Source organism: Bacillus sp. 3103sda1 (assembly GCF_024159135.1).
GTDB lineage: Bacteria > Bacillota > Bacilli > Bacillales > Bacillaceae_G > Bacillus_A > Bacillus_A rhizoplanae.
This window is the reverse complement of record NZ_JAMYWS010000001.1, coordinates 1,088,701-1,204,043: the sequence shown is the minus strand read 5'-3', so window position 1 is coordinate 1,204,043 and position 115,343 is coordinate 1,088,701. Positions and strand designations below refer to the sequence as shown.

Sequence of the window (115,343 nt, the reverse complement as noted above, 5' to 3'; positions counted from 1 at the left end):
TCTGTTCAATGCACGATAATAACTACATCTTTTGCGTATATACTGCACCTTCTACTTGCTCTTTATATACGCTTTTTTGCTGTTGCAGTAAAAATATAGATACACCGCATAATACAAGCAGACTTCCTGCCACTTGCATTACATTTAATTTTTCACCTAGTAAAAAGAAAGCAAGAATTGTTGCACCAACAGGCTCCCCTAAAATACTCATAGATATTGTCGTCGCATTCACATAATTTAATAGCCAGTTATGAATCATTTGAGATACAGTTGGTACAGTTGCAAGTAAGAAAAATACAGTCCAGTCCCATGATGAATAACCTGTAAATGGAATTTGTAGCATCATGTTATAGGCACTTAAAAATAAAGCTGCAAATGTAAAGACAGTAAAACTATATATCCAGTGGGACACTTTTTTCACTGTTGTTTGCCCAATAAATAAATATCCAACTACTGCAATCACACTTAAAAATGATAGTATATCACCTAAGATTGCTTCCCTACTCAGTCCTAAGTCTCCCCATCCAATACACCCTACACCAATAATTGCAATTCCCATTGTCGCAAGTGCAGCGAGTGTTGTTCTTTCTTTAAATAAGAAAAAGCCTCCCACAAGAGATACGAGCGGCTGCAGTGCTAAAATGATCGTAGAACTTGCAACTGTTGTAAATTTTAACGATGCAAACCATAGAAGAAAATGTAATGCTAAAAAGAAACCAGATCCAATTAAAAATCCCCAGTCCTTTTTCTGAATTCTCGTAAATTCCTCTCTTCTCTTCCAAACAATAGGAAACATAATAAGCACAACAATCCATAAACGATACATACTTAAAACAGAAGATGGTGCTGTAGACATTTTTACAAAAATAGCCGCAAATGAAATCGTAATAATCGAAATCGCTAACGGCAGTGCAATTGATTTTGGTTGCTTCATATGTCATCTCCTTATCTATCCAAAATTCTCACTTCATTATAGCCCTTTCTTCTATTACTGAATACTAATTTTTTAGATTCTTCTCATTCTTGTGCTAAAATAAAATTGTATTAACTTTTGACTTAGGGGAGATTACACAATGACACAAACAATAGGGAAAATTGAAGAACTTACATTTTACAGTAAATCATTGCAAGAAGAAATTTCGCTTCTCGTTTATTTACCAGCAAACTTCACGCCGCTTCATAAGCACACCATTGTAATTGCACAAGATGGAAGAGATTATTTTCAGCTAGGTAAAGCACATCGCGTGATAGAATCACTTCGTGAAACAGAAGAAATTGATCGAACTATTATTGTTGGTATCCCATATAAAGATGTACACGACCGAAAAGAAAAATATCATCCAAACGGATCACAAAATGACATGTACATTCGCTTTTTAGCTCACGAACTTGTTCCATATTTAGATGAGAAGTATCCAACGTATCAAATGGGGAAAGGCCGCGTTTTAATTGGAGATTCTTTAGGCGGTACAGTTTCATTTATGACAGCTCTTATGTATCCGCATACATTCGGTAAAGTGATTATGCAATCACCATTCGTTAATGAATCTGTGTTAGAACGTGCCAAAACATTTACGGAGCCACAAACGTTAGATTTATACCATATTATCGGTACAGAAGAAACAAATGTAAAAACAACAGATGGCAATATTTCTGATTTTGTAGCACCAAACCGAGAATTGCATAATCTTCTCATAGAAAAGGGATTTACAACCTATTACGAAGAGTTCAATGGTAATCATACATGGAAATATTGGCAAAAAAACTTGCCACATGCATTTTCTCATATGCTATCAATGAAATAATACACAGTATTTTTCAGAATCATCTGATATAATAAAGGAGAGTTTTTTCATAAAAACATTTTACGTTCAGACAAGGGGAGGAATTTAGAGATGAAACTAGGTATTGTAATTTTTCCATCAAAAATGATTCAAGATAAAGCAAATGGTCTGCGTAAGCGTTACGATCCACATTATGCATTAGTTCCACCGCATATTACATTAAAGGCACCTTTTGAAGTAGCCGATGAACAGCTAGGCGCTATTGTAACAGAGCTGCATACAATTGCAAGCAAAGCAAACACGTTTACACTACATGTTGGAAAAGTGAGCTCGTTTGCACCTGTAAATAATGTCATTTACTTTAAAGTGGAAAAAACACCAGAATTAACATTTCTAAATGAAGAAATGCATAGCGGAATATTCACACAAGATCGCGAATATGCTTTTGTGCCACACCTTACAATTGGACAACAATTATCAGATGCTGAACATGCTGATGTTTTAGGTCGCCTAAAAATGAAAGATTTCTATTATGAACAACCAATTGACCGTTTCCATTTAGTATATCAATTAGAAAATGATACATGGACAGTATATGAAACGTTCCATTTAGGAAAGGAGCAGTAATAAGTTGCAAGCAAAATTCGTACAAAATGAAGAAGAGCTAAAAGATGCATTCTCTGTTCGGAAACAAGTATTTGTGGACGAGCAAAATGTTTCGTCTGAAGAAGAATACGATGAATATGAACATGTCGCAAAACATGTTGTTTTATACGACGAAGATGTTCCAGTTGGTGCTGGTCGTTTTCGTATCGTTGACGGCATAGGAAAAATGGAACGTGTTTGTGTCCTATCCTCTCATCGTCAAAGAGGTGCTGGAAAAATCATTATGAATGCGTTAGAAGCTCTTGCGAAAGAAGAAGCTCTTCCAAAACTAAAACTTCATGCTCAAACACATGCTGAGCCGTTTTATAATAAGCTTGGATATGAAACAATTTCTGATGTGTTTATGGAAGCTGACATTCCGCATGTTGTGATGATAAAAAAACTATAAAAGAAGCGCTTGCTTAGCGCTTCTTTTTATAATTTCTACAATTATCTTGCGTTTTACGCACGCTCTCATCACATATGACTTTTCAACATATAAGTCGCTGCTATGAAGAAAACAAGTGACCTACACTTGTTTTTACCACCGCACGGGGCAGGAAAAGGTCCTGACCGCTTCTATGCACGGCCAGATCCTCTCACCCATCTAAAAAGAAAGGGGTTTTTATGTCGTTTTTTCAATTTGTATTTATATACTCCAAATTCAACCACATAACTGTCTCACTTTTTTACATTGCCATTTCCTCTATCTTCCGATAAAGTTATAAGTTGATGCTACTTATTGAAGGTGAAATTATGACTAAGGAAAATTTTTCGCAAAAATCATTAACACATTCGAATATACCTCGCGCAACTTATCATATTCCGAAAACATCTACCGATTTAATTGATCGAAACGATGCGGATGTTACCTATTTTCGTGCTCTTGAACAACAAGGAATACATTTAAATGAAAAACAATTAGAAGCTGTTCGTCAGACAGAAGGACCCGTTCTCACATTAGCTGGTGCTGGCAGCGGAAAAACGTCTGTCTTGACAACACGCGTTGGCTATTTAGTCAACGTAAAAGGCATTCACCCGCGTAACATTTTATTGCTTACGTTTACCCAAAAAGCTGCAGAAGAAATCCGAAGCCGCGTAGCAACATTACCTGGTATGACACCCGCAGCGAGCCAATATCTTGTTGCCGGAACGTTCCACTCTGTTTTCTTAAAATTACTTCGCAGCCAAGGATACAACCAACAAATTTTAGCAAATGAAAAGCATAAACAAATTATCGTAAAGAAAATTTTAAAAGAACTTCGTTTAAAAGATGACTATGATGCAGAAAGTATGCTAGCAATGATTTCACTTGAAAAAAATAAATTAAATAGACCGAAAGATGTACAAGCAAAAACACCTGTTGAACGTGAATTTCAAGAAGTATATCAACGCTATGAAGACGTAAAGCAAAGTCATCGCTATCTAGACTTTGATGATATTTTACTTGAAACGTTTTATTTACTAGAAAACAATGCCGCATTATTAACACAACTGCAAGGTCGCTTTCAATATATTGAAGTGGATGAATTTCAAGATACATCGTACGCCCAGTATGAAATTGTGAAACTATTAGCAGCACCACAAAACAACTTATTTATCGCAGGAGACGATGATCAAGCGATCTACGGCTGGCGCGGGGCTAGTCATCAAATTATCCTTTCTTTCCCAAAGGAATTTGATGATACAACCATTATTACTTTAAATACAAACTATCGCTCCAATCCATACATAGTAGGACTTGGTAATGAAGTCATTAAGCTGAATCAAGAACGATTTAACAAAGAATTGTACACCGTTCACGAAGAAGGAATACAGCCATTTTATTCAAGGCCAGCAACAACATTAGATGAAGCGAATCAAATTTTACAACTTATTCAAGATAAAGTAGCAAGTGGTGAACGAAACTATTCAGACTTTTGCTTACTGTACCGGACTCATTCTGTAAGCCGCTCCTTGCTCGATCAGCTTACGATTCATAAAATTCCGTTTGTCAAATACGGGGCAAGCCAATCGTTTTATGAACACTCGCTCATAAAACCTGTATTAGATCAATTGCGGCTAGCCTTTGAACCTTTTCGTTTAGAATCACTCGCAAGCATTTTACCAACAATGTATATAGGCCGTGATGAATGTATATCATTTATTGAACGAGAACAATGGAAATACGGTGAAGGTCGCTTCCCTTCCCTTTTACATTTTCTTTTACTTAATCCGAACTTAAAACCATTCCAAGTGAAGAAAGTTAATGATCGTATTGATTTCTTGAAATTTATTAAAGAGCTTGAACCGAAAAAAGCATTAAAAGAAATCATTAAAGGAAAAGGGCAATACTTAGACTATCTGCAAAGCAATGACCGCTCTTCCTTTACAATGCAAAAAGAAATACAAGAAGAAATGCTTGAAGAACTCATTGAATCTGCAAATCGCTTTTCGGATATTCCAGCGTACTTAGAATTTATAAACACAGCTATTCAAAATCAAAAAGAAATGGAAACATTAAAAACACGAGCGCAGCAAGATGCTGTATCGCTTATGTCTATTCATAACGCCAAAGGTCTTGAATTTCCATGTGTTTTCTTACTCGGTGCAAGCGATGGGATATTACCACATTCTTCATCCTTAAAAGACGCAAACGATCGCGTCACTGATACTTCGGAAGCATTAGAGGAAGAACGACGCTTAGCATACGTTGCTATTACGCGCGCAAAAGAAGAATTGTACATTTCTTCTCCGCAATTTTTTAGAGGGAAGAAACTTGATGTTTCTAGATTTTTATTTTTGACAAGGGATGATCTACAAAAAACAAAATAACAAATGAAATGATTTCTGCCTGAAACGCTACTACGCGGAACTTTCTGAAATACAATCATCCCGCAAAACAAAAAATACCTTGGTTTTCCTTACAAAGAGGATAAAACAAGGTATTTTTTATTTTATTTTTCATAAAATGAAACTTCCATCAGCGGGGATTTTTCCATCCCCTAAACCTCTTTTGATTGTTACTGATTTTTCTTTTTATTTCCGCTGCAGTTACAACCTTGTTTCTTTATATATCCTAGTTGTTCTAGTTGTTCTAGTTGTTGCTGCTGATTCAGCTGCCCTTGTTGCTGTTGCTGCATTTTGTACCAATATTGAAGATTATTGTATGGATTAGGTTGCTGATAATTCGCCATGGCAAACATCTCCTCTATTTTTTAACGCTCTCTTTAGTATATGAACAACCCTTCTGTTTCGTTCCTTCATTTCTCAATTCCCCATCATTCGACTCACAATCGTCTCAATAATCGCTGCAACCCCAGCAACTGCTAATAACAAAATAATTGGCTCTGCTACTTTAGGAATCCATTCATAACACAAAAGCAATAGAGCGCTCGCCCATATTCCTGTACACCAATAGCAACTTAACAATTCACCAAAAAATTTACGTAAGCCCGTTTCTCTTATTTTCATATACGTTGAAACCGTACCATCCTCCTCTGTAATCTGTATTTCTTCAATAAAAGGCGCACGTATAAAAGACGTAATCTTATCATAGACCAAAAGGTGTGTTAACCGAAATACTGCAAATGAGAAAATAAAAAACATAAGCCAACTTTCAAAAAGCAAGTTCCTCATCCCCTTTTCTTTTCATCTAAATACAGGCTTATCCTTTGAAAAAAACAACTTTAGAGCAGTAACAGATTTACCCCGCATTCAATATTCTAGTAGTGTAATCAAAACTTATGATAAGGAGTGAAAAGAATGGGTAACAATGATGACAAAAAGGTTATAAACGTCAATTGCGTATGTGATGTTGTAAACTTCATCAATGAATTACAAGATTGCGCAACAAGCACATGCCCGACAGGATGTGATGTTCCATTCCTTGGTGCACATCAAGGCTCTAGACTCGCAAATACTCGCCCATTTGTCTTATTTAATAGCGGAGGAGAACCATTCAAAGTATTTGTTGGTTCTGGTAGCATTAAAAAATGCTATTCGTACATTTACCGTGTAGAAAGTGTAGACGACTGCACTGCAGTATTACGTGCATTAGAAGTACACAGTCAAGATCAAAAAGATTGTGAAGAGCCAGTTTGTGCCTTCTTAAACAATCCCAACGCTACACTACAGGCAACAAATTCTGTTGTAACTGTTGATTTAAATTGTTTCTGTGCAATTCAATGCCTACGTGACGCACACGTTTCAGGCGTATAATATGTAAACCCAAAAACTATTGAGGTGGTAGGATTCCTACCACCTTTCGCACATTATAGCCCCATCATGCGAATGGATACGACATCTTCTATATTTAGGATGAAATTCCCAATTCGGTTCGATCCTACCATTTGCAGCACCCCATTTTCATAAGAAGCAATAACCCCTACATAAGAAGCTTTCTCTGTTTTCACCATACATTTCACACTTGGTATATAATGTGGTCGATTTAATAAGAAATAAATTTTCTCTTCAGTATTCATATCTTTAAACGATTTATTCTGCCACGTACTACTTGAAGATTCTACAAATTGTTCATCATTTTGTTTTGGTTGATTCTCTTCCGCTACATTCGCGTACGTGTTATGTTGATCAACAACATCTATCTCCGGTTCATCCGTTTGCATGTGTTGTGGATCAACAACATCTATCTCCGGTTCATCCGTTTGCATGTGTTGTGGATCAACGACATCTATCTCCGGTTCATTCGTTTGCACGTTGTGTGGATCAACGACATCTATCTCCGGTTCATCCGTTTGCACGTTGTGTGGATCAACGACATCTATCTCCGGTTCATTCGTTTGCACGTTGTGTGGATCAACGACATCTATCTCCGGTTCATCTGTTTGCATGTTTTGTGGATCAACGACATCTATCTCCGGTTCATTCGTTTGCATGTGTTGTGGATCAACGACATCTATCTCCGGTACGTCCGTTTGCATGTGTTGTGGATCAACGACATCTATCTCCGGTTCATTCGTTTGCATGTGTTGTGGATCAACGACATCTATCTCCGGTTCATTCGTTTGCATGTGTTGTGGATCAACGACATCTATCTCCGGTACGTCCGTTTGCATGTGTTGTGGATCAACGATATCTATCTCCGGTTCATCCGTTTGCATGTGTTGTTGTTCAACAACATCTATCTCCGGTTCATCCGTTTGCATGTGTTGTGGATCAGCTACGTTTACCTCCTCTACAATATGGTGAGTCTGTTCACTATTTTCAACATGATCTATTTCGTTTTCCTGTGTTTCAGCCGTTTGTTCTGTCTGTTTCACAATCACACTCCGCTGCACATGGCGCTGAAGTTTAAATAAATCCAAACGATGAGTATATAATAACGGTTGATTTTTCCCTTCCTTTATTTGTTTGTCCGCCATCCCCAATCCCCCTCTTTACTGAAACGTACGTTATTACAGTTATATTCATACTGGGCGGAGAAGTTTCATTAAAAATCTATTCTTTATCTATCTACATAAGGTACATTCCCTATTTTTTATAAAGTAAAACTTCCATCAGTGGGGGTTTTCTTCATTCCCACTGATGATTAGTTGAACCAATCGACCACATGCCAGCAGTTATCCCCTACCTATCTTCCTTGCTTCTCTCTGAATCTTGAGGTGGGGGTCTTACTGCCCGCGCATAGCGGGATAAACGAGAGGATTAAAAACTAAGAAAATACCCATATTATGAAAAAGAACACGAAAGAAAAGCTTAATCTATTTACGATATAAGCTTTTCTTCCTAATTTAAGTTATATGTTATAGATATGGTGAACTACTTTTTGAAAGTACAGGTGTTCAACAAGTGTATGCTTCACATGCAGTTTCCGGTTCTCCCTATTGATAACAAATCTAAGGAATTATAGAAAGCAGATATTTCTGTAATTAATAAACAACTCTGACTCTAGGATCATTTTTAAAAGCATTCGTAATGTTTTATAGAGAATATAATAATTTCCAATTTTAGTGTATTGCATGCGATCGCTTTATTTTTTACGGAAGAAGGAAATCGTCTCTTCCAATCCTTGAAGTAATGAAAACTTTGGATCCCAATTTAAGTATTTTCTAGCTTTATTATTTAATAGATAGCTATGAACAATATCCCCTGGTCTTTCCTCTTTGTATATTCTTTTATTTTCTATTTTCATTAAGCTATAGATTATATCCAGCAGTTCATTGACTGAAGTTTGTTGATTCGAGCTAATATTACATATTTGATTGTCAGCATTCCTAAGAGCCAAAAAGTTAGCATATGCTACATCTTTAACAAAGATAAAATCTCTTGTTTGATTTCCATCACCATATATAATTGGACTATCATTCTTTAATAAACGGTCAATAAAAACGGAAATAACACCAGCTTCTCCATTTGTATCCTGCCTTGTACCATACACATTGGAATATCTAAGAATTGTGTACTTTAAACCCGAAAGTTTTGCAAATAATTGAATATATGTTTCACTGGTCAATTTCGATAAACCATAAAATGATACAGGATTACGATCATGATTCTCATCAATAGGTAAATATTTAGGATTACCGTATACAGCAGCAGTTGATGCGTGGATAATTTTTTTCACGTTATACTTTATACAAGATTGTAGAATATTTACAGTCGCCATGATATTTTCACTACAATCGTAAAGTGGCTGTTTTACAGATTCCTGCACAGAAACCTGCGCCGCTTGATGTATTACAAAGTCTGGTTTTTCTATCATAAAAATTTTATCAATATCAGGATCTCGTACATCAAAATGATAAAAAGCAACTCCCGATGGAATATGATACTTATGCCCAGTAGCTAAATTATCAATAACTACTGTCTCTATATTGTTTTCCAATAAGGATTCAACAATATGTGAACCAATAAAACCTGCCCCGCCTGTGACTAAAACTTTCAAATATTTACCCTCCCCAAAAACTATATTTCTTTACATATAAGACAAGTAAAAATCTCTGTTTTTTAATTAATGAAGTTATCATTTCTATAAAGTGAAACTTCCATCAGTGGGGGTTTTCTTCATCCCCCACTGATGGTTAGTTGAACTAATCGGGCTCTTACGGGCAGTTATCTCCCGCCTATCTTCTTTGTTTTCTCACAATCTTGAGGTGGGAGTCTTACTGCCCGTTAGTGCGGGATAAAATCAATATTGTTACAATTTATGTAAACTTTTTCTACAGTATGCTCTATAGTTCATTAATATCAGCTTAAAGCAGCTAACAAACAATGATGCTTTTGTTTTCCTGTGTTTCAGCAGTTTGTTCTATCTATTTCACAATCACACTTTTCTGCATATGAAGCTGAAGTTTATATAAAGTGAAACTTCCATCAGCGGGGGATTCTTCATCCCCTACTGATGGAAAGCTCCCACCAATCGGGCTTTTACGGGCAGTAAGACCCCCACCTAGCTTCTTCGCTTCTCTCTAAATCTTGAGGTGGGGGTCTTACTGCCCACGAATAGCGGGATAAATCCGAATGATGACTGTATAATAACGGTTGATTTTTTCCTTCTTTTATTTGTTTACCTGCAAACTTAATAGCCTTATCCGAAAGTCACAGATGTCTATATCGTCTAGTTCATGATGGTGCCTAAACTGGCAATCAAAGCTTTGTTCTGTCTTTGCATATAAAAAGACCTCAATAATCATAAAGAGTCGAGAGGTCTCTATGTTTTCTTATTGCTTACTTAGAGAGACTAGTCAGAAAATGAGGTTGGGTGACAAGGTGAGATCGGATTACAATCGTTGCAATCATTCTTTCTAATACAAACCTTGACAATGTCTTTTTCAATAACTTTCCAGAATACCTCAACAGTGCTTCCTGCTTTATATCCTGGGCGTGTTCCGAAATTTTGTGGTCTTGGTGTACCGTTACATAAAACGGCAAATCCACAAACTTCGAAATGGTCTCCTTCGTTTGCATCATCACGGTCAATGATACATTGGAATGCTCTTTCGTCACAAATGACTTTCTTACATCGTTTTCCTTTTTCATCCACAGCTATGAACGTAATTTTTTTCGCTAGCGAGCCGCAAATGATGACTTTTTCAGGGCAAACATCTTCAACAACAGGCGGTTGTGTGAAAAACACCTCAGTTTTAACGTCATGCCCAACTAATGCAGGCGGAACGAGCTTTGTTTTAAATTCAACGACTACTTGACAGCAAGTTTGCGGGTTTGGAATCGTGCATACAGTTGGCGTTGTTGTTACAGGACCAAAAGAGCCACTTAAACAGATACTATCATTTCCCTCGATACCTTTGAAATGTAATCCAATGCTTTGGAACTGTGCCTCCGTAAACGGTGTAGTGGAACAAATAACAAATGTACCCGAATTACCCGGATTAATTCTTTGTGATTGCGTTTTAAACTTTTGTACAATATCGGAATTCGGGAGACAACCTCTAAGACATTTCCCGCCACTTAAAGAGCCTTCATTTCCTGGACCTGACACCTGGGTAAATGGACCCGGGTTATTCACAGTTAAACCTAAAGAACCTATGAAACCTTTACTGCTCGGACTATTGGTTACTATAATTTCTGCGCACCCAGCATTTGGTCCGCTATTTATGATATTTACTGTAACGGTTGCTCGTAAAAGGGGAGCAGCTGAACATGGACCATTTCCCGTAATAATTGCAACTACTGACATATCAGTTTTACACTCCTTTTTAATAAATTTGAATGTAAAAAAAGAAAAAAATCTATTTCTGTCGAATTCCCCTCTTTTTCAAACTATAGTATGTGTTTACAATAATAATGGTTTGGATAAATTCATCATTGTGAGTCTTTTATTTGGTCCTTCATGATTCTTTCATTCATAATGAACGGGTCTGTTATAAGATGAATTAGTTTTTTCATCTTTCGTTGTTACACTTCGTCGTTCAGTTGCTGATTCTATCCCGTAAAGCAAAATAAAACCCCCATCAGTCGAATACTGATGGGGGTTTCTGTCAATAGTTGGTTTATCTTACTTTTTCAATACATACCTTAACAATATCTTTTTCTACAAAATTAAAGGCGACTGAATGATCTTGTCCGCCAAAATTTGCTTCATGCGCGAAAACCTCGCACAAAATACCCTGATGGATAATACGGAATTGATCCCCTTCCTTGATGCCATCCTGTTGAGTAATACCGCATTGATCATCCCCTTCCTTCTTATCATTTTGTTCAATCAGACATTGAAATGGGACATCGTCTTTAATTACATGGTTCTCAACCTCACAACCATCTATTACTGCCGTATAGGTTATGGTTTTATGAATCACACCACAAATAACAACCACTTCCGGACATACCTTTTCAATGTTAGCTACTACCGTTTTAGTGGCACGGGCAGTTCCCCTTTTTGCAGGAGGCACCAGTTGCGTCTTATGCTCCACTATAATTTTACAACATAATTCTTTCCGAGGAATACGGGGTGAAAACGCACAAATACAATGACAACTTAATGTTCTAATAGCTCCATTACAATCTTTCCCTGTAATACACCCATCCTCAGGATCAAATTTTATAAAAGTCAGGGTGATCATTCTAGAGGCTCCCCTTAATAAAAAATCAACCTCAATTCCTGGTATTAAGTTACATAATTGATTACAAAAACCATTCATTTCGAGCACCTCCTTCACTTAAATTTCGGTACTATATTATTTTATGTCATTATCATTGTTGTTGTATGGGCATGCAAATAGGCGGATAAGCCTTGATATAACTAAATGGATCCGCCAATCATTTCTGTAATTGTGCTGACGACTTGTGATGACTTTTTTGATCTTACTGTTTGTATGTTCTAAGGTATGTTAAAGAATCTCAATGGGTTACTGTAACGCCATAGTCGATTTTTACAGTGCGGGAATTGAGAACATTCTTATTAAATTCGCGGAGCAGGAAATACTCTATAACTTTATCTTTAAAAATGCAACATTTGAATTTATAATTTTAATCATTGGATAAAGTGAAACTAACCATCAGTAGGGGTTTTACTGCCCGCGAATAGCGGGATAAGTGATAATCTAACTCTTTCCTCCCTACTCTTATTCTCGATGCCAATCGTTATCATTGCCTAGTTTGGTCCTACTAATGAGAAACTGTAACAGAAGTGTACCGTATAACCGATATGAAGGTGCTCTGTATGATATCTGGAACGCCGTAGCACTCCTCTGTTAGAATACAAATTAGCCAATGGAATCAGCATCGCTGCACTGGTTCCATTCCTGTTGTCTAATCCCATACCTTTTGCTACATTAGTAATATTTATATTCAACTGATTACACAACTTTGCTAGTTCATTAATATAAGAGACTTTCAAATTCAAAAATGAGTTCGCTTCATATTTAATCGACTCTACTGCTCTTTGTGACGTTTCCTTTAAACTTTACATTTAAAAAGCCCTCCTGAATCGTATTTTTTACAATTCAAGAGGGCTTTTTATTTTATAAATATAGTTAATTTATCTTTTCGTACTAACCTAAAATATGATATCCAGAATCCACATGAATATTCTCACCAGTAACACCGCTTGCTAGGTCACTGAATAAGAATAACGCTGTATTTCCTACTTCTTCTTGCGTTACGTTACGACGAAGTGGTGCGCGTTCTTCAATTTGTTTTAAAATGCTGTTGAAATCGCCAACACCTTTTGCTGATAATGTGCGAATTGGTCCTGCAGATACTGAGTTGACACGGATATTATGCTTTCCTAAGTCGTTCGCTAAATATTTTACGCTCGCGTCTAATGATGCTTTTGCAACACCCATTACGTTGTAGTTCGATACAACGCGCTCGCCGCCTAGATATGTTAGCGTTACGATGCTTCCACCTTCTGTCATCACTTCTTTCGCTGCTCTTGCTACAGCTGTTAATGAGAATGAGCTAATATTTTGAGCTAACAAGAAGCCATTACGAGATGTATCAACGAACTCACCTTTTAAATCATCACGTTCTGCGAATGCAATGCAATGAGCCAGTCCATGAATAACTCCAACCTCTTCCTTAATCGTTTGGAAGCAGCTTGCAATATCTTCGTCGCTTGTTACATCACATGGTAATACAAGTGATTTTTGTCCTTCTAATGATTCCGCTAAATCACGTACATTTTTTTCTAAACGTTCACCTGCGTAAGTGAAGATTAAGTTTGCTCCTGCATTATGTAATGAACGCGCGATTCCCCAAGCGATGCTTCGTTGGTTTGCAACGCCCATTACGACAATATTTTTTCCTTTTACATTGAGAAGATTCATGTATTTATCCTCCTATATTCATAAATTATAGTTGTTATTAGAACCTGGTACTATTTTTATATTAACATAAAATACTCTAAAGGCAAACAAAAATCACTAGCCCAAATTCACTAGTGATTCTTTGTTTCGCTAAAGAAGCGTTCTAATCCTTCTTCCCAAGATGGCATCTGTGAGAAATCATTTAATTTTAACATTTTATGCTTTAAAGTTGAATATTTGTGAGCCCCTTATTTTTCTTTTAATGGTCGCCACCACTGCACGTTTTGTTTATACCAATGAACTGTTTCTTCGATTCCTTGCTTAAACGTATACACCGGCTGCCATCCTAATTCTTGTTTTACTTTTTTCGCATCAATTGCATAACGGCGGTCGTGTCCTAAGCGATCCGTAACATGATGAATATCATCTTTTCCTTTTTTCAGTAACGCCAAAATCTGCTCAACAACTTCTACATTTGTTTTTTCATTATCTCCGCCAATGTTATACACTTCCCCAATTTTCCCTTTATGCAGTACAGCATCAATTGCACTACAATGGTCATTAACATGAAGCCAATCTCTTATATTCAATCTCTTATATTCAATCCATCTCCGTATAACGGCAATTTCTTCCCTTCAAGTGCATTTGTAATCATAAGTGGAATTAATTTCTCTGGATATTGATATGGTCCATAGTTATTGGAACAACGTGTGACAATAATAGGTAATTGATACGTTTTGTAATACGATAAAGCAATCATATCTGCACTCGCCTTACTAGAAGAATACGGACTGCTCGGATCAATCGGTGTTTGTTCTGTAAATTTCCCTACTTCTCCTAATGAGCCATACACTTCATCTGTTGAGACTTGCACCATTTTTATATGAGGGTATTTTTTGACCAGCTCTAATAACGTTACCGTTCCAATTATATTCGTATCATAGAAAGGAATAGGATTTTCAATGCTACGATCAACATGTGATTCCGCTGCAAAGTTAACAATGGCATCTACCTTATACTTCTGAACAACATATTCTAAAAGTTCACGATTTTGAATTGTGCCTTTTAGAAAAACATAGCGAGGGTCTTGCTCAACAGAACGTAAATTTTCAAGATTACCACTATATGTTAACGCGTCATAATTAATAACATGGTAATTTTCGTATACTTTCAATATATAATGAACAAAATTACTACCAATGAATCCAGCTCCGCCTGTTACTAATATATTCATAGACAACTCTCCTACTAAAAAACAATCTTTACACTCAATAAGCAATGGCAGTAACCGATCTTTTTTTGACAAAATGGGCTCTTTTACCGGCCACGAATGTTCAAATCTTTATCCCTCCAACGCACACCGCTATCGTGTACAGCACTATAATACTCATCAACTTTATACATAACAACTGTATAATGAAGACACCATGTCCGCATTTGGTTAGAAGCACCTACAAAATAACCTGCTTTACGAAATTCAAATGAATGTGAAACATCATAAAGTAAAACTTCCATCAGTGGGGGGGCTTTATCCCCCCACTGATGGTTAACCAACCGGTCTTTTACGGGCAGTTATCCCCCACCTATCTTCTTCACTTTTCTCTGAATCTTGAGGTGGGGGTCTTACTGCCCACGAATAGCGGGATAAAAATTTTATGTTATAACACTCCACACATCTGACATTCCCAACCTAAATCTAAACAACATATTTGCAAACAACAAAAAATCGGCTAAGATGGTAATAGTGTCTTTTTTAATAACAATGAGTCATAGAAAGGAATACAGTACGGTGAAAGATAAAAATTCTCGATATCAAATAGATTACGTCTTGATAATGATTGTACTTACAATCGCTATAGTAAGTTGCTTTGCCATCGCCAGTGCACAGCCATCCTTGCCACCAAATTTACAAAAGGTTAATTTCGTTGCGCAGCAAATCAAATGGTATATAATTGGGATTATTGCAGTTGTTGCAGTTATGATTATCGACTTCGATCGCTATAAACAAATTTGTTGGTATTTATACGGATTCGCAATGGTTCTTCTTCTTGGACTTGAGTTTCATTTTCCGGGCGCGGTAACAATTAAAGGGGCAACAGCTTGGTACGCAATTCCAGGTATCGGTAATTTCCAACCCTCAGAAATCATGAAACTCTTTTTAATTCTTGTAGTTGGACGCATTATCGTAGACCATAATGAAAAATATACGATTCGAACGTCACGAGAAGATCTACTCTTACTTGGAAAAATATTTGCAGCGAGTTTACCACCATTACTGTTAATCGCAAAAGAACCAGATTTAGGGAATACAATGGTAATTTCAGCAATGCTTGCAGCCATGATTTTAGTATCCGGTATACGTTGGCGCTTTATTTTCGGTTTAGCTGGCATTGTCGCTGGAGTTGCTGCACTACTCGTTTATATTTACTTTGCACACACAGCATTTTTTAAAGCACATATTTTAAAAGAGTATCAGCTAGATCGTTTCTATGGCTGGTTAGCACCTTATGAATACCCAACACAGGGTTATCAATTAACTCAATCCCTTTTAGCTACTGGATCAGGCGAGTTATACGGAAAAGGTTGGGACGGTGGAGAAGTATACTTCCCTGAACCTCATACCGATTTTATTTTCACAAATATTGCTGAGAAATTCGGATTTTTAGGAGCAAGCGTCGTTATTTCACTCTACTTCCTACTCATTTATCGCATGATTCATATTGCGTTAGAAAGCAATGATCCATACGGAAGTTATATATGCGCGGGAACCGTCGGGATGTTTACATTCCAAGTGTTCCAAAATATCGGCATGACAATCGGACTACTTCCTATTACCGGGATTACATTACCGCTTTTAAGCTACGGTGGTAGTTCCTTGCTCACCTATATGATTGCGATTGGCTTCATTCTGAATGTACAGTCACGAACAAAAAAATTTATGTTTGATTAAACCATATCCTAGTGGATATGGTTTTTTTCTTGCCTTTGTAGCGGTATACTAATCAAAAAAAGAGTAGGTGATCCAATATGAAGTATGATGTTATCGGAGATATTCATGGCTGTTTAGAGGAGTTTCAATCATTAACAAAACAACTTGGCTATAAATGGGATAGCGGGTTACCTGTTCATCCACAAAAACGGCAACTTGCTTTCGTCGGTGATATTACAGACCGTGGTCCTCATTCTCTTCGCATGATTGAAATTGTGTGGGACCTTGTCCTACATAAAAAAGAAGCATATTATGCCCCCGGTAATCATTGTAATAAATTATATCGTTACTTCCTTGGGCGCAAAGTGCAAGTGGCGCATGGCCTAGAAACAACCGTTGCAGAATACGAAGCATTAAGTACAAGTGAGCAAAAAATCATACAGAAAAAGTTTATTGATCTTTACGAACAGTCGCCTCTCTATCACGTGCTGGATAACGGAAAACTCGTTGTTTGTCACGCTGGTATTCGCCAAGATTATATCGGGAGAAGTGATAAAAAAGTCCAAACTTTCGTCTTGTACGGTGATATTACAGGTGAAAAGCACCCTGACGGTTCTCCTGTCCGCCGTGACTGGGCGAAACATTATACTGGAGATGCTTGGATTGTATACGGACATACACCTGTACCAGAACCTCGATTCGTCAATCATACTGTGAATATCGATACTGGATCAGTATTTGGCGGAAAATTAACAGGACTTCGTTATCCGGAAATGGAAACGGTGTCCGTTCCTTCTTCAATGCCGTTTGTACCGGAGAAATTTCGTTCTATTGACTAAAAAAAGCTGATGGAATCATTATTAAATAGACTAAACTAAGAAGAGGATATTATGTTCAATATATGAGCATATATCCTCTTTTCTTATACATATTAGATTAGTTATACAGATATTGAAAATATAGTTCAGTATGTATGCAATGTTCAGAAAAGTATGTATACTTTAGGCGGAGGACGTAGCCCATAGCGGGAGGCGTAGTGAGGTCTTTAGACCGAGCGTTAATATTTCTTAGGGGTGAAGTGCTATGAGGGTACAAGAGGTTGTCTTAGAGAATAACAGCAAAAGATACATATTACTGGATCAAGAAGGATTCCCTGTTATGCCAGTTATGAAATATATAAAGTATTTAGATAAGACAGGGAAAAAACCTAATACTCAAAAAGCATATTGTTATTCCTTAAAACATTTTTATACCTACTTAGAAGAAACAAACAAAGATTATAAGTTTATTAGATTAGAAGATTTAGTTGACCTTGTGGAGTGGTTAAGAAGCCCCTATCAGAGTTCAAATGTCACCCCTCTTCAACAAAAGAAAGCAATGCGAACGGAAAAGACAATTAACCATACAATTACCGTTATTGCAAACTTCTATGACTACCTCTACCGAAATGAAGAAGTACAAAATGACATGACGGAAAAGTTAATGAAGCAAGTATTTACAGGAGGACACTCACGTTACAAAAGTTTCTTACATCATGTTAATAAGGACAAGCCATCAAACAGAAACATACTGAAATTAAAAGAACCACGCAAAAGAGTAGAAACACTCACAAAAGAACAAGTACAACAAGTATTACAAGCAACCACTAATATACGAGATAAGTTCTTAATTCAATTGTTATTTGAAACGGGATTGCGTATTGGAGAAGCTCTCTCTCTTTTCATGGAGGATTTTGTTTATGACCATCAAAAAGGGCATCAGATTCGTTTAGTAGAACGAGGGGAATTAGAAAACGGTGCGATGTTAAAAACAGGGGAACGTGAAATTTATGTATCACAATCCTTAATGGATTTATATGATGATTACTTGTATGAAGTGCTTGATGAATTAGACTTGGATTCAAACTTTGTTTTTGTAAAACTGAGAGGAAAAGATGTGGGAAAACCAATGGAATATTGGAACGTTGAGTCTCTATTTAAGCGATTAAAAAAGAAAACAGGGATAAACCTACATCCTCACCTATTTCGTCATACACACGCTACAATTTTCTACCAGAAAACAAAGGATATTAAGCAAGTACAAGAACGATTAGGACATTCTCAAATTCAAACAACAATGAATCTGTACCTACATCCTTCAGATGAAGATATTCGAGAAGAGTGGAATAAAGCACAATCCGAATTTAACCTAAAGAAAAAAAACTGAAAGGAATTACTGTATGAAGCAAATCAAGGATGTTCAGGTAGAAGAAATAGGCTTTCATGAAGGCTTACAAAGAGAACTTTCAACATATCCTGAAAAAACAGTACATGAAAATGGTTCTGTTTTAATTGAACAAGTAAATAATCCCTATTTCTTAGTTAATGACAAATGGAATGTCAACGTTGTAGGTGAAATCAAGCAGTTCGAAGAAGTGGTAGCACACTATAATTCTACCGCTAAAAATATTTACTTTCGACTTAATAATCCTTCACTCAACTTAGAAGTGAAATATGTTTATTATCAGCAATTGTTTAATGATTTATGGACAATCAAGAGTATATATAACGCTCAAAGTCCATTAAAAAGAATAACGGATTTCATAAATGAAAAATATCCAAATCTCTCTTCCTTGTTAGATTTGGATATTGAAAAAGCTGAACGAGAGTATTTGTTTTGGTTGAATGAGAAAAAAATAAAAACTTATTACACACAAACAAAAAAAATAAGAAACGTGACTACTAAAACATCAATAGCACTTTTTTTGAGGACTGTTTATACTGCACTATTCCAATTCACCGATAAACGTGAAGAATGGAAAAAAGACAAATGGGATGTTCGTGCTTTACATAAGAGATATGATATTGATTACAACAAAAGCCAATCTGCTTATTTCCTTGACTTTTCAAAGATTGACGAAAAGGTTCGTGAACAAGTTAAAAAATATTTTAAGCAACGATTGATCAGCAACAACAGGTTTTCTACGGGGACAGCACAGAGTTATCTAAAATATATACCGGGTTTTTTTAATTTTATATTTTCATTGGAAACAACATGGAAAGACTTAAAGCTTCTAAAAAGAGCACATATTGAGAAGTACATCGAACATTTACATGAATACTCTAAAAATAATTTAAAAAAACGTAACGCTCACCCCGCACATTATATTATAAAATCGCTGTCTCATTTACAAAAATTTCTTGAAGATATTCAACGGTATGAGTACGATATGGCTCCCAAAGCTAATGTGCGATTATTAATTTTTCCTGAAGATAAACCAAAGCTAAGAAAAAAGTCAATTGAACAAATTGACTATATTCCCGACTATGTATTAGAGCAACTCTTTACTCATATTGATGACTTGCATAAAGATGTAATCCCTGTTGTTTGGATTGCGTTTAAAACAGGACATAGAATATCAGATGTATTAGGTTTAACCTCTGATTGTTTAGTAAAACTCAATGGACAATACTCTATTGAAACGGATGTTAAAAAAACATATGTACAAGGGCATCGAATCCCAATTGATGATGAATTAGCAGATATTCTTGCGATTCTTATCGAGAAATCAAAAGAACTTAGCAATCAAGACAACAATCCCGAAGGGTATATCTTTGTTCGTTATCGTGGTCAACGGAAAGGAAAACCTTTTACTCAAGAATTTATAAGAGAAGAATTAAATATATTAGCAAAGCAAAAAAACATCACTGACGAAAATGGGAAGTTGTTTCATTTTAAAGCACACCAGTTTCGACATACTTATGGAGTAAAAATGTTGAACGGTGGTGCGGATATTCTGACGGTACAAGAGTTATTAGCACACGCATCCCCCGAAATGACATTAAGGTATGCCAAACTACTTGATAATACGAAAAGAAAAGCCTTTGAATCAGTCATAAAGCAAGGTGTTTTTAGTTTTGACTTAAACGGTGAAGTACAAGAAATTAAATCAGGAGAAGATATTCCAACAGACATATTGGATGCCTTATGGCAAGATCACAAGCTAAATGCAATGGACAACCCTTATGGAACGTGTCACGCTCGTCTGAACGGGAATTGCCATCATATGGAAGCGCCACCTTGCCTAACTTGTGGTGACAATCAAACGCCATGTAAAGACTTAGCAGTAGGTTTTTCGGAATTAGATAAGGAAAAATATGAACTTCACATTAAAACAACCATAAAAGCTATTGAAATAGCAAAACAAAGGGGTCGAGATGATATAGCCGAGAAAAACGAAAAGAATTTACAACGTTATCAAAACATTTTCAATACCCTACAAGAAGGAAATGTTATCTTTGGTAGGCAAGAGCGGATGAAAAGAAAGTTAGGTGTTAAAAATGGCTGAATATGACCGTTCTGCACATTTGAAAGCGATTCATGCCAAACGAAAAGCAAATACCCTTCAGCGAGTAGATGAAGCTATTAAAAGGCTTTTAAAAGCGAATGAAAAAATTAATTTTAACAGTGTATCCAATGAAGCTGATGTATCAAAAGCAACGCTTTATAACAACAAGGGCTTTCGTTCAAGAATTGAAACATTACGAAATCAACAGTCACAAGTGCCTACACCGAAACAAGTAAAGCGAAAAATGAATGAAAGTAACAAGGATGCCCTGATCGCTTCCCTAAAAAGGAAAAATAAGAAATTGGAAGATGAAAACAAGCAATTAAGAGAGCAACTGAAGGTAGCTTACGCAGACGTATATAAGAAGTTATAGTCAATAGGAGAACGTTGTTCTCCTATTGACATTCCGTTTATAATATTTAGAGGTGTTATTTTGTATTATAAATATGCAAGCTCTTATTTAATCTGTCTAATTTAGTATAGCCTATCCTATTCAAAAAGATGTACTGTTCAAATCCGAACGGTACATCTTTTCTATGCATATAATTCTTTGAAAATTTGTCCTATCCAAATATTTTTCGGATTTTTACCAGGAACATATTTAGGAGTAATATTCAATTGATTCATCATCAAGAGCATTCTTTTTCTCGATATTTTATTATAATTAAATTTATAATCAATGGATTCTTTAAAAAATAATGAATAAAGTTGTGTTTTTTGTTTCCTCGTAAAGTAATTATTACGATGAATATGGTATTTCAATTTAGCATTAAATTCCGCCTTGGCCTCAAAACTATTTATTCTTTTGTAATTATAAGAAAAACCATATATTAAATCTTTGTCTTTAATAAAGTCTTTAGTTATAGTAACCCATAATAAATTTCTTAAAGAATAATATAATTTGTAAAAATCACTATCATTTCTGTTACTAAAGTGAAATTTATTAAAAATATCTTCTATGTGTACTTTATATTTTTTTATTTTATTTTCTGCAACAGAGATAGTTAATAATTTCGGATTCATTTGGTTTGAAAATTCATATCCTAGATAACTAAATTCAAAAGTATTTCCTGCACCAATTAAACACTTCTCTAATTTTTTATCTCTATTTAAAGTTAAATTCAATGGCTTCAATAGGTGTTCGATACGGTCAACAATATTTTCTACTTGATTTAAATGATCTCCATTAAATATAAGTAATATATCATCTACATATCTAGAGTAAAACAAAAGTTCATCAAATGCTATTTTTAGATTATAATCAAAATCTTCTAAATATACTTCTGCTAATAATGATGAAAAACTTACTCCTTGCGGTAGGCCTTTTACTTTTTTGGAAAAAACAACTTGTTTAATTTTTTCCATTGCAACTTCATTTAAAATATTCGAACGAACAATTCTTTTATACAACTTATGGGTATTTATACTTTCAAAGAAGTTTTTGATATCAATTTTTATTACTGTATAACAGTATTTTTCTGGTAATTTGAAATTAAAGGTAATTTGATTAATTAAACTATCAATAATATAGTTTCTATTTTTATTAACTTTCTGGTATCTACTTTTTATCAATTTGTGAACATCATTGTCTATTTTTTTTTGATGGATTGATCCTATATAAAAAGTTCTAGATCCTACTGTGACTTTTTTATACTGAGATATTTTCAATTTCCCACCTCATTTTTATTTACAGTGGAGGACCATAATTAAGACATATGAGCCTTAATTATGATCTACAAAGCTAACTAGTCCTATAGAAGCAACTAGGAACTTTATAATGGTGACGATTATAATTTACCATCACCTCAATGTGTGTGTTACTCATCAAATCATGTATCAGTAAACCCTATGTAAGCTGTGTTACTTTATCGATATTAATTTTTAAAGTGTAACCAAATGATTACTTTTTTCTCCACCTTAGGTATAATGATACTACATGTTACATAAAAAGGGTGAAAATAGTGAGTAAAAATCGATATATTTATAAAGAAGTTTTACCAGTTGAATTACCTTTAAATTTCTCTAATAGTTTTTTAAAACTTATTAGCTATGATGGTTTTAACAGTAAAACTTTAGATAAAAATTACACAATACCTTTGAATTTTAAAGTACCAAAAACTAATGGTTTGGAACAACGCATTTTATCTATTCCACATCCTATAGCGCAAATACAAATGATGGCTTATCTTAATACATATAAATTTAACATCATGAATTTTTGTTCACTTTCTCCGTTTAGTATCCGTTCCCCACAAAAATTAAATAACTTAAATTTTAATTACGATGATATTTTTAAAAATAAGATAAAATTTTTTAATTCGTTATTTGATGAAAAATCTTCAGATTTAAAAATAAATGAAACAGACCTTAAAATTGAGTTTACGAGTTTTTTTTCTTATAGGAAATTCAACAATATTTTACAGTTCAAAAATTCTATTTCATACCATAGAGCAAAAATTAGGTTCGATAACTATATGAATTTAGATATTAGGAACTTTTTTTCAAGTATCTATACGCATTCACTTGAATGGGCTATTACCGATAATATTAAGAAAACTAAACAAGAACTACATGATGATCATGATTTTTTCAGAAAAATAACCGATAAAATATGTCAAACCATTAACTATAATGAAACAAACGGTATAATTGTTGGACCTGAGTTCTCTAGGATTATTTCAGAAATCTTACTAACACGAACAGATCTTCAAATAGCAAAGAAATTAAATGAAGAAGGTTTAAAATATAATAAAGATTATGTGATTTATAGGTTTATCGATGACTACACTATATTTTTCAATAACCCTAGTGAACAAAATGAACAATTAATTAAAAATACAATAATAGATGTATTATCACAATATAAACTCCAATTAAATACAGAAAAATTTATTACAAAAAACGCTCTATTAGTTAATGAAGACACCTCAATAATTGAGCTAAAAAACATTTTATCTTCATTTATTATCGATTTTAATAAAAACTTTAAATTTGACCAACTAAACAATTTAGCTAGTACTTTCATGATAAACTTCGCTAAATTAATAAGTATATATCCAAATAAAAAGGTATCTATAGTTCGTTATACATTAAAAAAATTCACAGAATTAATTCCACAAAATTTAAACAGTATTAGTAGACAGCTTACATTAGATCTAGCGTTTTTCGTGTTATCATACAGCCCTGAACACTTTTCAGTACAAAATATGAATAATTTAATATTTAACTATCGAGAAGCCATTAATAAACATTTTGATACATCAAATAAATACTTAGAAGAATTCGACACTGAATATATCAATAGACTTATAAAATTTTTAAAAAGAAATAAGTTTTCTTTAGATCAAATTTATGAACTCATTACAGCTGCTAAGTATTTATCAATGAAATTACCAAATAACTTATTATGCAGTTTTATACAACAAAAAAATTCTAAAAATAATTATTTTATACTTTGCACAATAGCGAATTATATATTAGATTCAGAAAATCCATATAGACTATTTAAAAGTTATAAAATCGTTTTTGAAAAAATTTCCAAAGAAATAGACCGTATATTAACAGAACAGTCCGAAGACGATTTAAGATTTATTGACAGTAACTATTTCTATATAATGAATGATTTCACATATTATCCTTTATTCCAAAAGAATAAATTTTCAACTCAAAAAACCAAAGATTTATTAAAAAAACTAAAAAGTGAACACAAGCACTTTTTACAAATGGCAAAAGATAAACTCGCAAAAGGATTTTCTATTACTGGAAAATCTGAAATGGAGAGTTTCGTAAAACCTATTATTTCAAGAAGTTACTACCGCTGGAATATAGATTATTCATTTTATGCTAAAACTAATATCTTAAAATCTTTAAATTCTTATAAAAACAGTCCAAATATATTTAATTATAATTAACAATTGTTGTAGCTTTGAAATAAAGTTGCGATGAAAAAGATTGTTCAGAAACGCTAAAATCCTAATTTAACAAGATTATAGAAATATTTTGATCAATCTTTTTTATAAAAATATCTACCATACTAATGTAAAATGACAATAAAGTTATTTAATTTTAAAAGCTCAAACAAGCATAACCCCGTTCTAAATTTAGGACGGGGTTAAAAATATAGTTGTTTAATCTTGATGTAAGATACTTCACTACACTAAAAAATATAACAATAAAGTCGTTTGAAAATCTAAGTTTTATTCAACAATAGCGCCCGATTGTGGAATAATGAAAAATGCGATAAAGAATAAAAAATGCCCCCAAATTTTTAGTAAAGGACCTCTTTGTTAATGTAAAAGAATAAAATTTAACTATTACTTAAAAAACATAAGAAGTGTTTATTATACCTCTTTTAACCCAAATATTTATAGGTATCTATAAGTTTTCTTCCCAATGTAATCGTTTTACTTTATCTTTATGATTTGTCAATCGAATAGTTGGCAAAATAACATCATAAATTAGTTTCCCTAGTACTTCTTGGGATAATGTTTCTTTATTAATTAAGAATGTATCTACTAAATCTGACATATTACTCTCTGATAAAAAACCAGGAAATTGATCAACTAGTGACTGTATATATATTTCGTTCGTTTTATAACTTTGCTCTATTTTCCGATTCACATAATACCGGAATTGATTATAAACTTCTTCTAATTGAAATAATGCAACATTACTTAATACCTTACGCTGGTCTTCTTTTTTATCTGAGGTAGGGATAATTTCTATATAATAATTAATATTTTTACCCAAAGTAATATCTACAAAATTCATTTCCTTATATGTTTTTTCTTCTTCTTCCAATAAATATATAAATTGAAATTTTTTTATTTTCTCAGTAATTAGCGTAAATTCTTTTTTAACTTTATTTAATAAGGTTCTAATTTTCCCATGATTTTTCTTAGGATCAAAGTCAATAAAATCACTATGATATTTATTAAAAACATTCATACTGTCTTTAACACGCAAATAAACTTCTTGTGAAATAAGTATTTCCCCGTCTTCCATCAATTTATGATAATCTTTCATTTCTTTAACCCAATTTTCAGTAACTATCTTAATTTGTTCTAATATTTTATTTAGTTCCTTTATTTTCCTTGATTCTAGTTTTGAATTGTTTATTGCATTATAAAGTTCATTAAACAACTTATCTAGATCATTATTAATTTTAGGTATTTTTGATATATATTTATTCCATTCACTGTAATTATCTATTTTAACTAATAAATTATTATAATGTCTCACTTCCTCAGTGCATTCTTTTAGTTCTAGTTCTTCTAATTTTTTAAATGCATTTTTAGGATACATTTCATAATTAATTCTAATTTTAAATTGTTCTTCAATATCTGGATCAAATGGTGAATAGTACGATTCGAAACTCGTATTATGATCCCTTTTAAAACGTTGATTACAATATATGCAACTTGGTACTAAGTTATATAATGAGATTGCAAACATTGGATATTTACTTTTTGGAATAAAATGATCTAAATCAGCTTTTGCTCTTAGTCCTCCATTTGGTAAATGATTTAATGAATCTATAGTCAAAATAAAACTCGCATTACAATATGGACATACTAGTTGGTTTAATTTTTTTAAATACGTCGTACCATTCCATTCAATATCTAATCCATTAGAGTCTATTTTAATCCCAGGACCATTGAAATTTTCATAAGCTGAGAGAAATATTTGCTTCAATTTTTCATGTGAATCTTTAAAAGCAGCTAAATCAGACATTTGTATTTTTTGAAATATCATTTTGATATAATCATTTTGAATTTCTATTAATTCCTGAACCGAACCAATAACAACTTTTTCTAAGCGATCCAAGATAAATTGTAAAATATACTTACTTTTTGGGTTAGAAAATTCATTAATTGCTTTCTCTAAATTTTTTCTTAAAGGACTATATTCAATATCTGCATAATTTAGATGGTATTCTAATAACTCTTTTTTCATCTTAATATAAATCAAGTTTCATCACCTGATTCTTTAAGCATTCGTATTTCGCTTTGTAATTTTTTAATTTCATTTTGTATTTTAGAAATGGTATCTTCAGCATTATTTGGAATAAAATCTTGGTTGAGTTTACGTTTTTGGTCATATATTTCTACAAGTCGCGTCCTAATAATTGGTTCTCCTATTTGATTTATGAACTTTCGGATATCCTCCCATTCAATTTCTTGTTTTTGCTTTGGATTATAATTAATTAACTTATTTGCTATTTCATTAATTTTTTGTTTTGCGTAATCCCCCATTAAACCACCCTCAAGGAAAAAGGAGTTCATATATAAATCATGAATATTAGAACCGAATGTTAATGGTTGATCGTCTAAACTTTTTTTAGTGTAAATTTTCTTTGTAATAGGTTTTTCATCTAAAAACACAACACGATCTGTTGGTATATCTGATAGTACAAATGGTGAATGTGTCGTAAGTATTATCTGTACTTTTTTATTTTCTTCCTCTGCTTTCGCTCCAATGTTATCTACTAATAATTTTATATAATTTTTTTGCCAAGTCGGGTGTAATGATACCTCCGCTTCATCTAATAATATTAAAAGATACTTATTTTTGCTTTTTTCAATTGCCGTATTTAAACTTGTAAGTATATTCAAAATATTCGTTTCACCTGAACTAAGATTACGCCATACAAAATATAAAATTTTATTATTTGTCCCTATATTTTTATATTTATTAAATAAAGTTATTGCTAACTCAATTCCCTTATTGTCAAGAATTATTTTGGGAATTTCAATATCTTGATAACCTACAGATACAGTTCCATTTATATCTTTTTCAAAATAAGGCCTATCATCGATTGTGACACTTTCAACTGTTTTACAAAATTCATCTTCAATAAAATTCAAAAACTGATTATATCCTTCATATAAGGATTTAAAATTTTCAATTAATCTTTCTTTATTTTTTTGTTTCATAATTTCATTTGTTTTGGCTTTTTCTATAGCAAGTGTAACAAGTGTTTTAAAATTATCTAAAACCACTTTTAAATCTTCATAAATTTGAATACTATTTTCTGTATTTAATTGAGTTTTATCCAATGTTCTAATATTCTTTTGAATATCTTTGCTACTAACCATCGCTTGTATTTCCGTAAAAAAACTATCATAAATTCTTAAAAGTAGTGCTTCTCTTAATTGAATCTTTTTTGGAGAACCTTTTAATAAAAAATCATAGATTAAGTTTTCATGTTGATAATTTTTCGACCTGTCTTCGTATCTTAAATATTCGTTTGTATCATTTAAATCAAATAAAAAAGAGTTAGCTCTCTTTTCAGAATCCAAATAATCGTAATAAATATAAAGTTCTTCAGGTACCATAAAATACTGCATTAATAATTCTCTGTTTTTTTCATTATTCAAATAATTTAAAACACGATATATATCATTTTCATTTAATTGATATAAATAATTTATCCCAAATCTTTGATCTGAATTTATTTTATAAATATTTTCTATGTCTACAATTATCTGTTCAGGTTTATATTTATCTCTTAAAACAATATCTAGCTTATTTGCAATTGAATAATCAAAATATTCAAGTCCCTTCGTATTTGATTCTATGTCTAAAGATCTTAGTCTTTTTGAGTAATTCCAATAATATGTATAATTAATAAGAGCAAAATTTTGAGCCATTCGACTTTTAATTTCTAATTTTAGCAGCTCATTTTTACTAAATTTCCCCTTACTAGGAGCTTTGAATAGTTGAATTGAAAGATCTAATTCGTCAATTTTTATAAAAGGGCTTTCGTTTGTCTCAAATATGTAAGAATTCGCATTATAATTTTTACCATTAATTTTTAATATACCTTCATTAAATAAACCTTCATTATAATATAATTTATATATATCTTCTTGTTCCTTATAAATTAATATTGTTTCGTTTGCTATACCCAATCCTCTAAAAAAGCGGTCTTTTAATAATTCTAATATAGACGATTTTCCAACACCGTTTTTTCCTACAATGGCAGATAATGATATAATATTTTTACTCCAAAAATTTTCTATATAATTGTAATTTTTTTTAATTGATAACTCTTTAGTTACCTGATCATAGGCAATATGAAATTCAGAATCAAAATTAATATCTTGTTTATCTAGTCTATCTCCGCTACTTGCTAAAAAATAAATAAGCATAAAATTTTGTACCTCTCTTTAGTTCCTTTTCAGAATCTCTGTCTAAAACAAATCTGGTCTTCTTTGTGAAAAGTAATACGGACGACTTTCTATAAAATCAACCGCTTTATAACCGCTTAAGACTTTGGTTGTCCTATCTTCAAATCGTTCATTTTCCTTACCGTCAAAGATTTTACCTGTAGTAAATTTCCGTTACCTCAATAGTCCCACAGGATACACTCATTTCTATTTGATGACTATTTTTCCCGTAACCACTGTATGGTTGATACTTATGACTTATACCATCAAATTCTCCTGCTTCAAGGGCAGCTAAAACCTCTTCTCTTTTCATTTGACCGTTCCTTTCTGCCACCAATGTGCCTAATAATAATTATGTTCACACCAATTCTTCATTACAATCCCCACTATATTTTAACATAAATACCCAATTTATCTTCTGACTTTTATTCAAGATAATGGCCCGATTGTTGAATAGAATGACCCGCATTTTTTAAACAACTTTATTATTTTTTAAACGACTTTATTGTAAATTAAACAACTTTTTTGTCACTTAACAACTAAAACCATGCCTATATATTTTAATCAATCTTTGTTCAAAATGCGTGGGTTTCTTCAATTATAAAATCAACGTTTACAGCACACTTTTAATCAAACTTTATTTCAAACCAACAGGAAGAACGTTACTTTAAATAAAGTGGCTCATTTCCGTAACCTTGTCATTTTATGCCACAAACGGGCGCGATTGTGGCATAAGAAAGGAGATTACATATTAGTCATATAAAATATGTAATCTCCTTTAATTTATTTATCTTTTTTTAATTTAGGTCTTGATAACCTTTATTCCATCAGCTTTCTCATATCTTCCGGCAACTCCGCATGAAATGTAAGCTGCTTTTCTAATACAGGATGATAAAATGTTAAATTTGTACTATGCAATGCTTGTCTCTTTATTTCATCCGTTTTCCCACCATACAAATCATCACCAAGTAATGCATGGCCGAGATGCGCCATATGTACTCTAATTTGATGCGTCCGCCCGGTTTCTAATTGAAGTGCCACATGCGTCTTATCTTTCAATCTCTTTTGCACATCGAAGTGAGTAACTGCTCGCTGCCCATCTTCACGGACCATGCGCTCAATAATACTATCATCTTTTCGTGCAATGGGAGCATCAATTGTTCCGCTGTCCTCCGCTATCGTTCCATGAACAATCGCTTCATATGTTCTTTTCACTTGTTTTTGTTGATGCTGCTTGGATAACAAGTGATGGATAAAACGATTTTTTGCAATTAACATTAAACCAGATGTATCCCGGTCGAGCCTTGTTACAATATGTACTGTACTTGCAAGGTTTTGCTGATCATAATAATGCAAAAGAGCATTAGCTACACTCCCGCTTGGATGCTCTCTTGATGGAATTGTTGACATATACGGCCGCTTATTAATAACAAGAACAGAATCGTCTTCATACACAATCGAAAGTGGGATATTCTCGCTTAGCATTCCTTCACTTCTTTGCTCAGGTGGGAAGTATACTGCTAACTTCTCTCCCTCTTGCAAAACATGACGTACATTTACAGAATGTCCGTTCACTTCAATAGCTCCGCCATGAAACTTTATATCTGTTAACGCTGCTTTAGAAATACTCTTCGCTTTCAAAAACTCTCGAATAAGCATTCCATCATCTGTTTCTGTTATACACCAAGTTAAAGTAAACCTTCTCAACTGCATAACTCTATTCTATTCCTCTCTACCAGTGTTCTTTAAGTGTTCCCAATGTATCCTGAGCCCGATTGGCTCAACTAACTAGCAACGGGAAAAACGTCCGCTGCTAGTTAGTTGAGCTTTACTGATCTGCCACAAAGGAATCACGCACTCGTTTCCAAAATGGAAATGGACGAAACCGCACAAATCGAACCCTTTGATTTGCCACCCGGTATTGAATCGATTTAACATCTTGATGATCCATCGTCAAATGATCAATTGTAATTTGCAAGTTCATTCCAGTAGCTGGTTTTAACACACACGTATGATGCTTCGGTAATACGAGCGGAGATCCAACTGTACGAAAAACTCGATTGTTAATAGACGCCATTTCTGTAATTTGAATGGCGTCCAAGGATGGATGAATAATCGCTCCGCCCAGTGCTTTATTATACGCGGTACTCCCAGAAGGTGTTGAAATACAAAGGCCGTCACCGCGAAATGTTTCAAAGTATTCACCGCGAATTTCTACATCCATAACAAGCGTTCCTTCATTGCTTTTTACCGTCGCTTCATTTAGCGCTAAAAATTGTGATTCTTTACTTCCATTCATGTAACGAATAATGACCTCTAATAATGGATATTCAACAACTTGAAAAGGCGTTTTCGCAATCGCAATGACAAGCTTCTCAACTTCTGTTGGTAACCAATCTGCATAAAATCCTAAATGCCCGGTATGCACACCGACAAACGCTGTTTTGTCTAACCGATTCTGATAGCGATGAAACGCATGCAGCAGTGTTCCATCTCCTCCAACAGAAATTACAATATCTGGCTCTATTTCATCCATTGTAAATTCAAAATTGCATAAGTACTCTGTCATCGTACTTGTAAGCTCATTTGATGATTGATCTCCCTTTGACATAATTGCAAATTTCATCGCCCAACACCCTTTAGATTATTATTCTGTTTCTTTCGCCTCTTGCTTGCGCGAAAAAATCTTTTGTGCTTCTTTGATTTCAAGACGAATCGAAGACATTTCTTCGTCTAATAGATAAGCTGCTTCAGCTGCGCGCTGCAAACGCACTTTAATATCTTCTGGAAAGCGCCCACGATATTTATAATTTAAAGAATGCTCGATTGTTGCCCAAAAATTCATTGCTAACGTTCGAATTTGAATTTCAACTAACACTTTTTTCTCCCCACGAATCGTTTGCACAGGATAACTAATGACAACGTGATAGGAACGATAGCCACTTTCCTTCTTTTGCGTCACATAATCGCGTTCTTCCACAATTTCAAAATCGTTACGTTTTCGTAAAAATTCTACAACTGGCTTAATATCATCAACAAATTGACACATCATGCGAAGCCCAGCAATATCTTGCATTTCTTCCTGCAAACGATCGAGTGGAATATTGCGTTTTGCTGCTTTATCAATAATACTTGCGACGGATTTGACTCTACCTGTTACAAACTCAATGGGCGAATGTTCAGCCAACATTTCAAACTGAGAACGCATTCCTTTTAATTTTACTTTCAACTCTCCTACAGCTTGATGATAGGGAGCTAAAAATTCTTCCCAATTTCGATCCAATGTAACCACCACCAAAACAAATCAGTTTCTTCTATCCCGCTCTAATGGGCAGTATCTTTAGGTGTTTCACGATGCAAAACTGCCCATTAGAGCCCGATTGGTTCAACTAACCGTCAGTACGATAATGCCTCCACTGACAGAAGTTTCACTTTACAGAAACACTTTTTCTACTGCATTTACGAGTTCCTCACCGTAATTCGCATTTCCTTCGATATTTTCAATTAAATATTCCAATTCTTCTTTCATTTGTTCTAACTCGATTTCAACGTCATGAATACGAACAAACATTGTTTCATCGTTCTTCATTGCATTTTTTAAATCTTCCCAGCACGTATGCGGGATACTCACGTAAATAAAAGAGGTTTCATTCTCTAAAATATATAAAAATGATAAATTGTCTGAATCTACAAGTACGTGACTACGTGCCTTTAAACCATCTACACGTAGCTCTGTATTTTCCGCACAAAAAATAAGAGCATCTTCTCTTTTTTCTACGCTCTTAACTTGAATTTTATTTTGCATACTTTAACTCCTCCATATCATACTTCCTGTCATAATCAACACTTTTATTGTAACATAACATACAACGAAACAAATAAAACATTGAATGAAATTTAGGAAAAAGCGATAATGAGTACCAGATATTTCACAAAAGGAGAGCGCATATGCAACAAGAAATTGAAATCGAATTTAAAAACATGGTCACAAAAGAGGAATTCCATTCTTTATGTCAGGCATTTGCTATTACAACATTCGCAAAACAAGTAAATCACTATTTCGAAACGCCTACATTTTCATTAAAAAATGCTGGCTCTGCACTTCGTATTCGTTGTAAAAATAATACTTATACACTAACACTAAAACAACCGGCAGAGGTTGGATTGTTAGAGACGCATCAAACCTTAACAGAAGAAGAAGCTAAAATAATGATTGAAACAAATAAGTTAATCAAGGGAGCTGTTTCCAAGCAATTAGAAACCCTACAAATTCCTGTTTCTTCATTACAATACATGGGAAGCTTAACAACAGAGCGAGCAGAAACAACATTTGAAGGCGGTACCCTCGTATTCGATCATAGTTTTTATTACGAACATGATGATTATGAACTTGAATACGAAGTAAGCGATGAACAGGCTGGACAAGCAGCATTTGCTTTTTTATTAAAAGAACATAATATTCCTATCAGACATACAAAAAACAAAGTGCAACGCTTTTTTCTTGCCAAGGGCCAAAAAGAACAATAAACTAGCAAAGGGTTGATTAAGAGCTATTTATTTGCTCTTCGTGACAATCCGTTGCTACAATAAAGTGAAACTTCCTTTCATGAACGCTTTTTTCATGAAAGGTTAGTTGAACTAATCGGGCTCTTACGGACGGTTTTACACCGTGAAATACATGAAGGTACCGCCCGTTAGAGCGGGGTAAAGTGAAACTTCCTTCTAGAATGCTTTTCCCTAGAAGGTTAGTTGAACCAATCGGGCACAGGTCAGCAGTTAGCCCCTATCTCCTTTGAATGATTTCTCATGAAATTGAGGTGGAGGTCTTACTGCCTACAAGTAGCGGGATAGATATACATTTGATGGAAAAAGGAGTTACAAGGATGAACAAGCAACCAACGACACCATTTGAAGCAATTGGCGGTGAACAAGGCATTGCAAAATTAGTCGATACATTTTATTCCTATGTCAGTAAACACCCTGACTTATCTCCCATCTTCCCAGACGATTTAACAGAAACTGCTAGGAAGCAAAAACAATTTTTAACACAATATTTAGGAGGACCAAATCTTTATACAGAAGAGCATGGTCACCCAATGTTACGTGCTCGTCATCTGCCGTTCGAAATTACACCGAAACGCGCAAAAGCTTGGCTCTCGTGTATGGAACAAGCGATGGATGATACCAATGTACACGGACCGATTCGTGATTTTGTATTTGAGCGTTTGACGTTAACGGCGCAGCACATGGTCAATACTCCCGAAACAGGTGAAGCTTAATGGAAAAACAGGAAGCAAAACATATTGCACCAATCTCGCCTTCCAAATGTGAGCCTAAGTCTGTAGAAGCATATTTATTTATTGATCCACTTTGCAAAGATTGTTGGGACATCGAGCCATTGATGATTAAACTATGGCTCGAATATGGAAAATATTTTTCACTCCGTCACATTGTTACCGGTAAGGTAGAAGGGGCCATCTCCCCATCACACAAATGGAATAAACCTGCTAATATTCGATTTGTGTGGGAAAAAACAACAAGTTTACACGGATTTTCTTGCGACGGAAAAGTATATACGCATGGGGCTTCATCAACTCCGTATATAACTTCACTTGCCATAAAGGCGGCAGAATTACAAGGTCGAAAAGCAGGTTCGAAATTTTTACGAAAACTTCAAGAATCCATTTTGCTTGAAAATATATCAAAGCCAGATATAGATATGCTGCTTATATGCGCGAAACAAAGCGGAATTGATATTGAAGAATTTAAACAGGATTTACATTCTGTCAGTGCCGCAAAAGCATTTCAATGTGATTTGAAATTTACAAATGAAATGCACATTACAGAAATCCCTTCTCTCGTTTTCTTTCATGCTAATTCTAATGAAGAAGGAATTAAAATTGCTGGTATTTATTCTTACGATGTATATGTACAAGTATTAAAAGAAATTGTAAAAGAAGAAATTGAACCACAACCACTTCCTTCTTTAGAAGTATTACTAGAGCAAGTTCAGTTTATGTCAACAAAAGAAATTGCCTTTATTTATAATTACTCTCAAACTGAAATAGAACGAGAAATGAAAAAATTGCTACTGAAAAGAAAAGTACGCATGGTTGATACAAAACGAGAGCGTTATTGGAAATGGATTACAAAAGAAAACGACCTGGTGTAAAACACCAGGTCGTTTTCTTTACGGCTTATAAAAATATTAAAGGGGATGGGAGAAATTTCACGTTCAAACAAAGGGGTATATGTTTGTATGTGAATTCGTTCACGTTTATTATATTACAAGATTCGACGTCAGATGACAACCCTTTTTGTCGAATTTCACATTTCTGTCACATTCTAAACGTTTTCATTTCGGAATATAGTATATAAGGAGTATTTGTCCCGCTATTCGCGGGCAGTAAGACCTCCACCTCAAGATTGTGAGGAACTCGAAGAAGATAGGTGGGGGATAACCGCTGGCATGCGCCCGATTGGTTCAACTAATAATCAGTGAGGGATGAAGAATCCCCCCACTGATTAAAGTTTCACTTTATAGGAGGGTTTCCAATGAAAAAATCCTATCTTTTATTATTTATTTGTATCGTTTTCCTCTTCTTTTGTTTATACGTCCTATCATTGTTACAAGTATTCCCACTAATTTTATCACTTCCCCTTTTATTTGGAGCAATCGTATTGGTTGTATCATACTTCAATAACCAAAAGCGATTTAAAGGATTTTAAACAAAAACGAGAGTCATACGACTCTCGTTTTTCTTCTACTTCTCTTCAAATAGAAGTGCTTCTAATTCATTTAATTTCTCTTCAAATACTTGCATTGCTTCTTTTACAGGTTCTGATGACGTCATATCAACACCAGCTTTTTTCAATACTTCAATCGGATAGTCAGAGCTTCCCGCTTTCAAGAACTCATTAATGTAACGTTCTACCGCTGGCTGACCTTCTTCTAAAATTTGCTTTGATAGAGCAGTTGCTGCACTAAAGCCTGTTGCATATTGATATACATAATAATTGTAGTAGAAATGCGGAATACGAGACCACTCTAAACCAATTTCTTTATCGATGACTAAACTATCACCGAAATACTTTTTATTTAGCTCATAGTAAATTTCCGTTAACATATCTGGTGTTACTGCATGACCTTCTTGCACTTTTTGATGAATAACGTGTTCAAACTCAGCAAACATTGTTTGACGGAATACTGTACCTCGGAAACCTTCTAAATAATGATTTAATAAGTATAGACGCTTCTTCTTATCATCTGTCGTTTTTAATAAATAATCATTTAGAAGTGCTTCATTACATGTAGACGCTACCTCCGCAACGAAAATTGAATAGTCACCGTACACATAAGGCTGTGTTTTTCTTGTATAGTAACTATGCACAGAATGACCAAATTCGTGAGCAAGCGTAAATAAATTATTTACATTATCATGCCAGTTCATTAAAACGTATGGATTTGTTCCATAAGCACCAGATGAATAAGCACCGCTTCGCTTCCCTTTATTTTCATATACATCTACCCAGCGATTTTCGTAAGCTTCTTTTAAAATATCAACATACTCTTCCCCAAGTACATTTAATGATTGTAATAACATATCTTGCGCTTCTTTATATGTTACGTTCATTTTCACTTCCGGTACGAGCGGTGTATATAAATCGTACATGTGCAATTCTTCTAATCCAAGTGCTCGTTTACGGATATCGATGTAACGATGTAATAAATGTAAGTTTTCATTTACTGTTTCCACAAGCTGATCATAAACAGACTCAGGAATATTATTATTGCTCAGTGCAGCTTGGCGAGCAGAATCATACTTACGAACATTCCCATAAAAATTATTTCGTTTAATTGCACCATTTAATGTGCTTGCAAATGTATTCTTATATTTTCCATACGTTTCATATACAGCATGAAAGGCATCATGGCGAACACGAGGATCATCACTTTCTAAAAATTGAATGTAGCGTCCATGAGTCACTTCTACCTCTTCCCCATTTTCATCTTGAATAGATGGAAACTTCAAGTCGGCATTATTTAATATACCAAATGTATTACTAGATGCGCCCATAACTTCAGAAGCCTGAGCTAATAACGCTTCTTCCGCTTCTGATAATACGTGAGGACGCTGACGTGTAATTTCCTCTAATGCATGCTCATATACTTTTAACTCTTTATTTTCTTGTAAAAATGAGCGCAATGTCTCTTCTGAAATCGTTAAAATTTCCGGCACAATGTACGCCATACTACTTGATACTTGTGAATATAAGCTTGTTGCACGGTCATTTAACGCTTGATAAGATGAATTTGTTGTATCTTGGTCGTAGCGCATATGTGCGTATGTATACAGTTTACCAAGACGCATCGATACTTCATCTTCATACTGCAGCGTTTCTAACAACGCATTTGCCGATTCTCCAAGCTTTCCTTTAAATTCTGTAAGTTTTGGTAGTAACTCTTTCACCGCTTGAAATTCCGTTTCCCACTCTGCATCCGTTTGGAAAATATCTTCTAAGCGCCACGTGTTTTCTACTTCAACTTCACTACGTGCTGGCAGTGCTCTTACTTTTTTTTGTTCAGCCATGTGTAAACCCTCCTTATTCATATCTCCTAGTACAATTCGATTCTTCTTATACAATTCCTTCTGGGTACTTTTTTATTATATCCGTTTTCTCTTGACTCATGTTATACTTTGCTTCCACAAGCATAAGGGCCTCTGCTAAAAATAAGCGATCAAACTTCTGTATCTCTTTTTCTGTTTTTGGCACAAAAAAACATCGTACTTTTCGATATTTGTAAACATCAACTTGCTCAATCTTTCCAATCAAACATAAAAACTGCATATATTCTCTCACTGCCTGTTGCCAAAATGCTTGCGGAAAATACGGTAGTAACCGTCTATGAATCGCTCTATGCCTCTCAACATAATGAAAAATGGTATGCAACGAAAAATATTCTCCTACCGTAAATTTGCCTAGTAGCTCAATTAAAATGTAAGCTTGCCATATGAAAGAATGAGTACGAAATGCTAGGAGCGATGGTAAAGGGACACCAATTTCAGCAGGAAAACAAGATGGGGATATATGATGATGATAAAGAAGCTCTAAAAAGGAGCGCTCACTTCGCTTCCACATATGAATACCATTTGCACGGAGGCGCTGTTTTTTATTCATCCACTCTTTTTCTAAACATTGGATTGATATAGGTGATGTTGTAAGAAGAGTTGTTAATGTAGTCGTATGAAGCGGAAAATAAATTGCATGTGAAAAAACGATAGACGGGGAAAAAGGTAAAAGAAGATTACATTTAAAAAAAGCTTTTGCATCAGGACAAAAATAAAGGAGATAAGGGTTTGAATGATATTGCACACAGCAGGAATGAAAAGAAGAAAGCGACATCCAATATGTTGCATGACGTTTTAACTGATTCCCTCCCAAAATCCATAATATTTGAATCCCTTCTTTCCAATATCCTTCCGTTCGTTTTAACAACTGCTCTGCTGATAAAGTTGCACATTGATATTCAATAGCGATTTGTCGATCACCAATTGTTACAAACAAATCAGGTCGCTGCTGAATGGATGGTAAATAATGCTCCATTTTTATAGAACAAACTTGTGACTGAAGCCACCTATATAACTGCTCTTTCCCCCGTAAGTGGTACGCCGATTCATTTTCAAGCTCGATTTTACAGCTATGTGATTTCTTATGAGCAAAATGCCACTGTTTTTGTTTTCCCAGTTTTAGCTGTACTTCTAAGTGACAAATAGGACAGAAAAAACGCTCGTTCTTCCGTAACATAATAAGCTGTTTTTCCTTCCATCCATGAAGAAGATGAATTTCCTCTCCATTTTCTCTTTTTGCGACAAACACACAATCACTTCCTTTCTTCCGTATGGACTATTCTATAATGAAGAGCGAATTCCTGCTCTAATGAAAAAAGACTCATTTCCATGAGTCTTTAGAGTAAAGGAGACAATAACCGATATGTCGATTCCACAATCCGCATCACAAGGTGGCGGTTCTTAAAGCGATCAACATAAATTTCATTTGATACCTGCAAATCTTCTTCAAAATCTGCCACAAGCTTGCGAATACTGTTTGTATCATATAAAAAGGCATTCACCTCAAAATTCAAATGAAAACTTCTCATATCCATATTTGCTGTTCCAATTGATGCCAAATCAGAATCAACAATCACAACCTTGCTGTGTAAAAAACCTTTTTCATATTCATATATTTTTACGCCTGCCTCTAATAATTCTGGAAAATAAGAACGAGACGCATAAAATACAGTCCTCTTATCCGGTTTGCTCGGCATTAACAAGCGAACATCAATACCTGCTAAGGCCGCTACTTTTAATGCTGATAAAATATCATCATCTGGAATAAAATATGGCGTCGCAATCCAAATTGATTTTCTTGCTGAAGCAATCATCGCAAAATATAAATGCTTAATCGTTTCCCATTTACTATCAGGTCCGCCCGCAACGAGCTGCACGCCCCCCTGTTCATCTCCCTCTACGATATCGACTTGTAAATAGTCTGATGTTAATATTGCTTCACCTGTCATGTAAAACCAATCTTGTAAAAAGATAAGCTGCAAACTTTGTACCGCTTCACCTCGTAAATATAAATGAGTATCTCGCCAAAACCCAAAATATTTATTTTCCCCTAAATATTCATCTCCAATGTTTAAACCGCCAACGAAGCCTTCATTTCCATCAATGACAACAATTTTCCGGTGATTTCGATAGTTAATTTTGTCATTTAAAATAGGAAAGCGAACAGGAAAAAACGGCACCATCTCAACACCTGCATTATTTAATTCCTCAATATATGTCTTTGACAGTTTAAAACTCCCTACTGCATCGTATAAAAATCGAACTGTCACGCCTTCTTTTGCTTTTTGGATGAGAATGTCTTTAATTTTTGTACCAATTTTATCATCACGCACAATGTAATATTCCATATGGATATGATGCTTGGCCTTTTTCAATCCATCTAAAATTGCTTGAAATGTCTCTTTCCCATTTGTTAATACTCTCGTTTCCGTATGAAAAGAAATATTTAATGCCCCAAGACGGTCTGCTAGCCGAAACAATAATTCTTGATGTTCATGTTTTTTCAATATACGGTCATGATAATACTCATGCCCTTTATATTGTAAAAACGCCTGCTCGTCTAAAAGCGCCTTCTTTTGAAACATTCGTTTTCTCCGAAAATTTTGTCCAAATAGAAGATATGCAAAAAAACCTACTACTGGAAAAATCCCAAGCACAATTAACCAAGTTAATGTTTTCGAGGGATTACGATTTTCTAAAAAAATCACAGATCCAATTAGAAATGCTGATATCGTAAATAGAGTACTTAAAATTCCCAAAAATGAAATATCTTTAATCCCAATTACATCTGAATAAAATGTTACATCAATAAATAGACGTAACGAAATAAACACAACGAATAAACCAATCAAAAAGAAAAATAGCTTCAATATATTTTTCATTTCTGCCCCCTTACCTACACTTTTCATATATACATTTAAAAAGCCGATTTCAATATAAAGAAATCGGCCTACATTCCAGGAGAAAAATGATTACGAATTGTTTCAAGTGCATTTTCAGAAACAATTTGCTTTCCGTATTCATAAACGCGATGAATCGTTAAAGCGGATTCTTCTCCATATTCTAATATTACACTTAAAATACGGTCAATCTCCTCTTCATCGTGCACTACCTCATCAAATTCGACATATAGATAATAGCGGTCTTCAAATGAATATAATTCATCTTTTATCTCTTCAAATATAAGTCGATGACTTAATGAAATAACATGCTCAAAATCGTCGAATTTAATTAAAAAACCGAATATACCATCTTCATTAAAAATCGCTCCGGTTTCTTCTTCTATTTCCTGTTCAAATAACGATTCAATTCGCTCATCAAGGGGAATATCGATAATTTTATCGAGGCCAATTGGTAATTCTAATTTTTGCCCGTCTTTCGAAAGCTGCGCTTTCGTCACAAGTACTTCAATTCCTTTTTCAAGTGCTTGAACTTGAATCCAAAGCGGTCCATCAATAAAAAAGTCGTCATGGTCACGCGCTTCATCCATCATTTCCCAAAACAGCTGTTCACTTCTATCGCGGTTATACCAAATCTCTTCACGGTTAAATCCGCGGTCTTCTATATCAATGTACGAGATATAAAATTTCATCGTATGATCATTAACTCTTTCAATATCCAAAATGCACCTCTCCCTTCCTATTTGGAATGGTTATGAAGGGATTCCCCAATCATATTACAAAAAAAGTTAGAATCTTGTACTCTCATTTTATGATAAGATGCTCCAGAATGGAAATAAAATCACCATATTTTAAAAAAAAACAGTCATTTACCTAATTTTTCATTTGATAAAGTACGCTTCTTGACGAAATAATGACTCCTCCATATTTCAAGAAAGGCATTGGACATGTTATTCATGTAAATGATTGTCCTATATTCTTTTTTCCTGCATATGATGTAAACGAAACAAACTAAAAAAGACATTCCTTCTTCTCTAATTTACAATACATTTACCGTTCATATTAATCACAATCCTTTTCTTACATAGTGATTCTAACCAAAACAAATCTGATTCTAATAGGCAGTGTTTCTCTCTATTAGGACTGAACAAACGGGGGCAAACTGAATGGATTTAGACTTTCTCTCATCCATCCTTATAATCGTTGGTATCGACATTGTACTAGGCGGTGACAACGCGATTGTCATCGCACTCGCAAGTCGCAATTTACCAGAAACAGAGCGAAATAAAGCGATTGTTTTAGGAACTGGTTTAGCCATCATACTACGTATCTTCCTCACAGTACTTGCCGTTTATTTGCTTAACATTCCATTTTTACAATTAACTGGCGGGATTTTACTTACTCTCATCGCAATCAACCTGCTCACAGATAACAATCATGATCTTTCTAGTATTAAGGCAAAGACAACCTTATTTCAAGCCGTACGAACAATCGTTTTCGCAGACCTTGTTATGGGATTCGATAATGTACTTGCAATCGCCGGGGCTGCACATGGAAATATTGCATTAGTTATTATCGGATTACTCATTTCTATTCCTATTATCATTTGGGGAAGTAAACTCATTTTATTATGCATGGAAAGATTTCCTCTTCTCGTTTATATTGGTGCTGCTATCTTAGCTTACACAGCGGGTAATATGGTAGCACATGAAAAATTTTTCACATCATTTTTCGAGAAGAATCCATTTTTCACAGCAAGTATTCCCGTTCTCTTCACGATTACAGTATTACTCGTTGGAATTCTTGTAAACCAAGTAAAGCTGCGAAATACATGAAGTTCAACTACTCAGACGCCAGGTGTCCTGTTATGAAAATGTTTTTGACTGAGCATCGTTGGTCTAATTAGATTTCCCTATTCTTATTTTTCTACTTTAGTAAAATAAAGATTTAGACTGATGACTCAGTTACTTTCATGAAGAAAATTTGTATTAAAATAAAATATTAGACTAAATAGTAAATATACGATTTTTATATGGGCAATAAGGACCATTCTGAGAAAGCGCACTTCATAAAATCGATATGTATACATTCTTGCATAAAGCTTTTAAAAAAGAAAAAGGGGAATTTTCATGCAAATAATCCGACAATGGAACCAAGAAGATAGTAATTACATTAGACAGAAGGTTATAGAATATAATACTTCACAACTACCAGATGAAGTAAAATCTCCTTCTGAGAATGTAAGCCTTGTGGTAAGAGACGAAGAAGGAAACATAATAGGTGGTATAACAGGAACCATCTTTTGGCGTCACATGCATATTGATTATCTATGGGTAGATAATCAATTACGCCATAAAGGATACGGAACTAAGTTACTACATAAAATGGAAGAGGTTGCAAAAGAGAAGAAATGTAGACTTATTATACTTGATACTTTCAGTTTCCAAGCTCCTGAATTTTACAAAAAACATGGCTATAAAGAATTTGGTCTCATTGAGGATTACCCAAAAGGATTCCGCCAACATTTTTTAGAAAAAAGACTGGAAGCATAACTTTCGATAACAAGAATTATGTAAATGTTATCTCCTTTTAGCAAAATACGACATGTTTTATTCGTACAAAAAAAGGAGCTAATGGCCCACATTCCGCTAAAGCAGAGTTGGGAATCAGCTCCTTTTCATATTATATTAATTTACAAGACGTTGCGCTTCGCGTAATTGAAATGTTCTCACTGTACGTGGTAAAAAGCGGCGAATTTCATCTTCGTTATAACCAACTTGTAGGCGTTTTTCATCAATCATAATAGGACGACGAAGAATACCTGGGTAATCACGAATAAGCTTATATAAATCTTGAAGAGGTAAAGATTCTAAATTAATATTCAATTCCTGAAAAACTTTAGAACGAGTTGAAATAATTTCATCTGTTCCACTTTCTGTCATACGTAAAATCTCTTTAATTTCCTCAATCGATAATGGATCAGAGAAAATATTACGTTCTGTATAAGGAATATGGTTTTCCTCTAACCATAATTTCGCTTTTCTACAAGACGTACAACTTGGAGAACTATATAGTGTTACCATACATTACTCACTCTCCTTAAAAAAGTACACATTCTGTACTATTTCACATTTTCATAATTATGTTCAAACAAATTTTGTATCGCTTATGACTACTTGTCTAAAAATAAGGAATTTCAAAACTTGCAAGCGAACCTTTCTAAAAAAACAATTACTTTAAATAAGTAACTTCTATAATCATTATACAATAGAACAAGAAAGAAATATACAGTAAATTTTCTTCATAATATACATAAAAGTTATGTATACGATGTGTATTTTGTAAGAAAAATATGTGTATTCAGCTGATAGGAACATTTGTTCTTATTTATTTTATCAAACTACATTCCTTCTGTCTACATGCATATTTACATAGGCACTATACTTGAATTTCACATTCTAAAAAACAAAAAGACGTCTTAGTACTTTACTAGGACGCCTCCAACCTGCATTGACTTTATTAAAAATCTCCTCGTGTAACTATTCTAGATAGGACAATGCCGCTCACACTTATTTTATAGGACGATGTTCTTTTATGACACGTAACGATTTCATCTCATAATCCTCGGCACCTTGTACAGGAAGACCTGCTTCTTTATTCTTTCTTGTATATATAAGGTTTTCTTCCGTAATAATCTCGCCAGGAATGAAAATAGGAATGCCTGGTGGATACACCATGACAAATTCAGCGATGATTCTTCCAACCGATTCTTCAAATGGGATCATTTCCGTTTCGGCATAAAAGGCATCACGCGGCGTTAACGCCAGCACCGGAATGTCCGGCAATAACACAGAAGCATTTATATTGAAATCAGCCTGATCTTGAAATGTGGCCGACAGTTCTTTCAATGCATGTACAAGTTTTGCTAGGTCCTCATCGGTATCACCAGGTGTAATGATACAAAGAATGTTATATAGGTCCGAAAGCTCGACTTCAATATTAAATGTTTCACGGAGCCATTTTTCTACATCGTACCCAGTAATGCCAAGCTCTTTTACCGAAATCAAAAGTTTTGTTGGATCCATAGCAACCGCAGCGTTCGTTCCTAAAATTTCACGACCAGCGCAGTACAAATAGTCAATTTCATTTATTTCGGCACGTGTTTGCTCTGCTAAACGAATCGTACGTTCCAATAAAGCTTGTCCCTCAGTCGCTAATCGTTTTCTTGCCACATCCAAAGAAGCAAGCAAGATATAAGAAGTGGATGTCGTCGTTAACATACTTAAAATCGTTTGTACATGCTTCGGTGAAACACGACTTCCTTGCACATTTAAAATGGAACTTTGCGTCAGTGAACTCCCTAGTTTATGCACACTTGTCGCTGCCATATCAGCACCTGCTTGCATAGCAGAAAGAGGCAGATCATCATGAAAATGAATGTGAGCCCCATGTGCTTCGTCTACTAAAACCGGAATATCACGTGCATGAGCGATGTCCACAATTTTTTTCAAGTCGCCAGAGATTCCAAAATAGGTAGGATTAATCACAAGTACAGCTTTGGCATCTGGATACTGTACTAACGCTTTTTCTACGGATTCAGGTGTAATACCGTGTGAAATACCGAGATTCGGATCAACCTCCGGATGGATGAAAATAGGTATTGCACCTGAAAAGATAATCCCGCTCATAATGGATTTGTGTACATTGCGCGGTACAAGAATTTTATCACCAGGTCCGCAAACACTCATCACCATTGTCATAATCACACCGCTCGTCCCTTGAACAGAAAAGAAGGTATGATCAGCGCCAAATGCTGTAGCTGCCAAATCTTGCGCTTGTTTGATGATTCCTTTTGGCTGATGTAAATCATCTAAGGGAGCGATGTTGATTAAATCTATCGCAAGTACGTTTTCACCAATAAACTCTCTAAATTCAGGATCCATACCTTTTCCTTTTTTATGACCAGGAATATGGAATTGAATTGGTTCTTTTTCTGCATGTTCTACAAGTGCAGTAAACAATGGCGTGTTAGATTGAGAACACATTTTTAGCATCCACCTCTTCATTTATCTAATTTCCCTTTGTTTCCCCATCCATTTTAGAGACTTGAATGGAGAATCAACGGTTTATCCCGTACTAGCGGGCAGTAAGACCCCCACTGATGGAAGTTTCACTTTATATTCAGTCTGTATTATGCAAATTAAGATTAGTTTTCCCGTACATAAAGTAGTTAACGTTTGTTATTTTTATCTAAAATAAAAATGATTCATGAACTTTACATGAATCATTTCTATTTATCCCGCTATTCGCGGGCAGTAAGATCCCCCACTTTATTACTTTTTCCATCCAAGTTTGTGCCCCGCACATTCCACAGTAACCATTTGAATAATGATAAAACATATGTTATGTAACCATTTCGGTATACAGCATTCTCCGTGCTTTACTTTTTATATACATAATTATCGAATGTTGTTTACTGTCTCCGCGAATCTTTTAATACCTTCACGAATGAGGTTTGTGTCTCCTCTTCCAAAAGTAAAACGCACATACCCTTTTTCCGAACCAAAAATACTCCCTGGAACAAAGACTATACCCTTTCGTATAGATTCTTCCAATAAATGATATTCATTAATTGAATTCGGTATCTTACACCATAAATGGATGCCACCTTCTGGAACAAGAAATTCAACTTGTTTACCTAAAAATTTATCAAGACTTAAGGTCATTTGATCCCTTCTCTGTTTGAGTTGTTTTCGAAGCATACAAATATGAGCATTAAAATATTCCGATCTCAAAAATTGATTTGCCACCCATTGAGGGAATACACTATGTCCAAAATCCACTTGCTGCTTCCCATCCGCCAGACGTTGAATGACTTGTGAAGGTCCAATAATCCATCCAATTCGTAATCCTGATGCTACAATTTTCGATAATGAACTAACATATAAAACATTTCCATTATAATCCATAGATTTTAAGGTTGGATTTACTTTTCCACTGAAAGAAGTTAAGCTGTAGGGATCATCTTCTACAATAGGTATACCAAAATCGGACGACAATTCTAGAATCTTTTTACGACGTGCTAATGAAAGAACACTTCCTGTAGGATTATGATGATCGGGATTTAAAAATATCATTCGCAATCTATGTTTTTTGTGTAAATCTATAATATCATCCGGATTAATGCCATGTTGATCCATAGGTAAATGAAATGTTTTTAACCCAGCAGATTGGAATAATGGAAGGGAAAAACAATAAGATGGATCTTCAATAGCAACAGCATCCCCCGGCTTAAGCAAGCATTGAACAATAAGATGAAGTGCTTGTTGAGCGCCTGACGTAATAAGAATGGAAGAAGGATCAGCATCTATATTTTTATAGTTATCAACATGCCAAGAAATTGTTTCCCTCAATATCTCATTGCCTTGTGGATGATCATAACCTAAATGTCCTGTAAATGTTTGCTCTGAGAGAATGGTACGAAATTGATCGGTTGGAAACAAATCCGGTGACAATTCTCCACCAGCTAAATTAATTAAATCCGTCTTTTGAGTTTCCATACGAATTCGCTGAACTAGTGGCAAATTTGGGAGAAATGAGCCATCCTCTACATATCGGCCCCAGTTTGGGATGCGTTTATGCGATATTCCCCATATATCTGTACTTACACGCGTTCCGCTTCCTTTTTTTCGCTCTACTACCCCGAGCGACTGCAGCTCCTGATATGCAGATACTATCGTACTGCGATTAACTTGCAACTCTTTTGCTAAAGTACGTTCCGAAGGTAACATACTATTTGGTGAAAATTCTCCCGAAGAAATCCCATATTCAATATAGTCTGCAATTTGTTTGTAGACAGGCTTCTTATTCGCACGATCGGGTTTCCATTCCATTTCGTTTCATCCTTATCATCATTTCTTTATTTATAAATTTAATGACATGAATAATTAAAATAAATTTAAAGGTACTACCCTTCTTATAATAAACAAACATCTCAAAAAAATAACCATCCACTTCTATAGTATTTTAATCATCCACCTATCTAAAACAATTCCATATATTAATAAAAAAATAAGACTATGTTAAATAATAGTGTTGATTTTTTGTAAGAAATAAAGGACCTCTTTTAAAGGTCCATTTTTGTTTGTAAAAAGTATATTAATCCAGCAACCCCTAAAGAAATCAATCCAACCAAACCAGAAATCATTGCTATTTTTGTTTTGAAATTTCTATGGTCTTCTGTTTCAGAAAGAAAATTAGCTCTTTGTTGTTGTCCATCCGTCCAAGCTCCAATAAAAATACCAGAAATAATAATTCCAATGACACCAACAATAAGAAATAACTTTAACATTTAGTTTCCCCCTCTCAAGTCATTGATTATTTACGTTTGTAAGCATAAATTCGTTTCGTAAAATTTTACATCTTTTGTTCTGATAATCTTAGGCTATTATATGTGACATTTGTTAGGTGTAGGCAACTATCACCAGAGATATTTAACATAGCTAAAAACAAAAAAGGATTCCCGATATCTTAGGAATCCTTTTTTGTTTTTAGATGGGAGCTTTACAAATGCTTATAGCGCTTCAGCTGTCGTTTCATTCATCTCCCCTGTTACTAACATAGAATGTTTTTGAAGGCTATTGGAACGCAGACTATACGCAACTACTTTCTTCTTGTACTGTTTGACTACATCAACGTGATCGTCGTAACTATACATAGAAAACCTAACATCATTTTTGCCTCTTTTCGTATCAATGATTAATGGCGTCCCACTACTATTTGGAGGAAAATAATATTTCTCTAAAAATAATGCTTCGTTAAAATGATTAATAACTTGAATTTTGTCTTCACCTTCCAAACATTTTCCGTCGATGGTTACGGTGACATTCGCATCATTAAGTTTTGGATGCAATTCAAATTTTTGGGTAAACGATTCCACAACATAGGTTGGAAGACTCGTCACTATTAATTTAATAGAAAACATAAGAATCAACGAAAGTATAAACCAGGTCGTCATATTTTATCATCTCCGTTACGTTCTAAAATAATATTTTTTGATTTCAATTCTTCTGTTGATTCCACTCTTGAATCATATCTTCGACAACAGCTAATCTAAGATTGGATTTAATAAATAAGATTACCAGCGAAATCAACGCCAAAATATAAAGTGAAACTTCCATCAGTGGTTTTTTTTTCATCCCCCACTGATGGTTAGTTGAACCAATTGGGCGCATGCCAGCAGTTATCTCCCACCTATCTTCTTCGATTTTCTCTGAATCTTGAGGTGGGTCTTACTGCCCGTTAATGCGGAATAAAGGAATTCGCTAACCTTTATCCCGCTAATCGCGAGCAGTAAGACTACAAGATGACAATCGCATACCATGTAACTCCTATGAGAAGACTTAAAAGAAGTACGATATAAATAACAGACAAATTAGTCACATTCTGCTTCGTAGAGTTACCATAATTCTCCTCCGTATTTCTTGCAACTAATACCGTACCAAGGAGTGATCCAATTATAATAATAATGACTAATAAAAATGCAAATTTCATTGGTTTTCACCTCTCTAAAATCAGTCTATTTGAACAGAAAACTTAATAAATAGATTTCCGAAAAATTTTACATTTTCTAGATGAGGACATTTGTCTATACTAAGGGATCATTCTCTAGTAACTATATATAAAAGACACATTCTTTGCTTAAGAACATAACCAATATACTTAAAGAATACTACCTTTCCCTTCTATAATAAGAGATATTTTCCCGAAAAGGTCCATCCAATTTAACATCATTTTGCTCATCCACTTTACGAGTAAAAAGTATTATGATTCTAAGCAATTGCTATCAGTAAAAAACAAAGTGAAACTTCCATCAGTGGAAGTCTTACTGCCCATTAATGCGGGATTAAAACATATATTATCTTTTCAGACAATTCTTTCTTTTCTATCTTTTTTCACATACAATACATATATACATATACAAAGGAGGCTTATATATGGGGGCATTTTTTCTTGATTTCGCAATCGTTGCAGCATTAGTCATTGGGATTACCGCAACAGTCGGAATTATCACAAATGGGATTGGAGAAAAATTGTTTGGCGGTAAAGACAAAATGAAATTCGTAGATAAATCCTCTGAAGTGCAAGCTGGTTGGAATAAAGTTGGCGGTAAAGGTATTTATAAAAAACATACGTACTAAAAAATGAAGCAGGATTGGAATCCTGCTTCATTTTTATGCTCATCATTTTATTCTAAACTAACAAATATTAAAGCTCTCGTTAATTCAACTAATAATCCGTAAAGAATGACGAAGCAACCTCTAGGATCAAAAATTCATTTTACTTACTTACAGAAGCCCATTTAAAGCTTAACTCTGGACCATATTTATTGATGTAAATATCTTGTATTGTTTCGCGCTGTAGATACGCTCTTCCGCGTTGATATATCGGTGCAATAACTGCATCGTCAAATAACATTTTCTCTGCACTCAATAAATTGTTCCAACGACCTTGTAAATCTGAACTATCTTGTTTACCTTTTGTAATAATTTCATCATACTTAGGGTTTGAGTAACCCATTTTATTTTGTGCACCGTTTGTCACAAACATATCAAGGAATGTCATTGCGTCTGGGTAATCTGGTCCCCAACCGCTAAATGAGATGTCATAATCACCGCTGCTCTCTAATTTTAACAATTGCGCAAAAGGTTGTGTTTTAATATTCACTTTTAAGCCTGGTAAATTCTTTTCTAATTCACCTTTTAAATACTCACTTGTTTTCTTTGCAAATTCTGTATCAGTGTTTAATAACGATAATTCAATTGTATCTTTTCCAAGTTCTTTTTTACCAGCTTCCCAATACTTCTTCGCTTCTTTCGCATCAGCTTTTACAAGGTTTCCATTCTCTTTGCGGAAATCTTTTCCGTTTGGTCCCTTAACAAAGTCAGCTGGAATTAAACCGTATGCTCCTTTTGAGCCGTTATTCAATAGTGTGTTTACCATTGATTCGCGCTCAAAGCCCATGGAAATTGCTTTACGAATATTTTTATTCGCTAAAGCTGGATTTTTTTCATTTAAACGTAAGAAATATACTGTTGGATCGCTTGTCGTTTTAAAATCGCTACCTTTTTTATATTTATCTACAAATTCTGCCGATAAATAAACACGGTCAACTGCGTTTGTTTCATATAAATTTACCGCTGTTGCTGTATCTTTTACGATATTATAGTTGATTTCCTCTAATTTGACTGTTTTATTATCCCAATAAGATGGGTTTTTCTTTAACTGGAAGCTTTGCTCATGCTTCCATTCACTTAATACAAATGGTCCATTATACAATGTTGTATTTGCTTCCAATCCGTGCTTCGCGCCTTGTTCTTTCACATATTTTTCATTAAGAGGATAGAACAACGGATAAACTGTTAAATCTACAAAATATGGAACTGGATTGTCTAATTCTACTTCTAATGTATAATCATCAACTGCTTTTACACCTAATTGTTCTGGCGGCAATTGTTTCATATTAATCTTCTCTGCATTCTTCACATCAAACATTATGTAAGCAGATTTTGCAGCTGTCTCTGGATTTACTGCTCGCTGCCAAGAATACACAAAATCTTTTGCGGTTACTGGGTCACCATTTGACCATTTTGAATCTTTACGTAATTTAAACGTATATTTCTTTCCATCTGCTGATTTTTCATACGACTCAGCAACACCTGGAACCAATTTATTATCTTTTCCAAGACGATATAACCCTTCCATTGTATTGTTCATTACGCTTGAAGATGTTCCATCTGTCGTTAATGTTGTATCCATCGTTGGAAGCTCAGCTGTTTCAACCAGGTTAATCACCTGCTTTGCACTACTTGTGTCCCCTTTTGCTTTTGCTTGCGAATCTTCTTTTGAATATCCGCATCCCCCTAGAATCATGCTTACTGTTAATGTTGATGCAAGTAGCATCGGCACCTTTTTCTTCATGTATTATACCCTCCCCCAAAATGTTAGCCCTTTCATTAAAAAGTACAAAAAGTAAATAAGTTCTAACAATTCACATTATACATACAAATCAATTATTTGTATACTTATTTTTCTATCTTATTAAAATTTTCTGTTAATATTTTATACCTCAATCGCATTTATGTATCAATATTCATGTTTATTTTTTAACTAATTTAAATTATCTGAATATAATTATGAGATTTTTATAATATATTTTGTTAAAAGGTACTAGAAGAACAAAAAAACGAGCACATTTTCATGTGCTCGTTTTCTCTTATTGATAAATTTCTTTATATTTTTTATATTCAGCTTCTGAGCAAAGAATAAAATGCCCCGGGCGAATTTCTCGCATCTTTGGCTCTTCATTACCATATTGATGCTGAGATGGATCATACACGATACGTTTACGATTGCGCTCATAATCTGGATCTGGAAGTGGAATTGCAGATAATAGTGATTTTGTATACGGATGAATTGGATGCTCATATAACTCTTCACTCGTTGCCAGCTCCACAATTTTCCCGTGATACATAACACCGATGCGATCACTAATATATTTTACCATTGATAAATCATGCGCAATGAATAAATATGTTAGCCCTTTTTCTTTTTGCAATTTTTTCAATAAGTTAACTACTTGCGCTTGAATCGACACGTCAAGCGCTGAAATTGGCTCATCCGCGATAATAAAATCCGGTTCTACTGCTAGCGCTCTCGCAATTCCAATACGTTGACGTTGTCCGCCAGAGAATTCATGAGGAAAACGACTTGCATGCTCACGGTTTAGACCAACTGTTTCAAGCAACTCGTACACACGCTTCATACGATCCTCTTTGTTCTTTGCAAGACCGTGAATATCAATACCTTCTGCGATAATGTCTCCAACGCTCAAACGCGGGTTTAATGATGCATACGGATCTTGGAAAATCATTTGCATTTTACGGTTAAATTTCTTTAATTCAGCACGGGATTTTTTACCATGCACATTTTCACCATTAAATAATACTTCACCTGCTGTTGCATCATACAAACGAATAATTGTTCTTCCTGTTGTTGATTTACCAGAACCAGACTCTCCTACAAGTCCGAATGTTTCTCCGCGGTAAATATCAAACGTAACATCATCAACTGCTTTTACAACTCCACCGCTCACATTAAAATGTTGTTTTACATTTTTTACTTCAATTAATTTCTCACGATTATTAGTCATGCTGTTCACCCGCTTTCATTTGTCGAATACGTCTTTGGACAATTTCAGGCGGCTCCACATTTGGAGCTTGTTCATGAAGTAGCCATGTTGCTGCATAATGTGTATCACTTACCTTAAATAAAGGTGGTTCCATTTCAAAATCAATCTTTAACGCCTGTGGATTACGTGCTGCAAACGCATCACCTTTTGGCGGTTTTAATAAGTCTGGCGGTGTACCTGGAATTGCATACAATTCCTCTTCCTCACCATCTAAACTCGGCATAGAAGCTAATAATCCCCATGTATACGGATGTTTTGGGTTATAGAAAATCTCATCAACTGTTCCAATTTCTACAACTTTCCCCGCATACATAACAGCCACGCGATCCGCCACATTCGCAACAACACCTAAGTCATGCGTAATAAAGATGATAGCTGCTTCTGTTTTTTGCTGAATGTCTTTCATTAATTCTAAAATTTGCGCTTGAATTGTTACGTCAAGTGCAGTCGTCGGCTCATCGGCAATTAATAATTTCGGGTTACAAGCAAGCGCCATTGCAATAACAACACGTTGTCTCATACCACCTGAAAATTGGTGTGGATATTGTTTTAAGCGCGCTTCCGGATTTGGGATTCCAACAAGATCAAGGAGCTCTAACGCCACTTTGCGAGCGTCTGCTTTACTCATTCCTTGATGCTTAACGAGGCCTTCCATAATTTGGTTTCCGATTGTCATCGTTGGATTCAATGATGTCATTGGATCTTGGAAAATCATTGCAATTTCTTTTCCGCGAATTTGCTGCATTTCTTTTTCTGTTAACTTCGTTAAATCACGACCATCAAAAATAATTTCTCCTTTTTTAATACGCCCTGGTGGCTTTGGAATTAAGTCCATCAACGCTTTAGATGTAACGGATTTACCGGAACCAGACTCCCCTACAATCGCTAACGTTTCTCCCTTTTTCAAGTCAAAAGTAACTCCGCGCACCGCTTGTACTTCACCAGCATGTGTGTCAAAAGAAACATGTAAATCTTTTACTTCTAATAATGTTTTCATCATTCGCTCTCCTTTCTTCCTTATTTACGCATTTTCGGATCTAACGCGTCGCGTAAACCGTCTGCTACTAAGTTAAATGCTAAGATTAACATACTAATTACGGCCGCTGGAATAAACATCATATGCGGATATGTTTGAATTGACTTATACCCATCACTTACTAGAGAACCTAATGATGCTAACGGTGGCTGAATTCCAAGACCAATGAAACTTAAGAAAGCTTCTCCAAACACTGCACTTGGAATTGTGAACATTGTCATAACAATGATAGAACCCATTAAGTTTGGCACTAAATGTTTGACAATTAATTGTGTATTTGTTGCTCCAAGTGTGCGTGATGCTAATACATACTCTTGATTTTTCATTTTCAATACTTGTCCACGAACAACACGTGACATTCCAATCCATCCTGTAAGAGCCATTGCAAATGTAATCGATAAAATACCAGGATCCATTATAATTACCATTAAAATTACGATAATTAAGTACGGAATACCATTTAATATTTCAACAAAACGTTGCATTAAATTATCAACGCGGCCCCCGTAGAATGCGGAAATACCACCATATGCAACCCCGATCACTAAATCAATTGCCGCTGCTAATAATGCGATATATAAAGATACTCGTGTTCCTTCCCACGTTCTTGTCCAAAGGTCGCGGCCAAGATCATCTGTACCAAACCAGAAATACTCTTTAATATCTCGTTTTTCATATTGGTCTACACCGTATTGATCCACACCATCAAACGGCAGCCAATGAATATTCTCTAACACCGGTATTCTCGGCGGCATTTTCGCACGGTTTAAATCTTGATCTTTATAAGAATATTTACTCATCATCGGACCAAAAATCGCTAATAACGCAATTATAAGGAGAATAACCATTCCAAAGACTGCACCTTTATGTTGAAACAGACGTCTTCTTACATCCTCCCAAAATTTTATACTCGGACGGGCAATAACTTCATTATCAGTATTGCTGCGATTTGCTGGTTGAAATAAATCTGGAGATATTTTTTGGATATCTTTCATTATTTTTTCCCTCCCGCTAAACGAATACGAGGATCAACTATACCGTATAGTATATCGACAATAAATATAACAAAAATGAAAACTGCACTATAGAAAAGGGTTGTACCCATAATAACTGTGTAGTCGTTCAATGTTATAGACTTAACGAACTGTTCCCCTAAACCTGGTATAGCAAATACTTGCTCAATAACAAGTGTTCCTGTCATCAAGTTAGCAACCATTGGACCTAAAATTGTAATAATCGGAATAAGAGCATTTCGTAACGCATGTTTTACAATGATTACACCTTTACTAAGCCCTTTTGCTTTTGCTGTTAAAATATAATCAGCCTGCATAACCTCAATTAATTCTGTACGTGCAAAACGGGCAATTGTAGCTGTTACACCTACAGATAACGCAATCGTCGGTAGAATTGTGTATTCAAATCCTTTCCAAAATGCTACCGGCAGCCATCCCGCTTGTACTGCTACATAATATTGTAATAATGCTGCAAAAACGAATCCTGGTACAGACATTCCGAGTACTGAAACGAATGTCGCCCCGTAATCAGCCCACGTATTCGTACGAAGAGCTGCAACAATACCTAGTAATAATCCCATAAAAGTTCCTAAAACAATCGCTTGAAAACCTAATTGTGCTGATGGACCAATACGACTAACAACCATATCTGTTACTGGACGGTTATCATACTGGAAGGACACCCCTAAATCTCCTTGAACTAAATTCTTCATGTAGTGCACATATTGTACTGGTAGAGGATCATTTAAACCATACTCTTCTAAAATGATTTCCCTTTGTGCTGGCGATAACTTCTCTTGGTTTTTAAGCGGAGAACCCGGCAATAATTTCATTAAAAAGAATGTTAATGTTGTGATTAAAAATAATGTAATAATCATGTACGCGAAACGTTGCAATGTATAACGTCCCATAACTAGCACCTCCCCATTTTCTCAAAAGCAATAAGATAGTTTAAAATATTCTTACTATTATTGTTTTAAAATAAGAGCATATGCCCATCATAGGCATATACCCGTTGTAACCGATGGAGTAAAGTATATTATTGTTGGACAGAAGCCCATTTGTAAAAAAATTTGCCGCCATAATTACGTTTGACAACATCTTTTATAGCGCTTTTTTGCATATATGATGTTCCCTTTTGGAACACAGGAGCAATAACTGCATCCTCTTGAATTAAAACTTTCTCAAGTTCATTCCAACTCGGTATAGCTCTTCCATTGTATCGTTTAACACGTTAGAAGATTCAGAATATTATAACTAAATAAACAAATTGTCGGAATTTCAGATACTTCTGTTAAATTCAACTCTTGCTTCCTATTGTTATTACTTGTTGCTTTCCCTTCGCTTGCTTATTCTCTTTTTATCCGCAAGCTCCTAGCATGCTAACTATTAATGTCGATGCAAGGAATAATAGCAGCTTCTTCTTCATGTTGTATTGCCTCCCCTAAGTGCACCCCCTATGCCCTCACTATGTAAAAATGCAGAATTGAAAGAATAATCTCCAAGTTTCTACAATTTTCATTATACATATAATAAGGCGATTGTGAATATAGTTTTTTATTTTTTTGTTAAAATTTTTAAACTAAAATGTTTTTTTTGTATCTTTTGTAAAGATAGAACTTAACATTGTAGTTATCTAATTGCAACAAAATACGAAATTATGTATATTTTTCTAAAAATTCTTTATAGTACTCATTATAACTTTTATAGTATAATAATTCTAGTAATTTTTTTGTGGAGGTGAAGCATTTGAATACGCTTTTTTCACGTATTAGTATATTAACAGGCATCACAATCACGATTTCTTGTGCATGTGCTTTTATCCTTTCTACTTCCTTTTTGTTGAATTTTGTCAATATTATGTTTTATATCGCCTTAATCTTTATTATTATCGGAGGATTTCTATTTTTATTTCAGCGTGGTTTTTTCAATGTAACAATGTATTCTTTTAAGAAATTAGGTCGATCAAATAAAAAAGTTGAATCTTTAATTGAAGGCGAAGAAAAGCGTGATCCGAAAGAAATATTGTACCGCACATATTCTTTTGCATGGACATATCCTATCGTTATTACCGGTATCCTATTAGGAGTACTGTCAACAATCATTAGCTTCACTGTTCTTATATAGTTTGCAAACCACTCATTGTGTGTTATAATAGTGCGAAAATATTTACTTACAAATTTATATGCATGCGCTGAGAAAGAAGAGTACATATTGAAGCAATTTCAGAGAGCTTGTGGTCGGTGAAAACAAGTAATTGTACAGTATGGAATGGGCTTTTGAGCACCAAACCGAAACGTTTTAGGAGTAGGCTTTGGCGTTACATCCAACGTTACAATGGATAAAGAGATTTTGCTTAGCAAAATAATTAGGGTGGTACCGCGGTCCATTCGTCCCTATTTTTAGGGATGAATGGGCTTTTTTGTATTCAAAAAGCGAAAGCGGCTCGTTCAGAATTACAAGGCGCTAGAACTCTAGGCCGAAATATTGAAAAATGAAAACTATATAACTTTTTAAGGAGGACATACATATGTCAGTTATTTTTTCAGGCATTCAGCCAAGCGGAACAATTACACTTGGTAACTATTTAGGAGCAATGAAGCAGTTTACAGAACTGCAACATGAACATGATTGCTATTTCTGCATTGTAAACCAACATGCAATTACTGTACCGCAAGACCCTGTACAGCTTCGCAAAAATATTCGCAGTCTAGCAGCATTATACTTAGCATGTGGCATCGATCCAGACAAATCTACGTTATTTGTGCAATCAGAAGTTCCAGCACACGGTCAACTTGGATGGATTATGCAATGTACTGCGTACGTGGGTGAATTAGAACGTATGACACAATATAAAGATAAGTCACAAGGAAGAGAATCTGTTCCGGCTGCTTTATTAACATACCCACCATTAATGGCAGCAGACATTTTACTATACAATACAGAGATTGTTCCAGTTGGGGATGACCAAAAACAACATATTGAATTAACACGCGATTTAGCAGAACGTTTTAACAATCGTTATCGCGAAGTGTTTACTATTCCGGAAATTCGCATTCCAAAAGTAGGTGCACGCGTTATGTCATTAACAGAACCTACGAAAAAAATGAGCAAATCAGATCCAAACCCAAAATCAATGATCAGTATGCTTGATGATACTAAAACAATCGAAAAGAAAATTAAAAGTGCCGTAACAGACTCTGACGGTATCGTAAAATTCGATAAAGAAAATAAACCTGGTATTTCTAACTTATTAACAATCTACTCTTCATTCTCAGGGAAAACAATTGAAGAACTAGAAGCTCAATATGAAGGAAAAGGATACGGCGACTTTAAAGGTGACTTAGCACAAGTTGTTATTGAAGCAATCCGTCCAATTCAAGATAAATATAATGAACTTATTAACTCTGCTGAATTAGATGAAATCCTTGATAAAGGTGCTGAAAAAGCAAACCGCGTCGCAATGAAACAACTTCGTAAAGTCGAAAACGCAATGGGATTAAGCAGAAAACGAAGATAAGGAAGAAAAGCGGAAGCGGCTTGTTCAGAATCGTAGGACGTTGGAGCCCACGACCGAGAAGTGTTCTTTACTTCGACCGAGGGGGCGAAACGACCAAAGATTCTAGCCGCTGGAGCTAGACATCTAGAAAAGCGGAAGCGGCTCGACTACTCGCATGCTGAATATTATCGAGAGGTCTTTATCCCGCATTAACGGGCAGTAAAGGCTGGGGAAGAAAACTGCCCGTTAATGCCCGATTGGTGAGAGCTTTCCATCAGTGAGAAAAGCATCACTGATGGAAGTTTCACTTTATATTCTGTCGAAGCGCCGATATATCACAAATAACGCCGATAAATGTGTCACTTCCGCCGATATCTTTATGAACACACAAAAAGGGAATGATCCGAAAAAGCACCTTACGTGCCTTTTGGATCATTCCCTTTAATTTACCTTTTGCTCATTTTCCATTTCCCACAGCTTTTCAAAGAACGGTTGTCCTCTCACAAGTCGTTCACAAAGCTGTTCATGTTTATCTGACCAGCCATACTTTGCTTCTTCATATAAACGGTTCCATACTTCTTCAAATGTCAGGTGTTGCACAGATGGATATGCTGCTGGATCCCATTCTGTATACCAATAGCGAATCTCCGCTGGGTTCTTCGTTGTATGTAGTTGATCTAGCGTCATAAAGAGCAGTTGTTTTAATTGTCTTTCTTTCCGTGTTAGCCCATTCATCATATGCGGAGAAGGTGATAAAATATGATGTTCCTTTTGTGATACCTCCACTTCAAAATCATATGTTTCTGCCTGTACGTTTTCTACCATTTCATACACCATTTGCTCTTGTCTTGGAATCAGTCGACTTTTGCGTATTGGAATATTGTATCCAATTGTATCAATTGCAATAATTCCTTTTCCATCTGATACAACAAAACAATACTCTTGCTGCAGTCGTTCATGGTTTTTTCGAATATACGCCTTATGATGTACGTCTTCCAATAGTTTTGGCGGAAGCTCTAGCAATTCGTTCTCGATGTAATGATATAATGCGGAATCTACTTTTAATAATGGTACTTGATCTAACAATTCGATCGTATCATCCTTCCGCCATTCATAGAAATGACAGACGTTATACCCGTTTTCTTCACCTTCAAACCAATTTACCCATACATCATGCAGATATAACATTACTTTCCCCTCACTTCACAACTGTTTGTAGCTCTCATTATGGTCATCTTTCGTAAAATTTATTCCAATGGAGGAAATATATTCTTATTATTAATTTCTTCATTGTCTCTCACCTTTCATTCTCGTAAAGTAAAACTTTCATCAGTAAATATCATCCCCGCTAATAATGAGTGAAAAAGTTAATACCATGCCATCTATCTTCTTTATTTTCTTTAAATCTTAAGATGGATACTTACTACCTATTGATACGTGATGAAGTGAAACTTCCCTCAGTGGGGGTTTTTTCATCCCCCACTGAGGGAAAGCTCTCACCAATCGGGCTTTTACGGGCAGTTGTCCCCCACCTATCTTCCTCGCTTTTCTCTAAATCTTGAGGTGGGGGTCTTACTGCCCGTTAATGCGGGATAAAATAAAAAAACTTAGCTACAGCTAAGTTCATACATCATTCTTATGAGTCAAAAGAAACTGCCTCTTTTAAAATGGTTTTAGCATCCATTTCTAGTAAAGCATTTGTATTGTATTTCTTATGCTCTACACAATCCTTTACGATATGAGCTCCTACAGCATACCCAAGCATTTTCGGATAGAGTCTCCATCCATTTAACAACACATCATGCTCCCTTGTACCTCGCTTCAAATCACACCTATCTAGTATATACCGATGCCAAAACATAATCGCTTCTGCTTTACTATAATAATACACCCAAGGAGCATGGTAAGAATCTCCATACCTTTCATACACAGCTTGTTCTGCTAATCCTTCCATAACCATCGTATCCAAAATGGTATACTGTTCTTCTATCACCTTGCTTTCATGAATACGACATATGTGGTGATATTCATGGGTAAGCAATGCCTTTAACTCGGCAATCGAATTTTGTGAACTCACAAACAAAAACAAAGCATTTCGCATTGCTAATCCTGTTTTTCCGTTATATTCTCGCTGAACCGTGCGATTATACGGATCAGATAATAAAATAAATACCGGTATATCAGGTCCTTTCAACCATTTCCGCAATCCTTTGTACTCTACTGCCAGTTGCTCCCATACTCGTTCTTTTTGTAATATGTCAATTTCTTTCTCTCCATCTACTACTGGGCGAAACATTCCCTTTGAAACAAGAAATCGATACAAAGGTTCTTTTTCGAGCGGAATATATTTTGTTAACTTCTCACAAATTTTTTCTGGTTGCCAGTAATGCTCGCGCATCAATTCTGCTGTTCGAAACACTCCCATCTCTTTCCCTCCCTTTGTTTCATACATATGCAACTATGCGAAAGAAAGCAAAAAAAAAAGTGCAGATTTTCATCTGCACTCTTTTCTTTTTTATTATTTATATGCTTTAAATACTAATGCTGCGTTATGACCACCGAAACCTAATGAGTTACTTAATACAGCACGTACCTCTTGTTGTCTTGCTTTATTTGGCACACAATCTAAGTCACACTCTGGATCTGGTGTTTCATAGTTAATTGTTGGCGGAACAATACCATCTGTAATTGTTTTAACAGATATAATCGCTTCTACCGCACCAGCTGCACCTAGTAAATGTCCTGTCATTGATTTTGTTGAGCTTACTGCTACTTTATATGCATGCTCACCAAACACTTCTTTAATTGCCATCGTTTCATACTTTTCATTTGCTTCTGTACTTGTACCGTGCGCATTAATATAATCGATCTCTTCCGGCTGTAATCCAGCGTCAGCTAATGCCTGACGCATTGCACGAACACCGCCTTCACCGCCAGGAGCTGGAAGTGTAATATGGAATGCATCACCTGTTGCACCATAACCAGCGATTTCTGCGTAAATATGAGCACCGCGTGCTAGTGCATGCTCTAACTCTTCTAAGATAAGGATACCAGCACCTTCACCCATAACAAAACCGCTGCGATTTTTATCAAACGGACGGCAAGCCGTTGCCGGATCTTCATTAAATGTTAATGCTTTAGCAGAACTAAACCCTGCAAATGCTATATTTGTTAGCGGTGCTTCTGCTCCGCCTGTAATCATTGCATCCGCATCACCGCGCTGAATTACTTTAAATGCATCACCGATTGAATTCGCTCCTGATGCACAAGCTGTTACTGAGCACGTATTAATCCCTTTTGCCCCAGTAGCAATCGATACTTGACCAGCTGCCATATCCGGAATCATCATCGGTACGAAAAATGGACTCACGCGGCGTGCACCCTTTTCCATATATACTTTAAATTGTTCTTCGTATGTTTCCATACCGCCAATTCCAGATCCAACCCATACTCCGATACGCGGAGCATTCTCTTCTGTGATTTCTAATTTCGCATCTTCTACAGCCATTTTTGCAGCTGCAACAGCATATTGTGTAAAGCGGTCCATACGACGCGCTTCTTTCTTATCGATATATTTCTCGACTTCAAAGTCGTTAACTTCCGCTGCTACTTTTGCCGGAAATTGCTCTGCATCTAAGCGTGTAATACGTCCAATTCCAGATACACCTTGCTTAATGTTGTTCCATGCAGTTTCTACATCATTTCCTACAGGAGTAACTGCTCCTAATCCTGTAATTACAACACGCTTTTTTTCCATACAAAATACACTCCTTTTCTCTCAGTCCTTATTTACCCCAACGAAGAGCAACCGCTCCCCAGGTTAATCCGCCGCCAAAGCCAACTAATATGATAAGATCACCATCTTGAATGCGTCCATTTTGTAATTCTTCTACCATAGCAATTGGAATCGAAGAAGCTGACGTATTCCCAAACTTAGAAATTGTTGTACTCATCTTCTCCTGAGGTAAATTTAATCGCTCTCTCGCCGATTCCATAATACGAATATTTGCTTGGTGAGGCACTAAAAAGTTCACATCTTCTTTCGTAAGATCTGCCTTTTCTAAAACACGAAGACAAGAATCACCAAGTTGACGAACAGCAAATTTAAAGACTTCTCTGCCATTCATCATAACATATTCATCTTGATAAAGGTGTTTACCACCGCTTCCATCCGCTCCTAATTCAAACGAAAGAATACCTTTTCCTTCTGAAACAGCACCCATAACGACAGCACCTGCTCCATCGCCAAATAAAACCGCCGTATTTCGGTCATTCCAATCTACAATTTTAGATAATTTATCGCTACCAATTACTAATATATTTTTATAAGTTCCAGTTTGAATAAATTGTTGTGCTGTAATCATTCCGTACATAAAACCAGCACAAGCTGCACCTAAATCCATAGCTGCTGCATGCTTCGCTCCAATTTGTTCTTGAACTACGCAAGCAACCGCTGGAAACGAACGATCTGGTGTTACTGTTGCAACTAAAATAAGATCAATTTCTTCCCCGCTAATCCCTGCATCTTCAAGTGCTTTTTTTGCAGCTTCCACAGCCATATGTGAAGTATTTATTGTATCATCGGCAATTCGTCTTTCTTCAATTCCCGTTCTTGTACGAATCCACTCATCAGATGTATCCATCATTTTCTCTAAGTCGTGATTTGTGACAACCTTTTCCGGCACATATCTCCCGATCCCTAAAATGCCTACGTTCACATCGCAACCCTCCGTTTTATATCAATTATTATGACTTGGTACTAATTTTAAATGATAAGTTTCCTTTTGTCTATAATATTAATTTGTTATTTTATAATACAACGCAAGTCTTTCACGGAAATCATGCAATTCAGGATACGATTTTAAGTTAGACAACATCCCTTGAATAACTGGGACCCGCGGATGATTCGTTTTCATTTCTGACTCTAGCACATCTAGTGTAACTAGTAATTCATCATTTCCTAATTGGTCTACTAGCGTACGTTTTAACGTAATAATTTCATTTACAAATGATTCTTCCTTATGCCCCTTGATTACATTCGCATCGCACAAAAAATAATTGAGTTCTTGTTCTCCAATCACTGGTTCGTCATTTGAACGTTGTAATCCCGCGACGATATCATCCATTCTTTTTAATATAAATCTTACTAAATATGATATATCTACATTTCCCCTATTAAAGATAATCAACTCCCAATATCCATGCGATATCCCTTCTAGCATAATAATTACATCAATAAGATAAGGAGCAATCTCTTCCCCGTAAATAGAAAGTAAACCTTTTTGGTAAAAAACATGTGATTCTAATTTCATTCTCGTCATAAATGTTTCTACTTCTTTATTAAAAGGAAGCGCATTTTCCCTCATACACATAATAATGAATTCTTTTTTTTGTTGTGATTCATAAAACTGACAATGTAATTGTTTTTCAAATTTCTCACGTGGAGGTAATGATTCGTTTTCAATATTCATCAGTTTATTTTGCATCCAATCGTAGTAATACTCCAACGTAGCCAATACTAAAGTGTCTTTCGATTTAAAATACAAATAAAATGCGCCTTTGGAAATACCACATTCTGTTACTATTTCTTGAATAGACGTTGCATTCACGCCCTTCATCGCAAATAATTTAATTGCTGTTTCAATAATTAACCGTTCTTTTTCCTTCATCTTTTTCTCTCCTAAAAAAACACTCTTATTCGCATTATGACTCATCGGTCAAAAATTGCAAGTATTTCTCAACATTTTATTCCTTTATTGGCAGGAAGTAAGACCCTCCCTCAAGATTCAGAGAAGATAAAGAAGTTAGGCGTGGGATGAAGAATCCTCCACTGATGAAAGTTTCACTTTGCATCAGTCCTTTCAGTTGACTATTGACCGATCAGTCAGTTATACTTTGTTCATTATGACCGATTAGTCAGTTTCGATAAAAAGGAGTGTACAGATGAAGAAGATTATTAACTTTTCGTTAAATAACAAGTTCGCAGTCTGGTTATTAACGATTATTATTACGATTGCAGGAATCTATTCTGGTCTTCGCATGAAGCTAGAAACAATCCCGGATATTACCACACCACTTGTAACAGTAACAACTGTTTATCCTGGTGCTACTCCAGCTGAAGTAGCAGAAAAGATTTCGAAACCAATCGAACAACGACTGCAAAACTTAAATGGGGTAAACGTTGTAAGTTCCTCTTCTTTTCAAAACGCATCTTCTATTCAAGTAGAATATAATTTTGATAAAAATATGGAAAAAGCAGAGACAGAAATTAAAGCTGCACTCGCTGACTTACCTTTACCAGAAGGCGTAAAAGAGCCGAAAGTTTCTCGCCTTAGCATCAACGCTTTTCCTGTTATGTCATTAAGTGTGACAAGTAAGGATGAGTCTCTTGCACAGCTGACAAAACGAGTGGAAAAAGATATTGTCCCAGGCTTAGAAGGACTAGACGGTGTTGCATCTGTTCAAATTTCAGGTCAACAAGTTGAAGAAGTACAGCTTGTCTTCAACGAAGAGAAAATGAAAGAATTAGGGCTAAGCGAAGATACAGTTAAGAATATGATTAAAGGTTCTAATGTTTCCATGCCGCTAGGACTATATACATTTAAAGATAAAGAAAAATCAGTTGTTGTAGATGGCAACATTACAACATTAAGCGCTTTAAAAGAAATGAAAATCCCGCTTATCCCTTCTACAAACCAAGGAAGTTCACAGGGGCCAACTCAGGCGCAGCAGCCTAATATGAATTCCGCTGCAATGGGACAAGGATTAGCAATTCCAACTGTAGAATTGCAAGATATTGCCGACATTAAACAAGTTGGGAAAGCAGAGTCCATCTCGCGTACAAATGGAAAAGATGCAATCAGCCTTCAAATTGTAAAAGCTGCTGATGCGAATACCGTTGACGTTGTAAATGCTGTAAAAGATAAAGCACATGACTTCGAAAAGAAATTTGATGACATCGAAATCATTTCAACATTTGACCAAGGTGCACCAATTGAAAAATCAGTAAGCACAATGTTAAGTAAAGCTATTTTTGGTGCTATTTTCGCTGTTATTATCATCATGTTGTTCTTACGTAACATTCGAACAACGCTTATTTCCGTTGTTTCAATTCCACTTTCTTTATTAATTGCAATTTTACTATTAAAAGAAATGGATATTACATTAAATGTTATGACGCTTGGGGCAATGACCGTCGCTATCGGCCGCGTTGTTGACGATTCAATCGTTGTTATTGAAAATATTTACCGGCGCATGGCTTTATCCAACGAAAAATTAAAAGGAAAAGACTTAATTCGCGAGGCAACGAAAGAAATGTTCGTTCCGATTATGTCATCTACAATCGTAACTATCGCGGTCTTCTTACCGCTTGGTCTTGTTAAAGGAATGATCGGTGAACTATTCTTACCGTTTGCTTTGACAATTGTTTTCGCCTTATTAGCTTCTCTTCTTGTAGCTATTACAATCGTTCCGATGATGGCGCATTCTTTATTTAAAAAAGAAAGTACCAAAGAAAAACAGCAACATACTCACGAAGAGCAGCCAAGTAAACTTGCTAATGGATATAAACGCCTCCTAGAATGGGTATTAAACCATAAAATTATTACATCTAGCATCGCGGTTTTATTATTAGTAGGAAGCATTGCTCTTATCCCAATTGTAGGCGTAAGTTTCTTACCATCTGAAGAAGAAAAAACAGTAATTACATCTTATAATCCAGCACCTGGACAAACATTACAAGATGTCGAAAGCGTTGCAACAAAAGCAGAAGATTACTTTAAGAAAAAGAAAGATGTAAAAACGATTCAATTCTCACTTGGCGGAGAAAACCCGATGAGTCCAGGTAACTCAAACCAAGCATTATTCTTTGTTCAATATAAAAACGATACAAAGAACTTTGAGAAGGAAAAAGAAAAAGTTGTTAAAGACTTGCAAAAGATGACAGACAAAGGAGAATGGAAAAACCAAGACTTCTCATCTAGCGGAAGCAGTAATGAAATTAAGTTATATGTATACGGCGACAGCTTACAAGAGATTGAACCTGTCGTAAAAGACATTCAAAATATCATGAAAAAAGATAAAACGTTAAAAGATATCGACTCTAGCCTTGCAAAAACATACGATGAATACACATTAGTCGCAGATCAAGAGAAATTAAGTAAGCTTGGGCTAACTGCTGCACAGGTAGGGATGGGACTTTCCGGCTCTCACGAACGCCCTGTCTTAACAACAGTAAAAGAAGATAATAAAGAGATGAACGTGTATGTTGAAGTTAAAAAACAAAATTACGAAAACATCGATGATTTAATAAATCGAAAAATACAAACACCGCTTGGCACAGAAGTGGCTGTAAAAGATGTTATGACCGTAAAAGAAGGCGAAACGTCTAATACAATAACAAGACGTGATGGCCGCGTATATGCGGAAGTAACTGCAAAACCAACAACAGATGATGTAGCAAAAGCTTCTAGAAACATTCAAGAAGAAGTAAATAAGATGGATTTACCATCTGGCATCGATGTTTCGATGGGCGGCGTATCTAAAGATATTCAAGAATCCTTTACACAGCTAGGCTTAGCGATGTTAGCTGCAATTGCGATTGTATACTTCGTTCTCGTTATAACATTCGGCGGAGCACTTGCACCATTAGCGATTTTATTCTCGCTTCCATTTACAATAATCGGTGCCGTTGTTGCCTTATTAATTTCCGGTGAAACATTAAGCGTCTCTTCAATGATTGGTGCCCTCATGTTAATCGGGATCGTTGTCACAAACGCTATCGTACTCATTGACCGCGTCATTCATAAGGAACGTGAAGGGTTTACAACACGCGAAGCATTACTAGAAGCTGGTGCAACAAGGTTACGCCCAATCTTAATGACAGCTATCGCAACGATTGGTGCCTTACTTCCACTTGCATTAGGCTTTGAAGGAAGCGGCCTTATTTCCAAAGGTCTTGGCGTAACAGTAATCGGCGGATTAACAAGTTCTACGCTATTAACGTTATTAATTGTACCGATTGTATATGAAGTAGTAAGTAAATTCAAACGAAAAAATAAAGTAGCCGAATAAAAAGCGAGACCTTTCCATCAAGACGGAAAGGTCTCTTTTACATATTCATTTTTCGACCGGTAAGTCACTTCTATGAGAATACAACATGACCGCTACTTGCTTTCTCCTTTTGTTTTAAGCCTTGCATGTGGCAGGAAAAGGCCCTGACCGTTTCTATGCATAGCCAGATGCTCTTGCCCACCTAAAAAGAAAGCGGTTTTTATGTTGGTTTTTCAATTGGTATTTATATAGAAGTTATATTACTCTCCTGCGTCCGCTTTCCCAAGCTCATAAGCTTCACTCATAACCTTCATTAATAATTCCAATACAGGCTGTGCTTTTGCCATATCCAATGCAATACCGTTATCATCTAAAATTGCCTTTGCTTCCGGCAAATGTTTCATTGCGATTTGTAAAAACTGCATGTTTTTTTCGTTCATATTTTCTCATCCTTTCAACATCAAAGCTTTCTTCTCTAGTTTACCATGTGTTGCTGTCCTCATATAACTCCTTATATTGTTTTATATGAGAAATTTGACGTTGTAATCCGTCTTTTAATGCCATCTGATTTATAACAATCTTCTCTGTTTCCTCACCGTTTTGGCACTCTTTATAATGTATTTGAACTTCACCTGTTTCCTGTAATAGTTCAATGCCCTTTTGCCACTGATTTTCTTCCCCGCTGCAAAGAGAGTATATTTTGATCCCCGTCCTTTTTCGACCAAATTCATATAAACATCTAGCAACATCTTCAACATACAATAGGTCATATGCACATTCTTCTACGGGAACAGAAATAGTCTGTTGCTTTATTTGCGAAAGAATTAAATGCTGGTATGTCATAAACAACGGTTGCCACGGTCCATATACTGTCGGGACACGTAGTATGCAATAATCTGCACCACCCTTTTTTACTTCTCTCTCAATTTTTGAAAAAAGCATACTATTTTCATCATTGCTGCAAGCCTGATTCGATTCTATAGAAGATAAAACGATTAATTTTATTTCTTTTCTTCTGCAAAAACTCTCAAATCGCTTTACATATTGCAATATAGTACGTTCGTTTCGAAAATGCTTTTGCTGATTTGGCTCACATAAGCAAAAATACGCAGCATTAATATCCGCTTCCTCCAACATTGCCCATCCTTCATCACCCCGCAACGAAAAATACGTAAATAATGCATTACGGCCAATTAAACATAATTTTTCTTCATTCATCTTGGACATACTGTTCATATTATCAAAATCAAATGCATATACTTCAACTTCTTCTTCAAGAAACTTTTGCACAAGATGATAGCCTATAAATGTTAACGCCCCAACAACAATTACTCGTTTCATTTTCTCTCCCTCCTCAAATGCACGAAAAGCTCCTTATGTATAGGAGCTTTATAAATCTTCATACCACTTAAAAAACTGACACGCATTTTGTGCTACTTTATATTTTATATCTTGTAGATGAAAGGATAATAAAGTTGGGCAATTCTCTTGCAAACGTTTCTTTTCATATTCCCTAAGCAACTGTTTTCGTTCTTTTTTTTCTTGAATAGAGACAAATATTTTTACCGGAACAGATGATGCTAAATACGGAAATGCTTTCTTTTCAATTTTCTGTTCTAGATCTGATTCTGTCGCATCATATGCTTGCATCAATTCACGAATTAACCGCTTATAAAAAAATTTGTGCTCTTTTTCAAGTTCAACATGTGCCGGTAAGTGAATACATGGATTAAACATGAGAACAGATCGAACACACTCTGGATATTGTTTCATCATTTGCAGGGCAACAAGCGCTCCCATTCCTTCTGCTATTATATGAATCTTTTCGTTCAAAATCTCCTTCTTCATGACAACATGATACAATCGCTTCGCCAAACGAACTGCCTGTTCATTCCCCCAATGTCTCCCAAATAAATTAGAAGAAAAAATCGTATAACCTTCCTTTCGCAATTCATTTAACAAGTGTAACCGACCTGCATGCTGAAGCCATAAACTTGTACCATTCTCAATAAAATAATTGTAATCACCTAGCAGTAATATACCGAATCCATTCGGCTTTTCCGGCAAGTGAATCACACATGGCTCTTGTTCTAAAAAGAAAAAACGTTCCGTAATACTCATACCTCTCCCGCCTTATATCACAACATCAAACTTACTCTTTTATAATGTATGATGCTAATGGCAATTTGCTTTGCAAAAACATCAAATATTTTTTTATATTCTTTTTAGAGTTATGTTACAATAAAAATAAATTGAACGAATAGAGGTGTGAAAAGATGCGTGTAATTTGGGCCTTTATCTGGTCGTTCCTGCTTGTGCAAATGATGAGCTACGTACTAAGCTCTATGACGCCAGGCGTTACATACGATTTCCAACAAGCGTCTATTTTTTCTGTAATTCTTACTGTACTTATAGTCGCACTGGGAGCATTAATCCCAAACGAGCCTGCACAGCAGCATTAATAAAAAAGAGTCCGGTAATCAGCCGGACTCTTTTTTAATCAACTTCTACAATTAACTCGTTATTTAATACATCAATTAATACATGACTATGATCTGTAATTGTACCTGCAATGAGTTCACGCGCTAACTTCGTTTCAATTTGACGCTGTACGTAGCGCTTTAACGGACGTGCACCGTACATTGGATCGAATCCCGATTCTACAACAAACTCTTTTGCTGCATTTGTTAATTCAACCGTAATATGACGGTCTGCTAAACGGCTTTGCAGCTCTTTCACAATTTTATCGACAATACCTTTTATCTCATTTGTTGTGAGTGGTTTAAATAAAATAATTTCGTCCACGCGATTTAAAAATTCCGGACGGAAATGACCGCGAAGTTGTTTCATCACAAGATCTCTTGCTTCATCTTGAATAGAACCATCTTCTCCTAATCCTTCTAGTAAATATTGTGATCCGATATTGGACGTCATAATAATTACTGTATTTTTAAAATCAACTGTACGTCCTTGCGAGTCTGTAATACGCCCATCATCTAACATTTGCAGTAAAATATTAAACACTTCTGGGTGCGCTTTTTCAATTTCATCTAATAAAATAACCGAATATGGTTTACGGCGCACAGCTTCTGTTAATTGTCCGCCCTCTTCATACCCGACATATCCAGGAGGCGCTCCGATTAAACGTGATACTGCATGTTTTTCCATATACTCCGACATATCGATTCGAATGATTTGTTCTTCGCTATCAAATAATGACTGTGCCAGTGTTTTCGCAAGTTCTGTTTTCCCAACACCTGTAGGTCCTAAGAAAATGAATGAACCAATCGGACGATTTGGATCTTTAATACCAGCACGGGCACGTAACACCGCGTCTGCCACAAGACCGACCGCTTCTTCTTGTCCGATAACACGCTCTGATAAAATTTGCTCTAAACGAAGCAGTTTTTCACGTTCTCCTTCTACGAGCTTTGCAACCGGAATACCAGTCCAACGCGATACGATATTTGCAATTTCTTCTTCACTTACTTCTTCACGAAGAAGACGGTTATCTTCCTGCTTATTGGCATTTGCTTCTTCCGCTGCTTTTAGCTCTTTTTCTAGAGCTGGAATTTTGCCGTGACGAAGCTCTGCCGCCTTATTTAAATCGTAATTCCCTTCCGCTTCTTCTAACTCACGGCGCAAACGCTCCAGACTTTCACGTAAATCCCGTACTTTATGAATTTCTTCCTTCTCTTTTTGCCACTGCGCTCTCATTCCACTCGCTTTTTCTTGTAAATCGGATAACTCACGCTGCAATGTTTGCAGACGCTCCTGACTTCCGCGGTCCGTTTCTTTACTAAGCGCAGCTTCTTCAATTTCTAACTGCATAATACGACGTGTTATTTCGTCCAGTTCTGTTGGTAATGAGTCAATTTCTGTACGAATCGTTGCACATGCTTCATCAACTAAATCAATCGCTTTATCCGGCAAAAAGCGATCGGAAATATAACGATCTGATAACATCGCTGCAGCTACAAGAGCACGATCATGAATATTAACACTGTGATAAATTTCAAAACGTTCTTTTAAACCGCGCAAAATGGAAATCGTATCTTCAACCGTTGGTTCTTCTGCTAATACTTGCTGGAAACGACGTTCTAATGCCGGATCTTTCTCAATATATTTCCGATATTCATCAAGTGTCGTCGCTCCGATGCAATGCAGCTCCCCGCGCGCTAACATTGGTTTTAACATATTCCCGGCATCCATTGCTCCCTCTGTTTTCCCGGCCCCCACAATGGTATGAAGCTCGTCGATAAATAATAAAATCTTCCCTTCACTTTTTTTAATTTCATTTAAGACTGCCTGCAAACGTTCTTCAAATTCACCGCGGAATTTTGCACCAGCAACAAGCGCACTCATATCAAGCGCAAAAATAGTTTTATCCTTTAATCCTTCCGGTACATCTTTACGGACAATACGCTGTGCCAATCCCTCAACAATTGCTGTTTTCCCAACCCCAGGTTCACCAATTAATACAGGATTATTTTTCGTTTTACGCGATAAAATGCGAATAACGCGCCGAATTTCACTATCACGTCCAATAACCGGATCAATTTTCCCTTGCCGTACTTCTGCTACTAAATCACGGCCATATTTTTGCAAAGCTTCATATGTTACTTCTGGATTTTGACTTGTCACTCTTTGATTCCCCCGAACTTCTGTTAATGCTTGTAATAACGCTTCTTTCGTAATACGAAGCGATGTAAACAACTGACGTATATCATTCGTTTTCTTTTCATCACAAAACGCAAGGAGAATATGTTCCACTGAAATATAATCATCTTGCAGATGCTTCGCTTCTTCTTCAGCTCTTACAAGCAGTTGCTGAAGTGCACTGGTAACATATACTTTCCCCGCTTCAACGCCGCCCCCTGTAACAGAAGGCTTTCGCTTTAACAAGCGCTCTGCCTCTTGCATAAGCTGATCTATATTTACATCCATCTTTTGAAAAATATGGATTGCTAATCCATCTTGCTGTTGAAGAAGCGCAACTAAAAGATGTACAGTATCAATTTCTTGATGATGATGCTTAGTAGCAATTGATTGTGCACTCATAATCGCTTCTTGAGTTTTTGTCGTCATTCGATTTAAGTCCATTACAGCCACAGCTCCTTTACACTTTGACTTTTTTTGACCTTTGATTTGATTATACGACAAATTACCTATTGTATTCAATGAAGATGACTTTATAACAAGCTTATTTTTTAAATCCATTTCGCCATAATAAATCCCGCAGCTTATAACTGCGGGATTTATTATGGTCTTCTTTTATATGTCCATTGTCTGTTTTGATTTGTAACTCCTGGAAATTTATCTCCAGCAGAGAGCTTTACCATTTTTGGATCCTTAACCATACTTCCTGTTTCACCAATTTCAACATATATGCCGTCGTTTGGTGCTTTTTGACCTGCTCGGAATCGATGACTTTGTCCCATATCCATTCTCCTTCCATTCCATCATTACATCTTTAGTATGTCCCATTTTAGAAAACCTTTTCTGTTATGTTTAGGAAACCATGCTCATATAATGAAATTACACATTTTAGCAGGAGATACATCAGTATATGTAGAAACAAAAAAAACTGGCCATAACGACCAGTATCAAAGGAGAGTCAAACAACTTATTACGAGAAGATTACACTCTCATTATAAACACGATAATCTGTTCATTGTAACCCTTTTCACAAATTGTACAAAATGAAAGAAACATTATTCGAACTTTCAGAAAACAACTTGACTTTTCCATTTACCAGTGACAAATAGTGGACAGCACAAGAATATAGGAATTAAGATGAATATAATACACAAAACTTTTTATAAAAGGTGAGAGACGCATGAAAAAACAACATTTAATTGCATTAGATTTAGATGGTACTTTACTTACAGATCAAAAAATGATTTCAGCGCGTACAAAACAAACTATTGCAAGAGCAAAAGAACAAGGTCATATCGTTGTTATTTCAACCGGTCGTCCATTTCGTGCGAGTCATGCATATTATAAAGAACTTGGATTAAATACACCAATCGTCAATTTCAACGGTGCATACGTCCATCACCCCCTTGATAGGAATTGGGGAACACATCACTCTCCGCTTGAACTTGCTACTGCGCAAGAAATCGTTCGCGCATGTACGGATTTTGGGGTAGAAAATATTTATGCGGAAGTGATTGATGATGTATATGTAAAACAAATTGATGCAGATAAAAAACATATTTTCGAATTTGGTTCCCCTAAAATTTTCACAGGTGATTTACTCGACATTTTACAAGAACACCCAACTTGCTTATTAATCGATGCACACGAGTCAAAATCAAATTCTATCCGCCAGCATTTAACGGATATGCATGCAGAGGTAATCGATCACCGAAAATGGGGCGCTCCTTGGCCGATTATTGAAATTGTAAAAAGCGGGTTAAATAAAGCAATTGGCTTACAAAAAATTTCAAGTTACTACAATATCCCAAAAGAACATATCATCGCATTTGGTGATGAAGATAACGATTTTGAAATGATTGAATTTGCCGGGCACGGAATTGCAATGGGTAACGCTATTCCAGAATTAAAATCATTAGCAAATCACGTGACATTATCAAACGAAGAAGACGGAATTGCTCTTTATTTAGAGGAGGTTCTTGGATTGTAAGGCGAAAATTCCCTGCTTATAGTATGACGCCAAGCGCACATACTATAGGAGACACAGTAAATGTGTCAATGTTTTTCTGCTAAAAGGGGGAATTACGAATGGGCAAAAAGAATAAGTCAAAACGTTTCGTACAACAAGGGGCAGATTCTGTTATGCAGCATGATGCAAGATTCCCATACCGTGGTACACTAGCTGAAGCAGAAAAAGAAAGAAATAACTCTTCTCTTGGAGGGTTCTAATGGGTAACTTACTATTCCAACAAGCACGAGATGCTGTTGCACAAGCTGTATCTTGTTCAAACCATAGCGAACAACAAGCACTTGTTGATAAAGCGAAAAATGCTTTACTGTCCGCTTATACCAATTCTTCTACTGCCGAAAGAGTACAATTACGCGAAATGCAAGATGAACTTCAAAGCATTTCAGCAACGGAGTAAAGTGAAACTTCCATAAGTGGGGGGCTTTTCATCCCCACTTATGGAAAGCTCTCACCAATCGGGCTTTTATGGGCAGCTATCCCCCACCTATCTTCTTCGCTTTTCTCTGAATCTTTAGGTAGGGGGCTTACTGCCCGCGAATAGCGGGATAAAACTTAACCGAGCAACTCTGACTAGATGAACGAATAAAAGAGGACCACATACGGTCCTCTTTTATTACTCTTTACGGAACAATCCAAACACCCCAACCGTTTGTATAATGTTTGTAAATGCACCTGGATCTACTTTTTTTATAACCCTTTCTAACTCATACAACTCGTAGCGAGTAATAACAATCATTAACATTTCTTTATTTTCATTCGTAAACGCACCTATCGCTGGAACAGTCGTAATCCCTCGAACCAATCGTTCATGAATTGCCTTTCGCACTTCCGCTCCATTTTTCGTTACAATAAATGCAGTAATTTTCACATGGCGCGTATGTATTGCATCAATAATACGTGAAGATACATATAATGTCACTAACGTATAAAGCGCCTTTTCCCAACCATATAAATAGCCGGCCGCTATAATAATGATGGCATTAAAAAAGAAAAAATACGTTCCAACTGGCTTATCTTTTACTCTGGATAAAATCATCGCAATAATATCTAAACCACCAGTTGAAGCTCCCCACTTCAAAGCAATCCCTACCCCTAACGCGGAAATGATTCCTCCAAAAATGGCATTTAAAATAATATCATGAGAGATCGCTTTTACTGGCACTATTTCTAAAAATAGCGTCATAAATACAACGCTTAAAAAACTAAATACAGTAAATGACTTCCCTACTTTTTTCCAAGCCAAAATAACAACCGGAATATTAAATAAAGCAAAAAGAAATCCTGTCGAAATATGAATTGACATAAAATCTGCTAACACTTGCGAGAGTAATTGTGACAATCCAGCGAAACCGCTGGCATACACTTTCGCTGGTGTTAAAAATAAGTTCATTCCAATTGCATTCAGCAAACCAGCAACGATAACAACAACTAACTTTTTCACAAGTTCACCATAGTTCAGTTTTAAGTCCATATCCCCTAGCCCACCTTTATATGAATTGCATTGTATACATAGTCTTAACGAAAACGGAAATGATAAACGTACAACTGTTATGAAGGGAGTTGAATCCTATGCCTCACACAAGCGACAACGACAAAAAAGCGCGTGATAACAACGCCAAACGCACACAAAAAAATGAAGAACAGCAAAAAAATATACAGCAAGGAAAACTTGCTTACTCCAAAAAGACTGATCATCTATAAAGTGAAACTTCCATCAGTGGGGGTTTTTTTCATCCCCCACTGATGGTTAGTTGAACCAATCGGGCTTTTACGGGCAGTTGTCCCCCACCTATCTTCCTCGTTTCTCTTTGAATCTTAAGGTGGGGGGCTTACTGCCCGTTAATGCGGGATAAAGTGAAACTTCCATCAGTAGGCAATTTTCTAACTGACAGTTAGCAGAACTAATTTAGTTCTTATAATTCAGTCTTAAACCCTCTGTTTCATTTAGATAATTCCTCCTCGTACATCAACATTTTCGTTGATGTACTTTTTTATGCAAAAAACCATCTCAAATTCACATCATGTTCACTTCCTTTTTCTACAATAGTAATAACGATTTTTTGATGAGGTGTTTACATGAAACGAAGACAATTATTTATCGCTGCAGCGACGCTCGGCACATTAATGTTATCTGCATGCGAACCGAAAGATAGTTCTGATCCAATTGCAACTTCAACTGCTGGTACGGTAACAAAAGGAGAATTTGATCAAGCATTAAAAGAACGTTTCGGAAAAGATATGCTCTATGAAATGATGGCACAAGATATTATGATTAAAAAATACAAAGTATCCGATGAAGAAGTTGATAAAGAATTTAACAAAGTGAAAGATCAAGCAGGGGATAATTTCAAAACATTTCTTGAAAGTAATCGGATGAAAGACGAAGAAGACTTAAAAAAACAAATTCGTTCTAGCTTAGCCATCGACAAAGCAGTCAAGCAAACTGTAACAGAAAAAGATATAAAAGCACGGTATAAACCAGACATTAGAGCTAGCCAGATTTTAGTAAATGATGAAGAAACGGCCAATGATATAAAAAGACAACTAAACAGCGGAGCATCATTTGAGGAATTAGCAAAAAAATATTCCGAAGATACGGTTTCAAAAAACAACGGCGGAGATTTAGGTTACTTTGGCCCTGGAAAAATGGTACCCGAATTTGAAGAAGCTGCTTATAAATTAAATGTCGGTGAAATAAGTGAACCTGTAAAATCACCAAAGGGCTATCATATTATTAAATTAACAGATAAAAAAGAATTACAGCCATACGATGAAGTAAAAGATTCCATTCGTAAAACGATTGAAAATGAACGTATACAAGATAATACGTGGCGCCAAAAAGTATTATCAGACGAATTAAAGAAAGCAAATATTAAAGTAAAAGATAGTGACTTAAAAGATACATTTACACATGCTCTACAATCATAAAAACAGCCGAACAAATTAGATTTGTTCGGCTGTTTCGTCATTATTTCTTAAAATATGTCCAACCTTCTTCTTGATAAACCTTTTCTTCTTTCATCAATTTACCAAGAGCACGTTTGAAAGCTGCTTTGCTCATGTTAAAGCGCTCTTGAATATCTTCTGGATGACTCTTATCCCAAAATGGCATTGCACCGCCGCGACTTTCCATATACTCATAAATAACCGCTGCATCATCTTCCATTCCTTCTTGTTTACGAGGAAGAAGTGAAATGTTGATTGTTCCATCTTCTTTTACATCAACAATACGGCCTGTTACGCGCTCTCCGATACGTACTTGCTCTTTACGCTCAGAATGGTGCAAGAATGCACGAAAATGTTCATCCGTTAATACAAACGATCCTACTTGCAAAGAACGGTACACACGACCGTTTACATTTTTATTGCGCATAGATGGCGTTGCATCAACGATGATTTCTTGCATATCTGAATCCCTTGCCGGAAGAGCAATAAGACGACCACGATTCGTTAATTTTAATGTGCAGTATAATTCATCGCCCTCTTCCGGCCAAACCGGCGTATAAATCGGAAACTCATCAGCTGGAATTAATATATCTTTTGAAACACCAATATCAACAAACACACCTAGACCAGGCTTTACTTCCACAACTTTAACCCAGTTCCAATCATTTGTTGTAATAGCCGGCGTCTTCATTGTTGCAGCAATTCGTTCTTGGTGATCAAGATATAAAAACACATCAATTGTGTCGCCTTCTTCAATCTCTCCAGCTACTTCATTTTTATGTAAAAACACTTCATCTTCTTCGTAACCGACCATATACCCAATCTCTGTTTCGCGTAAAACTGTTACTTGTTCAATCGCTCCTGGTTGTAGCTTCATATTTTTAATTCCCTTCTCTATATAAAATTTATCTTATTCTAACGGGTGGTATCCTTATTGTTTCTTAATGTAAAAACAGCTCATAAAACTAAATTAACATAACTGACTATCAATGGGGATACCCCCACTGATGGAAGTTTCACTTTATTTTTTTATCATTCCAAACAAAGTTTCATTATACACGTTTTTTCCTTTATTTGTCCAACTCGCCAAAATTAACTATAATAAGAGTTGGAATTTAATTTGGAGGTGCTTACTATGGCAAAAGATAGTTCTTTTGATATCGTTTCAAAAGTAGAATTTCCAGAAGTAACAAACGCTATTAACATCGCGTTAAAAGAAATTCAAAATCGTTATGACTTTAAAGGAAGCAAAAGTGATATTAAATTAGAAAAAGAGGAAATCGTTTTAACTTCTGATGATGAGTATAAACTTGATCAAGTAAAAGACGTTCTTATTTCAAAATTAATTAAGCGTGAAGTTCCTATTAAAAACTTAGATTACGGAAAAGTCGAAAGTGCTTCTGGCGGTACAGTTCGTCAACGTGCAAAGTTACAACAAGGCATTGACAAAGAAAACGCTAAAAAAATCAATAACATTATTAAAGACTTAAAATTAAAAGTAAAAACGCAAGTACAAGACGATCAAGTTCGCGTAACAGGTAAAAGCCGAGATGACTTACAAGCAGTTATCGCAGCTGTGCGCGGTGCTGATTTATCAATCGATGTACAATTTATAAACTATCGTTAATTGTACATGAAAAAAATCCTCTAATTAAGAGGATTTTTTTCGTTTCTTCACTAATACAATAAAAATCATGAACAACAAATAAACGCAAACTAGTGCCAAAATAAACGACCAGTTCCACCCCGTTTTTTCTGCAAGCGCATATACGTTAGCCGTTTCTCTTTTCATCACAAGATAATATTCCCCGTTTTCTTCTCGTACCATATCATCTTCTAATAACCCGCGCAGCTCACGATTTTCTCCAACTTCACTTGCAGCAAGTGTTACCTTTTGCGTTTCTGTTGTATTATTAATAGCAATAAACGTTGTTTCATCTTTATACATGCGTTTTATAATACTCATGCCATCTTTATCATACAATAGTTCAAACGTTCCGTACCGAAGAGATGGTAATGTTTTTCGAAGTTCTCCTAATCTCTCTATATACTGCACAAACTTCTCATCCGTTTTAAAATCCATTAAACGACGATTATCCGGTGCCTCCCCTCCATCTAGCGCAATTTCAGTACCGTAGTATATAAACGGAACACCCGGTGATGTATATAAATAGGCAAGTGCTAATTTCAAACGGGTCGGTGGATAATATTTATTTTCTTTTGCGATTCTAACAAAACGCTCCGTTTGACTATTATCTACAAACGTCCCTTCCATACGATCGCCGTCCATTTTCGTCACATCATACAATGGCTTTACAGAAATATTCGGCTTTGCAAATACCTCCGTAATACGCTGCTGATAAGCCTGATTAAATCCTCCTTCACTTTGCATATCCTCTATTACAAAGAAATTTTGTTTCACACTCTGCACAGCTGCAATCACTTCATTCAAAAATGACCTCGTGACATTCTCATTATGTATCAAATGGTAACCGTCTATATCTGTTTCCTTAACCCATTGTTTAGCACCTTCAATAGTGCCCGTTTCATCTTCATTATCCACTACAAATTCAAGCATAACTTTCATCTCTCGCTTGTGTGCTTCTTGGACAAGTTGCTGCATGTCCTTCATCGTTCCAAAATGTTCATTCATTTTTGTTAAATCAGTAGGATGATAACCATCATAACTACTACTTTCAGTAGGCGGTGACAACAAAATAGAAGTAAAGCCCATCTCTTTTATATAATCAAGTCGTTTTATAATCCCTTGTATATCTCCCCCTTGATATGCTTCTAAATTATTCGTATCAATCCCTTTATCATTTTTAGAATCACCATTATTAAAACGATCGATCATAATAGAATACACAATTTCATCTTGCCACTGACTCGTTTCCTTCGCTGACACATGAATCGGTAATTGAAATAAAAATAATAGACACATGAAACATAGAAAATACTTTCCAAAATCCCTCTTCACATTGCTTCCTCCAAATTATTTTTCTAATTATAGGAAAAGTATAACAATTTATCCTTATCTCGTATACTCATGCATTTCGATTACACAAAAGCAATACTTTTCCTTACCTAAAGTGAAACTTCCATCAGTGGGGATCTTACTGCCCGTTAATGTGGAATAAAAATTTATCATGTTACATTTCCTTACATAACAAATTAAATTTTCTGAAAAATCTGTTGATTTATTTTCAATTATTGAATATGATACTAAATATAACTTTCAATGTTAATTTTTATAACATTATAGGAGGGGAAAAGATGAATATGGAGGATACAGTATTTCTTTTTTTATCTACCGTGATGGTGATGATTATGACACCTGGGCTTGCTTTGTTTTACGGAGGAATGGTTCGCAGTAAAAACGTACTTAGTACAACGATGCACAGTTATAGTGCAATGGCCATCGTGTCCATTCAATGGATTTTTATCGGTTACTCTTTAGCATTCGGACCGGATTGGAATGGACTTATTGGTAATTTCGATTGGTTCGGCCTACAAAATGTTACTTTCACACCAAATGAAGCCTACAGTGCTACAATTCCACACAACTTATTCATGATGTTTCAACTCATGTTTGCAATTTTAACTCCCGCTTTAATTTCTGGTGCATTCGCAGAAAGAATGCGATTTTCCGCTTTTCTCATTTTCATCTTACTTTGGACGACACTTGTATACGATCCCGTTGCTCATTGGGTTTGGGGGCTAGGAGGATGGCTTCGAGAACTCGGAGCACTCGATTTTGCAGGAGGAAACGTTGTTCATATTACATCCGGCGTGGCAGGTCTTGTATTAGCCATTTTCCTCGGAAAACGTAAAGATGCCCACGACTCTTCACCCCATCACTTACCATTCACAATCTTAGGAGCAGGATTATTATGGTTTGGTTGGTTCGGCTTTAACGTCGGTAGCACATTAACATTAAATGACGTTGCACTCACAGCTTTTATTAATACAAATACAGCCGCTGCAGCTGCTGCACTTACATGGATGCTTACGGAATGGTTCTTCCAAACAAAACCAACTGTACTAGGTGCTGCTTGCGGAGCTATTTCTGGTCTCGTCGCGATTACACCAGCTTGTGGTTTTGTGACACCATTATCTGCCCTTATTATAGGTGCAATTGGCGGTGCACTTTGCTTCATGGCAGTCTATTTCTTAAAACATAAGCTCGGTTACGACGATGCACTTGATGCCTTCGGTTGCCACGGTATTGGCGGAACTTGGGGCGGCATTGCAACAGGAATATTCGCTACAAAATCCGTTAACAGTGCAGGGGCAGACGGATTATTTTACGGAAATGCAGCACTTCTATGGAAACAGCTGCTCGCAATCGGAGCAACCTATGCCTTCACAGCCATAGCCACGTATGCAATTATTAAAGGAATTAGTTTATTCCTACCAGTTCGCGCCCATGAACATGAAGAGAAAATGGGGCTCGATCTTTCCCTTCACGGAGAAAGGGCGTATGAACAAGTCGAAGCTCCTCTTATTGGAGATATTTTAGACGGAAAGTTAAATCACCAAAGTGTTTACAACTCTCCCAAATAGGTCGTGTTTAAACGAAATGACGAAAAGAGGATTTCATAACGAAATCCTCTTTCTTCTATTATTAGAGCTAGATAGAAAAAATTGACCCCTGCCCACTAAGATGAAAATAAACCTTTCGTACCCCCACTATTACTGCACTTTTTTCTAAAATTAATAAAAGATATATAACGGTTAATATTTTTTTATATTAATAAATAAATGCATTTTACATTTGCAATAGATCCTAATCCATTTAGACTTTGAACAATGTTTTTTAAATTCTTCATTTATATACTTCTTCAATTTATAACATTCGAATTATTTGAAGTGGATTCATAAAATTATTCACTAGGTAATCTACCTAATTTAATTAAAGATATGCTCTTTCCCTAGATAGCGGTCATAACATGTAACAAGGAATCCAACTACTACGAAGGAGCGCTATGAATTATTATGATAAATCCATTCTTTAACAATGCAAGGCAAGCGGGCGTGGGTGCCGGCTCATATGCTGCCGCACAAGAGACACTTCATGCAATTCATCAGGTGATGGCAGCAGATCCTCTTTTTACACATGTCGTACACCATTATGCTATGCCCCATTATATTGTACATCACCCTGTTATCTCCCATCATGCTATGTATCCAGCTGCTCTCTCGACAATTCCCTTTGACTCAATATATTATCTCTAAGGAAAGCTTTCGGCTTTCCTTTTTTCTTTATACAAATGAAGTGAAACTTCCATTAGTGGGGGTTTTCTTCATCCCCCACTAATGGAAAGCTCTCACCAATCGGGCGCATGCCAGCAGTTATCCCCCACCTATCTTCTTCGCTTCTCTCTCAATCTGGAGGTGGAGGTCTTACCGCCCCAAAATAGCGGGATAAAACTACTTATTAGGGAATCTACCTAATTTGATTAAAGGTACGCTCTTTCCCTAGATATGGAACATAACATGTATAGAGAATCCACCTACTACAAAGGAGCGCTATAAATTATTATGATAACTCCAGTCTTTAACAATGCAAGGCAAGCGGGCGTGGGTGCCGGCACATATGCTGCTGCACAAGAGACACTTCATGCAATTCATCAAGTGATGGCAACAGATCCTCCTTTTACACATGTCGTATATCATCATGTTATGCCTCATCATGTTGTATATCACCATGTCATATATCCAACTGATTTCTGGACAATTCCGTTTGGCTCAATATACTATCTCTAAGGAAAGCCTTCTGCTTTCCTTTTTTCTTTACTTACATAAAGTGAAACTTCCACAAATGATCTCCCACTGATGAAAAGCTCTCACCACACAAGCTCTTAAGGAAAAGAAGAAAAACTGACACAAAAGATATTTTATTTGTCCGTTAGTCAGTCTCATCAGCTAGGCTGTCTCCTATAGTACGAGAATCCGTTCTTACAATTCGTGCAATATTTCCATAAGACATTGTCAGTATATAGTATTTACCTATTACTATATACTTGCTATAATTTAAATCGAAATGATTACGCTTTATACAAGGAGATTATTTTTTCATTTAAATCTGTTCTTAATCTACTTAAGAATCAAATTACAAGTGATGGACATTTCTTATGAAAATATAGTTGTAGAAGAATTGTTACAAAAGGGAGCAAATACGATTGTATATTCATCTCATCATTCTACATGTAGTCACAATCATCCTGAGCAAGCCATCACCCCTGCGGTCATGAACAGCACAATGGAATTAAAACTATTACACCCAGGATATTCCTCCAATATCTAGGGGACAATTAGAAAAACCGTTAACCTTCGGTGGTATTATTCTTTCTGTAAATCGCAATTACTATTATTTTTATTAAATTTCATATTTAGAAAAAGGAGAATGAGTACATCATGAAAAAATGGAAATATGGTGCATTAGTAACTGCTTTGGCCCTTTCGATCGCTATTGCGGGCTGCTCTAAACAAAATGAGTCACAAAGCAATACAAAACAAGACAAGTCTCTTAAGGTCGTAACAACATTTTACCCTATGTACGACTTTACTAAAAATGTGGTTGGATCCAATGGAAAAGTAGATGTGTTAATTCCTGCTGGGACAGAACCACACGATTTTGAACCCACTCCAAAGGATATTGCTAAAATTGAAAATGCCGATGTGTTTGTATACAACAGTGACTCCATGGAAGCATGGGTACCTAAAGTACTAAAAAGTCTTGATAATAAAAAAATAAAAGTGGTAGATGCAAGTAAGGGTATTTCACTTATGGAAGGAACTGCTGAGGAAGAAGACAAGCATACTGATAAGGAACAAGAACATCCGATGGATCCTCATGTATGGTTAGATCCAGTGTTAGCCCAAAAAGAAGTAGAAAATATTAAACAAGCAGTTATAGAAGCAGACCCAACTCATAAACAAGACTACGAAAAAAACGCAGATCAATTTACTGCAAAGCTAAAAGATTTAGATAACGAATTTAGAACAACTCTTGGTAATGCAAAACATAAAGAATTCGTGACGCAACATGCGGCATTTGGGTACTTAGCAAAAGAATATGGTCTTACTCAAATTCCAATTGCAGGTCTTTCTCCTGATCAAGAACCAAGTCCAGCCAAATTAGCGGAACTTCAAAAGTACGTAAAGGACAACAATATTAAGATCATTTATTTTGAGGAAGTAACTTCTCCAAAAATAGCAAAAACCCTTGCGGATGAAACGGGAGCAAAAACAGTTGTATTAAGTCCAATTGAAGGAATTACGAAAGAAGAACAAGCCAAGGGAAGTGACTATATTAGCTATATGAAAAAGAACTTGGATGCACTAAAACAATCTATTATGTAATAGCAATAGTAGTGCGTTTTACATGATTGTAAAACGCACTTTTTCTACTTACATCTAAAGAAAGGAAAAGGCAGATTTCATGAAAATCATATCTATGAATCAGGTTCAATTTAAGTATGGAAACGAAACCATTTTAGAAGATATTTCTCTCGATATAAATAGTGGTGAGTTTGTTACACTGACTGGGCCGAACGGAGCGGCAAAATCTACTCTGTTACGAATTATGTTAGGCTTATTAAAGCCCTGGAGAGGAACCGTAAACATCAGTAAAAAAAATGAACAAGGACAGAAACTTATCATTGGTTACGTTCCCCAACAAGTTTCTTCCTTTAATGCAGGATTTCCAAGTACCGTGTTAGAGCTTGTACAATCTGGTCGTTTTCCTCGTGGAAAGTGGTTTCGTTCACTTTCTAAAGAAGATCATGAACATGTTAAGCAAGCGCTACTTGGAGTCGATATGTGGAAATTTCGTAATAGCAAGATTGGAGAGTTATCAGGCGGACAAAAGCAACGCATTTGTATCGCCCGCGTCCTAGCTTCCGAACCAGACATTCTAGTTTTAGACGAACCCACTACCGGCATGGATTTTGAAAGTCGCAATCATTTTTATCAATTGATGAGACATCATGTCACAGAACATGGGCGAACAGTCATCATGGTTACACATGACTTGGATGATGTAAAGCCGTATGCAGATCGAAACATTTATTTAGAAAGAAAGGAGAACACACAATGGAGATGCTTCACTTTGGGTTCATGCAGCGAGCATTTTGGGCAGGCGGATTAATTGCCCTCATAGCTCCCATATTAGGAATGTTTTTGATTTTAAGACGCCAGTCTTTAATGGCGGATACCCTTTCTCATATTTCATTAGCCGGGGTAGCACTTGGCCTAACACTTCATTCCAATGTTAATTTAGTTACGATTATCGTTATTATTATTGGTGCATTAGGAATTGAATATATGAGAAATACCTATCGTACGTATTCAGAAGTATCCGTAGCTATCCTTATGGCAGCGGGATTATCCTTTGCTCTCGTCCTAATGAGTTTAAATCAGGGCGGTATTTCAACTAGTGTAGAACAATATCTGTTTGGGTCTATTATCACGATTAGCAAAGAACAGCTTCGTTTCTTAGTAGTAGTTTGTATCTTGGTAGGAATCTATTATCTAGTGTTTCAACGCCCTCTGTACGTATTGACGTTTGATGAAGATACAGCCTTTACAAGCGGACTACCTACCAAATGGCTATCCTTGTCCTTTAGCGTATTAACAGGTCTAACCATTTCCGTTATGATGCCTATTATAGGTGCCTTGCTTGTATCAGCGCTTATGATATTACCAGCTGCTATTGCGATGCGTATGGTAAAAGGATTCAAAGTAGCTATTTTATTTAGTATGGCAATAGGCGTCATTAGTATGTTTTTAGGACTCACGTCTTCATATAAATTAGGGACACCGCCTGGGGCAACTATTACACTTGTCCTTGTATTATTTTTAATTTGCGGCCTGTGCATTCAATGGGTTTGGAAATATATTCGTTCTAATCGCGCATAAAAAGAATATTGTTCCATGTAATTCGATTCAGAAGTAGCGGATTACAATATACACTTAGTAAAACTGAGGGTCATAGCTTACACGCTATGACCCTCAGTTTTACTCCTTAATATTTATATTGTACTCCTTAAACCAAACATGAATTTGCCCTAAGTGTGCCAACAACTGCGGTCCTGTCATTAGCTGTCCGAACCATGGTGTTTGAAATGCACTGCCCCCTGATTCAATTAACCCATGCAGCTGCTCTTTATCAAATAATTCATGAAGAACGGATTGTTTATCCGTTAATAACTCTTGTAGCCATGAAGTAACTGCCTTCGTATAATACGGATTATGCGTTTTCGGATATGGGCTTTTCTTTCTATACAATACATCATCTGGCAATACACCTTCTAGTGCCTTGCGCAATAGACCTTTTTCGCGATTTTTATACATTTTCATTTCCCACGGAATATTCCACGCATATTCGACAAGACGATGATCAGCAAATGGCACACGCACTTCTAAGCTAGCGCCCATACTCATCCGATCTTTTCGATCAAGAAGAGTCGTCATAAACCAAATCATATTTAAATAAAATAATTGTCTTCTTTTTGCATCAAGTACGCTCTCCCCTTCTAAAGCGGGTGTTTCGCGCACTGATTCTTCATAACGATACTGTACATACTCTTGCAATTTGAGTTTTTTACGCCATTCTTTTTTTAACAATTGTTCACGCGCTTCTGTTGATCGCATCCATGGAAACGCACTTGATTGTAAGTCATCTTCGCGGTAAAACCACGGATAACCACCAAAAATTTCATCGGCACATTCACCTGACAAACTTACGACAAAATCTTGTTTAATTTCTCGGCAAAACCAAAGCAGTGAGGAATCAATATCCGCCATTCCTGGCAAGTCACGAACAAGAACAGCTTCTGTTAAATGTTCCGCTAAACTTTCGTTAGAAATAACGCAACGATGATGAATAGTATTAAATGTATTTGTCATTAACGTAATAAACGGAGCGTCTGAATTCGGCTGAAACGCATTCGATTTAAAGTATTTTTCATTATCCTCATAATCAATTGAATACGTATGAAGCTTCCCTTTTTCTTCCCGTTCATACGCCATCGCCGCAAATGCAGTAATCGCACTAGAATCGACGCCTCCTGATAAAAATGTACATAACGGAACATCCGATACTAGCTGTCTTGTAATCGCATCTTGCAATAGAAAACGAACTTGTTCCACCGTTTCTTCAAAGCTATGTGTGTGCTCTTCACTCACGACATTCCAATAACGCCAAACTTTTAGACCGTCTTTTGAAAACGTAAGTGCATGACCTGGACGCAATTCTTCAATTCCAGCAAATATACCATGCCCAGGAGTTCGGGACGGTCCCAATCCAAGCACTTCCGCTAACCCTTCTGTCGTAACCTCCGTCTTAATATCTCGATGAGCTAAAATAGCTTTTAATTCTGAGCCAAACAACAACCTTCCTGCATCACATTTGTAAAATAATGGTTTTACTCCTAATCGATCGCGCGCAATAAAAATTTTTTCTTCTTCCTCATCCCATACAGAAAATGCATAAATGCCATTTAAATGCTCAACACATTGCTCTTTCCACTCTATATAGGCTGTTAATAATACTTCTGTATCGGAATGTCCCTGAAACGTATAACCTCTTTTCCATAGTTCTTTTCGAATATCTTCTGTATTATATAACTCTCCATTATAGGAAATTGTATAGCGTTCTTCTTTTTTCATCCGCGTCATCGGTTGTTTTCCGCCTTCTGGATCAACAACAATTAACCGTTTATGCCCAAATGCAACATGATTCCTAAGCCAAACATTCGTATCATCCGGCCCCCTCTTCGCGAGCGTTTCTGCCATCTTCGTTATTGTTTCTTTTTCTTCCAATAACACTTTTGTATAATCAACCCACCCTGTAATGCCACACATTGCTATCACCCTTTCTCATCTCATATCCGCAGTCTGTTTTTATTTTATGCCCAATTTCAATTCTATGTGCCTTGGTTATAAAGAAAGACCGAACTGTCTATAACAAGAATAGAAACTTCTATAAAAAAGGAGGGCACAGGAATGAAACAGCGTAAACATATTTTGTATAGCCAACCGCGTGCTCATACAATCGGAAATGTTGAATATATAAACGAGGAATGGATATTTTTCGATGAAGAAAGCGATGAAGCTTCTTTATTAGAAGATATGATTGAAGATGGATTTGAAGTTTTATATAACAATAATTGGTTACCTGCTCGTTTTTATGAACATAATACTTTGCAAGTAGCAGATGAGCATCATCCGTTGCAAAACGGCGAAACAATTCGGATTCGAAAAAAGTTAATGACAAGCTATCATGAGTGGATAGAAGAACTTCCAGATTCCTCATTTTCACTCGTAACCGAAACATTACAATCGTTAGGCTACTCTTTATACGACTGTATATATTCTCATAATTCTCTATCCTTCCAACCAAAAGACCAGCCATGCGAAGGAGTTAATTTTCTTTTATTTGATAATGAAGAAATGATTTGTTCCCTTCATCACCATTATGTACGCTATTCTACACAAAATAAGGATATATTTAAAATTACAAAAGCAGATGGCGATGAATTGCATATGAATAATTGAAAATAAAGTGAAACTTCCTTCAGTAAGGGATTTCCACTGAAGGTTAGTTGAACCAATCGGGCTTTTACGGGCAGTTACCCCCCACCTGGCTTCTTCGCTTTTCTCTCAATCTAAGATGGGGGTCTTACTGCCCGTTAATGCAGGGTAAAGTGAAACTTCCTTCAGTGAGGGATTTCCACTGAAGGTTAGTTAAACCGATTGGGCTTTTATGGGCAGTTATCCCCCACCTGGCTTCTTCGCTTTTCTCTCAATCTTAAGGTGGGGGGCTTATTGCCCGTTAATGCGGGATAAAAACGAGGATGTCTCAAAAGTAATTAAATACTTACTTTTGAAAACATCCTCATTTTTGTATTATGCAAATGGTGAAAACCCTAGTGGTAATCGTAAACCAAGATATAACACAACTAACAACACAATAACAAATTGAATCCAAAACGCTCTTGTTAATTTCTGCTTGCTTGCTTTCACAAGAATCATTTCCATCGCAGCAATTACCCAAATACCTCCGAGCATTTTCATCCCATATAACATAGGCATCCAGTGGACGTCTTTGTAAATTAATAATCCTGATACAATGATCAAAATATACAGCAAACGAACCACCATGTGCATTGGTTTTGCTTGCTTTCCACTCTTATACATCGAATATGTTACAAAAAACAAAATAATCCCGAGCGACCATGCAGTAATATGCATATGTATCATATAAATCTCTCCTCCTCTTTTGCACATTTTTTCACTTTATATGATACCACGTCTATTTCTTTTCAGGAAACATTTAGCTTTTTTCACGTTTAAATGATATAATATTTAGAGTATTTACAAACTTCTTGTAAAAACAAAAGGGGGAACTAGCATGATTCAAACAAAAGACATTATCGAATTAACAGAAACTTACGGAGCAAATAACTATCATCCACTACCGATTGTAATTGCAAAAGCAGAGGGTGTTTGGGTAGAAGACCCAGAAGGCAACCGTTATATGGACATGCTTAGTGCATATTCTGCTGTAAACCAAGGTCATCGCCATCCAAAAATTATTCAAGCGCTTATCGACCAAGCACAACGTGTAACATTAACATCACGTGCATTCCACAGCGATCAATTAGGTCCTTGGTATGAAAAAGTAGCGAAATTAACTAATAAAGAAATGGTACTACCAATGAATACAGGTGCTGAAGCTGTTGAAACCGCTATCAAAACAGCAAGACGCTGGGCATACGATGTGAAAAAAGTTGAAGATAACAAAGCAGAGATTATTGTATGTGTTGATAACTTCCATGGCCGTACAATGGGCGCAGTATCCATGTCATCCAACGACGAATATAAACGTGGATTCGGGCCAATGCTTCCAGGTATTGTTGTTATTCCTTATGGCGACATCGAAGCATTAAAAGGAGCTATCACACCAAATACAGCTGCATTTATTTTAGAGCCAATCCAAGGCGAAGCTGGTATTAACATTCCACCAGCAGGTTACTTACAAGAAGCATACAATGTATGTAAAGAAGAAAATGTATTATTTGTTGCAGATGAAATTCAAACAGGCTTAGGCCGTACTGGAAAATTGTTCGCATGCGATTGGGACAATGTTATTCCTGATATGTATATCCTTGGAAAAGCATTAGGCGGCGGTGTATTCCCAATTTCTTGCGTTGCTGCAAGCCGCGAAATTTTAGGTGTATTTGAGCCAGGTTCTCACGGTTCTACGTTTGGTGGTAACCCACTAGCTTGTGCGGTTTCTCTTGCTTCTCTAGACGTACTAGTAGAAGAAAATTTAACAGAGCGCTCTTTACAATTAGGAGAAAAGCTGTTAAACCAATTACGTGAAATTGACAATCCAATGATCACAGAAGTACGCGGAAGAGGTTTGTTTATCGGAATCGAGTTAAATGAATCAGCACGTCCTTACTGTGAACAATTAAAAGCAGCTGGCTTACTATGTAAAGAAACACATGAAAATGTAATCCGCATCGCTCCGCCTCTTGTCATTTCTGAAGACGATTTACAATGGGCGTTCGAAAAAATTAAAGCGGTATTGTCTTAATAAAAAAGAAGGTTGTCTCTTAGGAGACAACCTTCTTTTATTATGCAATGATCCTAACTATATACAACAGACCAGCTATAACAGGAAACATTAGTAATATACCGATGATACATGATATCCACACATGCTTCCATTTCCACCAACCAATTATCTTTCCTCTCCAAAACAAAAACAATGAAAAAGGAATTATTAAAAAGAAAGCTGTACCAAGCCCAGGCACATATCCTCTCTTCAAGATTGCCCCCACAAGATGAATAATCCCATTCATAAAAATTATTGACTGCGTGAACAGTACAGCATATAACGTCATCTGCGTCAAAAATATATTGTGTATAAACACAATCAAACATACAAAAACAGTTAATATAAGTAATGCTATTAAAAAATGCTTCTGTAATAATGCATTCTCTTCCATCTGAATGGGCTGTAAATACTTTATTTCTGGAAAAAAATAATACTCTTCTGCATTATGCAAAGCGAAAAAAATAGGAATGATCCAGAAATAAGAAGAGCGCGGTATATTATTTGACATTATTACGGAGCGTTCCAACATGTTCAACCGTTATAACAACTTCATCACCAGCATGTAAAAAACGAGGTGGTTTAAATCCCTTTCCAACTCCCGCTGGCGTTCCAGTCGCAATAATATCTCCTGGCTCTAACGTCATTCCTTTACTTACAATTGATATAATTTCTTCAATTGAAAACATCATATTTGCCGTTGTAGAAGATTGACGTACTTCTCCGTTCACCTTCGTTTCAATATGAAGCGCATTCGGATTAGCAATCATTGAGCGATGCACAATAGCTGGTCCCATTGGACAAAACGTGTCAAAGCTTTTTCCAAGAAAAAATTGCTTATGCTTCTTTTGGATATCCCGAGCTGTAACATCATTTATAACCGTATAACCAAACACATGATTAAGAGCTTTTTCTTTCGAGATTTCCTTTCCACGCTTTCCAATCACAATGGCGAGCTCCCCTTCATAATCAAGTTCACTCGTAGCATGCGGATGACTATAAATTTTATCACCATCACCAATTACAGTTGTTGGTGCCTTTGTAAAAATAATGATATTTTCTGGAACTGCTTCCGCTCCGTCCATTTCGATTGCATGCTCACGATAATTTTTTCCAACACAAAGAATATTTTTTCTTGGCCTTGGAATAGGAGCCAATAACTTAACTTCCGATAATGGATAATAAGCATCTTTGCAATTTTCTTTCGCCCATTCGACAATCTCAATTACTTTTGTAATAAAGGGTTCTCCCTGGTCGATACACTCTAGCATTGTAATGGGAATCGTAACTTTTTCTCCTTTTTTCCTCTGTGCTTCTCTTACATGCAACACTGTTTGTGATGTCTCATCTACAACACCAACAAACACTTTTTCATCTGCTTTTACTGTCACAAACCGCATATTTCCACACCCCATCTTCAAAATCATACTGTAATTGTATTCGTACCTACTAATGAAAATCCTCCTAAAAATATTTTTAATTTACAATATTCTTTCTATTTTTTATGCAATTAAAATGCTTTTTTGCCAAAATATGTAGAATACCTTCTTCTTTTAGCGAATGTGTTTCTTTTTTATGGAAAGTTTGTATAATATGTACTAAAGATACTCTTAAAATCTATAAGGAGACGGAGCCGATTCTATGTTTGAGCAAGCAATTGAAAAAAAACGTGAAAAAATGAAATACTTAGCCAAACGTTATGGAATGACATCTCAAAAAACCGTTAGCTGCAGTCAAGAGCTGGACAGGCTCTTAAATGTTATATTACTCATACAAATAGATGATGTGCCAACTCAAAATACAGACGTGCATTCCCACTGAGTGTACGTCTTTTATTTTTAAAATAACAGACACATATTTACACAAACGCCCATACAATAATAAAGTAAAACTCCTATCCTAGAAACTCGTATTAATAAGGGACAAATACAAAAATTTTTAACATGAAAGGTGTTTTCTATGCCTGCAATGGTTGGACATATTAATATCGTTAATATCGGATCGAGCGGTGTATTTCATATTGGAGATGTATTTGCCATTCGTCCCATTAGTTATTCTCGTGCATTTGCAGGAGCAGGTTCTTTTAATGTTGGAGAAAGTGTATCAATATACAATTACGAAAACACAACAAATGTAAATGATAATGATGTAATCGATCAGCCAATCACTGCTACTTATTAAAGGGGGGAATAAAAATTGAAACTGTATGTACATCAAAGTATTATTATTAACAATGTACGAATAAGTAACCTTACAACTTCAGCCGTCTTTCAAATTGGAAGTGCAGGGAGTATTAAAACATTGTCAAAGTTTTCTAATACAGGCGGATTTACACAACCAACGCCGCCACTAACAGCTCCGGGACAAATTATTTCAATTTCCCCTCCTCCTCCTAGTTCTTCTTAACGTACCAATATCATAGACATATACCAATATACCCTCCAGATTGAAAAGGAGGCTTCCGGCAGTGAGTCAAGATCTATATACTTATTTACAGCAGCTACAACAATTCATTCAACAACAACAGGAAAAAATAAATGCTTTAGAAACACAACTAGCGCAGCTGACAGAGCAAATAGAAGAACTGAAACAGCGACCATCCTCTTCAATTGGGAAAGTTGAATACAAGTTCGATCAGCTAAAAGTCGAAAATTTAAATGGTACATTAAATATCGGTTTAAATCCATTTACGAGCAAAGGAGAAATAATTGAAGACTTTAATGTTGAAACTGAAACATTAAAGGTAAACCCTGAAACCCAAGTAAATCCCGATTTTTATCAAGATATCATTCAAGAAATGCACCGCTATTTAGACGAAGAAGCGTATAGTCGCATTCTTCATTTCGAACAGGAAGAACGAACACCTCTCGATGATATGTACCGTCAAATGATGATCGATGATATAAAACAACAAATGGAACACCGTCTTCCATACTATTTATCTCAAGTACAGCCACATCCAGAAATTACATCTAATCCACAATATATGAAAGATGTCATTATTCGAGCAATGAAACAAGATATTGATAAGGCATTTCTTTCCTTTATTCAGCATATACCGCGTAACTTCGGAAAGGAGTAAATGCATATGAATTTCACTGTTATTAATCACGAAATCAAAGTAGGAACAATTAAATCGCTCGGGGTATCTTCGTCTGCTTTATTCTTAGTCGGCGATGCAAACCTCATTATTTCATCTTCTATTTTAGATACACCATTTGAATCTGTTACAGGTGGTCCGTTTGTACCACTCGTAACTGCTGTACCTACCACTCCTAGATAAGGAGGACTGATTATGTTTCGACATATTTCCGTTGTCCATCAGCCCTCTGTTATCACGCTAGGACTCGCTTCTGTTATTCAAGTTGGCGATACGAACCATATAGAATTAAAAAATAGAACACTTGTTGTTCAGCGCGAAATCCCTTACTTTTTGGCCCAAGAAGGAAGATGGGAAGAATATTCAATATTTACTGATGACGAAATCACAATTCCAACTCGTATAAACGAGGTAAAAATGAATGTCATTAACAAGAACCCCTTTATCGAAGTAAACTGCGTTAACATTCTAAGTATGCTAAACTCTGCTTGTTTTCACATTGGATCTGTTGATTACGTATTTGCAAACTCACGCATTTTACAAATTCGCCACTTTGTTACAGAAGAACCTTTTGGAGAATAAATCATATAGTACCATAAAAGGAAATTGAAGTAGGTGAAAATATGCCGTCTGTCGTTGGGAACTTAGTCGTTCAAAATAGTAACGGCTCTTTCAACTTAGGAGACTTCTATAATGTATCTCCAAAAGAAAATACGAAAGCTTATAATGGATCCGGTTCATCAAATGTTGCTTTTGTCCTTAATACATTTAACGGTGTAAGTGGTACAAATACATTTGATTCAGATGTAGCTGATCAAGATCAAATCGGAACAGCATAAAGTGAAACTTCCTTTAGTAGTGGGGTTCCACTGAAGGTTAGTTGAACCAATCGGGCACATGCCAGCAGTTATCCCTCCACCTCTTCGCTTCTCTCTGAATCTTGAGGTGGGGGCCTACTGCCCGCGAATAGCGAGACTGTTGATTGACAATAAAGTCGTTTTTGATATATATCCTTAACTGTTTACAATACCCAAAAATAAAATATTATTATCATTTTATAAAATGATAATAGCTAGGGAGAACAATACAATGACAAAAAAAGCTGATTTACTTCTTCATCCTATTCGAATGCGGATTATACAACAATTGCTGCTAGGTAAACCACTAACGATTGCACAGCTTTTAGATGCGCTTGGCGATGTTCCTCAAGCTACTTTATATCGTCATATGAATCTTTTAATTGCAGCAAATTTTATTGAGATCATTAATACGAAAAAAGTTAAAGGAACGGAAGAACGAGTATTTGCGGTCAAAAAAGAGAACTTACAGGTTCCCGAAAAAGAAATCGAAACGACTTCACAGGAAGACCATATTCGCCATTTTTCAGTATTCCACGGTAATTTACTTCAGTTAGTGACATCTTATCTGACAGAGACTCCCCCAAAACAGTATAAAGAAGATGGATTCGCTTATTGGTATGCACCTATTCATTTGACGGATGAAGAATTTCAGGAACTCGTCCAGTCTATTAATACGTCTATTGAAAAAGTGATAAATAACAAGTCGACGCCTGAACGAACCACTCGAATTTTTGCAGGCATGTCTATTCCGCAAAAATCACAAGAAAAATAAGGAGGAATCGCAAATGCATTATGGTTATGAAATTGGGATAGAGGAACTTTGGAATTGGTTGCCACTGCTTCTTCCCCTCCTAATTTTACAAGTAATTTTAATTTCTGTAGCATTATGGGATTTGTTAAAAAGGGATCATAGCAATGAATACAAATGGCTTTGGGCCGCAATTATTGTTTTTGTTAGTATTTTCGGTCCGATTTTATATTTTACCGTAGGAAGGAGAGAACGATAATATGGGCATAATCCAGGTGAACCATCTTCAAAAAAATTACGGGAATCATGAAGTCATTAAAGACATTGATTTTCAGATTGATTACGGCGAATGTGTCGCTCTCCTTGGTCCAAACGGAGCTGGTAAAACAACGATTATCAAAATGCTTTTAGATATAACAAAACCTACAAGTGGTCAAATTCTATTCCAAGGGGAGCGTCATGACCAAATGCGTCAGTTTATTGGATACTTGCCGCAACATCCCACTTTCTATCCGTGGATGACAGGAAAGGAATTGCTTGAATTCATGGGTGGACTTTCAGGTATAGATAAGGAAAGCTTAAAACAACGAATGCACGAATTACTAGACTTAGTGGGACTGAGTAATGAAAAGGATAAGCAGATTGGAACCTATTCGGGAGGAATGAAGCAAAGGTTGGGCATCGTCCAGGCACTCATCCATCAACCTAAGTTACTGATTATGGATGAACCAGTTTCCGCGCTGGATCCACTTGGACGAAGAGATATGTTGGAATTGCTTAAAGTGATTAAACAGAAATCGACCATTCTTTTTTCCACTCATATCCTGCACGATGCGGAAGAGCTTTGCGATAAGATACTTATCTTAAACCAAGGTAAATTGCTTTTCAACAGCTCTATTAATCAAATAATCAAGCAAAATCAACAACCTGTTTTTATTATTCAAGCACCTCGAGTTAACGAGTGGGCTCCACAACTTGAAAACGAAGATATCGTTGAATCCATTGTACAAACAGGTAGTTCCGCAAAGGTGCGTGTTAAAAACATTGAACAGGGCAGAATCTGGCTATTAGACAATATTAATCGTTTACAACTGCCAGTTCAAAAGTTCGAACTAGTACAGGAAAGTCTAGAAGAAATCTTTTTAAGGATGGTGAAGTAAACATGAACCACTTATCTGTCCTATTAAACAAAGAATGGCTTGAAGCTAGAAGAAGTTATAAGTTACTGTGGTTTCCTATCGTATTTATGCTTTTAGGAATCATTCAGCCTCTTTCATCCTATTATTTACCTCAAATTTTGCAAATTGCTGGTGGATTGCCTGAAGGTATGGATATTACATTACCCAAGTTTACTGCAGAAGAAGTGTTGGCTTCAACCTTAACCAATCAATTTGACCAATTGGGCTTAATGGTTCTCGTAATTGGTATGATGAGTATCGTTGTATCAGATAAAAACAGCGGAATGCTGACGTTTATTTTGACACGCAACACAACACTCGGCGAGTATTTGCTGAGCAAGTGGATTGGGCAGGCTGTTATTGTCGCAGGGGCAGTTACAACTGGAATGATCATGGCAATGTTTTACACATTCTATTTGTATAACTCTGTACCATTAGCTAGAGTCGCAGCAGGACTTGGCGTTTATTACATTTGGTGCCTGTTTATGTTAACACTAACATTAATGATGGGTGTTTTACTATCTAGATCCTCGGCAGTTGCTGTGTTATCAATCTTTGTTCTGATCCTTTTGAAAGCCGTAACCGCATTTGGATCTGGATTTCAAATTTTAAATCCCGCGCATTTGACGAATCATGCAGTCAACATCATGATGACCGGTAATGCTTTACCTCACCTTTTCCCAACATTAGCTGTAACGTTATTACTCATAGTATTTTTCCTGTTTTTATCAAAATTCTATTTATCTCGAAAAGAGTTGCCTTCTATGTAACTAAATATATATAACAGTAACCTTGATGGAGCGTACGTACGAACAGAGATTAAAAGGTAATAAAGTGAAACTTCCATCAGTGGGGTTTTCCTTCATCCCCTACCTATCTTCTTCGCTTCTCTCTCAATCTTGAGGTGGGGGTCTTACTGCCCGCGAATAGCGGGATAAATGAATCATGACATTGTAAAGAGGAGTAGATAAAAGATGAGTGTTCAAATTGTATTAGATGATAGTGATTTAATATTGAATATTTCAGGATGGACAGCGGTTACTACTTTGAGAAAGATGATAAAAATTCCTTACACTTCGGTCGAAGAAGTACAAGTGGGAAATTTCAAGTTTCCCTGGACAGCTATTAGAAAAACAGGCATTGCTACATTTGGTTATAAAGCTGGGCTTTTCATTATTGATGAAAAGAAATATTTCTTATCCTATCATGACACCAATAAAGTAATCATCCTTAGTTTGAAAGAATATGAGTTTGACAAAATAGTAATTGAAAGCGAAGCTCCAGAACAACTAGCAAACACTATTTTGATGCGTTGCTCTTCACATAAATAATACTCTTAGAGGGCTTCATGATCCAGATGTTTGGTCTATCACGAGCAATCCCGCTGATTATTCGCAGGATTGCATAGATTGTAACAGTCGTTGATAATCCATTGGTGAATAACTTTATTGTCACTTTACAGGGATAACAAAAAAAAACGGAGGAAATCCCCTCCGTTTTTTCGTTCTTTGTCCAATCAAACTTTAATCAAGTCCATGTTTATATACTTGCGACACACTTATTGAATTTTACCTTATTTTACTTGTAATACGTGACTGCCATCAAAGAAGTATAAATATGTTTCTTTTACTGGTTGATGCAAACTTTTCTCAAGTGCTTTACGATAAAGTTCCAGCTGTGTTTTGTAGCGTTCTTCTAATATTGATTTCGCTTGTTCAAATCCACCTGGGAACCTGCCTTCAATTGTATCTGTTTTAAAATCAATTAAAACGATGCCATCCTCTTCTTCAATCATACAATCAATAACACCTTGAACAAGGATCGATTCATCTTGCTCATCTTTCCAATCTTGATATGCTTCCTCTGCTGATAACATCATCGTAAACGGCACTTCGCGCTCTACATGTTTTGCAGCTAGCATCCGTTTCCCCAATTCTGTTTCAAAAAATGCAACAATCTTTTCTGGTGCTATTTCTTCTGCTTGTTCAAATGTTAAGAGCTCTTTATTTACCATTTCAGCAATTTGTTCTTGAATAGCTTCAATTGTTATTGCTTTTGCTAAGTTTACATGCTGCATAACAGTATGAACAGCCGTCCCGCGCTCTGCATACGTCAGCCCTTTTTTCTCCATGAAACGCGGACGTGTTTCAATCGGTGCACGAACTCGTTTTATAAACGTTGTGTCACTGCCTTCTTCCACTTGATAGTTTCGTTTAATTTCCGTAACAGATTGCTTTGCTCGGTGCGTTGCTGCATCTTGGAATCCATACTGCCATGTTAATCTTTCATACACTTCGTCTTTTTGTTCACTGCACACAGAAACCGACTTTTGTTCTCGAAGCGCTTCTAATAGCTCTTGCTTTTCTTCTTTTACTGGCTCCGGTGCTTGCAATCCCGCTCCGTCAATTGCTTCTACTTTCCAGTTCGCATCATACTCATATATATCAGTTGAAATATTTCCTTGTCCCATCTCAAAAAGCATATCACTATCTTTATGTCTGCATAATGACGGTGCAATCCAATCTAAATAACAAGTTGCTCCGGCACGTACATAATCCGGCAATAACCAGTTTGTATGATCACGTGAATCCAACCATTTTTGTATTTCTTTACCTTTTACTGTACCAATTAAAATGAGCTTTTCTTTCGCACGTGTTAAAGCTACATATAAGACGCGCATTTCCTCCGCAATAAGCTCCATTTTCAATTTCCGCTTAATCGCTAACTGTGATAATGTCGTATATTTAATACGCTTCTTCGGATCAATAAACTGCGAGCCAAATCCGAAATCTTTATGCAGCAAGAAACGCTTCATTAAATCTTGTGTATTAAAACGTCGTCCAAGCCCTGCGACAAATACAACAGGAAACTCTAGCCCCTTACTTTTATGAATTGTCATGATACGAACAACATCCTCTTGTTCTCCGAGAGCACGCGCTGTCCCCATATCATCACCGCGTTCTAATATTCGTTCAATAAAACGCAAGAAGCGGAATAAACCGCGAAATGAAGTCGCTTCATATTGGCGAGCGCGATCATATAACACGCGAAGGTTTGCTTGACGCTGTTTACCAGCAGGAAGACCGCCCACAAAGTCATAATAGCCCGTTTCACGATACACTTTCCAAATCAAATCCGAAAGCGACTGCTGACGCGCAAATTCACGCCACTCTTGTAAATGCTCGTAAAACCATAACACCTTCTCATGCAATTCTTTCTCTTCCTCTAATGGTGCCCCTTGCAAGAATGAGCGCATCACTTCATAAAAGGAGCCCTTTTTCCCGTGAGTACGCAGCATCGCCAAATCTTCGTCTGTTAATCCAACAATTGGCGAACGAAGCACAGCTGCTAACGGAATATCTTGCGCTGGATTATCAATGACGCGAAATAGGTTCATCATAATATTCACTTCTGTCGCTTCAAAATAGCCAGTCGAAAGCTCTGCATAAACCGGAATTCCTTGTTGTTTTAATTCTTCCATAATTTGCGGCGCCCATGGCATAGAGCGCAGTAAAATAACAAAATCACGGTAAGTAACTGGGCGCATACCATTTGTTTTACGATCATACACTTCATAACCAGAATCGACCATTGCCTTTATTCTTTGCGCAATGAGGCGTGCTTCTAATTGTGCTTTTTCTAATCCCACGCCTTCCTCTTCATCCACTGCTGCGCTACTATCAGACTGATGAATAAATAACAGCTCTGCTGATGTATCTGCTCCGTCTGGATAACTTGCTCCAAGTTTCAACTCAGCGTCTTCATCATAATCAATTTCCCCGACAGCTTCGCCCATAATTTGTTTAAAAATAAAATTTGTCCCTGCTAGTACTTCATGACGGCTGCGGAAGTTTTTTGCTAAATCAATTTTCATACCGACATCTATACCTTCAGATGTAAAGCGTCTATACTTCCCTAAAAACAGTCCTGGTTCTGCTAAACGAAAACGATATATGGACTGTTTTACATCGCCCACCATAAATAAATTTCCGTCTTGCTCAGAGTCTTTTGTTACTAGTTTAATAATGGATTCTTGTACAAAGTTTGTATCTTGATATTCATCGACAAGCACTTCTGTAAATTTATTACGATATTGCCACGCAACTGGTGATGGGCGAATGTCTCCTTCGCTCGAACGTTCACTTAAAATTTGCAAGCAAAAATGCTCTAAATCTGTAAAATCAACCATCCCTTTATCACGCTTAATTACTTGAAACTGTTCGGTAAATATTTTCACGAGATCAACAAGCTTTTGCAGTACGGGATGCATATCTTGAAAATCACGTAAAAAGCTTTCTGGACTGCGGCTAAATAATTCTTCGTGCAATTTCTTTACTACATCCTTCGCTTTATTACGTAAAGAATCAACTTGTTCCACAATCGCTTCATTATAATCACTCTTTTTAATGCGCTTTAACGTTTGCCAAGCAGCCGTTTGCATCGCTTCGTATGTGCTTGTCCAAGATTCATTCGCTGCCCCGGACAAGTTCTGAAGTAACAGGAGATCAGCTTGCAGCGTTTCAACGCGCGGTGCTGGTCCATCTGGTAACATCGCAAGTTCGATTGCTTTTTCTACATATTGTTTTGCCGTTTGAAGCTGAACCTTTACATCTTCCAATAAATACGAGGCATATATAAGATCTTCAATTGTTTTTCCTTCTACGTCATATGCTTCAACTAATTTATCAAGCCAACCATTTGGATCTGGATGTGCTCTAGATTCTGTATGGAGTGCTAAAATCATGCGCTGCAAGTCATCATCACTACGGTCGCTCGTATAACGATCGACAAGTTCAAAAAACAATTCATTCTGCTGCATACCGTACTCTGCTTCTAATATGTCATCCAGTACTTCTTCTTTTAATAGTTCATTTTCCGTCTCATTCGCAATGCGAAAACGCGGATCAATATCGAGCATATAATAATACGTACGAATCACTTGTAAACAGAAAGAATGGATTGTCGAAATGGATGCCCGGTTAAGCAGACTTAACTGTTTTCGAATATGCGGTGAGGCTGGATCATCAATTAATACTTTTTCTAAAGCCTCACCAATTCGGTTTTTCATCTCTTGCGCCGCTGCATTTGTAAACGTCACAACAAGTAAACGATCGACATCAACTGGATTGTCCTCCCGAATCATTTTACGGATAATGCGTTCAACAAGTACCGCTGTTTTTCCCGACCCAGCTGCAGCTGCAACTAAAATATCACGTCCATCAGCAACGATTGCCTTCCACTGATCATCGGTCCACTGACTTCCTTCTGGTTTTGCTGGCCAAGTTTGTATCGTCATGACTGGGTCTCCTCTCTCATTTTCTCTAACGCTTCACTATCTTTCATCTCTTGTAACGCTCTGTATTTATTATCTTCTAACGACTCATCAAATTGACAAACAGAGCGGAAATTACAAAACGTACATGCCGTTTTATTTCCCATTTTATACGGTGCAATATCAATTACACCTTCTGTAATATCTGTCCCAATGTTTTCAAATGTACGATGTACATATTGCTGCAGCACATTAAATTCTTGTTCACTTGCGATATCAGAACGTGCGCTAAAGCTGCCATCTTTTTTGAGGCCCGCTGAAATAATATTAGAGCTTCCTGTCGTTAACGTGTTATCCATTAACCGAACAACATCAGCATCTCCAAGGACAAGTCCTTTCATTTTAAATTTCTTTAAAATCTCTTGTTCAATTTCAATCTCTGAAACGTCACCTTTCATTTCAACGATTGGGTTATGAATATGGAAATAAAGGACTCCCGCAGGATTTGCAGTTCCACCTTGTTTCATCCATTTGCTTGCGTTTGTTGTAACAACATCTAAATACGTCAGCATCTGCAGGGCTAAACCGTAATATACTTCTGTTAAATCTAATTTTTTAGCGCTTGATTTATAATCAATAATACGTAAAAACGTTCCCGTTTCATCTTCCGCTTTATCAACGCGGTCAATTCGCCCGACTACTTCCATTTTCACACCATTTGATAGTTCAAAATTCATAGCTGGCAATGAATTTGTTCCGCCCATACCAAATCCTACTTCTAAATCAACAGGTACAAATCCGCTCGACTTCGCATGCTCTCTTAAGACAAGCGAAGTACGGAAAATGATTTGCTGCAATTTATGTTTTAAATAATGATGACGGTTTGAACTTAATAAAATTTGACGCTGCAAAAGCGGTGCTAATTCTTCAATGACTGTGACAGAAAGATATTCACACTCTTTTACTGTTAAGTCGGCCCAAGTACGTTTTTCTTTCAATAGCTTATCAGCAATTTTTTTCAAAGCTGCATGGAACAATTCGCCGATATCTGGTGCATCTAATTTGAAAATATCACGTTCTTTCAAAGATAATCCATGCTGCGCAAAATGTGCATACGCACAGCGATTAAAGAGTTCCATACGTGATACGCTGCCTCTAATTTTGTCACCGTATAACTCTTGGCTTACAGCATTACTTAATTTACGCGCCCGGTTTCGATAAAATAAACTTGATAACACACGACTGCTCTTCTGCTTCCATTCTGGCGACGTGACATAAAAGTTGTAGACATCCCACCAAAAGGAAAGATTCCCTTCAAAACCGTATCGTTTCCAGTTTTGCAGTTGCTGCGTTAAATACGAAAGTGTTACTTCTGGCGTTGCAACATATGAAATTTGCTCGCGAGATGACAGATCATTTACATCATTCGTTAAAAATATTTCGGCTGCAGAAGGAAACATTCTTTTAATCTTCTTTATGAAGCTAGATGCTAATAACGTTTTCCCTTCTTCATCTGCTAGTGGACAAGAAATATATAACTTCTCTGATGCTCTAGTAACCGCTTGATAAATGACAAATTGCTCATCTAATAACTTTTGCCGCGCTGTTGGTGCAAGTTCTATTCCCGCTGAAACAAGTACTTCTCGTTCTTCGTCAGATAACACACCATCATCTGATGGCGCCGCTGGAATGACCCCTTCATTTGCTCCAATCACAAATGCTGCCCGAATGTTAGAAAGACGAGAACGATCAATATTTGCAATTAAAACTTGATCTAAAGACGGTGGAATATTAGCAAACTGCAATGATTCTAATCCTGTCGTCATAACATTTACAAACATAGAAAGAGACATTTTCTCTTCTCCAAGCATTTCAACGCACGTATCCAACAGCGTAATCACTTGTTCCCATACTTGATCATGATCATTCGCAAATAAGAAGTTCCCTTCTTCTTCTGCTCGCAAACGTAAATCTTCTAATTTTTTCGGAACGTCTAGCTCTTCTAAAAATAAATAGACCGCTTCACACATGCTCATCGTTGTTGCTGCTCGTTTTAATCGCTTTTGCAAGCGAATAATAGGTGTGCGAACAATCTCACGAAGGCGGTTAATCTTTTCTTCCATTTCTCGTTCGCTATCTGTTTGGCCGCCATGTACACCATCTAATGAGCGGTAACGACGATATGTCCACGGTTCTTCCGAAGTCCACCGTTTCCCTTGTACCCCATACGCTAAACAGTAATTTTCAAATTCATCCATTTCATCACGTATTCTCGCTTTATTCACACCTAATGGGTACAACAGTTCGGTTTTCGCGCAGCGAAATACCGCATCGTAACGCCAATTCCCACTAATGACTTCTAAGGCTGAGCGAATTAACTCAATTAATGGATGATGAAGCATCGGACGTTTTTCATCAATAAAGAATGGTATATTATAATCAACGAACAACGTCTTGATCATATCGTAATAGCTTTCACCATTGCGAAGAAGAACAGCTATATCGCGATAACGACAGTCTTCTTCTGCTACTAACCTACGAATTTCGCGCGCAACACCTTCCACCTCTGCCCGCAAATTAGCCGCAGAATATAGTGTAATCTGTGATTCTCCTTGAAATTCTGCATACGGACGAGAATCATAATGCGCATCTAAATGCGCAAGTGTCCTTGAAATAAAGCGCGGTTGTTCTCGCATTACAATTGTATCTTCAATAACAATTTTCTCTTCCCTTGCTACTTGCTTTACTTTTTCATACGTTATAAGCGTCTGGTAAAACAAATCTAGCTCATTTGCCTTGTTCGATAGCGTTTGTTCATCGAGCGTTAATGCAATTGTCATTTTTGCACCGCATCTTAATAGTTGTCTTACAATTTCTAACTCTTGTGGTGAAAATGTATGAAAGCCATCAATATAAATGATGCTATCTTTCACATACTCTGAATGTGGAAGTTTTTCAAACAAAAGCTGCATATAATCTTCAGAGTCTAAATATTTTCCAATTAACGCTCGTTCAAAATCATCATATAGAAGCTGCAAATCATACATTTTATTTGCTAACAATTTCTGTTCATTTCCACTGCTATGAGCATCTAACTCTTGCCACATCGCATACACATTTGACGGCGTTAAATTGTAGCGTTTAAATTCAGCAATCATACTGCCAAGTTGTTCAAAAAATCCATTTTGCTCCGCTGCTTTTTGGAAGACATATAATTCTTCTTTACGCGCCTCTACAATTTTACGAAGCAACATATGCACGCCAGATTCATCAATATGAAGGCGACTTGCTCCGCCTACTTCCTGTAATACCTTCCATGCTAAACGAGAAAAACTAAACACTTGCGCACGAATGGATCCGCTCACGTTTCCATTAATTAATGCTTGCTGCGTTTGGAACGTCATCTGCTCTGGCACAAGATATAAAATCGTTTCACCTTTTGGACGATGCTGGAGCTCTTGTTGTACTTCTTGCAAACACATTGTACTCTTTCCACTTCCAGCTCGTCCTATAATAAATCGAAGTGACATGTAAACCCGCCTTTCTGTAAGTGAACCTCTATAAAGTGAAACTTCCATCAGTGGGGGTTTTCTTCATCCCCCACTAATGGTTCGTTGAACCAATCAGGATATATCCGAAAAAGAAGGTAATTCGAAATTTCGAATTACCCTTTAGAGAAATTTGTTTGTACTTCATTGATTGGCCAATAGCGCAAATCAACTTTTCCAACAACTTGTTCTATTTTTACAAATCCGAAATGACGGCTATCCCAACTTCCTAAACGATTATCTCCAAGTACAAAGATAAACCCTTGCGGAACAACCTTTTCGTCCGTTAACTCTGCTAGAGTAAAATCGCCTGTTAGCTGTCGTCCATGAATTTGTTTTTTATATACATCTAAATACGGTTCTTCAATAAATTGTCCGTTAATATATAGTTTATCATGTTTGTATGAAATTTGGTCCCCTGGCAGACCGATAATTCGCTTCACATAATCTTCCTGTTTATTTGCATGAAAGACAACAACATCAAAACGGTTTAACTCATCAAACCGATAACCAACTTTGTTCACAACCAGCATGTTACCATCTTGAAGTGTAGGCATCATCGATTTTCCTTCCACAACATACGTTGTAAAGAAAAAAGTGCGAAAAAATACAGCTAATAAAACACCTATAAAAATGGTTCTCATCCACTCTACGCTTTCTTTTTTCCACTTTCGCTTCATCACGCCACATCCCTTTCTCTTTTCTATAACAGGGGTGCGCTCACTTACGAAGTCTAATCTCTGCTCAGTTCAAGCTTTACTTCAATTTTCTTTCCGACATACCATAGAATAAAAATAACGCCGATTACAATAACTGTTTTTACTGGGTTATGTACAAAAGAAGCGAGGTCATGCCCAACATAACTTAGCACGAAAACCATCACAAGCTTACCGAGAGAGAGGGCTAAAACAAATTGCCGTTTACTAATACGCGACAATCCTGCTACAACATTAATAAGTGCTGATGGTGTAAACGGAAAACAAAATAAAAGAAAGATTGGCGCAAATCCTTTTCGCTCAATCCACGTCATCGCACTGCGTACTCGCGGATGCTCATTTACAAAAGCGAAAAAACGACTTCTGCCAAAACGACGAATGATAAAAAACACGAGCAATGCTCCTATACATGTTCCGAGCCATGAATAGAAAAAGCCAAGCCATAACCCAAAGACAACTGCATTTGCCATAACAAATAAAAAAAGCGGCAAAGCTGGAATAAACGCTTCAATCATCGGGAGACCGATTCCAATTAATGGACCAAACGCCTGGTAGCTTTCTAATACGCGTTTCAAATTTTCTATTGTGAAATGTTCTTTGATCGATTGAAAATCCATTCTACACTTTACCCCTTTGCTATATTCCTATCCTTTACTTTATCATTGCTTAGCTGAAAGAGGAAATGGTAGATATGACATATAAAGATGTATTTATTAATGTTCCATGTTTTTATGTAAAAATCCTGCGTTATTATTGTATAATAACCTATCATTATTTGACACGATCTTACATATTAAGAAATAAAAAAAGGATGGCCTATGCCATCCCTTTTCTCGTTATATGCTATAAGATTATAGTTTTACAACGTTTTTAGCTTGAGGTCCACGGTTACCGTCTTCTACTTCAAAGCTAACTTTTTCGCCTTCTTCTAAAGATTTGAAACCTTCAGTTGTGATAGCAGAGAAATGTACGAATACATCGTTTTCGCCTGGAACTTCGATGAAACCGAAACCTTTTTCATTGTTAAACCATTTTACTTGTCCTGTTTTCATAATAACTTCCTCCTAGGAAATAAATATATTTTGTAGTTTTCACAACATAAAAAAAGAATCCACACATTATCAAATGCGAAACAGAACACATACATAATTTTCTCGCTGGTTTCACGGCATTTGATAATATATGGATTGCTTGATTTAAGTATTAAACTGTAAATTAACTATATCATACTTAAAAAGAATGTACAACATAATTTGTGAGAAGAAGAAAATATAGAAAAAAATAGATAGAACCTGCACTTAATTCTTTCTATGCAAAAAGTCCCCAACAAGACATATTGGGGACTTTGACTATATGCGCACATAATAAGATGCGGGAACTCCTCTACATGAAAATCATCTCACATACTCGGTTCTCAAAACAGCTAAAAAAAATTCTGTTAATAAATGAAGTATTGCATCACTACTAGTAAATACAAGTTGAAAACCAACCTAAAAACCCCTTTCTTTTTAGATGGGCGAGAGCATCTTGCCATGCATAGAAGCGGTCAGGGCCTTTTCCTGCCACATGCAAGGGTGAAAACAAAGGAAGAAAGCGAGTGTAGTTCATGTTTTGTTCTGTATAGCAGCGACTTATATGTGAAAAAATTAAAATGAATTTATATAGTAATTTTCTTAGTAGTGATTTTGTTAAAATACTATATTATTAGATTAAATTTCCTATGTATGAATAAGAAAAAGGATCTACCTCCCTTTTTCTTATTCCATCTCTTCAATCTTCTTTTTTCATAAGATACATCTTCTCATATGCTGGCTTTAGTTCTAAAATCTCATTTTGATTAACAATTAAAAATTTTGGCGCTGTTTGTTTTCTTTTTCGGTCTTCAAATTCTGCACGCAGCTGTGCAGTTCGATTTCTTTGATTTTCAAAGCTGTTTTTAGATACTTCTAGTTTAATTGTCTGACCATTTATGAATTCAATGAGAATATTTCCATGCGGAAGTTTTGTCACACTTTCAATATGAAAATGAGATAACCAGGCACATTCTTTGCGAGAGTAAGAAAACGTGGGGAAAAAATAAATATGATCTGTAGGACTGATTGCAATCGGTGCTTTATGCGTAAAACCTGTGTATTCTTTCGTTCCGTCTTTCCGCCCACCAAAACTAGCTCCATATTGACGACAACTTTGCTCCACAATCTCAAGTGGTTTTTGATACACAAAAAACTCATCACTTTCTTCAATTACACGCGTCACAATTCGTTTATCTTTCAAAACAATTGGAAGTAGTGCAATCGTTTTTGAATTAATAATGTACTGTGATGTGTATTTTTCAGCTTCACTACTCATCTTTTTCTCTCCTTTTTCATTTTTAGATAATTTTCATGTAATTATCTACATGGATAATTGTACCATTTCAATTTAGGAATACTCGTCATTTTCATTTTTTTTACAATTTCTTATTATTAAATTAAAATTTCCTTTTATATATCTTTATAAATACTAAATTTAAATAGCATAATCTTCCTGTATAAAATAACATTTCCTTATACGAAACTTTACATTCTAACATTTCGAAATATTTGTAACGATAAAAAAAGCCAGCTCGAAAGCTGACTCTTTCTTATCACGCTATTCGCGGGCAGTAAGCCCCCACTGATGGAAGTTTCACTTTATCCCGCATTAACGGGCAGTAAGACCCCCACCTCAAGATTGAGAAAAAAGCGAAGAAGATAGGTGAGAGATAACTGCCCGTAAAAGCCCGATTGGTTCAACTAACCTTCAGTGGAACCCCCTCACTGAAGGAAGTTTCACTTTATATTATCGCGTAAACTGCTCTTCCTCTGTAGAGCCTTTCAATGCGGTTGTTGACGAAGTTCCGCCCGTGATCACTTGTGCTACTTCATCAAAGTACCCTGTACCAACTTCGCGTTGATGACGCGTTGCAGAGTAACCGTGCTGCTCTGCTGCAAATTCAGCTTGCTGCAGTTCTGAGTAGGCAGCCATACCACGCTCTTTGTAACCGCGCGCTAGTTCAAACATGCCGTAGTTTAAGGAATGGAAACCAGCAAGTGTTACAAATTGGAATTTATATCCATAAGATGCGATTTCTTTTTGGAAGTTTGCAATTGTTTTATCATCTAATTTTTTCTTCCAGTTAAAGGACGGTGAACAGTTGTAAGCTAATAGTTTACCAGGAAATTTTTCATGAATTGCTTCTGCAAAGCGCTTTGCATCTTCTAAATTTGGCTCGGATGTTTCACACCATACAAGATCTGCATACGGTGCATACGCTAAGCCGCGCGCAATCGCTTGGTCAAGTCCAGCTTTCGTACGGAAGAATCCTTCCGGTGTTCTTTCCCCTGTAATAAACGACTTATCAACAGGATCAATATCACTTGTAATTAGATCAGCTGCATCTGCATCCGTTCTTGCGATAATGAGCGTTGGTACTCCCATTACATCAGCCGCAAGACGTGCTGATACTAAATTGCGCACCGCTGTTTGCGTTGGTAGTAATACTTTTCCGCCTAAATGACCACATTTCTTTTCAGAAGAAAGCTGATCTTCAAAGTGAACACCAGACGCTCCTGCTTCAATCATCCCTTTCATGAGTTCAAATACATTAAGCTGTCCGCCAAAGCCAGCTTCTGCATCGGCAACAATTGGTACAAAGTAATCAATATCACCGCTGCCTTCCATATGCTGAATTTGATCAGCACGCTGCAGTGTTTGATTAATACGCTTTACAACTGCCGGCACACTATTTGCTGGATACAAGCTTTGGTCTGGATACATTTGTCCTGCTAAATTTGCATCTGCTGCTACTTGCCAGCCGCTTAAATAAATTGCTTGCAAACCTGCCTTTACTTGCTGCATTGCTTGATTCCCAGTTAATGCTCCTAATGCATGAATGTAATCTTCACTATGAAGAGAATTCCAAAGCTTTTCCGCGCCGCGGCGTGCTAACGTATATTCAATATCAATCGATCCGCGCAAACGAATCACATCTTCTGCAGAATATGGACGTGTAACCCCGTTCCAGCGTTTATCAATCTCCCAACTCTCTTGTAACTGTTGTACTCTTTCATTTACCATTTCTTCCATCCCCTTTTCTTCATTTATCCCGCTATTTGCGGGCAGTAAGACTCCACTGATGGAGACTTCACTTTATAAAATTTCATACCCCGGTAACGTTAAAAACGGCACAAATTCATCATTCATAACAAGAGTAGTAAATAGTTTCGTAGCTTCTATAAATCGTTCTTTTTCAAAACGATCGCTGCCAATCTCTTGCTCTATTTTTACTAACTCTTCTGCTTTGAACTGTTCTACTAGTGCAAACGTAATCTTTCGTCCATCTTCTAATTTTCCTTCCTCATGACGAATCCATTGCCACACTTGCGCACGTGAGATTTCTGCAGTTGCTGCATCTTCCATTAAGTTATAAATTGGTGCTGCTCCTCTGCCACTTAGCCATGATGAAATATATTGAATCCCCACGCTAATATTTGTACGAAGGCCAGCTTCTGTAATCGTTCCCATTGGAACTTCTAATAAGTCTTGTTCGTTTATACTAATTTCTTCTCGCTTTCGATATATTTGATTTGGTGTTTTCATAATGCGATCAAATACTTCCATCGCTACAGGTACAAGTCCCGGATGGGCAACCCAAGTCCCATCATGCCCATCACACGCCTCACGCTCTTTATCAGCGCGCACTTTCTCAAATGCTGCTTCATTCGCTGCCGAATCGTTCTTAATTGGAATTTGTGCCGCCATCCCACCAATTGCCGGTGCATTGCGGCGATGGCACGTTTGAATAACGCGCAAGCAATAAGCGCGCATAAAAGGAACACTCATTGTTACCTGCGCCCGGTCCGGAAGTAGAAACTGTTTATGATTGCGGAAAGTTTTTAAGAAGCTAAAAATATAATCCCAACGTCCGCAATTTAACCCTGCTGAATGATCACGAAGCTCATATAAAATTTCATCCATCTCAAATGAAGCATGAATCGTTTCTAAAAGTGCGGTTGCTTTAATCGTTCCATTTGGAATACCAATGTATTTTTGTGCAAATACGAACACATCATTCCATAGTCTTGCTTCTAAATAACTCTCCATTTTCGGTAAGTAAAAGTATGGACCGCTTCCTTCTTTGATTAACTCTTTTGCATTATGAAAAAAGAACAATCCAAAATCTAATAAGCTGCCTGATATTTCTTCACCGTCTACTAACACATGCTTTTCTTGTAAATGCCAACCACGCGGACGCACCATTAATACAGCTGTTTGTTTATTAAGACGATACTCTTTTCCGTTTGGATTGTTATATGAAATCGTTCCCTTAGCTGCATCTCGTAAATTTATTTGTCCTTCAATCGAATTCTGCCATGTCGGTGCATTAGAGTCTTCAAAATCTGCCATAAATACATGTGCTCCTGAATTCAAAGCATTTATAACCATCTTGCGATCAACCGGCCCTGTAATTTCTACGCGGCGGTCTTGTAAATCATCCGGAAGCGGCGCAATGGTCCAATCATCCGCTCGAACATGTGCAGTTTCCTCTAAAAAATGCAGCAACTCCCCTGTATCAATTCTCTTTTGTTTTTCTATTCGTTTCTGTAGTAATGCTTTACGACGTCCGTTGAACTTCTCATGCAACTCTTTTATAAACGTGAGTGCTTCTGGTGTCAAAATCTCCAAATACGCCGGTAATACTTCTCCAACGAGGGTAACCCGTGAAGTTTGCGTCGACATATTAGCATCCCCTTTTTAAACTGTTTTATAACAGATTTATTTTTTATGTTTATATTATATAACAAAAAATTAGAAAGGGAAGGAGTTTTTTGAATATTTTAACAACATTTAAAAATTGGTTTATCCTTACTTAGCGTATTACTTTATAAAAAAATATAAGAATATCATTATTTCCCTCGCTACTTTTGGGCAGTAAAACCTCCACTGATGGGAGCTTCACTTTATAAAAGAGAAAATCATTTTAAGATACATAAAAAGCATAGAGTGTACGACACCCTATGCTTTTTAAATATTCTATGAATTTTTCTTTTCTTTCCCCTGATGTTGCGTAGCAGGAACATTTTTGTCCTCATTTTTATGCCCGTTGTCTGCTTTTTCATGTCCTTTATTTTCTTGCTTATACTCTTTATTTTCTTGTTTATATTCTTGTTTATATTCTTTATTTTCTTGTTTATACTCTTTACCGTTGTTTTCTTGCTGATGCCCATTATTTCTTTTTGGTTGTTGGGGCTGCTGTTCCTGGGATTGCTTTTGTTCGTTTTGCCCTTGCTCCTTGTATTTTTCTTCCTTTACAGAAGACGAATTCGATGATGCATCCGGTGGTGACTCTGGTTGCGATTGTACCTCTGGAGGCTGTTGTTCCTGATTAGACGGCGGCGGCGGAGCAACCGATTTCTTCTTCTCATTCTCTTGCTCTATATAAACACCTGTGCCGACTCCTGCTTTCTGGGCATTCTCGCGCACTTGCATAGTACTGTCTTGATATACGACTGCAACATGTTTTGTCTCATACTCTTTCTTTAACCCTTGCATAGCCTGTTGCAACTGCGGTTCTAGCGACTTTTCATTTGTAACAGCTGTTAACATAACTTGCTTGTCATTCGTTAAGTATCCATCCTCTTGACTTTGCTTTACAATGGTACGTACTACGTCCTGTAAAGGTTGATTTTTCCATCGTTTCATTTCTTTTAAAATGCGCTTTCCATCATCATTACAAGCTCGCAATTCTATAACACGAAGATCCTTTGTTACACTCGCCTCTAAACTTGGATTAATATCAACAGAGACATAAGCAAGTGCTTTTTCTTCCGGTTGGTTGTAGAAAAACAGAAACACACATAGAAAACAAGCAACAAGCAGCGATGCAGGCTTTAAGAAAGAAGGGATTGAAAAACGCGGTACTCTTTGTTCTTGTTCGTTAAACGAGACTTCCTCTCCAATCATATAAGAGTGCGATTTTCTTTTAAACGTGATAAACTCTCCGTCTGGCGTTAAAACAACTACGCGATGTTTTTTAATATCCATCACAATCCCTTTATTCATCATTCTTCCCTCCCTCTTATATAATCAAGAATATATGTATAATTGTTTGCAAAGATAATACACATTGCAATAATGTATTTCCTATGCCGCTCCAACGTTTTCCGACTTGCCCTAACACGCGGTTCAATTTGTTTAAGCGGTAACTTTTTCTTTCGAAACAACTCTTCTATCATTTTCTCTTCTTTTATAATAATCTTTGCAATTTCTATTAAGTGCTCTCGCGTATCACGATGCTTTGGAGATTCCTTAGCAAGCTCTACAAATGTGATTTTAAATTCGTCTAGTACACTTTGAAAATGAAGAATTTCCTCCTTACGGTTACTGTTTTCCATCTCTTTCATATACTCCGTAAGCGATGCCTGCATCTCTACCATTTCCTCTTGCTGGTCTTCTTTTAAAAAGACGAGATTATGCCTAGACTCCTTGCGTATATAGTCAATTACATCTCTTTTTATAAGAAGCTCAGCAAACGCAAGAAAAGATTTTCCTTTTTTATATGAATATTGTTCAATTGCTTGATTAAACGCAAACAGCCCAATACTATATTCATCATCCTGCTCCGTAATATATCGGCGGCAGACAGACGAGATTGATTTTCGAATAAAGGGCCGATACTGTGCGATAAAAGCTTCCTTATCTCCTACGTTGTTTTGTATGTCAAATACTATATCTTCTATGGCCGGTTTTTTTATGATTTTCATCATTAAACTCAACACTAGTAATCCCCCTCCCCCCTTTTGCTTCAAATAGCAAAATGGTCACTAAAGAAGTGACCATTATACCACATTTTCTTACTGCTTATCTTCTTGCTTGTCGTGACCAACTTTTTTACCGTTGTCTTGATGATCATCGTTTCCTTGATGATTATTGTTTCCTTGATGATCATTGTTTTCTGTTTGACCCTTTTGGTTTGATTGCTCATGCTTCTCATGGGAAACAGCCGGTTGTGCTGGGTGCGCTGGTTGTGCCGGTTGTGCTGGGTGCGCTGGTTGTGCTGGGTGCGCTGGCTGTGCTGCGTGCGCTGGCTGTGCCGGTTGCGCTGGCTGTGCCGGTTGTGCTGGCTGTGCCGGTTGTGCCGGTTGTGCCGGTTGTGCCGGTTGTGTTGCTTGTCCTGGTTGTTCTGGTTGCGTTACTTGTTCTGGTTGTACTGGTTGTGCCGGTTGTTCTGGAGTTACTTCTGTATTTTGATCTGCTTTCTTGCTTTCTTTTGCAAGAGCATTAGCTTGTTTTTCTTGTTCTTTCTCTATTTTAGCTGCAATCTTTGAAAAACTCTTCTCTATATTTTTGGCAATTGCAGCTTTTGCTTTCGGATTTTTCACTTTATCAAGCACTTTTGCTAATGCTTCGATGTTGTTTCCGATATGTACTTTTACTTTCGCTGCTTCTTTTTCTTCTTTGCTAACAGGCTTTTCTGTCTTTGTTTTCTCTTCACCAGCAGGCTTTTCTGTTTCTGCTTTCTCTTCACCAGCAGGCTTTTCTGTTTCTGCTTTCTCTTCACCAGCAGGCTTTTCTGTTTCTGTTTTCTCTTCGCCAGCAGGCTTTTCTGTTTCTGCTTTCTCTTCACCAGCAGGCTTTTCTGTTTCTGCTTTCTCTTCACCAGCAGGCTTTTCTGTTTCCGCTTTCTCTTCACCAGCAGGCTTTTCTGTTTCCGCTTTCTCTTCACCTGAAAGCTTATCTGCTTTTTCTAAGTCCTCTGCCGCTTTTTCTAATGTATCTTGTGTAAGATCATCTTTTCCTTTTTCGTTTAGTACACTCGCCTCAGAAATTCGTTCCGCAGCTTGCTCAGACAATAGCTTCGCCTTCTCTAAATCGTTTGACGCAAGAGCCATTTTAATATCTTCCACCATCGTTTTCACGAAATAAAAGAAGTCGCCTTGTACTAAAGATGGTTTTTCTGTTTCCGTTGTTTTTACCGCGTCTGTGTTTTCGCTAGCATACGCTGCTGTTCCCATTAGAAACGGACTGCATGCCATCATAGTTACCATAGTACCTTTTAATAGTGCCTTTTTCATATAATTATTCCTCCATTTGCTTTCTTCACTATACATATTCGGAGGGAATGAAAGTTTTATAGGGGTCAAAAAAATATTTTTTTATAAAAATAAAAAGCTGACATTTCGTCAACTTCT

110 protein-coding genes, 4 pseudogenes and 1 other annotated feature are annotated in these 115,343 nt (G+C 36.2%); of the genes and pseudogenes, 49 read left to right on the top strand and 65 right to left on the bottom strand.

Annotated elements, in window-relative coordinates; translation table 11 throughout:
* Positions 1–22: 22 nt before the first annotated feature.
* A complete protein-coding gene (locus tag NKR74_RS06050) occupies positions 23–934 on the bottom strand; it encodes a DMT family transporter (protein ID WP_253628968.1) in 912 nt (303 codons plus the stop codon).
* Positions 935–1,073: 139 nt separating this feature from the next.
* On the opposite strand from NKR74_RS06050, the gene NKR74_RS06045 reads away from it, so the two are divergent.
* From NKR74_RS06045 to NKR74_RS06030, 4 genes are all read left to right on the top strand, one after another.
* A complete protein-coding gene (locus NKR74_RS06045; protein WP_098310749.1) occupies positions 1,074–1,805 on the top strand; it encodes an alpha/beta hydrolase in 732 nt (243 codons plus the stop codon).
* A 90-nt stretch (positions 1,806–1,895) separates the two neighbouring features.
* The gene (locus NKR74_RS06040) at positions 1,896–2,411 is read left to right on the top strand and encodes a YjcG family protein (RefSeq protein ID WP_098310748.1); all 516 of its coding nucleotides are present in this window, start codon (positions 1,896–1,898) and stop codon (positions 2,409–2,411) included.
* Positions 2,412–2,415: 4 nt separating this feature from the next.
* Positions 2,416–2,838 carry a GNAT family N-acetyltransferase gene (locus NKR74_RS06035; RefSeq protein WP_098310747.1) on the top strand — a complete coding sequence of 141 codons (423 nt, stop codon included), beginning with the start codon at positions 2,416–2,418 and terminating at the stop codon, positions 2,836–2,838.
* Between the two features lie 347 nt (positions 2,839–3,185).
* Entirely contained in the window at positions 3,186–5,243 is a 2,058-nt protein-coding gene (locus tag NKR74_RS06030; protein WP_098310746.1) for an ATP-dependent helicase, read from the top strand.
* 188 nt (positions 5,244–5,431) lie between these two features.
* Here the strand turns inward: NKR74_RS06030 and NKR74_RS06025 are convergent, their stop codons facing one another.
* Complete coding sequence (locus NKR74_RS06025) at positions 5,432–5,605, bottom strand: cytochrome C oxidase subunit III (protein ID WP_375337654.1); 174 nt, start codon at positions 5,603–5,605, stop codon at positions 5,432–5,434.
* 73 nt (positions 5,606–5,678) lie between these two features.
* Positions 5,679–6,038: a DUF1360 domain-containing protein gene (locus tag NKR74_RS06020; RefSeq protein ID WP_098310744.1), complete on the bottom strand. Its 360-nt coding sequence runs from the start codon at positions 6,036–6,038 to the stop codon at positions 5,679–5,681.
* A gap of 135 nt (positions 6,039–6,173) precedes the next feature.
* Here NKR74_RS06020 and NKR74_RS06015 point away from each other — a divergent pair, with 135 nt between their 5' ends.
* On the top strand, positions 6,174–6,629 hold the full coding sequence (locus tag NKR74_RS06015) for a CotY/CotZ family spore coat protein (protein ID WP_253628966.1): 456 nt from the start codon (positions 6,174–6,176) through the stop codon (positions 6,627–6,629).
* 53 nt (positions 6,630–6,682) lie between these two features.
* Here the strand turns inward: NKR74_RS06015 and NKR74_RS06010 are convergent, their stop codons facing one another.
* The 9 genes and pseudogenes from NKR74_RS06010 to NKR74_RS24075 all read right to left on the bottom strand — a co-directional run bounded on the left by NKR74_RS06010 (position 6,683) and on the right by NKR74_RS24075 (position 15,151).
* On the bottom strand, positions 6,683–7,792 hold the full coding sequence (locus NKR74_RS06010; RefSeq protein WP_253628965.1) for a CotO family spore coat protein: 1,110 nt from the start codon (positions 7,790–7,792) through the stop codon (positions 6,683–6,685).
* 608 nt (positions 7,793–8,400) lie between these two features.
* Complete coding sequence (locus tag NKR74_RS06005; protein ID WP_098306237.1) at positions 8,401–9,315, bottom strand: NAD-dependent epimerase/dehydratase family protein; 915 nt, start codon at positions 9,313–9,315, stop codon at positions 8,401–8,403.
* A 795-nt stretch (positions 9,316–10,110) separates the two neighbouring features.
* Positions 10,111–11,067 carry a hypothetical protein gene (locus NKR74_RS06000; RefSeq protein ID WP_253628964.1) on the bottom strand — a complete coding sequence of 319 codons (957 nt, stop codon included), beginning with the start codon at positions 11,065–11,067 and terminating at the stop codon, positions 10,111–10,113.
* Positions 11,068–11,380: 313 nt separating this feature from the next.
* A complete protein-coding gene (locus tag NKR74_RS05995) occupies positions 11,381–12,028 on the bottom strand; it encodes a hypothetical protein (RefSeq protein WP_098306233.1) in 648 nt (215 codons plus the stop codon).
* Between the two features lie 452 nt (positions 12,029–12,480).
* A complete protein-coding gene (locus NKR74_RS05990) occupies positions 12,481–12,756 on the bottom strand; it encodes a hypothetical protein (protein WP_309247648.1) in 276 nt (91 codons plus the stop codon).
* Between the two features lie 124 nt (positions 12,757–12,880).
* The gene (gene fabI / locus NKR74_RS05985) at positions 12,881–13,657 is read right to left on the bottom strand and encodes an enoyl-ACP reductase FabI (RefSeq protein WP_098306231.1); all 777 of its coding nucleotides are present in this window, start codon (positions 13,655–13,657) and stop codon (positions 12,881–12,883) included.
* Positions 13,658–13,767: 110 nt separating this feature from the next.
* Positions 13,768–13,875 (bottom strand): annotated as a pseudogene (locus NKR74_RS05980) (dTDP-4-dehydrorhamnose reductase); the annotation flags it as partial.
* A 9-nt stretch (positions 13,876–13,884) separates the two neighbouring features.
* Positions 13,885–14,870 (bottom strand): annotated as a pseudogene (rfbB, locus tag NKR74_RS05975) (dTDP-glucose 4,6-dehydratase).
* Positions 14,871–14,953: 83 nt separating this feature from the next.
* Positions 14,954–15,151 (bottom strand): glycosyltransferase, encoded by a 198-nt coding sequence (locus tag NKR74_RS24075; RefSeq protein WP_375337653.1) that lies wholly within the window; start codon positions 15,149–15,151, stop codon positions 14,954–14,956.
* 274 nt (positions 15,152–15,425) lie between these two features.
* Between NKR74_RS24075 and NKR74_RS05965 the strand changes: the two genes are divergently transcribed.
* From NKR74_RS05965 to NKR74_RS05945, 5 genes are all read left to right on the top strand, one after another.
* Positions 15,426–16,586 (top strand): FtsW/RodA/SpoVE family cell cycle protein, encoded by a 1,161-nt coding sequence (locus tag NKR74_RS05965; RefSeq protein ID WP_253628963.1) that lies wholly within the window; start codon positions 15,426–15,428, stop codon positions 16,584–16,586.
* Positions 16,587–16,663: 77 nt separating this feature from the next.
* A complete protein-coding gene (gene prpE / locus NKR74_RS05960; protein WP_253628962.1) occupies positions 16,664–17,404 on the top strand; it encodes a bis(5'-nucleosyl)-tetraphosphatase PrpE in 741 nt (246 codons plus the stop codon).
* Between the two features lie 244 nt (positions 17,405–17,648).
* Positions 17,649–18,770, top strand: coding sequence for a tyrosine-type recombinase/integrase (locus NKR74_RS05955; protein ID WP_253628961.1), 1,122 nt, complete (start codon positions 17,649–17,651; stop codon positions 18,768–18,770).
* Between the two features lie 13 nt (positions 18,771–18,783).
* Complete coding sequence (locus NKR74_RS05950; protein WP_253628960.1) at positions 18,784–20,892, top strand: tyrosine-type recombinase/integrase; 2,109 nt, start codon at positions 18,784–18,786, stop codon at positions 20,890–20,892.
* A complete protein-coding gene (locus NKR74_RS05945) occupies positions 20,885–21,265 on the top strand; it encodes a DUF6262 family protein (RefSeq protein WP_253628959.1) in 381 nt (126 codons plus the stop codon). The genes NKR74_RS05950 and NKR74_RS05945 overlap by 8 nt, the downstream gene beginning before the upstream one ends.
* Positions 21,266–21,426: 161 nt before the next feature.
* Here the strand turns inward: NKR74_RS05945 and NKR74_RS05940 are convergent, their stop codons facing one another.
* Positions 21,427–22,560, bottom strand: coding sequence for an RNA-directed DNA polymerase (locus tag NKR74_RS05940; protein ID WP_253628958.1), 1,134 nt, complete (start codon positions 22,558–22,560; stop codon positions 21,427–21,429).
* A gap of 293 nt (positions 22,561–22,853) precedes the next feature.
* Between NKR74_RS05940 and NKR74_RS05935 the strand changes: the two genes are divergently transcribed.
* Positions 22,854–24,803: an RNA-directed DNA polymerase gene (locus NKR74_RS05935; RefSeq protein ID WP_253628957.1), complete on the top strand. Its 1,950-nt coding sequence runs from the start codon at positions 22,854–22,856 to the stop codon at positions 24,801–24,803.
* A 463-nt stretch (positions 24,804–25,266) separates the two neighbouring features.
* Here NKR74_RS05935 and NKR74_RS05930 read toward each other — a convergent pair whose 3' ends face one another.
* The 7 genes from NKR74_RS05930 to NKR74_RS05900 form a co-directional block, all read right to left on the bottom strand.
* On the bottom strand, positions 25,267–26,862 hold the full coding sequence (locus NKR74_RS05930; protein WP_253628956.1) for an HNH endonuclease: 1,596 nt from the start codon (positions 26,860–26,862) through the stop codon (positions 25,267–25,269).
* Positions 26,859–29,045 carry an AAA family ATPase gene (locus NKR74_RS05925; RefSeq protein ID WP_253628955.1) on the bottom strand — a complete coding sequence of 729 codons (2,187 nt, stop codon included), beginning with the start codon at positions 29,043–29,045 and terminating at the stop codon, positions 26,859–26,861. Before NKR74_RS05925 ends, NKR74_RS05930 begins: the two co-directional genes overlap by 4 nt.
* 172 nt (positions 29,046–29,217) lie before the next feature.
* On the bottom strand, positions 29,218–29,376 hold the full coding sequence (locus NKR74_RS05920; RefSeq protein WP_253628954.1) for a hypothetical protein: 159 nt from the start codon (positions 29,374–29,376) through the stop codon (positions 29,218–29,220).
* A gap of 506 nt (positions 29,377–29,882) precedes the next feature.
* Positions 29,883–30,770, bottom strand: a complete 888-nt coding sequence (locus tag NKR74_RS05915; protein ID WP_253628953.1) for an RluA family pseudouridine synthase — start codon at positions 30,768–30,770, stop codon at positions 29,883–29,885.
* Positions 30,771–30,891: 121 nt separating this feature from the next.
* Complete coding sequence (locus tag NKR74_RS05910) at positions 30,892–31,689, bottom strand: NAD kinase (RefSeq protein ID WP_253628952.1); 798 nt, start codon at positions 31,687–31,689, stop codon at positions 30,892–30,894.
* 21 nt (positions 31,690–31,710) lie between these two features.
* Positions 31,711–32,346, bottom strand: a complete 636-nt coding sequence (gene yjbM / locus NKR74_RS05905; RefSeq protein ID WP_098306224.1) for a GTP diphosphokinase — start codon at positions 32,344–32,346, stop codon at positions 31,711–31,713.
* A gap of 150 nt (positions 32,347–32,496) precedes the next feature.
* The gene (locus tag NKR74_RS05900; RefSeq protein ID WP_098306222.1) at positions 32,497–32,868 is read right to left on the bottom strand and encodes a UPF0738 family protein; all 372 of its coding nucleotides are present in this window, start codon (positions 32,866–32,868) and stop codon (positions 32,497–32,499) included.
* A 143-nt stretch (positions 32,869–33,011) separates the two neighbouring features.
* Between NKR74_RS05900 and NKR74_RS05895 the strand changes: the two genes are divergently transcribed.
* From NKR74_RS05895 to NKR74_RS05880, 4 genes are all read left to right on the top strand, one after another.
* Entirely contained in the window at positions 33,012–33,590 is a 579-nt protein-coding gene (locus NKR74_RS05895; RefSeq protein ID WP_253628951.1) for a CYTH domain-containing protein, read from the top strand.
* 356 nt (positions 33,591–33,946) lie between these two features.
* Positions 33,947–34,342 carry a globin domain-containing protein gene (locus NKR74_RS05890; RefSeq protein ID WP_253628950.1) on the top strand — a complete coding sequence of 132 codons (396 nt, stop codon included), beginning with the start codon at positions 33,947–33,949 and terminating at the stop codon, positions 34,340–34,342.
* Positions 34,342–35,235: a ClpXP adapter SpxH family protein gene (locus tag NKR74_RS05885; protein WP_253628949.1), complete on the top strand. Its 894-nt coding sequence runs from the start codon at positions 34,342–34,344 to the stop codon at positions 35,233–35,235. The genes NKR74_RS05890 and NKR74_RS05885 overlap by 1 nt, the downstream gene beginning before the upstream one ends.
* Before the next feature lie 383 nt (positions 35,236–35,618).
* A complete protein-coding gene (locus tag NKR74_RS05880; protein WP_253628948.1) occupies positions 35,619–35,792 on the top strand; it encodes a hypothetical protein in 174 nt (57 codons plus the stop codon).
* A 35-nt stretch (positions 35,793–35,827) separates the two neighbouring features.
* Here NKR74_RS05880 and pepF read toward each other — a convergent pair whose 3' ends face one another.
* The 4 genes from pepF to mecA form a co-directional block, all read right to left on the bottom strand.
* Positions 35,828–37,654 carry an oligoendopeptidase F gene (pepF, locus tag NKR74_RS05875; protein WP_098306212.1) on the bottom strand — a complete coding sequence of 609 codons (1,827 nt, stop codon included), beginning with the start codon at positions 37,652–37,654 and terminating at the stop codon, positions 35,828–35,830.
* A gap of 46 nt (positions 37,655–37,700) precedes the next feature.
* Positions 37,701–38,942 carry a competence protein CoiA gene (locus tag NKR74_RS05870; RefSeq protein WP_253628947.1) on the bottom strand — a complete coding sequence of 414 codons (1,242 nt, stop codon included), beginning with the start codon at positions 38,940–38,942 and terminating at the stop codon, positions 37,701–37,703.
* Positions 38,943–39,030: 88 nt separating this feature from the next.
* Positions 39,031–40,575: a cardiolipin synthase gene (cls, locus tag NKR74_RS05865; RefSeq protein ID WP_253628946.1), complete on the bottom strand. Its 1,545-nt coding sequence runs from the start codon at positions 40,573–40,575 to the stop codon at positions 39,031–39,033.
* A gap of 68 nt (positions 40,576–40,643) precedes the next feature.
* A complete protein-coding gene (gene mecA / locus NKR74_RS05860) occupies positions 40,644–41,315 on the bottom strand; it encodes an adaptor protein MecA (RefSeq protein WP_098306206.1) in 672 nt (223 codons plus the stop codon).
* A gap of 444 nt (positions 41,316–41,759) precedes the next feature.
* Between mecA and NKR74_RS05855 the strand changes: the two genes are divergently transcribed.
* Both NKR74_RS05855 and NKR74_RS05850 read left to right on the top strand, forming a co-directional pair.
* Positions 41,760–42,428, top strand: coding sequence for a TerC family protein (locus NKR74_RS05855; RefSeq protein WP_098306204.1), 669 nt, complete (start codon positions 41,760–41,762; stop codon positions 42,426–42,428).
* A 294-nt stretch (positions 42,429–42,722) separates the two neighbouring features.
* Entirely contained in the window at positions 42,723–43,145 is a 423-nt protein-coding gene (locus NKR74_RS05850; RefSeq protein WP_098306202.1) for a GNAT family N-acetyltransferase, read from the top strand.
* Between the two features lie 135 nt (positions 43,146–43,280).
* Here NKR74_RS05850 and spx read toward each other — a convergent pair whose 3' ends face one another.
* The 7 genes from spx to NKR74_RS05815 form a co-directional block, all read right to left on the bottom strand.
* A complete protein-coding gene (spx, locus tag NKR74_RS05845) occupies positions 43,281–43,676 on the bottom strand; it encodes a transcriptional regulator Spx (RefSeq protein ID WP_230574977.1) in 396 nt (131 codons plus the stop codon).
* Positions 43,677–44,162: 486 nt separating this feature from the next.
* Complete coding sequence (locus NKR74_RS05840; RefSeq protein WP_253628945.1) at positions 44,163–45,638, bottom strand: aminotransferase class I/II-fold pyridoxal phosphate-dependent enzyme; 1,476 nt, start codon at positions 45,636–45,638, stop codon at positions 44,163–44,165.
* A gap of 414 nt (positions 45,639–46,052) precedes the next feature.
* Positions 46,053–47,486 (bottom strand): MocR-like pyridoxine biosynthesis transcription factor PdxR, encoded by a 1,434-nt coding sequence (gene pdxR, locus NKR74_RS05835; protein WP_253628944.1) that lies wholly within the window; start codon positions 47,484–47,486, stop codon positions 46,053–46,055.
* 233 nt (positions 47,487–47,719) lie between these two features.
* The gene (locus NKR74_RS05830; RefSeq protein ID WP_253628943.1) at positions 47,720–47,944 is read right to left on the bottom strand and encodes a DUF5316 family protein; all 225 of its coding nucleotides are present in this window, start codon (positions 47,942–47,944) and stop codon (positions 47,720–47,722) included.
* Positions 47,945–48,166: 222 nt separating this feature from the next.
* Positions 48,167–48,610, bottom strand: coding sequence for a YfmQ family protein (locus tag NKR74_RS05825; RefSeq protein ID WP_253628942.1), 444 nt, complete (start codon positions 48,608–48,610; stop codon positions 48,167–48,169).
* A gap of 43 nt (positions 48,611–48,653) precedes the next feature.
* Positions 48,654–48,827, bottom strand: coding sequence for a hypothetical protein (locus NKR74_RS05820; protein WP_253628941.1), 174 nt, complete (start codon positions 48,825–48,827; stop codon positions 48,654–48,656).
* A 124-nt stretch (positions 48,828–48,951) separates the two neighbouring features.
* Positions 48,952–49,146, bottom strand: a complete 195-nt coding sequence (locus tag NKR74_RS05815) for a hypothetical protein (RefSeq protein ID WP_098306192.1) — start codon at positions 49,144–49,146, stop codon at positions 48,952–48,954.
* A gap of 443 nt (positions 49,147–49,589) precedes the next feature.
* On the opposite strand from NKR74_RS05815, the gene NKR74_RS05810 reads away from it, so the two are divergent.
* Positions 49,590–49,793 carry a hypothetical protein gene (locus NKR74_RS05810; protein ID WP_098306190.1) on the top strand — a complete coding sequence of 68 codons (204 nt, stop codon included), beginning with the start codon at positions 49,590–49,592 and terminating at the stop codon, positions 49,791–49,793.
* 139 nt (positions 49,794–49,932) lie between these two features.
* Here the strand turns inward: NKR74_RS05810 and NKR74_RS05805 are convergent, their stop codons facing one another.
* The 6 genes and pseudogenes from NKR74_RS05805 to NKR74_RS23995 form a co-directional block, all read right to left on the bottom strand.
* Positions 49,933–51,573, bottom strand: a complete 1,641-nt coding sequence (locus tag NKR74_RS05805) for a peptide ABC transporter substrate-binding protein (RefSeq protein WP_253628940.1) — start codon at positions 51,571–51,573, stop codon at positions 49,933–49,935.
* A gap of 295 nt (positions 51,574–51,868) precedes the next feature.
* Positions 51,869–52,804: an ABC transporter ATP-binding protein gene (locus NKR74_RS05800; RefSeq protein WP_253628939.1), complete on the bottom strand. Its 936-nt coding sequence runs from the start codon at positions 52,802–52,804 to the stop codon at positions 51,869–51,871.
* A complete protein-coding gene (locus NKR74_RS05795; RefSeq protein WP_253628938.1) occupies positions 52,797–53,840 on the bottom strand; it encodes an ABC transporter ATP-binding protein in 1,044 nt (347 codons plus the stop codon). Before NKR74_RS05795 ends, NKR74_RS05800 begins: the two co-directional genes overlap by 8 nt.
* Positions 53,841–53,860: 20 nt before the next feature.
* Positions 53,861–54,877, bottom strand: coding sequence for an oligopeptide ABC transporter permease (gene opp3C, locus NKR74_RS05790; RefSeq protein ID WP_253631090.1), 1,017 nt, complete (start codon positions 54,875–54,877; stop codon positions 53,861–53,863).
* Positions 54,874–55,803: an oligopeptide ABC transporter permease gene (gene opp3b / locus NKR74_RS05785; RefSeq protein WP_253628937.1), complete on the bottom strand. Its 930-nt coding sequence runs from the start codon at positions 55,801–55,803 to the stop codon at positions 54,874–54,876. The genes opp3C and opp3b overlap by 4 nt, the downstream gene beginning before the upstream one ends.
* A gap of 514 nt (positions 55,804–56,317) precedes the next feature.
* Positions 56,318–56,519: pseudogene (locus NKR74_RS23995) on the bottom strand (hypothetical protein).
* 122 nt (positions 56,520–56,641) lie between these two features.
* Here NKR74_RS23995 and NKR74_RS05780 point away from each other — a divergent pair.
* Positions 56,642–57,019, top strand: coding sequence for a DUF3899 domain-containing protein (locus NKR74_RS05780; protein ID WP_375337652.1), 378 nt, complete (start codon positions 56,642–56,644; stop codon positions 57,017–57,019).
* Between the two features lie 58 nt (positions 57,020–57,077).
* Positions 57,078–57,293 (top strand) — a binding site (T-box leader).
* A gap of 129 nt (positions 57,294–57,422) precedes the next feature.
* Positions 57,423–58,412, top strand: a complete 990-nt coding sequence (gene trpS / locus NKR74_RS05775) for a tryptophan--tRNA ligase (RefSeq protein ID WP_253628936.1) — start codon at positions 57,423–57,425, stop codon at positions 58,410–58,412.
* A 420-nt stretch (positions 58,413–58,832) separates the two neighbouring features.
* On the opposite strand, the gene NKR74_RS05770 is transcribed toward trpS, so the two are convergent.
* The 5 genes from NKR74_RS05770 to NKR74_RS05750 all read right to left on the bottom strand — a co-directional run bounded on the left by NKR74_RS05770 (position 58,833) and on the right by NKR74_RS05750 (position 64,060).
* Positions 58,833–59,579 carry a YjbA family protein gene (locus NKR74_RS05770; RefSeq protein ID WP_253628935.1) on the bottom strand — a complete coding sequence of 249 codons (747 nt, stop codon included), beginning with the start codon at positions 59,577–59,579 and terminating at the stop codon, positions 58,833–58,835.
* A gap of 448 nt (positions 59,580–60,027) precedes the next feature.
* Positions 60,028–60,816: a DUF2268 domain-containing putative Zn-dependent protease gene (locus tag NKR74_RS05765; protein ID WP_253628934.1), complete on the bottom strand. Its 789-nt coding sequence runs from the start codon at positions 60,814–60,816 to the stop codon at positions 60,028–60,030.
* A 93-nt stretch (positions 60,817–60,909) separates the two neighbouring features.
* A complete protein-coding gene (fabF, locus tag NKR74_RS05760; RefSeq protein ID WP_253628933.1) occupies positions 60,910–62,148 on the bottom strand; it encodes a beta-ketoacyl-ACP synthase II in 1,239 nt (412 codons plus the stop codon).
* Between the two features lie 28 nt (positions 62,149–62,176).
* Positions 62,177–63,109: a beta-ketoacyl-ACP synthase III gene (locus tag NKR74_RS05755; protein ID WP_253628932.1), complete on the bottom strand. Its 933-nt coding sequence runs from the start codon at positions 63,107–63,109 to the stop codon at positions 62,177–62,179.
* 78 nt (positions 63,110–63,187) lie between these two features.
* Positions 63,188–64,060: a TetR/AcrR family transcriptional regulator gene (locus NKR74_RS05750; protein WP_253628931.1), complete on the bottom strand. Its 873-nt coding sequence runs from the start codon at positions 64,058–64,060 to the stop codon at positions 63,188–63,190.
* 274 nt (positions 64,061–64,334) lie between these two features.
* On the opposite strand from NKR74_RS05750, the gene NKR74_RS05745 reads away from it, so the two are divergent.
* Positions 64,335–67,463, top strand: coding sequence for an efflux RND transporter permease subunit (locus tag NKR74_RS05745; RefSeq protein ID WP_253628930.1), 3,129 nt, complete (start codon positions 64,335–64,337; stop codon positions 67,461–67,463).
* Between the two features lie 239 nt (positions 67,464–67,702).
* On the opposite strand, the gene NKR74_RS05740 is transcribed toward NKR74_RS05745, so the two are convergent.
* From NKR74_RS05740 to NKR74_RS05730, 3 genes are read right to left on the bottom strand one after another with little or no spacing between them, the layout of a single operon-like run.
* Positions 67,703–67,882 carry a ComZ family protein gene (locus tag NKR74_RS05740; RefSeq protein ID WP_098306163.1) on the bottom strand — a complete coding sequence of 60 codons (180 nt, stop codon included), beginning with the start codon at positions 67,880–67,882 and terminating at the stop codon, positions 67,703–67,705.
* A gap of 40 nt (positions 67,883–67,922) precedes the next feature.
* Positions 67,923–68,783, bottom strand: a complete 861-nt coding sequence (locus NKR74_RS05735) for an NAD-dependent epimerase/dehydratase family protein (protein ID WP_253628929.1) — start codon at positions 68,781–68,783, stop codon at positions 67,923–67,925.
* A 48-nt stretch (positions 68,784–68,831) separates the two neighbouring features.
* A complete protein-coding gene (locus tag NKR74_RS05730; protein WP_253628928.1) occupies positions 68,832–69,563 on the bottom strand; it encodes an alpha/beta fold hydrolase in 732 nt (243 codons plus the stop codon).
* A gap of 155 nt (positions 69,564–69,718) precedes the next feature.
* Here NKR74_RS05730 and NKR74_RS05725 point away from each other — a divergent pair, with 155 nt between their 5' ends.
* Positions 69,719–69,904 carry a YjzD family protein gene (locus NKR74_RS05725; RefSeq protein WP_098306157.1) on the top strand — a complete coding sequence of 62 codons (186 nt, stop codon included), beginning with the start codon at positions 69,719–69,721 and terminating at the stop codon, positions 69,902–69,904.
* A gap of 34 nt (positions 69,905–69,938) precedes the next feature.
* Here the strand turns inward: NKR74_RS05725 and clpB are convergent, their stop codons facing one another.
* Together clpB and NKR74_RS05715 are read right to left on the bottom strand one after the other, a co-directional pair.
* Entirely contained in the window at positions 69,939–72,545 is a 2,607-nt protein-coding gene (gene clpB / locus NKR74_RS05720) for an ATP-dependent chaperone ClpB (RefSeq protein ID WP_253628927.1), read from the bottom strand.
* Positions 72,546–72,703: 158 nt separating this feature from the next.
* Positions 72,704–72,883 (bottom strand): YjzC family protein, encoded by a 180-nt coding sequence (locus tag NKR74_RS05715; RefSeq protein WP_035437288.1) that lies wholly within the window; start codon positions 72,881–72,883, stop codon positions 72,704–72,706.
* 398 nt (positions 72,884–73,281) lie between these two features.
* On the opposite strand from NKR74_RS05715, the gene NKR74_RS05710 reads away from it, so the two are divergent.
* The 3 genes from NKR74_RS05710 to NKR74_RS05700 all read left to right on the top strand — a co-directional run bounded on the left by NKR74_RS05710 (position 73,282) and on the right by NKR74_RS05700 (position 74,527).
* On the top strand, positions 73,282–74,091 hold the full coding sequence (locus NKR74_RS05710; protein WP_253628926.1) for a Cof-type HAD-IIB family hydrolase: 810 nt from the start codon (positions 73,282–73,284) through the stop codon (positions 74,089–74,091).
* 98 nt (positions 74,092–74,189) lie between these two features.
* Positions 74,190–74,330: a hypothetical protein gene (locus NKR74_RS05705; RefSeq protein WP_020059838.1), complete on the top strand. Its 141-nt coding sequence runs from the start codon at positions 74,190–74,192 to the stop codon at positions 74,328–74,330.
* Positions 74,330–74,527, top strand: a complete 198-nt coding sequence (locus tag NKR74_RS05700; protein ID WP_230575000.1) for a DUF3813 domain-containing protein — start codon at positions 74,330–74,332, stop codon at positions 74,525–74,527. The genes NKR74_RS05705 and NKR74_RS05700 overlap by 1 nt, the downstream gene beginning before the upstream one ends.
* Before the next feature lie 216 nt (positions 74,528–74,743).
* On the opposite strand, the gene NKR74_RS05695 is transcribed toward NKR74_RS05700, so the two are convergent.
* Positions 74,744–75,601 carry a YitT family protein gene (locus NKR74_RS05695; RefSeq protein ID WP_253628925.1) on the bottom strand — a complete coding sequence of 286 codons (858 nt, stop codon included), beginning with the start codon at positions 75,599–75,601 and terminating at the stop codon, positions 74,744–74,746.
* Between the two features lie 98 nt (positions 75,602–75,699).
* Between NKR74_RS05695 and NKR74_RS05690 the strand changes: the two genes are divergently transcribed.
* Together NKR74_RS05690 and prsA are read left to right on the top strand one after the other, a co-directional pair.
* Positions 75,700–75,831 carry a DUF3941 domain-containing protein gene (locus tag NKR74_RS05690; protein WP_098306147.1) on the top strand — a complete coding sequence of 44 codons (132 nt, stop codon included), beginning with the start codon at positions 75,700–75,702 and terminating at the stop codon, positions 75,829–75,831.
* A gap of 375 nt (positions 75,832–76,206) precedes the next feature.
* Entirely contained in the window at positions 76,207–77,058 is an 852-nt protein-coding gene (gene prsA, locus NKR74_RS05685) for a peptidylprolyl isomerase PrsA (protein WP_253628924.1), read from the top strand.
* 40 nt (positions 77,059–77,098) lie between these two features.
* Here the strand turns inward: prsA and NKR74_RS05680 are convergent, their stop codons facing one another.
* Positions 77,099–77,953 carry a CvfB family protein gene (locus NKR74_RS05680; protein WP_098306144.1) on the bottom strand — a complete coding sequence of 285 codons (855 nt, stop codon included), beginning with the start codon at positions 77,951–77,953 and terminating at the stop codon, positions 77,099–77,101.
* 258 nt (positions 77,954–78,211) lie between these two features.
* Here NKR74_RS05680 and NKR74_RS05675 point away from each other — a divergent pair, with 258 nt between their 5' ends.
* Positions 78,212–78,703 carry a YajQ family cyclic di-GMP-binding protein gene (locus NKR74_RS05675; protein ID WP_090915756.1) on the top strand — a complete coding sequence of 164 codons (492 nt, stop codon included), beginning with the start codon at positions 78,212–78,214 and terminating at the stop codon, positions 78,701–78,703.
* 24 nt (positions 78,704–78,727) lie between these two features.
* On the opposite strand, the gene NKR74_RS05670 is transcribed toward NKR74_RS05675, so the two are convergent.
* Positions 78,728–80,020 (bottom strand): alpha-amylase family glycosyl hydrolase, encoded by a 1,293-nt coding sequence (locus NKR74_RS05670; RefSeq protein ID WP_253631088.1) that lies wholly within the window; start codon positions 80,018–80,020, stop codon positions 78,728–78,730.
* Between the two features lie 332 nt (positions 80,021–80,352).
* Here NKR74_RS05670 and NKR74_RS05665 point away from each other — a divergent pair, with 332 nt between their 5' ends.
* From NKR74_RS05665 to NKR74_RS05640, 7 genes are all read left to right on the top strand, one after another.
* A complete protein-coding gene (locus tag NKR74_RS05665; protein ID WP_253628923.1) occupies positions 80,353–81,642 on the top strand; it encodes an ammonium transporter in 1,290 nt (429 codons plus the stop codon).
* A gap of 432 nt (positions 81,643–82,074) precedes the next feature.
* Positions 82,075–82,314 carry a DUF3947 family protein gene (locus tag NKR74_RS24070; protein ID WP_375337651.1) on the top strand — a complete coding sequence of 80 codons (240 nt, stop codon included), beginning with the start codon at positions 82,075–82,077 and terminating at the stop codon, positions 82,312–82,314.
* Between the two features lie 306 nt (positions 82,315–82,620).
* Complete coding sequence (locus NKR74_RS05660; RefSeq protein WP_253628922.1) at positions 82,621–82,845, top strand: hypothetical protein; 225 nt, start codon at positions 82,621–82,623, stop codon at positions 82,843–82,845.
* Positions 82,846–83,197: 352 nt separating this feature from the next.
* Positions 83,198–83,386: a hypothetical protein gene (locus NKR74_RS05655; protein ID WP_253628921.1), complete on the top strand. Its 189-nt coding sequence runs from the start codon at positions 83,198–83,200 to the stop codon at positions 83,384–83,386.
* Positions 83,387–83,496: 110 nt separating this feature from the next.
* Positions 83,497–84,444, top strand: a complete 948-nt coding sequence (locus tag NKR74_RS05650) for a metal ABC transporter substrate-binding protein (protein WP_253628920.1) — start codon at positions 83,497–83,499, stop codon at positions 84,442–84,444.
* Between the two features lie 79 nt (positions 84,445–84,523).
* The gene (locus NKR74_RS05645; RefSeq protein ID WP_253628919.1) at positions 84,524–85,231 is read left to right on the top strand and encodes a metal ABC transporter ATP-binding protein; all 708 of its coding nucleotides are present in this window, start codon (positions 84,524–84,526) and stop codon (positions 85,229–85,231) included.
* Positions 85,177–86,001, top strand: a complete 825-nt coding sequence (locus tag NKR74_RS05640; protein WP_253628918.1) for a metal ABC transporter permease — start codon at positions 85,177–85,179, stop codon at positions 85,999–86,001. The genes NKR74_RS05645 and NKR74_RS05640 overlap by 55 nt, the downstream gene beginning before the upstream one ends.
* Positions 86,002–86,100: 99 nt before the next feature.
* Here NKR74_RS05640 and asnB read toward each other — a convergent pair whose 3' ends face one another.
* On the bottom strand, positions 86,101–87,948 hold the full coding sequence (gene asnB / locus NKR74_RS05635) for an asparagine synthase (glutamine-hydrolyzing) (RefSeq protein WP_253628917.1): 1,848 nt from the start codon (positions 87,946–87,948) through the stop codon (positions 86,101–86,103).
* A gap of 141 nt (positions 87,949–88,089) precedes the next feature.
* Here asnB and NKR74_RS05630 point away from each other — a divergent pair, with 141 nt between their 5' ends.
* Positions 88,090–88,641 (top strand): DUF2777 domain-containing protein, encoded by a 552-nt coding sequence (locus NKR74_RS05630; RefSeq protein ID WP_253628916.1) that lies wholly within the window; start codon positions 88,090–88,092, stop codon positions 88,639–88,641.
* Positions 88,642–88,992: 351 nt separating this feature from the next.
* On the opposite strand, the gene NKR74_RS05625 is transcribed toward NKR74_RS05630, so the two are convergent.
* Positions 88,993–89,346 (bottom strand): YisL family protein, encoded by a 354-nt coding sequence (locus NKR74_RS05625; RefSeq protein WP_253628915.1) that lies wholly within the window; start codon positions 89,344–89,346, stop codon positions 88,993–88,995.
* A gap of 151 nt (positions 89,347–89,497) precedes the next feature.
* Here NKR74_RS05625 and NKR74_RS05620 point away from each other — a divergent pair, with 151 nt between their 5' ends.
* Complete coding sequence (locus NKR74_RS05620) at positions 89,498–90,688, top strand: ornithine--oxo-acid transaminase (protein ID WP_253628914.1); 1,191 nt, start codon at positions 89,498–89,500, stop codon at positions 90,686–90,688.
* Positions 90,689–90,728: 40 nt separating this feature from the next.
* Here the strand turns inward: NKR74_RS05620 and NKR74_RS05615 are convergent, their stop codons facing one another.
* Both NKR74_RS05615 and NKR74_RS05610 read right to left on the bottom strand, forming a co-directional pair.
* On the bottom strand, positions 90,729–91,220 hold the full coding sequence (locus NKR74_RS05615) for an HXXEE domain-containing protein (protein WP_253628913.1): 492 nt from the start codon (positions 91,218–91,220) through the stop codon (positions 90,729–90,731).
* Positions 91,210–92,109, bottom strand: a complete 900-nt coding sequence (locus tag NKR74_RS05610) for a fumarylacetoacetate hydrolase family protein (protein WP_253628912.1) — start codon at positions 92,107–92,109, stop codon at positions 91,210–91,212. The genes NKR74_RS05615 and NKR74_RS05610 overlap by 11 nt, the downstream gene beginning before the upstream one ends.
* 241 nt (positions 92,110–92,350) lie before the next feature.
* On the opposite strand from NKR74_RS05610, the gene NKR74_RS05605 reads away from it, so the two are divergent.
* The 12 genes from NKR74_RS05605 to NKR74_RS05550 all read left to right on the top strand — a co-directional run bounded on the left by NKR74_RS05605 (position 92,351) and on the right by NKR74_RS05550 (position 97,926).
* On the top strand, positions 92,351–92,530 hold the full coding sequence (locus NKR74_RS05605; RefSeq protein ID WP_253628911.1) for an aspartyl-phosphate phosphatase Spo0E family protein: 180 nt from the start codon (positions 92,351–92,353) through the stop codon (positions 92,528–92,530).
* Between the two features lie 138 nt (positions 92,531–92,668).
* Complete coding sequence (locus NKR74_RS05600) at positions 92,669–92,890, top strand: spore germination protein (protein ID WP_253628910.1); 222 nt, start codon at positions 92,669–92,671, stop codon at positions 92,888–92,890.
* Between the two features lie 15 nt (positions 92,891–92,905).
* Complete coding sequence (locus NKR74_RS05595) at positions 92,906–93,115, top strand: spore germination protein GerPB (RefSeq protein ID WP_253628909.1); 210 nt, start codon at positions 92,906–92,908, stop codon at positions 93,113–93,115.
* A gap of 61 nt (positions 93,116–93,176) precedes the next feature.
* Positions 93,177–93,791, top strand: coding sequence for a spore germination protein GerPC (gene gerPC / locus NKR74_RS05590; protein ID WP_253628908.1), 615 nt, complete (start codon positions 93,177–93,179; stop codon positions 93,789–93,791).
* 6 nt (positions 93,792–93,797) lie between these two features.
* The gene (locus NKR74_RS05585) at positions 93,798–93,992 is read left to right on the top strand and encodes a spore gernimation protein GerPD (protein WP_253628907.1); all 195 of its coding nucleotides are present in this window, start codon (positions 93,798–93,800) and stop codon (positions 93,990–93,992) included.
* Between the two features lie 12 nt (positions 93,993–94,004).
* Complete coding sequence (locus NKR74_RS05580; RefSeq protein ID WP_253628906.1) at positions 94,005–94,391, top strand: spore germination protein GerPE; 387 nt, start codon at positions 94,005–94,007, stop codon at positions 94,389–94,391.
* Positions 94,392–94,432: 41 nt separating this feature from the next.
* On the top strand, positions 94,433–94,648 hold the full coding sequence (gerPF, locus tag NKR74_RS05575) for a spore germination protein GerPF (protein ID WP_090915729.1): 216 nt from the start codon (positions 94,433–94,435) through the stop codon (positions 94,646–94,648).
* A 250-nt stretch (positions 94,649–94,898) separates the two neighbouring features.
* Positions 94,899–95,441 carry a helix-turn-helix domain-containing protein gene (locus NKR74_RS05570; protein WP_253628905.1) on the top strand — a complete coding sequence of 181 codons (543 nt, stop codon included), beginning with the start codon at positions 94,899–94,901 and terminating at the stop codon, positions 95,439–95,441.
* A gap of 13 nt (positions 95,442–95,454) precedes the next feature.
* On the top strand, positions 95,455–95,676 hold the full coding sequence (locus NKR74_RS05565) for a PLD nuclease N-terminal domain-containing protein (RefSeq protein ID WP_253628904.1): 222 nt from the start codon (positions 95,455–95,457) through the stop codon (positions 95,674–95,676).
* A 1-nt stretch (position 95,677) separates the two neighbouring features.
* Positions 95,678–96,577, top strand: a complete 900-nt coding sequence (locus NKR74_RS05560; RefSeq protein WP_253628903.1) for an ABC transporter ATP-binding protein — start codon at positions 95,678–95,680, stop codon at positions 96,575–96,577.
* A 2-nt stretch (positions 96,578–96,579) separates the two neighbouring features.
* Positions 96,580–97,365 (top strand): ABC transporter permease, encoded by a 786-nt coding sequence (locus NKR74_RS05555; protein WP_253628902.1) that lies wholly within the window; start codon positions 96,580–96,582, stop codon positions 97,363–97,365.
* A gap of 204 nt (positions 97,366–97,569) precedes the next feature.
* Positions 97,570–97,926 (top strand): PH domain-containing protein, encoded by a 357-nt coding sequence (locus NKR74_RS05550; protein WP_253628901.1) that lies wholly within the window; start codon positions 97,570–97,572, stop codon positions 97,924–97,926.
* A 242-nt stretch (positions 97,927–98,168) separates the two neighbouring features.
* Here the strand turns inward: NKR74_RS05550 and addA are convergent, their stop codons facing one another.
* The 11 genes and pseudogenes from addA to NKR74_RS05495 all read right to left on the bottom strand — a co-directional run bounded on the left by addA (position 98,169) and on the right by NKR74_RS05495 (position 115,226).
* Positions 98,169–101,891 carry a helicase-exonuclease AddAB subunit AddA gene (gene addA / locus NKR74_RS05545; protein ID WP_253628900.1) on the bottom strand — a complete coding sequence of 1,241 codons (3,723 nt, stop codon included), beginning with the start codon at positions 101,889–101,891 and terminating at the stop codon, positions 98,169–98,171.
* The gene (gene addB, locus NKR74_RS05540; RefSeq protein WP_253628899.1) at positions 101,888–105,397 is read right to left on the bottom strand and encodes a helicase-exonuclease AddAB subunit AddB; all 3,510 of its coding nucleotides are present in this window, start codon (positions 105,395–105,397) and stop codon (positions 101,888–101,890) included. The genes addA and addB overlap by 4 nt, the downstream gene beginning before the upstream one ends.
* Positions 105,398–105,531: 134 nt before the next feature.
* Positions 105,532–106,095 (bottom strand): signal peptidase I, encoded by a 564-nt coding sequence (gene lepB, locus NKR74_RS05535; protein WP_253628898.1) that lies wholly within the window; start codon positions 106,093–106,095, stop codon positions 105,532–105,534.
* Between the two features lie 53 nt (positions 106,096–106,148).
* Positions 106,149–106,748 carry a TVP38/TMEM64 family protein gene (locus NKR74_RS05530; RefSeq protein WP_253628897.1) on the bottom strand — a complete coding sequence of 200 codons (600 nt, stop codon included), beginning with the start codon at positions 106,746–106,748 and terminating at the stop codon, positions 106,149–106,151.
* A 234-nt stretch (positions 106,749–106,982) separates the two neighbouring features.
* Positions 106,983–107,183 (bottom strand): cold-shock protein, encoded by a 201-nt coding sequence (locus NKR74_RS05525; RefSeq protein ID WP_020059863.1) that lies wholly within the window; start codon positions 107,181–107,183, stop codon positions 106,983–106,985.
* Between the two features lie 718 nt (positions 107,184–107,901).
* A complete protein-coding gene (locus tag NKR74_RS05520) occupies positions 107,902–108,480 on the bottom strand; it encodes a competence protein ComK (protein WP_098306084.1) in 579 nt (192 codons plus the stop codon).
* Between the two features lie 471 nt (positions 108,481–108,951).
* On the bottom strand, positions 108,952–110,229 hold the full coding sequence (gene aceA / locus NKR74_RS05515) for an isocitrate lyase (RefSeq protein ID WP_098306082.1): 1,278 nt from the start codon (positions 110,227–110,229) through the stop codon (positions 108,952–108,954).
* A gap of 72 nt (positions 110,230–110,301) precedes the next feature.
* A complete protein-coding gene (gene aceB, locus NKR74_RS05510) occupies positions 110,302–111,891 on the bottom strand; it encodes a malate synthase A (RefSeq protein ID WP_253628896.1) in 1,590 nt (529 codons plus the stop codon).
* A 458-nt stretch (positions 111,892–112,349) separates the two neighbouring features.
* A pseudogene (locus NKR74_RS05505) lies at positions 112,350–113,214 on the bottom strand (anti-sigma factor domain-containing protein); the annotation flags it as partial.
* Complete coding sequence (gene sigI, locus NKR74_RS05500; RefSeq protein ID WP_253628895.1) at positions 113,214–113,930, bottom strand: RNA polymerase sigma factor SigI; 717 nt, start codon at positions 113,928–113,930, stop codon at positions 113,214–113,216. The pseudogene NKR74_RS05505 and the gene sigI, both read right to left, overlap by 1 nt.
* Before the next feature lie 75 nt (positions 113,931–114,005).
* On the bottom strand, positions 114,006–115,226 hold the full coding sequence (locus NKR74_RS05495; protein WP_253628894.1) for a DUF5667 domain-containing protein: 1,221 nt from the start codon (positions 115,224–115,226) through the stop codon (positions 114,006–114,008).
* Positions 115,227–115,343: the final 117 nt, after the last annotated feature.

Coding starts and splice junctions, on each gene's coding strand:
- NKR74_RS06050 (WP_253628968.1), bottom strand. CDS start 934: ATGAAGCAACCAAAATCAATTGCACTGCCGTTAGCGATTTCGATTATT.
- NKR74_RS06045 (WP_098310749.1), top strand. CDS start 1,074: ATGACACAAACAATAGGGAAAATTGAAGAACTTACATTTTACAGTAAA.
- NKR74_RS06040 (WP_098310748.1), top strand. CDS start 1,896: ATGAAACTAGGTATTGTAATTTTTCCATCAAAAATGATTCAAGATAAA.
- NKR74_RS06030 (WP_098310746.1), top strand. CDS start 3,186: ATGACTAAGGAAAATTTTTCGCAAAAATCATTAACACATTCGAATATA.
- NKR74_RS06025 (WP_375337654.1), bottom strand. CDS start 5,605: ATGGCGAATTATCAGCAACCTAATCCATACAATAATCTTCAATATTGG.
- NKR74_RS06015 (WP_253628966.1), top strand. CDS start 6,174: ATGGGTAACAATGATGACAAAAAGGTTATAAACGTCAATTGCGTATGT.
- NKR74_RS06010 (WP_253628965.1), bottom strand. CDS start 7,792: ATGGCGGACAAACAAATAAAGGAAGGGAAAAATCAACCGTTATTATAT.
- NKR74_RS06000 (WP_253628964.1), bottom strand. CDS start 11,067: ATGTCAGTAGTTGCAATTATTACGGGAAATGGTCCATGTTCAGCTGCT.
- NKR74_RS05995 (WP_098306233.1), bottom strand. CDS start 12,028: ATGAATGGTTTTTGTAATCAATTATGTAACTTAATACCAGGAATTGAG.
- fabI (WP_098306231.1), bottom strand. CDS start 13,657: ATGAATCTTCTCAATGTAAAAGGAAAAAATATTGTCGTAATGGGCGTT.
- NKR74_RS24075 (WP_375337653.1), bottom strand. CDS start 15,151: ATGGAAGTTTTACTTTATGATGTTTCACATTCATTTGAATTTCGTAAA.
- prpE (WP_253628962.1), top strand. CDS start 16,664: ATGAAGTATGATGTTATCGGAGATATTCATGGCTGTTTAGAGGAGTTT.
- NKR74_RS05955 (WP_253628961.1), top strand. CDS start 17,649: ATGAGGGTACAAGAGGTTGTCTTAGAGAATAACAGCAAAAGATACATA.
- NKR74_RS05950 (WP_253628960.1), top strand. CDS start 18,784: ATGAAGCAAATCAAGGATGTTCAGGTAGAAGAAATAGGCTTTCATGAA.
- NKR74_RS05945 (WP_253628959.1), top strand. CDS start 20,885: ATGGCTGAATATGACCGTTCTGCACATTTGAAAGCGATTCATGCCAAA.
- NKR74_RS05925 (WP_253628955.1), bottom strand. CDS start 29,045: ATGCTTATTTATTTTTTAGCAAGTAGCGGAGATAGACTAGATAAACAA.
- NKR74_RS05920 (WP_253628954.1), bottom strand. CDS start 29,376: ATGAAAAGAGAAGAGGTTTTAGCTGCCCTTGAAGCAGGAGAATTTGAT.
- NKR74_RS05910 (WP_253628952.1), bottom strand. CDS start 31,689: ATGAAATTTGCAATTATGTCAAAGGGAGATCAATCATCAAATGAGCTT.
- NKR74_RS05900 (WP_098306222.1), bottom strand. CDS start 32,868: ATGCAAAATAAAATTCAAGTTAAGAGCGTAGAAAAAAGAGAAGATGCT.
- NKR74_RS05895 (WP_253628951.1), top strand. CDS start 33,012: ATGCAACAAGAAATTGAAATCGAATTTAAAAACATGGTCACAAAAGAG.
- NKR74_RS05890 (WP_253628950.1), top strand. CDS start 33,947: ATGAACAAGCAACCAACGACACCATTTGAAGCAATTGGCGGTGAACAA.
- NKR74_RS05885 (WP_253628949.1), top strand. CDS start 34,342: ATGGAAAAACAGGAAGCAAAACATATTGCACCAATCTCGCCTTCCAAA.
- NKR74_RS05880 (WP_253628948.1), top strand. CDS start 35,619: ATGAAAAAATCCTATCTTTTATTATTTATTTGTATCGTTTTCCTCTTC.
- pepF (WP_098306212.1), bottom strand. CDS start 37,654: ATGGCTGAACAAAAAAAAGTAAGAGCACTGCCAGCACGTAGTGAAGTT.
- cls (WP_253628946.1), bottom strand. CDS start 40,575: ATGAAAAATATATTGAAGCTATTTTTCTTTTTGATTGGTTTATTCGTT.
- NKR74_RS05855 (WP_098306204.1), top strand. CDS start 41,760: ATGGATTTAGACTTTCTCTCATCCATCCTTATAATCGTTGGTATCGAC.
- NKR74_RS05850 (WP_098306202.1), top strand. CDS start 42,723: ATGCAAATAATCCGACAATGGAACCAAGAAGATAGTAATTACATTAGA.
- spx (WP_230574977.1), bottom strand. CDS start 43,676: ATGGTAACACTATATAGTTCTCCAAGTTGTACGTCTTGTAGAAAAGCG.
- NKR74_RS05840 (WP_253628945.1), bottom strand. CDS start 45,638: ATGTGTTCTCAATCTAACACGCCATTGTTTACTGCACTTGTAGAACAT.
- pdxR (WP_253628944.1), bottom strand. CDS start 47,486: ATGGAATGGAAACCCGATCGTGCGAATAAGAAGCCTGTCTACAAACAA.
- NKR74_RS05830 (WP_253628943.1), bottom strand. CDS start 47,944: ATGTTAAAGTTATTTCTTATTGTTGGTGTCATTGGAATTATTATTTCT.
- NKR74_RS05825 (WP_253628942.1), bottom strand. CDS start 48,610: ATGACGACCTGGTTTATACTTTCGTTGATTCTTATGTTTTCTATTAAA.
- NKR74_RS05820 (WP_253628941.1), bottom strand. CDS start 48,827: ATGCGCCCAATTGGTTCAACTAACCATCAGTGGGGGATGAAAAAAAAA.
- NKR74_RS05815 (WP_098306192.1), bottom strand. CDS start 49,146: ATGAAATTTGCATTTTTATTAGTCATTATTATTATAATTGGATCACTC.
- NKR74_RS05810 (WP_098306190.1), top strand. CDS start 49,590: ATGGGGGCATTTTTTCTTGATTTCGCAATCGTTGCAGCATTAGTCATT.
- NKR74_RS05805 (WP_253628940.1), bottom strand. CDS start 51,573: ATGAAGAAAAAGGTGCCGATGCTACTTGCATCAACATTAACAGTAAGC.
- NKR74_RS05800 (WP_253628939.1), bottom strand. CDS start 52,804: ATGACTAATAATCGTGAGAAATTAATTGAAGTAAAAAATGTAAAACAA.
- NKR74_RS05795 (WP_253628938.1), bottom strand. CDS start 53,840: ATGAAAACATTATTAGAAGTAAAAGATTTACATGTTTCTTTTGACACA.
- opp3b (WP_253628937.1), bottom strand. CDS start 55,803: ATGGGACGTTATACATTGCAACGTTTCGCGTACATGATTATTACATTA.
- trpS (WP_253628936.1), top strand. CDS start 57,423: ATGTCAGTTATTTTTTCAGGCATTCAGCCAAGCGGAACAATTACACTT.
- NKR74_RS05770 (WP_253628935.1), bottom strand. CDS start 59,579: ATGTTATATCTGCATGATGTATGGGTAAATTGGTTTGAAGGTGAAGAA.
- NKR74_RS05765 (WP_253628934.1), bottom strand. CDS start 60,816: ATGGGAGTGTTTCGAACAGCAGAATTGATGCGCGAGCATTACTGGCAA.
- fabF (WP_253628933.1), bottom strand. CDS start 62,148: ATGGAAAAAAAGCGTGTTGTAATTACAGGATTAGGAGCAGTTACTCCT.
- NKR74_RS05750 (WP_253628931.1), bottom strand. CDS start 64,060: ATGAAGGAAAAAGAACGGTTAATTATTGAAACAGCAATTAAATTATTT.
- NKR74_RS05745 (WP_253628930.1), top strand. CDS start 64,335: ATGAAGAAGATTATTAACTTTTCGTTAAATAACAAGTTCGCAGTCTGG.
- NKR74_RS05740 (WP_098306163.1), bottom strand. CDS start 67,882: ATGAACGAAAAAAACATGCAGTTTTTACAAATCGCAATGAAACATTTG.
- NKR74_RS05735 (WP_253628929.1), bottom strand. CDS start 68,783: ATGAAACGAGTAATTGTTGTTGGGGCGTTAACATTTATAGGCTATCAT.
- NKR74_RS05730 (WP_253628928.1), bottom strand. CDS start 69,563: ATGAGTATTACGGAACGTTTTTTCTTTTTAGAACAAGAGCCATGTGTG.
- NKR74_RS05725 (WP_098306157.1), top strand. CDS start 69,719: ATGCGTGTAATTTGGGCCTTTATCTGGTCGTTCCTGCTTGTGCAAATG.
- clpB (WP_253628927.1), bottom strand. CDS start 72,545: ATGGACTTAAATCGAATGACGACAAAAACTCAAGAAGCGATTATGAGT.
- NKR74_RS05715 (WP_035437288.1), bottom strand. CDS start 72,883: ATGGGACAAAGTCATCGATTCCGAGCAGGTCAAAAAGCACCAAACGAC.
- NKR74_RS05710 (WP_253628926.1), top strand. CDS start 73,282: ATGAAAAAACAACATTTAATTGCATTAGATTTAGATGGTACTTTACTT.
- NKR74_RS05705 (WP_020059838.1), top strand. CDS start 74,190: ATGGGCAAAAAGAATAAGTCAAAACGTTTCGTACAACAAGGGGCAGAT.
- NKR74_RS05700 (WP_230575000.1), top strand. CDS start 74,330: ATGGGTAACTTACTATTCCAACAAGCACGAGATGCTGTTGCACAAGCT.
- NKR74_RS05695 (WP_253628925.1), bottom strand. CDS start 75,601: ATGGACTTAAAACTGAACTATGGTGAACTTGTGAAAAAGTTAGTTGTT.
- NKR74_RS05690 (WP_098306147.1), top strand. CDS start 75,700: ATGCCTCACACAAGCGACAACGACAAAAAAGCGCGTGATAACAACGCC.
- prsA (WP_253628924.1), top strand. CDS start 76,207: ATGAAACGAAGACAATTATTTATCGCTGCAGCGACGCTCGGCACATTA.
- NKR74_RS05680 (WP_098306144.1), bottom strand. CDS start 77,953: ATGAAGCTACAACCAGGAGCGATTGAACAAGTAACAGTTTTACGCGAA.
- NKR74_RS05675 (WP_090915756.1), top strand. CDS start 78,212: ATGGCAAAAGATAGTTCTTTTGATATCGTTTCAAAAGTAGAATTTCCA.
- NKR74_RS05670 (WP_253631088.1), bottom strand. CDS start 80,020: ATGTGTCTATTATTTTTATTTCAATTACCGATTCATGTGTCAGCGAAG.
- NKR74_RS05665 (WP_253628923.1), top strand. CDS start 80,353: ATGAATATGGAGGATACAGTATTTCTTTTTTTATCTACCGTGATGGTG.
- NKR74_RS24070 (WP_375337651.1), top strand. CDS start 82,075: ATGATAAATCCATTCTTTAACAATGCAAGGCAAGCGGGCGTGGGTGCC.
- NKR74_RS05660 (WP_253628922.1), top strand. CDS start 82,621: ATGATAACTCCAGTCTTTAACAATGCAAGGCAAGCGGGCGTGGGTGCC.
- NKR74_RS05650 (WP_253628920.1), top strand. CDS start 83,497: ATGAAAAAATGGAAATATGGTGCATTAGTAACTGCTTTGGCCCTTTCG.
- NKR74_RS05645 (WP_253628919.1), top strand. CDS start 84,524: ATGAAAATCATATCTATGAATCAGGTTCAATTTAAGTATGGAAACGAA.
- NKR74_RS05640 (WP_253628918.1), top strand. CDS start 85,177: ATGGAGATGCTTCACTTTGGGTTCATGCAGCGAGCATTTTGGGCAGGC.
- asnB (WP_253628917.1), bottom strand. CDS start 87,948: ATGTGTGGCATTACAGGGTGGGTTGATTATACAAAAGTGTTATTGGAA.
- NKR74_RS05630 (WP_253628916.1), top strand. CDS start 88,090: ATGAAACAGCGTAAACATATTTTGTATAGCCAACCGCGTGCTCATACA.
- NKR74_RS05625 (WP_253628915.1), bottom strand. CDS start 89,346: ATGATACATATGCATATTACTGCATGGTCGCTCGGGATTATTTTGTTT.
- NKR74_RS05620 (WP_253628914.1), top strand. CDS start 89,498: ATGATTCAAACAAAAGACATTATCGAATTAACAGAAACTTACGGAGCA.
- NKR74_RS05615 (WP_253628913.1), bottom strand. CDS start 91,220: ATGTCAAATAATATACCGCGCTCTTCTTATTTCTGGATCATTCCTATT.
- NKR74_RS05610 (WP_253628912.1), bottom strand. CDS start 92,109: ATGCGGTTTGTGACAGTAAAAGCAGATGAAAAAGTGTTTGTTGGTGTT.
- NKR74_RS05605 (WP_253628911.1), top strand. CDS start 92,351: ATGTTTGAGCAAGCAATTGAAAAAAAACGTGAAAAAATGAAATACTTA.
- NKR74_RS05600 (WP_253628910.1), top strand. CDS start 92,669: ATGCCTGCAATGGTTGGACATATTAATATCGTTAATATCGGATCGAGC.
- NKR74_RS05585 (WP_253628907.1), top strand. CDS start 93,798: ATGAATTTCACTGTTATTAATCACGAAATCAAAGTAGGAACAATTAAA.
- NKR74_RS05580 (WP_253628906.1), top strand. CDS start 94,005: ATGTTTCGACATATTTCCGTTGTCCATCAGCCCTCTGTTATCACGCTA.
- gerPF (WP_090915729.1), top strand. CDS start 94,433: ATGCCGTCTGTCGTTGGGAACTTAGTCGTTCAAAATAGTAACGGCTCT.
- NKR74_RS05570 (WP_253628905.1), top strand. CDS start 94,899: ATGACAAAAAAAGCTGATTTACTTCTTCATCCTATTCGAATGCGGATT.
- NKR74_RS05565 (WP_253628904.1), top strand. CDS start 95,455: ATGCATTATGGTTATGAAATTGGGATAGAGGAACTTTGGAATTGGTTG.
- NKR74_RS05560 (WP_253628903.1), top strand. CDS start 95,678: ATGGGCATAATCCAGGTGAACCATCTTCAAAAAAATTACGGGAATCAT.
- NKR74_RS05555 (WP_253628902.1), top strand. CDS start 96,580: ATGAACCACTTATCTGTCCTATTAAACAAAGAATGGCTTGAAGCTAGA.
- NKR74_RS05550 (WP_253628901.1), top strand. CDS start 97,570: ATGAGTGTTCAAATTGTATTAGATGATAGTGATTTAATATTGAATATT.
- addA (WP_253628900.1), bottom strand. CDS start 101,891: ATGACGATACAAACTTGGCCAGCAAAACCAGAAGGAAGTCAGTGGACC.
- addB (WP_253628899.1), bottom strand. CDS start 105,397: ATGTCACTTCGATTTATTATAGGACGAGCTGGAAGTGGAAAGAGTACA.
- lepB (WP_253628898.1), bottom strand. CDS start 106,095: ATGAAGCGAAAGTGGAAAAAAGAAAGCGTAGAGTGGATGAGAACCATT.
- NKR74_RS05530 (WP_253628897.1), bottom strand. CDS start 106,748: ATGGATTTTCAATCGATCAAAGAACATTTCACAATAGAAAATTTGAAA.
- NKR74_RS05525 (WP_020059863.1), bottom strand. CDS start 107,183: ATGAAAACAGGACAAGTAAAATGGTTTAACAATGAAAAAGGTTTCGGT.
- NKR74_RS05520 (WP_098306084.1), bottom strand. CDS start 108,480: ATGAGTAGTGAAGCTGAAAAATACACATCACAGTACATTATTAATTCA.
- aceA (WP_098306082.1), bottom strand. CDS start 110,229: ATGGTAAATGAAAGAGTACAACAGTTACAAGAGAGTTGGGAGATTGAT.
- aceB (WP_253628896.1), bottom strand. CDS start 111,891: ATGTCGACGCAAACTTCACGGGTTACCCTCGTTGGAGAAGTATTACCG.
- NKR74_RS05495 (WP_253628894.1), bottom strand. CDS start 115,226: ATGAAAAAGGCACTATTAAAAGGTACTATGGTAACTATGATGGCATGC.